Origin of the sequence: Novosphingobium album (ex Hu et al. 2023) (assembly GCF_022832385.1) — a bacterium.
Lineage (GTDB): Bacteria > Pseudomonadota > Alphaproteobacteria > Sphingomonadales > Sphingomonadaceae > Novosphingobium > Novosphingobium album.
Genome location: NZ_JALHLE010000019.1, coordinates 1 through 113209, shown reverse-complemented (window position 1 = coordinate 113209; position 113209 = coordinate 1). Strand labels below are relative to the sequence as shown.

Here is a 113209-nt window from a genome sequence, read left to right as displayed (position 1 = left end):
GTCCCGGCAGCAATCACCGCACTGAGCAATGACGACCTGATCCAGCGCGGCGTGCACACCGATTCCGATCTGCAGACGGTCGCGCCGGGCCTGACGATCCGCCAGACGCAGGGCAACAACTCGCTGACCTATTCGATCCGCGGGCAGACGGCGGATACTTTCTCCGGCTCGCCTTCGGCCGTGATCGCTTATCTCAACGAAGTGCCGCTGACGATCAATGGCGCGTCCTCGTTCTACGATCTGGAGAACGTGCAGGTCCTCAAGGGGCCGCAGGGCACGCTGTTCGGCCGCAATGCCACCGGCGGCGCGGTGCTCTACAACTCGGCCAAGCCGGTGAACGATCTCAAGGCCACGCTGCGCGGGCGTATCGGCAATTACGACATGCACGAAGTCGAAGGCATGGTGAACCTGCCGCTGATCGACGATACCTTGCTGATGCGCTTCGCGTTCGATACCGTGCGCAAGGACGGTTATATCCGCAACCTGCTCAACAACGAGCGGCTGGGGAACGTGAAGCGTGACAGCGGCCGCATGACGCTCACGATCAAGCCGGCCGATGGCATCACCAACACCACGATGGCGCAGTACACCAAGACCGGTGGGACCAATACAGGCGCGTCCTACACCTACAGCGTCTATGGCTGTGGAGACACGAACAATGGTTACGCGCTGACATGCGGTGCAGGCCTGCTGTTCGGACCGGGGCTGGATGCCGCATTCGGAGTCGATGGCCTCTGGGCATCCTATCTGGCCGCGCATCCCGATGCCTATGCCCCAGGGCTGATCGCCTATGTTGATGAGCAGCGCCGGATCGGACCCTACAAGACCCGGCATCCGGGTGGTGCCAGCCACCACGGCGAGGACTGGTTCGTGACCAATACCACCGAAATCGAACTCGGCGGCGGCGCCACGCTGCGCAACATCTTCGGCTATTCGAATTCCAAGACCCGTTCGGAACAGCCACAGCTCGGCGCGCCGTTCGTCACCATCCTTACCGCTAACGCCGCTGCGGACCAGTACGGCAACCAGCTCAAGGTCCGTTCTGTCTCCGAGGAAGCACAACTGCTTGGCGACACCATGGACGGGAAGCTGGAATACATCTTCGGCTACTACATGCAGCGCCAGCGCAGCGATACGCTCTGGCCCCAGACCTATTTCGACGTCTCGCCGGTGCTCGCGCCGAGCTATGTCACCAACAACTTCCGCATCCGGAACAAGACGGACGCGCTTTATGGCCAGTTGTCCTACGAGGTCATTCCCGATCTCAAGCTGACCGGTGGCCTGCGCTATACATGGGAGCGCGTCTCGATCGAGCAACTTCCGCAGGCGACTTACACCTTCGGCCTTCCGGGCCAGCACAAGACCTTCTCCGATCCATCTTGGGAAGTCGGGCTGGAATACAAGGTCACTCCGGAATGGTTCGCCTACCTGAAGACGCGCGGCAGTTTCCGTTCGGGCGGTTTCAACGGAGCGGCTCCGCCGGTTACCGCGACGGCAACTGGGGGCGGCAACCTGTTCGATTCAGAGCACACGCAGGACATCGAAGGCGGTGTGAAGTATTCGGGTGATCTGTTCGGCCGCCCCGCCAACTTTGCTTCTGCCGTGTTCGTGCAGTGGATTCAGGACGTGCAGCGCGTCGAGTTCCCTGATCCGGACGGTCCGGGCGGCCTTGCCTCGATCGCCGTGACGGCGAACGTGCCTTCGAGCCGCATCTGGGGTTTCGAGGCACAGGGCGCTGTGCGGCCGGCCGAGTGGCTCACGCTGGGTGGTTCGATGGCCTACACCAATGCCAAGTTCACCAACGGCAATATCGAGCTTTTCGGCAATCCCTATTCCTACGGGCCGGTGGGCGACACGCCCAAGTTCTCGGGCACGGCCTATGCCCAGATCTCGGTGCCGGTGGGCGAGAACATGGGCGATGTGTCGCTGCGCGGCGAGGTCTATGGCCAGAGCGCGCAGTACTTCTCGAATGCGGCCGCCTCGATCGCGCCGGGCACGCGCCTGCCGGGCTATGCGCTGGTCCATGCGCGTTTGGACTGGACAGACATCGCCGGTTCCAACTTCTCGGCGGCGCTGTTCGCCAAGAACCTGACCGACAAGGAATACTTCGTGGGTGGCATGACGCTGGCCGCGGCGCTCGGCCACAACGCTGCGGCCGTGGGTGAACCGCGCACCTACGGTCTGGAGCTGAGCTTCAAGTACTGAGGAAAGAGACGATTTCCCCGGCGATCGTGCCGGGGATCTCCAGAATGAGCATATGGCCCGCATTGGCATGATCGATGCGGGCCACGCTCTGTCCGGCGCCTTCGATCAGTTCGGCGATCAGCCGGAAATCGGGAAAATCCAAACTGCCGGTCAGTAGTAGCGTCGGCGCCGCAAGATCCGTCAGCCGGTCGACGTCGGGCAGTTCGCGTTGCTGGTCGTCCCTGATCCATTGCTGGCCGTGGAAGGCATCGATCGAAGCACGCAGGAGACCAGCCGCGCTGCTCTTGCGGGTCGGTTCGAAAAACGGGTGCTGCCACCACAGGTCGCGGGCCGCAGCCATATCGCCTGCACGGGCTGCGCGTCCCACCTGCTTCCACTGGCCGACCCATTCCTCCGACCATGACCAGCCGACCATGCCGGGGCTGACAAGCACCAGCCGGCGAACCCGATCCGGGTGATCGAGCGCGAAATTGAGCGCCATCGCGCCGCCCTGCGACATGCCGCAGAGGTCTACCCGTACGATGCCGAGACTGTCCAGAAGTGCCAGGAGGTCGTCGCTATGGGAAAACGGTACGTCCGGTGTCCCGGTGGAATCGCCGAAGCCGCGTTGATCGTAGGTGATGAGCGGCAGGTCCCCGGGAAGGGCGTCTATCAGCGGTTGCCAGTCGTGCCGCGAACCACCGAAACCATGCGCCAGCACCAGCGGTATGCCATTGCCTTCACGCCGTTCCCCGATGAGGGTGGCACTGTCGAGCTCGATACGAAAAGGGGCGGTCATGACCGCCCCTTGGTAGCGCTGCCCCGGCATGCTGCAAGGGTTGGCGTATCGTTTTGACAGAGGTCAGGCAGAGCCCATGTAGCGGCCGCCGTTCACGCTGATGGTCTGGCCTGTCATGTAGCCGCCTTCTTCCGAAGCGAGGAAGGCGGCTGCGGCTGCGATGTCCTCGCCGGTGCCGATACGGCCGACGGGCAGAGCCTTGCCATAGGCCTCTATCGCGCCCGGCTTCTGCATGATCTCGGCGGCGCGCAGCATCGGGGTGTCGATGGAGCCCGGCGGGATCATGTTCGCGGTGATGCCATGTTCGCCCAGCGCCATGGCCAGGCACTTGGTGAAGCCCAACATGCCACCCTTGGAACTCGTGTAGTGCGTCTGCAGGGCCGAGCCTGACTGGACCGAGGAGGACGTGATGTTGATGATCCGGCCCCACTTGGCCTCGATCATGTCGGGTACGCATTCCTGGGTGACGAAGAACGGCCCCATCAGGTTGACGCGCAGCACGCGCTCCAGCAGTTCCTCGGTGATTTCGAGGAACGGGGTGAACGGCGCGATTCCGGCGTTGTTGATGAGAATGGCGACTTTGCCGAGTTCGGCGCGGGTCCGGTCAGCGGCGGCCTTGATCATAGTTTTGTCGGAGCAGTCGGCTTCGATGGCGATCGCGGTGCCACCGGCATCGCGCACCATCTGAGCAGTTTCCTCTGCGCCCGCGCCATTGATATCCCAGATAGCAATCCTGGCGTCATCTTCAGCAAGGCGCAGGGCCATCGAGCGGCCCATGCCCGAGCCGGCGCCGGTGATAACCGCTACGCGGCCGTTGAGGGAACGTGTCATGTGGAAGCTCTCTCCCGAAGTGAATGCGTCAGATGCTGAACACCTGAGCAGTATCGCTCACCTCGAAGTCAAGCCGCCTTGGCGATGTTGCGCTGGCGATGGCTCACATGCGTTCGGCGAAGCCGCCGTAGCGGCCGCGGTGGAACAGCATTGGGTCGTCTTCGCGCACGGTTTCCATGCGCAGGACCTGACCGAGAACGAACCAGTGGTCGCCCGCTTCGGTCACCGAGTAGAGCTTGCATTCGATGCAGGCGATCGAGTTGCCGATGATCGGCAGGTTGTGGTCCGAGATCACATATTCGACGCCGACGAACTTCTGATCGCCCTTGGCCGAAACCGAACGGCACACGTCCTGCTGGTCGCTGCCCATCACGTTCACGCAGAAGTGCCCGGCCTTTTCGATCAGCGGCCAGGATGAGGAGGACTTGTCCGGAAAGAAGCCGACCAGCGGCGGATCGAGCGAGACCGAGGTGAAGGTGCCAACGACCATGCCAGCAGGCTTTTCCCCGTCGAGTGCGGTGATGACGCAAACGCCGGTAGGGTAGCTGCCCAGAACTTTGCGGAAGGCGGCCGGATCGATAGTGGCTTCACTCACGTGCAATAGTCTCCCCGACAGGTTTCGACTCGCGCGGCCTACGGGCGGCAAGTACCGGTTAAAGCAACTCATCGCGATTCGTAATGGTGAAATATACACCGCATATCCGAACGAGTGCGCCACCACGATATCGTTGCGGCTTCCTGCCGGTTTAGGGCGCCGGGAGCAAGAGGAGTCGTGAGGGCAGCACAACACAGGCCCGGTGAACCGGGCGTTTGCACCTCCACTTAATTGCAGGTGGAGGCAATTTAATCGCTCGCTTAAACGGCTTGCCATCGGGCGGCCAAAAGTGCAGGGGTCTGGGGTGTACGGTATCGTCCGGGGCACTGCTGCCGGCCGACTGGAATTCTGGAGAAACCGCGGCGACCCGCCATTCCGGGGCGCCGGAATGCCAAGGGAACATGGACATGGCCACCGCAGAACTCGTAGCAGAAACCCCCGTTGCGGCTGAAGTTGCCGAGCTCGTTGCCCGCTCGCGCGCCGCGCAGCAGCAGATCGAGAATGCAACACAGGAACAGGTTGATACCTGGATCAAGGGCATGGTCTATGCCGTCTGCAAGCCCGGCATGGACGAGGAAATCGCCCGTGAGACTGTCGAGGAAACCCAGCTCGGCAACTACGAGGGCAAGTTCAAGAAGATCTCGATCAAGACCCGCGCCACGCTGATGGACATCATCCATGACAAGTCGGTGGGCGTGATCGAGGAAGACCGTGCGCGCAACCTCGTGAAGATCGCCAAGCCGGTGGGTGTGATCGGTGCGCTCTCGCCCTCAACCAACCCCGAGGCGACCCCGGTCATCAAGGCGATCAGCGCCGTGAAGGGCCGCAACTCGATCATCATCTGCCCGCACCCGCGCGCCAAGTTCGTCAACGCCAAGATCTGCAACCTGATGCGAGAAGCGCTGGTGAAGATGGGCGCGCCTGCCGATCTCGTGATTCCGATCGAGCAGCCCTCGGTCGAGAAGACCAACGAAGTCATGAAGCAGTGCGACCGCATTCTCGCCACTGGCGGCACGCCGATGGTGAAAGCGGCTTATTCGTCGGGCACTCCGGCTCTCGGCGTGGGCGTGGGCAATGCGGTCATCACCGTCGATGATACCGCGGACCTCGACGACGCAGCTGCCAAGATCCTGCTGTCGAAGACGCTGGACTATGCTGCCTCGTGCTCGTCCGACAACGCCGTGATTCTGCTCGACGCGATCTATGACAAGATGCTGGGCAAGCTGCAGGAAAAGGGCGGCTTCATCATCACCGGTGAGGACAAGACCAAGCTGCAGAACGCGATCTGGGAAGATGGCGAGCACATCAACGCCAAGGTCGTTGCCCAGTCGCCGCAGTTCATCGCCGACTATGCCGGCTTTACGATCCCCGAAGGCACCAACTTCTTCATCGTTCCCGAAACCGGTCACGGCAAGGAGCACCCGTTCTCGGGCGAGAAGATGACCGTGACCATGGCGCTTTACCGCGCCAAGGATCTGGACGAGGCGATCGAGCTGACCAATGCGATCCAGGCCTACCAGGGCCAGGGCCACTCCTGCGGCATCTACTCGCAGTCCGACGAGAACATCATGAAGCTGGCCATGCACACCAAGACCAGCCGCGTGATGGTCAACCAGCCGCAGTCGGCCTCGAACTCGGGCAACCTGTGGAACGGCATGCGCCAGACCTTCTCGCTGGGTTGCGGTTCGTGGGGCGGCAACGCGACGAACAACAACGTCACCTGGCGCGACCTGATCAACGAGACCTGGGTCTCCAAGCCGCTGCCCGAACTCAAGGTCCTGCCTTCCGACGAGGACCTGTTCGGCAAGGACATCATCGAACTGGTCGGCTGATATCGGGCCGGTGCGATGAAAGGCTGTCAGCCTGTCACCCGGAACGGAGCGCCCATAGCCGCATTTGCGGCCTTGGGCGCGGCTGGCACGGTACTGGCAGGCTGCGTTGCCGGTAATGACGCTGCGTCGCTTCGTCCTTCGCAGAGATGCGATGCAGTGGCGGCGCAAAGGTTTATCGGTGCCATGGCCAGCACTGCGAGCGGCGTGGAGCTTATGCGGTTGACCGGAGCACGGTCGCTGCGCTGGGTTCCGCCGCGAACGATCGTGACGGCGGAATTCCGGCCCGGAAGGCTCACGGTCGACTACGACGACACAATGGCTATCACGCGTATCGCTTGCGGCTGAGCACAAGCCGGCGGAGCGGGCCGTCTGAAAACGGGGATGAAACGGGAATGACACAACAGTTCGGGCTTACCGACGATCAGATCGCGATCCAGGAGACCGCGCGCAAATTCACCGCAGACATGATCACGCCGTTCGCGGCCGAGTGGGACGAAAAGCACCACTATCCGGTCGATGTGTGGAAGGCCGCAGGCGAGCTGGGCTTCGGTGCGATCTATGTCTCCGAGGAGAATGGCGGGATCGGTCTTGGCCGTCTTGATGCCGCGCTGATCATGGAAGCCATGAGCTACGGCTGTCCTTCCACCAGCGCCTATATCTCGATCCACAACATGGTCGCCTGGATGATCGACACTTTCGCCGATCAGCAGCTGAAGGACCGCTATCTTCCCGATCTGGTGACGATGGAGAAGATCGGCTCCTATTGCCTGACCGAGCCCGGCTCGGGTTCGGACGCGGCAGCGCTCAAGACCAGCGCGAAGCTGGATGGCGATCACTACGTGCTGAACGGCACCAAGCAGTTCATCTCGGGCGGCGGCTACAACGATGTCTATGTCGTCATGGCGCGCACTGGCGAGCACAAGTCGCGCGGCGTTTCGGCTTTCGTGGTGGAGAAGGGCACGCTTGGCCTGTCGTTCGGTGCGCCCGAGAAGAAGCTGGGCTGGAACAGCTCGCCCACCGCGCAGGTGATTTTCGAGGATTGCCGGGTGCCGGTCGAAAACCGTATCGGTGCCGAAGGTGATGGCTTCAAGTTCGCCATGGCCGGCCTCGACGGCGGCCGCCTCAACATCGGCGCCTGCTCGCTGGGCGGCGCGCAGCGCTGCCTCGACGAGGCGATCCAGTATGTGAAGGATCGCAAGCAGTTCGACCAGCCGATCGCCGAGTTCCAGAACACCCAGTTTCGTCTCGCGGAGATGGCTGCCGAACTCGAGGCGGCGCGTGCGCTGCTCTACATCGCCGCGGACAAGGTCACCAGCAAGGCACCAGACAAGACTCGCTTTGCCGCCATGGCCAAGATGATGGCCAGCGACACCGGCTCATCGGTGGTCGACCGTGCGCTGCAGATGTTCGGCGGCTATGGTTACCTCAAGGACTATCCGATCGAGCGTTTCTGGCGCGATCTGCGCGTGCATCGTATCCTTGAGGGTACCAACGAGGTGATGCGCATGATCATTGGCAGGGACCTGCTCAAGTAATGACCGACGAACTGCTGATCCGGCGCGAGGGCGTCGCAGGCATCATCTCGCTGAACCGCCCGAAGGCAATCCATGCGCTGACGCTGGGCATGTGTCAGGGCATGACTGAAGTCCTCACCGAGTGGGCGGCCGATCCCGAAGTGAAGGTCGTTATCATCGACCATTCGGAGGGACGCGGTTTCTGCTCTGGCGGCGATATCAACCTGCTGCGCCAGTCCGCGCTGGAAGACGGCGGCGTCTCCGGCCGCAAGTTCTTCTATGACGAGTACCGGCTGAACAACCAGCTGTTCACCTATGAAAAGCCCGTGGTCGCCTTCATGGACGGCATCACCATGGGTGGCGGCGTCGGCATCTCGCAGCCGGCGAAATACCGTGTGGCGACCGAGCACACCCGCTTTGCCATGCCCGAAACCGGAATTGGCCTTTTCCCGGACGTGGGCGGCGGCTGGTTCCTTTCGCGCCTCGATGGCCGTGTGGGCCAGTTCCTGGCGCTTACCGGTGCGCGTCTGAAGGGCGAGGAATGCCTGTGGGCGGGCCTCGCCACGCATTACCTCCCGAGCGAGGCGCTAGGGGACGCCAAGAAGCGCATCGCCGCCGGGCATGAGATCGCGGGTGTTCTGACAGCTTTGGCGGCAACTCCGCCGGAGCCTGACATCGCCGAATACGCTGCGCAGATCCGCAAGCACTTTGCCTTCGACACACTGGAGGAAGTGCTGGCTTCGCTGGATGCCGATGACAGTGAATGGGCTGCCAAGGAACTGGCTTCGCTGAGCACCAAGAGCCCGCAGGCCTGCAAGGTTTCGCTGCGCCAGCTGGCCGAATCCATGAAGCTGGAAACTTTCGCCCAGAACATGGCGATGGAATACCGCATTGGCGGCCGCACCCTTGTCCTGCCCGACTTCGCCGAGGGCGTTCGGGCAGTGATCGTCGACAAGGACAACGCGCCGAAATGGAACCCCGCCACGCCCGAAGGCGTGACGGACGAGATGCTGGATGCGATTTTCGCGCCGCTCCCCGCTGAAGAGGAATGGAAGCCCCTATGAGCTACGAAACGATCCTGGTCGAACAGAAGGGGGGCGTCACCCTCATCACGCTCAACCGCCCCAAGGCGCTCAACGCCCTCAACTCGACGGTTCTGGCCGAGCTGAGTGACGCCTTTGCCAAGTTCGAAGCCGACAAGAGCCAGGGCTGCGCAGTCATCACCGGTTCGGGTGACAAGGCTTTTGCCGCCGGCGCCGACATCAAGGAAATGGTCGAGAAGTCGAGTGCCGAGTTCTTCTCCGAAGACTTCTTCTCCGGCTGGCAGGCCGATATCGTGCGCCGCACCCGCAAGCCCTGGATCGCAGCGGTCAACGGCTTCGCGCTGGGCGGTGGTTGCGAGCTGGCGATGATGTCGGATTTCATCATCGCGTCGGAAACCGCGCAGTTCGGCCAGCCTGAAATCAAGCTGGCAGTCGCACCGGGCATGGGCGGATCGCAGCGCCTGACCCGTGCGGTGGGTAAGGCCAAGGCGATGGACATGTGCCTCACTGGCCGAAACATGGGCGCCGAGGAAGCCGAGCGTTCGGGGCTGGTCAGCCGTGTCGTTCCGGCGGAGCAGTTGCTCGACGAGGCACTCAAGACAGCCGCCAAGATCGCCGCGATGCCGCCGCTCGCCACAATGATCAACAAGGAAATGGTCAATGTCGCGTTCGAAACGACTCTTGATCAGGGCCTGCTGGCCGAACGCCGCATGTTCCAGATTCTCACTTCGACCGAAGACAAGGTCGAGGGCATGACCGCCTTCGTCGAGAAGCGTCCGGGCGTCTGGAAAGGCAAGTAAGCGAATCTCTTGCGGCAGCTGGTCTTTTGGCGGGCTGCCGCAGCCTGCAAACCGGCCTAGACGGGCGCCGCGCACCCGAATGACCTCTGGGAGAATGACATGAAGACGATTGCGTTCATCGGCCTTGGCAACATGGGCGGCGGCATGGCCGCTAACCTCGTGACAGCCGGCTACAAGGTTCACGCTTTCGATCTGTCCGAGGATGCGCTGGCCAAGGCGAAGGAAAAGGGCTGCGAGCCGTTCTCGACCGTTTCCGAAGCTGTCGCTGAAGCGGATGCCGTTGTCACCATGCTGCCCAACGGCAAGATCGTGAAGTCGGTCTATACCGGCGAAGTGATCGGCAAGGCTCCCAAGGGTGCGCTGTTCCTCGATTGCTCGACCATCGACGTCGCCACTGCGCGCGAAGTGGCCGGGCTGGCCGAGGATGCGGGCTACACCATGGTCGATGCACCCGTCTCAGGCGGCATTGCGGCGGCCAGTGGCGGTTCGCTGACCTTCATGGTCGGCGGCACGTCGGAAGCTTTCGCCAAGGCGCAGGCCGTTCTGGAGCCGATGTCGAAGGCGGTAATCCACGCCGGGCAGATCGGCAGCGGGCAGGTTGCCAAGATGTGCAACAACATGCTGCTGGCGATCCACATGATCGGCACTTGCGAAGCGATGGCGCTGGCCAAGCGGGCGGGGCTTGCTCCGCAGAAATTCTACGAGATCAGCTCGAAGTCGACCGGCTACAACTGGTCGCTGAATGACTACACCCCGGTTCCCGGCGTCGGCGCGACCAGCCCGGCGGACTACGACTATCAGGGTGGCTTCGCTTCGGCGTTGATGCTCAAGGACCTGGGCCTTGCGATCGACGGTGCGCATGACGCCAATGCGACGGTCCCGCTCGGCGAGCACGCGCTGGAAATCTACAGGGCCTTCGTGGAAGCCGGCAATGGTGGCAAGGACTTCGGCGCGATCTTCACGACCCTTTGATTTTCTCCGCCTGTCGCCGCTCGATTTCGAAACGCGGCAGGCGCATGCCCTTTGTGCGGCTGGTCAGATGCCAGTCGCGACACAGTTCGCAGTGGTACGGGCGCAATGGGAAAGGGGCCTTTTCGGCCACCTCCAGCGCCGCATCTTCACTGGCGTAGCGGGCCTTGCGACGGCAGATGCCAGGCCGCGTACGCATGTCAGCCGAGCAGCTTCGCGCCCAGCAGCATGAGCATCTTCACGTCGATGGCATAACCTTCGGCGCGCCAGTCCGCCACCGCCTGCTCGATCTGCGCCAGCGGTACGCGGTGGACGACGATGTCCTCGCTATCGACGCCGCCGCCTTCGCCGACCTTCACCAGATCGTGTGCGCGGAACAAGGTGAAGCTTTCGCTGACCATGCCGGGCGATGAGAAGAACTCGCCGATCTTTTCCATGCGGCCTGCGTGATAGCCGGTTTCCTCTTCCAGTTCACGGGCTGCCGCAATGACAGGATCTTCACCGGCGACCTCTTCGTGGTCGCCAACGAGGCCTGCGGGCAGTTCCATGCAGCGCCGCCCCAGCGGCACGCGATACTGATCGACGAGAATTACGTGGTCCTCGGCATCGACGGCCAGAATTACCGCGGCGTGGATGCCGCGCGCGCGGCCGACGTATTCCCACTTGCCCCGCTTCTTGGCGGTGATGAAGCGGCCTTCCCACATGATCTCTTCGGGTTTGCCGGCATCGTAGTGGTCGGCCAGTTCGTCGCTCACGCTTGTCACACCTCGATCAGCCGGTCGGGAAGTTCATTCATATCGTCATCGGCGCGCGGGAAGTGAGGCGCGACAATCGCCCCGACCTTCTCGACGGCGGCGCACATGCCTTCCGCAATGCGGCCCTCGCGTACATGGGCGAGCATCGCGGCCATGGCATCGCCCCAGACTTGCGGATCGACCTTGGTGGCGATGGCTTCGTCGGCGACGATCTCGGCGCGGTGTTCGCGCATCGAGAGGTAGATCAGAACCCCGGTGCGCCCGGTGGTGCGCCGCTCGGCGCCGATGCGGAAGGCTCGGATGGCGCGGTCGTGCACGCGGGCGGTCTTCACCGGGGGAGGGACCAGCCAGAACTTGAGCGGCTGCCACAGCTGCAGCAGGAACACTGCGCCGAATTTGAGCGCTGCCACGGCGGCTGCCAGCGAGATGATCGCGCGCGGCGTCCATTCGTGGCCCCAGTCGGCCAGAACATGATCGTAAAGGCCCAGATAGAAGTCCGGCGCGATGACGAGCGCGCACAGGGCCAGGAGTGAAGCCGCTGCCGACCAGGCCAGTTGGATGTCGGTATAGCCGTCGGACCGGTCGGCAAGGATCGTCACGATCTCGCCTGCGCTCTGCAGCTCTGCCTGCGCGACAGCGGCGCTGATCTTCGCGTGATCGTGCGCCGAAAGGTATGTGGGGGAGGGCATTGTCGTCTCCTCTACCAGCTGCCGCTCGAGCCGCCGCCGCCGAAGCTGCCGCCGCCACCTGAGAACCCGCCTCCGCCGCCGAAGCCGCCGCCACCTCCCCAGCCGCCGCCACCGCCCCAGTGATCATCGTCATGGCCGCCCCAGCCACCGCCGGGAATCCAGATGAACCCGCCGCCGCTGCGCCGCCGCCGCCCACCGCTGCGCGCCTCGTTGATCATGGGCATGACCACGAAGAACAGGATGATGAGAATGAACACGACAGTGCCCAGCGAAACGCTGCCGCCGCTACTCTGGCGTTGCTGATCGGCCTGGGCGGCGATTTTCTGCGCTTCCTCGGGCGGCAGAGTGATCTGCTTGATGATGGCATCGGTGCCAGCCGCGATGCCGCCGGGGTAATCATCCTTCTTGAAATAGGGGATGATAACCTTGTTGATGATGAGAAAGGACATGCCGTCAGTCAGCACAGGCTCGAGGCCATAGCCGACCTCGATGCGCACCTTGCGCTCGTTGGGGGCGACGAGCAGCAGCACGCCGTTGTCCTTGCCCTTCTGGCCGATCCCCCATGCGCGGCCGAGCTGATAGCCGTAGTCCGAGATCTCGTAGCCCTGCAGGCTGGGGACGGTAACCACCACCATTTGCCGGGTGGACTGCTTTTCCAGCGCAGCCAGCTTTTGGGTGAGCTGCGCTTCTTCTGCATCGGGGATGATACCGGCCGCATCGACGACCTGTCCCGTCAGCTTGGGAAAGTCGGGCGCTGCCCATGCCGCCTGCGGTCCCGCAAGCAGGGCGCACAAGGCTAGCAGGAGCGACGCGAGCAGGGCCCGGAATTGCTTCACTGGCTTACATCTTCCCTTCGAGGCTCGGCGCCACTTCGGCGCCCGGCGTCACGGCCTTGTACGGCACCAGCGGATCGGCACCGCGCAGGCGTGCGCCGATCATGGTCGGGAAGGTGCGCACTTCGGTGTTATAGTCCTGCACCGAGGCGTTGTAGTCGCGGATGGAGATGCGGATGCGGTTTTCCTGACCCTCGAGCTGGCTCTGCAGCATCTGGTAGTTGGTGATGGACTTGAGGTCGGGATAGGCCTCGAAGCTCGCCATCAGGCGGCCGAGGCCCTGCGAGAGCTGGCCCTGCGCCGCGGCGAACTGTTCCATCTTCGCCGGGTCCTTGAGGTCGTCGCCGGTGATCTGGATCGAGGTGGCCTTGGCGCGCGCTTCCATCACGCCCGTGAGGATCGCCTTTTCCTGTTCGGCCGCACCCTTGGCGACGGCAGCTAGGTTGGGCACGAGGTTGGCGCGTTCCTGGAAGGCAGCCTCGACGTCGGCCCACTTGGCCTTTGCCGCTTCCTGCTTGGTCGGTACCGAGTTGAAACCGCAGGCGGCCAGGCTCATCGCGGCCATCGCTGCAAACGCATAACGGCCAAGGCGCGAGACAAGGTCGCGCGGCGTGTTCGAAGCTGACATGGTGTTTCCTACTCCTCACCGGCCGCGGGGGCGGCCTATCGAATGCCGAATGTAGCGGTGTATAGTGTCGGTTCAAGGACTTGCTCTGGTGCCGGGCCCTTGCAATGATCGACAGGCTGTCGCGAAACCGGTTGCAGGAGGGCTCGGATGCTCCAGGAATTCAAGAAATTCATCGCCAAGGGCAATGTCATGGATCTGGCCGTCGGCGTGATCATCGGCGCTGCTTTCGGGGCCATCGTCAAGTCGCTGACCGATGAAGTGATCATGCCGGTGGTCGGTGCGATCTTCGGCGGCGCGGATTTTTCGAACCACTTTGTCCTGCTCAGCACGCCCGACGGGTACACTGGCGCGCTCGACGATTATGCGGCGCTCAAGGAAGCGGGCGCGGCCATGGTCGGCTATGGCGCCTTCGTTACTGCCGTTATCAACTTCCTGATCCTGGCTTTCATCATCTTCCTGATGGTGCGCTATGTGAACAAGCTGATGGCGGCGGTCGAGAAAAAGGAAGAGGAGGCCGCACCGCCGCCCGCCGGTCCGAGCGAGATCGACCTGCTGATCGAAATCCGGGATGAGCTGAAGAAGCGCAGCTGAGGTCTGTTTGGAAATGCACGGATGCGCATTTCGCGGCACCGGCCCGCACCCCCACCCGGCCTCCCATCAAGTATACTTCCGTGGGAGGCCGGGTGGGGGTGCGGGCCGGTGCAGCATTCGATAATGTCGCGCTCACTTCACATTCACGTTCAATCGCCTATATGGGCTCCTGCCGGTTCGCCGGCTATGACGATAAATTGCAGCGTGCAATAGATGCAGCGGACCCGGGGGCGGTACCCGGCGGCTCCACCATCACCCTTCCTTCCGCAAGGCGGGAAACCCTGTTGTCGCAGGGGTGATGACGGGGCCGAACTAGGATCGACGTGTGTTGAAAAGCGGTGTTTTCGTTCGGGCTGAGTAACCCGTTAAAGGCTCAAAACTCACAAGTGCCAACGACAACGAAGCACTCGCTCTCGCCGCGTAATTCTAGGGGCTAACGCCCTGAAGTTACAAAGCTAAAGCGCGGTTGGACCCACCGGGCAACAGAAGCGGATTCCAGGGGCCCGGGGTGAGCCTGGCAACAGAATCACCCCACTTTTCCTGCTGATATCCGGGCTACGGCGGGCTGCGAATGGCAGCCTTCTGCGCTTCCGGTGCTCACGTACTGAAAGTACGCTGCGCGCCAGTTCTCGAAGTCCGCCATTCTTGCTGCGCCACAGCCCGGATATCAGCAGGAAAAGCTGTGACGGGGGGCCTTTTCAGGCGGCCTTTTTCTGTTCGGGTTCGGGCTCTGCCACAGCCAGTTGCGCCGCTTCGAAGCGGGCGGCCTTTTCAAACTTGATGCAATCGAGGATCTTGGCGCCTGCCATGAAAACCGAGCCGGTACAGGCGAGGAACAGGAGTTTGCCACCGAAGCCGGGGAAGCGGGTCAGGTAGACACTGCCGCGCTCGATGGCACCAAGGGCGAGGGCGTAGATGATCATGTACGCTTCCCAGTGCGTCTTGATAACGAACAGGCGACTGATTTTTCGAAGCATTCCCAACCTCTTGTCCTGCCTCCTGTGCAGCAACGTTCGTGCCAACCACAGGTTCCTGCCGAATCGGATGCTTAACGCGTGGCCGAGTGTAAGCGATGCCGACGCAGGGTGTAAGGCAGGCCTTCACACTGATCCCGAATGGGACACTGCTCTCCTGTTGCCTTTCGCGCGGCCATGCGCCATAGGGCTCCCATCCTTCCCCAGGGCAGTTTTGTATTCGTCATGTGCGTTGCACGTCAGAGACTTGGCGTGTGCGTTCGAAAAAGTGCGAGGAAAGATGACTGACAGGGTTGAACGTTCGGGTCTCCGGGTCGCCGCCGGGCTGGCGAAGTTCTTGGAGGAACAGGTTCTGGCGCCGATCGGCCAGGACGTGGATGCCTTCTGGAACGGGTTTGCCGCGCTGGTAGCCGACATGGCCCCGAAGAACCGCGCGCTGCTGGAAAAGCGCGACGATCTGCAGGCGAAGATCGATGCATGGCACCTTGAACGTGCAGGCAAGCCGATCGAGCAGGGCGAATATCAGGCGTTCCTGCGTGAGATTGGCTATCTCGTCCCCGAGCCGGGCGAATTCACCATCGCCACGAAGAACGTCGATCCCGAAATCGCGACGATGGCGGGGCCGCAGCTGGTCGTGCCGGTGCTCAACGCCCGTTTCCTGCTCAACGCGGCCAATGCGCGCTGGGGCAGCCTCTACGATGCCTATTACGGTACCGACGCGCTTGATGCTGCGCCCGCCACCGGCAAGGGCTACGATCCGGTGCGCGGCGCGGCGGTGATTGCTGAGGGGCGCAAGTTCCTCGATCAGGCGCTGCCGCTGGTCGCGGGCAGCTGGACCGATGTGGACAGCGCCGACGTCACGCTGGCCGATCCATCGCAGTACGTTGGCGCCACAGAAAAGGGCCGTATGTTCAAGTCGAACGGGCTCCACATCGAGGTCGTCATCGACCCGTCGAGCCAGGTCGGCAGCACCGACAAGGCGGGCATCTCCGATATCGTTCTCGAAGCCGCGATCACTACGATCTGCGACCTCGAGGATTCGATCGCGGCGGTCGATGCCGAGGACAAGATCCTTGCCTACGCGAACTGGCTGGGCGTCATCCGGGGCGATCTCGTCGAGACCTTCGAGAAGGGTGGGCAGACGATGACCCGCGCCTTGTCGGGTGACAGGGCGGTGATCCTTGAAAGCGGTGAGCAGGTCAGCCTGCCGGGCCGCAGCCTGCTGTTCGTGCGCAATGTCGGTCATCTGATGACCAACCCGGCGATTCTGCTGCCCGATGGCAGCGAGATCCCCGAAGGCATCATGGACGCGGTCATCACCAGCGCTATTTCGGCGCAGGACGTCAAGGGGCTCACCAAGTACGGCAACAGCCGTGAAGGCAGCATCTACATCGTCAAGCCGAAGATGCACGGGCCCGAGGAATGCGCCTTTACCAATGCCTTGTTCGACGCAGTTGAGGATCTGCTGCAACTTCCGCGCAACACGCTGAAGGTCGGCGTGATGGACGAGGAGCGCCGTACCTCGGCAAACCTCGCCGCCTGCATCGCCGCAGTGAAGGACCGCATCGTCTTCATCAACACCGGTTTCCTCGACCGTACCGGCGACGAAATCCACACCTCGATGAGGGCCGGGCCGATGATGCGCAAGGGCGACATCAAGGGCTCCACCTGGATCGCCGCTTACGAAAAGCGCAATGTCGCCATTGGCTTGCAGCACGGCCTCTCCGGCAAGGCGCAGATCGGCAAGGGAATGTGGGCAGCGCCCGACATGATGGCCGACATGATGGTCCAGAAGATCGGCCACCCGAAGACCGGCGCCAACACCGCATGGGTGCCTTCACCCACCGCCGCGACGCTGCACGCAACGCACTATCATCAGGTCGACGTGTTCGGCTTGCGCGATGCCATCGCGGCCGAGCCGGTGCCCGGTCTCGACCTGCTGCTCTCGGTGCCGCTGGCGCAGGGCGTCAACTGGTCCGAAGCTGAAGTGCGCGAGGAACTGGACAACAATGCGCAGGGCCTGCTCGGCTACGTCGTGCGCTGGATCGATCAGGGCGTCGGCTGCTCGAAGGTGCCTGACATCAACGATGTCGGCCTGATGGAAGACCGCGCGACGCTGCGTATTTCCAGCCAGCACATGGCGAACTGGCTGCTGCATGGCGTGTGCACCACCGAGCAGGTGCTGGATTCACTGCACCGCATGGCGGCCAAGGTTGATGCGCAGAACGCCAGCGATCCGCTCTACGAGCCGATGGCGGGCAACTGGGATACCAGCTATGCGTTCAAGGCAGCCTGCGATCTGGTGTTCAAGGGTGTTGAACAGCCCAGTGGCTATACCGAGCCGCTGCTTCACGCCTGGCGCCGGAAGAAGAAGGCCGCGCTCGTCGACGCCTGAACGTGTTAACGTGAACCTAACCATTACTCCCTAGGTTGCCACTCAATGGCAACCAGGGAGGATGTCTTCCGTGGTACAAGAAGAACGAAGACGGGAGCTGCGCACCAGTACGGTGCTCGAGGCGCGCCTGCGCTGGAGAGGTGCCGAGCAGGAGACTACCGTGCTCGACGTCAGTTCCTGCGGTATACAGGCTGCCATGCCCGAGCCACCCGCGCGGGGCACCGTTGTGGAACTGCTGGCTGGCTCCCATGCACTCGTTTGCCAGGTGCGTTGGCAGGTGGGCGACCGGTTCGGCGCATCCTTCAAGGAACCCATCAGTGTCAGTGCCTTGCTCGAGAGTCAGCAGGGCCCTGTCACGCTTTCCGAACTGGCTGCACCGCGCGGATTCCTCGCCGGGCTGACACGGCGCGCAACTGCCGCGGGCCGAGGGCTGCAACTCACGGCCTTTGCCATTGTCGCCGGAGCGACTGCGTGGACCATCTCGACTTATGCAAAGAACAGTCCCGCTCCGGTAGAAGCAGCACGGACCGCTATGGCCGGGTCAATATCCGTGCCACACTGACAAATTCCGCAACGGTCAGCGTTTCTGCGCGCCGCTGAGGGTCGATGCCAAGCCCTTCCAGCGCCTCGAGCGCGCCGGGCAGGCCTTTCAGGCTCTGGCGCAGCATCTTGCGGCGCTGTCCGAAGGCTGCTTCGGTCACACGCTCCAGAACGCGCATGGAGACGCCTTCGGGCGCCTGTCCGGGCTCGACATGGACGATGGCGGACATGACCTTGGGGGGCGGGGTGAAGGCGCTGCGATGGACTTTCATCGCCAGCCTTGCGGTCGAGCGCCACTGCGCCAGCACGGCCAGGCGGCCATAGGCAGATGTATTCGGCCCGGCGACGATGCGGCGCGCGACTTCCTCCTGGAACATCAGCGTGAGCGAGCGCCATTGCGGCGGCCAGTTCTCGCCGGAAAGCCAGCCGGTGAACAGCGCCGTGCCGACGTTGTAGGGCAGGTTCGCCACGATATGGTACGGCCCGTCGAACAAGGTCGCGGGCGCGATTTTCATCGCATCGCCTTCGATCACCTTGAGCTTGCCAGGAAACGCGGCTTCGACTTCGGCGAGGGCGGGCAGGCAGCGACGGTCCATTTCGATCGCTGTGACTTGTGCCCCGGCGCGCAACAGAGCACGGGTCAGGCCGCCGGGCCCGGGGCCGACTTCCAGAACCTGTTCACCTTCCAGCGACCCGGGAATGGCGGCGATGCGGTCGAGCAACTGCTCGTCGAACAGGAAGTTCTGGCCCAGCGCCTTGCTGGCTGAGAGGCCATGTTTCGCGATTACCTCGCGCAAGGGGGGGAGGAATGGGGTGGTGCTGGTCACCGGGTGTCCCTAGCCGCTGGTGGCGGGTTCGGAAAGACGGATCAGAGGCTGGTCGCGCGCCGCGCGGCGCATTCGCCGGCCATGCGGATCGCGGCGATCATGGCACCGGGGCTGGCCAGGCCCTTGCCAGCGATGCCGAAAGCCGTGCCATGGTCTGGCGAGGTACGAACGACGGGCAGACCCAGCGTTACGTTCACGCCCTGATCGAAATCGAGCGTCTTGATCGGGATCAGGGCCTGATCGTGGTACATGCACAGCGCCACGTCGAACTTCGCGCGCTCGTGTGCGGCGAACAGGGCATCGGCCGGGTGGGGGCCGGTGACGGCCAGTCCCTCGGCCTGCAGCGCGGCGATGGCGGGCGCGATGACCTCGATTTCCTCGCGGCCCATGCGCCCATCCTCACCCGCATGGGGATTGAGCCCGGTTATGGCGATGCGCGCGGCGGACAGGCCGAAATCGCGGGTCATGGCGCGCGCAACGATACGCGTTTTTCCCTCAATCAGGTCGCGCGTGAGAAGCGCGGGCACTGCCGCCAGCGCCTCATGGACGGTGAGCGGCACGGTGCGCAGCGAAGGGCCCGCAAGCATCATAACTGCGTCAGTGTGCGGCATGCCGCAGGCATCGGCGAGAAATTCGGTCTGACCGGGTTGGGTAAAGCCCACTTCGGCCAGCTTCGACTTGGCGATCGGACCGGTCACGACGCCACCGCTTTGCCCGCTGAGGGCGAGGTCGGTGGCAAGTGTCAGCGAATGCAGTGCGAGCGCGGCGCCTTCCCGCGTCGGCGCGCCAAACGCGGGGGGGCAGTCCGCTGCACCGAGAACCGGCAGTCCCAGCCCGAAGGCTTCGGCAGCGTCAGCGGGATCGCCGATTGTCACCACAGGCAGATCAACGCCACGCGTGGCCGCTGCAGCGCGCAGCAACCCGGCGCCGCCCACTACGAAGAACGGCGACAGCCCGCATTCCTCGCGCCGGGCCCATGCTTCTGCGATTAGTTCTGGAGCGACCCCGGCAGGATCGCCCAGCGATACGGCAAGCGGGGCCGCAACCGGCATGTCAGAGGCCCCGCCGGCGATCAGTCGTATTCGATGATCGCGTCACGCCGCAGGTCGCGCAGGTACATCTGCGCACGCTTGTTGATACGGTCATCCTCGAGCTGGGCCTGCAACTGTTCAAAGCTGGGGCCCTGGTCGGCCTGCTGCGGATCGTCGCGACCGCAGAGCATCAGGATACGCACGCCGTCTTCCACCGAGCCGAACGGAGGCATCGTCTCACCGGGAGAGAGCTGCAGCATGGCGTTCTGGATCGGGCCGGGCAGATCGCGGGCCTTGACCTGATCGTTTGCGACAACCTGGGCGCCGATACCGGCGGCAACATTGTCGACATCGCCGCAGCCCTTGGCTGCCTTGATGGCGTTGGCGAAGGCTTCTGCCTTCTGCCCGGCCTGCGCCTCCGTGGTGCCCTTGGCGAAGCTGATCGAGATCTGCTTGAGCGAGAGGATCGCATCGCGCGGATCGGTGGTGAGCACCTGACGCTTGTCGATCAGGTAGAGAATGTCGAAGCCGCCGGGCACTTCGATCGGGCCAACCAGCTGACCGGGCTGCATTTCGCGGGCGACTGTGGCAAGTTCTGCGGGCAGCTGGGCAAGCCGGATCCAGCCGAGATCGCCACCGACTGCAGCCGTCGAAGCCTGCGAATACTGGCGGGCATAGGCCACGAAGCTGCCGCCCTGCTGAAGCTGCTGCACGATTTGCGAAGCGTTTTCGTATACCTGCTGGCGCGCGTCGGGCGTGGCCGAGAGGTAGATTTCGCCAAGGCGGTACTCGTCGGTGCCCTTCGCGGCCTTGAGGCGCGCCAGCATCTCGTTCACTTCGTCGTCCGAGACGTTGATGAAGGGCGAGATGTTGCGCTGGAGCAGACGCTGCCACGACATTTCGCCGCGAATCTGGCGCTTCAGCGATTCCGGCGATGACCCGATGCGCTTGAGATAGGCATCCATCGCACTGGTGTTCTGGTTGAAGTTCTGCGCGGCGACACGGGCATAGGACTGATCGACCTCGGCCTGGGCGACTTCGATGTCGGAGGCCTTGGCTTCCTGGATCTGCAGGGTCTCGTCGATGAGGTTGCGCAGAACCTGCAGGCGCAGGCGCTTCATTTCCTCTTCGCTGATCTTGCCCTGATTGGCCGCGATGATCAGGGCAAGGCGCTGATCGACGTCGGTGCCGGTGATGACATCGCCGTTGACCACAGCCGTAGCGCGGCGGACGTTGGGATTGTCATTGCCGAAGATCTTGACGTTGTCGGGGATGACGATCTGTCCCTGCGCGGCGTTCTGGGCCATCGCACCCGGCGCAGCCAGTGATCCGGCGAGCGCGGCGAGGCTGCCGATGGTGATGAACGCGCGCTTGAAGGAGCTGCTGCGATTGACTGCTTGCACCGTGATCACAATCCCGTCTTCAACCGGCCCGGGCCGGACAATTCATGGCAGGTAACCTGTATTACAGTCCTGCCGTACCTTGATGCAGTTCCTGCCGCGATGCGGCTTAACCGAAAATGAGCACACCCGATAGCGGCTTTGGGTGGGCCTGCCAACGGGCGCAAAGCCATGGATATCCGTCAATCCACGGATCAACGGCCGGATTGGCCGCGACTCACCTCAAGCCGATGTTCTTGAGGCTGAAACGGATCTGGAACGAGTCGCCCTTCTTGGCGTCGCCTGTCGTTTCGTAGTCGCGCCGCCAGGTGAGAGCGATCTGCATGCAGTCGTCTTCATAGGAGGCGCCCACGCGCGTGCGCAGGGGCTGAAATCCGTTGGAACCGTAAGTCGGGTCTTCCTTCCGGTCGGTCAGGTTGACGACGGCGGAGCCAAACAGCGACCAGTACCGGGCAAAGGCGATACGCCCGGCAGCGCGCACTTCCTCGCGGTCCTGCAAGTCCTCGATGGTGTTGGAGATATCGCGGTTGAGCTTGGTGTAGCCAACTTCGAAGTATGTCCGGGTGTTGCCGATCACCGCATCGAATTCATTGCGGCGGATCGCCAGGCTGTCCTTGTCGATCCGGTAGCGGTGAATCACGTTGATGAAATCGCGGTAGCGCACTTCGGTGCGGCCGACGATATCCGACGTCTTGCCGGTCAGGCCCGTGCCGTCTGGCAGCAGTGTCGGCTTGTCGTTCAGGCGCACCGACTGGCCGATGGTGGCCATGATCCGCCAGCGCGGGGCCTCGAATTTCCAGTCGAAGCCATAGGTGAACCGCACGCCGTCCTCGAACCGGTCGTAGCCTGGAAAACGGTTGAGTGCGAAGAGGTTGCCGGTTTCCAGCTCGATTGCGCGCGAATCCTCGTTGGGTACCGCCAGGTTGCGGATCGAAGGGCTGGCGACAAGCTGGATGCGGGGGGTGAACACTTGCGTGCCGCCCAATGCCGCGCCGACCAGTGGCCATTTCACATCGACGGCTGCCAGCGCGATGGCACGGCTCTGCCAGCCGGGATCGCCTTGATAGATCACTGTGCTCGTCGCTGCATTTTCGTCGGAATGGTAGACGTCGCCGCGGGCAAGGCCGGTCAGAACGACTTCCTGGCCCATGCCGGTGATCCGCCGCAGTGTCCATTGCGCGCTGGCGAATGCGCGCTGGGTGTCCTGGCCGTCGGTGCGGGTGACGCCCAGTGTATTGAACTGCGTCTCGATCTTGCCGCCCAGCACCGGATCGTCGAAGCGGCGGCGGTAGTCCATCACCGGAAAAGCAACGGGGATCAGGCCCTGATCGCGGCTGGCCTGCAGGGTTTGTGTGGCATAGCCGGCAAAGGAGAAGTAGCTATCCTGATCGATCCGCTCGACATTGATCATCGAGCGCAGACGATCATCACGGCTGATGTCGTAGCGGCGCAGGAAGGTGCGGTCGGTCGCTCGCCGGATCGACGCAGTGACGCTCCAGTTTTCATCGAGCTGGAATTTGCCATTGGCGAACACGTAGCCGCGAAAGGCGCTGACGCCTTCATTCGTGGTGGTCGAACTGGAACCGAAGATCGGGATCTTGTTGCTGGCCGTGGCGTAGCCGGTGATCTGGTAAGCGCCCTTGCCGGTCAGTGCACGGTATTCGATCGAGCCCATGGGCGCCGCCTGGGTATAGGCGGCAAGGCTCGCAGTCAGATCGCGATTTTCGTCGATCTTCCAGTAGTATGATTCGCCGATCTGGAAGCCGTTGGACGGTGTCGACTGCAAGTCAGGAATCAGAAAGCCGGATACCGCGCGGCCGTCTGTGCTGACGGTCAGGCCGAGCAAGGGCACCTGCACGGTACCGAACAGTTCCAGCCGTGCGTTCTTGAACCGGATGCGGCGGCGTTCCTCGCTGTAGATCACGCTCTTGGCGATGACGCGCCAGGCGGGTGTCCTGGCGCAGCCTTCGTCGTCGACCACATCGCAGCCCGTGTAGGCGGCGTGGTTGAGGATGACGTCGCCGTTGGCGATGCGTTCGCCCTTGAGCGCGGCCAGCCTGCCGCCTTCGCGCATCACCAGCAGCATGTTTTCCATCATGCCGGTCCTGAGTTCGTCGGTCAGTTCGATGCGATCGGTGTAGAGCTGGTTGCCGTCTTGATCGAGAAGGCGGACATTCCCGCTGGCAACGATGACGCCGGTCTTGCGGTTCCAGGTGACGGTATCGGCCCGCACTGACTGTGCTTGTCGTTTCAACACGACATTGCCGCTGGCCGTAACCTCTTCGGCATTGTCGTCATAGTCGACCGTGTCGGCCGTGAAGGCGATGTGTTCGCCGGCTTCAGCCGCTGGGGACGCTTGTTCTGCGGCTGCAATGCCGTCAGCTTGCGGGAGGTCTTGTGCCCACCCGCTGGCAGGCGTGCAGACTGCCGCCATGCCAAGCGCGATGGAAGCGAGCGACGGGGCCAGCGAAAGGGCGCGCGGGTGGGCAGTCAGCGCTCGGGGAAGGATCTGCACGGCAGGGAGCATGGCTTGCCTATCGCACCGCCTGTGCCTAACTGCAATCCAGCGATGCGGTGAAGCGCACAAGTTGGGTGCTTCGCTGCGAAGATCCAGGAGATTCCATGCAGATCCAGTTCCTTGACGCGTCGGCTGCCAGTTCCGCACGTCTTGCCGCCCGACTTGTCAACAAGGATGCCGTGCCCGCCGATCTTGAGCCGGTGCTGGCCGAAGCCGCGAAGATGGCCCGTTTTTCGGGCAAGGCGGGGCAGCTGTTCGAAGGCTTTGTCGAGCGTGACGGCAAAGTCGTGCGCGTAGCGCTGGCCGGTGTCGGCGCGGCGGATGCCAAGGACCGGAAGGGCGCGATCGAAAAGGCCGGTGCCGCGATCGTTGCGAAGTACCTGACCTCGGGCGAATCCTCTCTGACGCTGGACCTGACCGGCGCGGGACTTTCGGCGGAGGAAGCGGGCAGTGCCCTGCTTGGCGCGGTGCTGCGGTCCTGGCGTCACGATGTCTATCGCACCAAGCTTGCCGACGACAAGAAGCCGACCCTTTCCGAAATCGGGCTGGCCGGCGCGCCGGAAGGCACTGAAGCGCTGTGGGAGGTGGAGCAGGCCGTCGCGGCCGGTGTGGCGTTCACCCGCGAACTCGTCACCGAGCCGGCGAACACGATCTACCCCGAGAGTTTCGTTGCGCGCTGCCAGGCGAAGATGGAAGGTACCGGCCTCAAGATCCGCGTCCTCGACGAAAAGGAAATGGCCGCACTCGGCATGGGCTCGCTGCTTGGCGTGGCGCAGGGCTCGGTGCGTCCGGCGCGGCTGCTGGTGATGGAATGGCTGGGCGGCGCTGAAGGTGACAAGCCCGTCGCCTTCGTAGGCAAGGGCGTGACCTTCGATACTGGCGGCATCAGCCTCAAACCCCCGGCGGGCATGGAAGACATGAAGTGGGACATGGGCGGCGCCGGTGCCGTGGCCGGAACCATGCTCGCGCTGGCGCTGCGCAAGGCGAAGGCCAACGTGATCGGCCTGTGCGGTCTTGTCGAGAATATGCCCGACGGTAATGCCCAGCGTCCCGGTGACGTTGTTACTTCGATGTCGGGCCAGACCATCGAAGTCATCAACACCGATGCGGAAGGCCGCCTGGTGCTGTGCGACGCGCTCACCTGGGTGCAGCGTGAGTACAACCCGGCGAAGATCGTCGATCTCGCGACGCTGACCGGCGCGATTATCGCCGCGCTTGCGCATGAATATGCCGGCCTGTTCTCGAACAACGACGACCTTGCCGCCGCGCTCAGCGCTGCGGGCGATGCTACCGGCGACCGCCTGTGGCGCTTCCCGATGGGCCCTGCCTACGACAAGCAGCTCGACAGCGCGATTGCCGACATGAAGAACGTCGGCAGCCGTTTCGGCGGTTCGATCACGGCGGCGCAGTTCCTCAAGCGCTTCATCGAGAACGACACGCCCTGGGCACACCTCGACATTGCCGGCACCGTCTGGGCCGACAAGCCGGGCGCAACGTGGGACAAGGGCGCGACCGGCTTCGGCGTGCGCCTGCTCGACCGCTTCGTGCGCGACACGGCCGAAGGCTGAGAACGGAAGCGGGGACGCGGCTGATGCGCGTGGACTTCTACCAGCTCAGCCGCGATCCCGCCGAGGCGGCGCTGCCGCTCATAGCGCGCAACGTGATGAAACTGGGCGAGCGCCTGCTTGTCGTATCCGCCGATCCGCAGCAGCGCCAGCGCATCTGTCAGGCACTGTGGTCGCTCGGCGAGGATACGTTCCTTGCCAACGGCATGGCGGGTGAGGGGCAGGAGGAGCTCCAGCCGATCCTGCTCTCCGAAACGCCGCAGCCGCTCAACGGTGCGAATTTTCTCGCCATTGCCGACGGCCAGTGGCGCGAGGGCGAGACGTCCTTTGCCCGTACCTTCTTCCTGTTTGATGACCGCACCGTGCAGCACGCGCGGGATACCTGGCGGATGCTGCGTGGTCGCGAAGGGGTTGAGCACTATTACTGGAAACAGGAAGGGGGCCGCTGGATTCAGGCGGGTTGAGGCCGCTTGCCGCGCGGCGCAATCCCGGCTAGGGGCGCGCGCGACAAGTAACAACACCTCCACTTCGCAAGGAATGAACCATGGCGGTCACCCGCACCTTCTCGATCATCAAGCCCGATGCCACGCGCCGCAACCTGACCGGTGGCGTCACCAGGATGCTGGAAGAAGCCGGCCTGCGCGTCGTCGCTTCCAAACGCATCCAGATGAGCAAGGAGCAGGCCGAGGGCTTCTACGCAGTCCACAAGGAACGCCCATTCTTCAACGATCTCGTCTCGTTCATGATCTCCGGCCCGGTCGTGGTGCAGGTGCTCGAGGGTGAAGATGCCGTGAAGCGCAACCGCGATGTCATGGGCGCCACCAACCCGGCAGACGCTGCCGAGGGCACGATCCGCAAGACCTATGCGGAATCGATCGAAGCCAACTCGGTTCACGGTTCGGATTCGGATGAAAATGCGGCAATCGAGATTGCCTATTTCTTCAAGCCGGAAGAAATCGTCGGCTGATCTGCGGTTAATTCTTGGTAAGAACGGTCAAGGCCGCCGATTTCGGCGGCCTTTTCCTTTGGTGCGACTCGTTAATTGATCTTACTAATCGGGGGTTGGAGATCGATTGTGCAAAGTCTTTGTGCGGTGTGCAGTCTTCGGTCTTGAAGGATCTGTCGTAGAGGGCTGCCGGGACATGATTAGCCGAACAATCCTTGTTGCTGTGTCGATTTCTTTCGTGGGTGCCATGCTGACGTCGCTGGTGGCTCATGCAGGCGATACCAGGCTCGCAGGCAGGATGAACGCGGTGGTTGCACTCGAGAGTCGTTGACTGGTGGCGCAACGGCGCCCGCGATATCGCCCAGGATGCGCGCAATTCCATTTGATGCACCCTGTCTCGTTGCGCTAGTCTTCCGGCAAAGAGGAGATCCGCAATGCAAGGCATGGGTGAGGAAGGGGAAGCTTGTCCCTTCGAATTCAATTTCGACGAAAAGACGTTCAAGATCGGTGATACCGTCAGCTTTCGCGTCAATGGAAGTCTGGAGGGGTTTCCCTTCGTCGGCACTCTGGTCGAAGTGCATGAGGATTTCGTGATGATCGCGGGAGATCCCAAGGAGCCGGAGAAGTACTATCGTGGCACGCGCGAAAGCCGACCGATGGTGGACTATTCGGAAATCTGACCAAGTCGCGGAGCCGTTGATCCAGCGCAACGCATAGGCCGTGCGCCGAGGCTAAATTAGGCGCATCTCATATGGGAGAAGCCAGAATGTCGCATAAGCCCCACGATCTTGCCGCCGAATTCCCCGATGATGTTGATCTGATGCACCGCCTCAAGATGACCAAGGGGCATTTCGCAGCCTTGGCTGACCGGTACGGCGAAGTGAATCACGCGATTACCCGGATTGAGGCTGAACTCGACGCCGCTTCGGATGAACGGGTCGAGGAACTGAAGAAGGAGCGGCTGTCGCTGCTCGACCGCATCGCCGAAGTTCTCCACGAGGCGCGACGCGCGCCAGCCTGATGCACCGTGGCTGATTTGCGTTCTGACGCTGGTCCGTCAGAACGCGTCGGCCGCATCCAGCAAGGTTGTGAGGCGCTTTGGTGCGATGGCGCGCCAGGAGCGCTCAAGCCATGCGCCGATCGCGTCCCAGTCGTTGCCGCCCAAATCCAGCCTGATACCGATCCAGCCGTCGCCGAAATAGGCGGGGCGGAAATAGGCCTGTTCATCCTGTTCGATCAGCATGGCCTGCTCGTCGGTGCCGCTGATCTTGACGAGCAGCGCGATGCGGCCATCGCCATGGTGGTCGGCAGTGAAATAGGCGAACTTCTTGCCCTTGATGACGCCGAAGCATGGCATTCCGTGACTCACGACCTCATCGGCTTCGGGCAGGGCCATGGCCCGGACGCGGACCTGCTCGGCGAGCCAATCCGGATCGCGGTCACGCGTCACCAGCCGGGCAAGGCAGCGCGAATAAAGCTGATGCTCCGCAATAAGCACACGCGCTGCAAGCGCTTCGGGCGTGTCTCCGGGCAGGATCGCCACCGGCGTCTGACCCAGGATCGGGCCGTCGTCGAGTTCGGGTGTGACCAGATGGACGGTCACGCCGCCATGGCTGTCACCCGCCTCGATGGCGCGTTCGTGGGTGTGAAGGCCTGTGTATTTCGGCAGCAGGGAAGGGTGGATGTTGACCATGCGGCCCTCCCACTTGCTCACGAATTCGGGGGTAAGGATACGCATGTAGCCTGCCAGCGCGACCCATTCCGCGCCAGACGCCCGGATCGCGGCGTCCATCGCCGCATCGTGTTCGGGGCGCTTCATGCCTCTGTGCGAAAGAGCGAAGACCGGCACGCCTTCCGCTTCGGCCAGCCGCAGGCCCTTGGCCTCGGGGTCATTGGCGGCGACGAGTACGATCTCGTAGGGACAGTCTTCCGCGCGGCTGGCATAGAGCAGTGCGGCCATGTTGGTGCCGCTGCCCGAAATCATTACCGCCACTTTTGCCCGCACTTGCGTCATGCTTGTCTTTCCGGTTCTTCGCGCCGCCTCAAGAAACAGCGCGGCGGGCGGCGCGTTCGGTGCAAATGATGCCCATCCGTCCGCCTGTACTCGCTTGCGATCATCCCCTATGCGTTCGGTTGCGCGCGAGCAACTGCGGGGTGAATTGCACGTGACGACAAACGCGCCTTTCAGGCCAAATCCTGATGATGTGGGGTACTTGCGCCGGATGGCGTGGACGGTGCTTGCCATTGGCGTGCTGCTGATCATCTGGCGCGCGGCGGACTTGCTGCTGCTGGCTTTCGGATCGGTTCTGGGGGCGGTTGCGTTTCGCAGTTCCGGGCGGATGCTGCAGAAATTTGGTGTCGCAAGCTGGAGGGCAGCGCTGCCTCTCGGGACGTTGCTGGTGCTCGCACTGTTCGGAGCCATCGGTTACCTGCTGACTGTGCAGTTTGGCAGCGAAATCGCAGGGATGCTCGGCAATCTGCCGGGCACGCTGTCGCAGGTCGAGGAGGGGCTTTCGACAACCCCGGTGGGCAAGGCGATCGTGCAGGCAGCGGAGGCCGCCGCGGGCGGGAGCACGATCGCAAACCGCCTGAGTGATCTGGCATCGGGCACCGGGCTATTCCTTGTCAACTTGCTGATCGTCCTGGTCGGCGCGCTGTTCATTGCCGGAAATCCGGGGCCGTACCGGCGAGCCGCTATCCTCCTGACGCCACCGCCAGCGCGGCCGACCATGGAGCGCGCGCTGGAAGCAATCTCGGCAGCGCTGCGTCTGTGGCTCAAGGCCAAGCTTGTCGCGATGATCGCCATGAGCGTGATCATCGGCGGATCGCTTTGGCTGGCAGGGCTGGAGTCCTGGGCGGCGCTGGGCCTTCTGGGCGGGCTGTCCGAATTCGTGCCCTATGTCGGCCCCGCCGTCGCGATGCTGCCGTCGATCGGTCTGGCGGCAGCGGCGGGCGGCGACGTGCTGTGGCGCACGGTTGCGGCTTATGTGGTGGTGCGCGTGATCGAGGGATGGATGCTGACCCCGGTCATCAACCGGCAGGTCGTCAACATTCCGCCAGCGTTGACACTGTTCACCATTCTGGGCGTGGGCGCAGTATTCGGTGTCTACGGCGTGTTCTTTGCCGGGGCACTGCTGGTCGTGGCCTTCGTCGGCGTGCGCGAGTTCTACTTGCGCGACACGCTGGGCGAAGACATCGACAGCATTCCCGGCAGGGACAGCCCCGAGGATTGACGCTCGATAGGGAGCCGGAGCCTCCTCAGCCGAGGTGGACGGCTTCCCAGGTCTCGCGGGCAGACCAGTCGTCGGCGCTGCCCTGCACGGTGCAGCCTTTGTCTCCCGGCTCGATCGCACCGATCACGAAGACCTCTTCGCCAACAGCTTCCAGATCAGCCTTGAGCGCGGCTGCGTCCTGCGGGTTGACGACAAGGACCATGCCGATGCCGCAATTGAACGTGCGTGCCATCTCGGCCGGTTCGATGTGGCCCTGCGCCTGCAGGAATGCCATCAGCCGTGGCTGCACCCATGCTCCGGCGTCGATACGCGCGTGCAGGCCTTGCGGCAGCACGCGGGGGACGTTCTCCAGCAGTCCGCCGCCGGTGATGTGGGCGAGGGCGTGGATGCGGCCCGAGCGGATGAACGGCAGCAGGCTCTTCACATAGATCCGGGTGGGGGCGATCAGCGCGTCGATCAGCAGCGTTTCCTGATCGAACAGGGCGGGGCGGTCGAGCTTCCAGCCCTTGTCCGCGGCAAGGCGGCGCACCAGCGAATAACCGTTCGAGTGCACGCCCGATGAGGCAAGGCCCAGCAGCACGTCCCCTGCCGAAACGCGATCCCCGGTGAGCTGCTCGCCGCGTTCGACGGCGCCGACACAGAAGCCCGCGAGGTCATAGTCGCCTGCGGCATACATGCCTGGCATTTCGGCCGTCTCGCCGCCGATGAGCGCGCAGCCCGCCATCTTGCAGCCTTCGGCGATTCCCGCGACGACACGCTCGGCGACGCCATTTTCCAGCTTGCCGGTCGCGAAGTAGTCGAGGAAGAACAGCGGCTCGGCGCCCTGCACGATCAGGTCGTTCACGCACATGGCGACAAGGTCGATGCCGATGTGATCGTGGCGGTCATGGTCGATGGCGAGCTTCACCTTGGTGCCAACGCCGTCGTTGGCGGCCACCAGCAACGGGTCCTTGTACCCGGCCGCGCGTGGATCGAAGAAGCCTCCGAATCCGCCCAGATCGGCATCGGCGCCCGGGCGCGCGGTGGATTTCGCGAGCGGGGCAATGGCCTTGACCAGCGCGTTTCCGGCGGCGATCGAGACGCCAGCCTGCTCGTAGGAGTAGCTCTTCGGGGAGTTATCGTCGGACATTCGCGCCGCCTAGCGCTTTACGTCTTGGATTTCCATCGCCGTTTGGGCAAAAGGCCCGCGGTTTCGACAATGGCGATCACGATCTCCCCCAAATTCCTGCGGCCGGCCCGCAACGGACTGGCAAACCGCACGGCAGCGATGCTTGCGGTTTCGGCTGCCGTGGCGGCTTTGGCCATCGGCGGCGCGCGACTCACCGCGCAGATCGAGGGGGATCGCGGCATCGCTCCTCTGGTCAATTCCGAAGATATCCAGGTCGACGGGATCAGTGTGGACGTGTCCGCGAAAACCGGCGCCGACGCACGGCTGGAGGGCTGGAAGCAGGCCGAGAAACTCGCCTGGAAGAAGCTGGGCGGGCCCGACATGCCGGTCGAATCGATCGACGCCATGGTTTCATCGGTGGTGATCGAGCACGAGCAGGTCGGCCCGCGCCGCTATATCGCAAAGCTCGGCGTGGTGTTCGACAAGACGAAGGCAGGACAGTACGTCGGCGGGCCAGGCTCGGGCGTTGCCCGCTCTGCGCCGATGCTGGTGATTCCCGTGCTCTATTCGGGCGGCGTGCGGCAGGTGTTCGAGGTACGCGGCCCCTGGCAGCGTGCCTGGGCCGAATTCCAGGCGGCCGCGAGTCCGGTGGACTATGTGCGCCCCACCGGTTCGGGCGGCGAATCGCTGGTCCTGACTGCGGGGCAGCCCGGACGCCGAAGCCGCCTGTGGTGGCGCACGCTACTGGGACAGTTCGACGCGGCCGATGTGGTCACGCCGGTTGCCCGGCTCGAACGGCAGTGGCCCGGCGGCCCGGTCAAGGGCACTTTCACTGCGCGCTATGGTCTCGACAACACTTTCCTCGGCAGCTTCACCATGACTGCGCAGAACGAGGAGGAGCTGCCGACCATGCTCGATCAGGCGGTGGAGCGGGTCGATGGCCTGTACCGCGACGCACTGGCGCAGGGCAAGCTCACGCCCGACCCGACGCTCAATATGGGCGGCGCCGCACTCGATCGCGCTTTCGAGCAGTTGCGCACCGCGCTGATGCCCAAGGATGACGAGGCGCCGATAGTGCCTCAGGCGGGGCCGGCAGTGCCCTCGGAGGATGTCCCCGGCGCGCCGGCCGAAACGGTTTCCGTCCAGTTCGCGACCCCGGACGCCGCCGCCGTCGATGGCGCGCTCGCAGCCGTGCGTGGTGTGCCGGGCGTGCAGGGCGCGGCGACCGTCAGTCTTGCGATCGGGGGAACCTCGGTCATGCGGGTCACTGTCTCGGGCGGGGCCGAGCGCCTTGCCGCCGCCTTGCGTTCGCAGGGCTGGAAAGTCTCGAGCGGTGGCGGTGCGCTGAAGATCAGCCGCTAGGGCCAGCATGAGACAGATTGCCCTCCCGCTGTCCACCGCGAGCGACAGCCCCCCGCGTATTGTCGTGGGCAATGCCAATGCCGGTGTTCTCGACGCGCTGATGGAGCCGGACAAGTGGCCCTTCCACACGGCGATCCTCACTGGCCCGCCGCGCTCGGGCAAGTCATTGCTGGCCCGCTGGTTCGCCGAATCCGGGCAGGGTGACGCGGTGGACAATGCCGAGACACTCGATGAGGACGAGCTGTTCCACCGCTGGAACCGGGCGCAGGAAAGCGGCCGTCCGCTGCTGATCGTGGCCAACCGTGCGCGCGGCACCGGGGAGGGCAGCTGGCAGGTGCGCCTGCCCGATCTCGCCTCGCGCCTCGGCGCTGCGCTCGACCTCGAAATCGGTGAGCCGGACGATGCAATGCTGATCGCGCTGATGGAACTCCATGCGGAAATGCGCGGGCTGGTTCTTGACCATTCTGCAACGCAATATCTTGTAGGACGGTGTGAGCGTAGCCATGTGGGCGTGGAGAAGCTGGTCGCCGCGATCGACCGGCTCAGTCTGGAGCGAAAGCAGGCGCCGACAATGGCGATCTGGCGTGACGCACTGATTGAGACTAAGGGCGGCGCGACGAAAGAGGATTGACGGCGGCAGGCGCAAAACTTGCATCGCGGCCGGATTGATGGGATTTACGCGTAATGCTGGGTAACCTGATCCGCTATCTGGACTCCGTGGTCGCACGCGATCCCGCGCCCCGTTCGCGCTGGGAGGTGCTGCTCTATCCGGGCGTCTGGGCGCTGTTCTGGCACAAGATCGCGCACCGCCTGTTCAATGCCCGCCTGTTCTTCCTGGCGCGCGCGGTGAACCACTTTTCGCGCTTCCTCACCGCAATCGACATCCATCCCGGCGCCACCATCGGCAAGAATTTCTTCATCGACCACGGCTTTACCGTGATCGGCGAAACTGCGCATATCGGCGACAATGTCACGATCTACCAGTGCGTCACGCTGGGCGGCTCCAACCCCACTAACGGCGTGGGCGGCAAGCGTCACCCGACACTGGAGGACAACGTGATCGTTGGCTCGGGCGCCCAGATCATCGGCCCTGTGACCATCGGCAGGCGCGCCCGTATCGGTGCCAGTGCAGTCGTGACGGAGAACGTGCCCGAAGGGGCGACGATGATCGGTGTCAAGGCGCGCTCGACTCTCGTCAAGGCCGAGACTTACGCCAAGGAATTCATGCCCTACGGCACGCCCTGCAAGGAGCCGTGCGAACCGGTGGGCAGCCAGCGGGTCGATGAACTCGAAGAGCAGGTTGCGGTCCTGCGCGAGCAGGTCGAAGCGCTGTTGGCAGAGCGCGAGGCGGCCAAGCCGAGCGAACCAGCCTGCAAGGGCGTATGATCTGAATGGCGGCAGGCCCCGCCGGTCCGGCGAACCCCGCTTCCGCAAGTATTGTCGCCTTTCCGGGCAGAACCCCGCTGCAGGTCGGGTTCGACCGGCTGGAACTCCAGCGTATACTAGATCTCTACGGCCGCATGGTCGCTGCCGGATTCTGGCGTGATTACGCAATGGATTTCGGCAAGGAGGCTGCCAACTTCAGCGCCTTCCGCCGCGCTGCCGAACGCCCGCAGGCCCGCATCGAAAAACGTCCGTCCCTGCGCGGCAAGCAGGGCATGTGGACGCTGTTCGGTGAGGCCGGCCAGGTTCTCAAGCGGGGGCATGAACTGGCGGGTGTGCTCAGTCCGCTGGAGCGCAAGCTGCTCAAGGTGGTGGACGGCTAATCGTCCGGCTCAGGCATTGATCGACACCCGGCTGCCCTCGCTGAGGCGGGTGGGGAGAAGAAACCTCAGCTTTCGGGAAGCGACTTGATCCGGAGAATGTCGGGGCGTCGCGTCTCTGTTCCGCAACGCCCCGGCAAGTCTGAATGGCCCGGTTTGCCGGTTGCCATTCCCGAATTGCTATTCGTGCGACCCGAATAGCCCGTGGCCTTGCGACTTGTGAGCAGAAGGCTGGCGATCCCTTTCAGTATTGGCGGGGATATGTTCCATGGCTAGTTCATAGGCAGCGTTCAGAATATGAAAAATTTAAGAATTGAGGTTCGATGTGTCCGTTTCGAGTGTTCCGAGACTCTCTGAACTCCTGCCGCCGGCTGAGTGGGCACTCGTGGAATCGCACGCCATTCGCCGCAAGTATCGCGACGGGGAAGTCATCCATGAGCGCGGCGACCGGGATCAGAGTATCGGCATTGTCATCGCCGGCCGGGTCAAGCTCATCAACCCGCGAAGCGATGGCCTGGAGGTGTTTTCCGGACTGATTCATACCGGTCAGAACTATGGCGACGCCGCGCTGCTGCATGGCGAGGTGCGGCAGCATCGCGCGGTGGCGATTGGCGAAACCGTCATCGGTCATCTGGAAAGTACGGCCTTCAATCGCTTGCTCGGCAATGCCGCCATTGCCCGTGCGTTTTACATTGTCGCGTCTTTCCGCCTGTCGGTGTCGCTGGCGCTGCTGGATGACATGCGAACCCTGTCGCCCGAAGTGCGGCTGGGCAGGCTGATCATGCGCATGCATCACGCCGCCGACGGCAGCGACCGGCTCGACTTCCTCCAGGAGGAGTTTGCCGGGATGCTCGGGATATCGACAGTAACGCTTGCCAAGGCCCTGCGGCAACTGACGGCGCACGGTTTCATCGCTACGGGCTACCGCCACATCCGGATCAGCGACCCCGTGAAACTTGCCGCGTGGGTTAGGGACCATGAAATGGCGTGAGTACCTAGGTTCGTCGGCAATAAACCGAGTCTAAGTCCTGAGGCGTCGAACTTGCCGCGCAGCCTCACCCTCGAGCGCGGCTCAGCATCGACAGCGCGTGGTGCGATTGCTCCATGCCGTTCTCGAACACATGGTCGCCCGTCCGCTCGCGGATTTCGGGCCACGCTGCGGCAAAGCCTTCCACGGTGCGCTCGTTTTCCGGCAGCAGCACGCCCTTGTTCATCGTGATAAAGGCGCTCTGGAACACACCGCCGCCCGCCGCGACGATCGCGTCGGTGGGGGCATCCTTTGAGACCAGGAACAGCGCGGCTGGTACCACGCCTTCGGGCTCGAACGCCTTGTAGGCCTCATCGGGGAAGATGTCGGCGGTCATGCGGGTGCCGGCGGTGGGGGCAATGCAGTTGACGCGGATGTCGTGTCTGGCGCCTTCCAGCCGCAGCGTGCGGGCGAGGCCAAGCACGCCTGCCTTGGCCGCGCCGTAGTTGGCCTGCCCGAAATTGCCGCCGAGGCCGGTTGATGAGGTCGTCATCAGCACACGGCCGTAATTCTGCGCGCGCATCGTTTCCCACACCGCCTTGGTGGCAAAGGCGCTGCCGAGCAGGTGGACGCGCAGGACCAATTCGAAATCGGCCGGGTCCATCTTGGCGAAGGTGCGGTCGCGCAGGATGCCCGCGTTGTTGATGAGCACATGGATGCCGCCCCAGGCCTCCACCGCGCGGGCGGCCATGGCTTCCATCTGCGCGAAGTCGGAGACGTCGCCGCCATCGGCCATCGCCTCGCCGCCTGCCGCGCGGATTTCCTCGACCACGGCCAGTGCCGCATCCGAATGGCCGGTGCCGTCGCGCGAGGCGCCGAGGTCGTTTACCACCACTTTCGCACCGCGCCGGGCCAGTTCCAGCGCATAGGCACGGCCAAGGCCATTGCCTGCTCCGGTGACGACTGCGACCTGACCGGCGAAGGAAATCGGCATGTATTGCTCCATTTCGGCCATCTGGCGGCCTGTTCAACAGCGGCGCCCATAGCATGACTTGCCCCGGGGCGCTGCAGGAGTCATAGGCGCTTCAAACGAATCTGCCCGCTCGCAAGCGAAAGGCCCTGCGATGAAAGTCCGCGTCCACGTCAGTCTGAAGCCCGGTGTTCTCGATCCGCAGGGCCGGGCGATCCACCATTCGCTCGAAGGTCTGGGCTTTTCCGGCGTCAACGACGTGCGCGCCGGCCGCCTGTTCGAGCTCGACGTGGCCGACAGCACCAGCGACGAAGCGCTCGACGACATGTGCCGCAAGCTGCTCGCCAACATGGTGATCGAGAACTACCGCATCGAGAAGGTGGCCGCCTGATGGCCTTCCGCTCCGCCGTCATCACCTTTCCCGGCTCCAACTGCGACCGCGACATGGCGGACGCGCTGGAGAAGGTTTCGGGAACCGCGCCTTACCGGGTGTGGCACGCCGATCATGACCTGCCCGAGGGGCTGGATTTCATCGCGCTTCCCGGCGGCTTTTCCTACGGCGATTATCTGCGCTGCGGCGCCATCGCCTCGCGCTCGCCGGTGATGCAGGCGGTGATCGCCGCCGCCGAAAAGGGCGTGCCGGTGCTGGGCGTGTGCAATGGCTTTCAGGTGCTGACCGAAAGCGGGCTGCTGCCCGGCGCGCTGCTGCGCAATTCGGTGATCCGCTTCGTCTGCCGCGACGTGACGCTCAAGGTGGAGAACGCCCAGTCGCTGTTCACCAGCGGCTACGAGGCGGGGCAGGAAATCTCGATCCCCGTTGCCCACCATGATGGCAACTACTACGCCGACGATGCCACGCTCGACCGCCTCGAGGGTGAGGGACGGGTGGCGTTCCGCTATGTCGGCGACGTCAACGGCTCGGCCCGGCAGATCGCGGGCGTGCTCAACGCGGCGGGCAACGTGCTCGGTATGATGCCGCACCCCGAACGCGCCATCGAGATCACTCACGGCGGCACTGACGGCCGCGAGCTGTTCGAAAGCGCAATCAAGGGGCTGGTCGGGGCCTGATCCGGATACACGCCGTTTTCGCACGGAGGCGTTGATGGCGTAAGGGTGTCAGGCCGCGCTGTGCTGTGAAAGATTGCGCGGGTTCCTGAACAGCGCTTCGGCGTCCTTCGCGGCCATCGGGCGGCCGAAGTAGTAGCCCTGGATCTTGCGGCAGCCGAGCTGGCGGATCAGTTCGACTTCCTCTTCGGTTTCGGCACCTTCGGCGGTGGTCGACATCTCGAGACTGTCGGCCATGGCGACCACGGCGCGGATGATCGCGATGCTTTCGATGTTGCCGGCCGCAGCCCCCTGCACGAACGAGCGGTCCACCTTGATGGTCGAGAACCGCAGTTTCCTGAGGTAGCCGAGCGAGGAATAGCCGGTACCGAAATCGTCGAGCGCTACGCCGCAGCCCAGTGCCATGACCTTCTCGAGCGCGGCGCGGGCCTGCGTGGCATCGCGCAGGAAGATGCTTTCGGTGACTTCGATTTCCAGCCGCCGGGCCGAAAGGCCGCTTTGCGAAAGTGCACCGACGACGCTGGCGGTGAAGTTCGGATCAAGCAATTGTTCGCCCGAGACGTTGGCGGCCACGCGGATATGATCGGGCCAGTTCATCGCCTCCAGGCAGGCCTGCTGCAGAACCCATTCGCCGATCGGCACGATCAGCCGGGTGTCTTCCGCCAGCGGAATGAACTTGGCGGGGCTGACCGGGCCGTGATCCTTGCTGTTCCAGCGCAGCAGGGCCTCGAAGCTGACCACGCCTTCGGTATGGGCATCCACGACCGGCTGATAGACCAGCTCAAACTCGTCCTTTTCCAATGCCTTGCGCAGCGAGAATTCCAGTTTGCGGCGTTCCTCGGCATGGGCGTGCAGCGTGGGTTCGTAGGTGTAGTGGGTGTTGCCGCCGCCGTCCTTCGCCCGGTAAAGCGCAAGATCCGCATTGCGCATCAGTGTCTCGACAGTGTCGCCGTCACGCAGGCCGATCGCCGAGCCGACCGACGCGCCGACATAGAGCGTGTGGTGATCGACGTCATAGGGCTGCGACAGACGCTGGATGACGTTTTGTGCCACCTCGTCGATGTGCCGGAGTTCGGATGCATCGCGGATGACAATGGCGAACTCGTCGCCGCCGAGGCGGCCGCACAGGTCGTTCTCGGTCATCAACTCCTTCAGGCGTTCGGATACGCGGGCCAGGAGCTGGTCGCCGACTATATGGCCCAGTGTGTCGTTGACGGCCTTGAAGCGGTCGAGATCGATCATCAGGAAGGCGCAGCGGGTGTTGCGCTTTTCGGCATTGTCGAGGGCTCCGGCAAGTGCCTCGGTCAGCATCGTGCGGTTGGGCAGGCCGGTGAGCGGATCGTAGCGGGCGAGCCAGGCGATCTTGTCGGAGTTCTCGCGTGCTTCGGTCACGTCGGAGCCAACACCGCGAAAGCCACTGAAGGTTCCACCCTCATCGAAGCGGGGGGTGCCGGAAAGCTCCCACCAGCGCGGCTGCCCGTTGATTATCACCCTTACCAGCAGGTTGGAGAAATTCTCGCGCCGCTTCAGGCGTTCGGCAAGATCGTGGAGGCTGGTCGGAAACTGTCCGGTTTCCCAGCCCGGTCCGGAAATGAGCTGCAGGAGTGGAAGGCCCTCCGCCTGGGCTGCGTCATTCCCCAGCGCATAGGCGAAGCGCGGCGATACCGAACGGACGCGGCGGGCCGTGTCGACCTGCCACAACCAGTCTGCGTCGCCTTCCTCGAATTCGCGAAGGAGCAGTGAAACGACTTCGTTCTTTTCGAGAAGCCCGGCTTCCGCGATCTGGGCGGCGATATACCGCCGCGCGCCTTCGATGGCGCCCGCGAAGATGATGCCGGTGAAAAAGATCGTGATGGCTGCCAGATCGTAGCTGCCGGTGAACAGGAAGTAAACAATCGCGGTGCCACCGACGATTGCGGAAAATATGATCGTTCCGATCGGCACGGCAGGCAGAAGGATCGCCGACGCCGTCATCAACATGGCAAGGACGGTCCAGATCTTCACTTGTATCTGCGAATCCGTCAGGAAGCCGAAACAGGCGAGCGGCACTGCCCAGGCGAGGCCGTTCACGGCCGAACTGATCATCTGCGCCCGGATTTCGCCGCGTGACATGCGCCGCCGGTCGGCGTCCGCCATCGAGCGTTCGATGCGAAAGCTGTACCACAAGGTTGCAGCTACGGTGGCGATCCAACCGAGGATGGCGCCCATGTGCACATGGTGCACCAACAGTGCTGCGGCCGCCAGGACGGCGGAACCCTGCGTCGCAATCCGCAGAAAGGCGGCGGATCCGAGGCTCGCATACTGCAACCCGCGCAAACGGGCCCAATCCCCGTTGACGGGATCGGTGAGGCCCAGCACCGCAAGTGCGGGAAGAGCCGTCGGGAGTGCGTTGCTATGGAGCGACTTGCTGTTCACACTGCTTGGCATACCGGATAAGGGTTATTACCCGGTAAAGCCGTAATCACGGCTAACCTTATTTTTGCAGACATGAGCAGAAGCGCATTGGCGTCTCTGGCGGGGGCTAGGGCGACGCCGCAACAGCCGGTACGCCGCTATTCGACGGTAACGCTCTTGGCCAGGTTGCGCGGCTGGTCGACATCGGTGCCTTTCACGCAGGCCACATGATAGGCGAGCAACTGCACCGGCACGGCATAGACGAGCGGGGCGATCAGCGGATGCACCTTGGGCATCTCGATGGTGGCGATGCAGCCTTCACCGGCCTCCGCAATGCCTTCGGCGTCCGAAATGAGGACTACCTTGCCGCCGCGCGCGCGCACTTCCTGCATGTTCGAGACGGTCTTTTCGAACAGCGGTCCGGACGGTGCGAGAACGATGACGGGTACCGCTTCGTCGATCAGTGCGATCGGGCCGTGCTTCATTTCGCCTGAAGCATAACCTTCTGCATGGATGTAGCTGATTTCCTTGAGCTTGAGTGCGCCTTCCAGCGCAAGCGGATAATCGAGGCCGCGGCCGAGATAGAGCACGTCGCGGGCCGGGGCGATCAGGTGCGCCATCGCGGCGATCTCTTCGTCGTGATCCAGTGCGGCATTGAGGCAGGCAGGTGTCTCTACAAGGTGACGGACGATCACGGTTTCCTCGTCGCGGTCCATGCGCCCGCGCTTTACCGCGAGGTGCGCGGCGAGTGCGGCAAGGACGGCGAGTTGGCAGGTGAAGGCCTTGGTTGACGCGACGCCGATCTCCGGCCCGGCATGGGTGGGCAGCAGCAGGTCGGCCTCGCGCGCCATGGTGCTGGTGGGCACGTTGACGACCACTGCGATGGTTTGCCCGGCGGCCTTGCAGTGGCGCAGGGCGGCAAGCGTATCCGCGGTCTCGCCCGATTGCGAGATGAACAGGGCCAGGCCACCCGGTTCGAGCACCGGATCGCGATAGCGGAACTCGGACGCCACATCGATGTCGACCGGCAGGCGCGCGAACTGTTCGATCCAGTATTTCGCAACCATGCCCGCGTAAAAGCTGGTCCCGCAGGCGACGATGGTAATGCGGTTGATCGCCGAAAGGTCGAAGTCGATCTGGGGCAGGGCCACCGACTGGTCGATCTGGCGCACATAGCTGCGCAGGGTCTGTGCCACCACGGTCGGCTGCTCGAAGATCTCCTTCTGCATGAAGTGGCGGTAGTTGCCTTTTTCGATGGCAACGGCCGATGCGCCGGACGTGACGATTTCACGCTCGACCGGGCGGTTGTCCACGTCGAAGATCTGCGCGCCGTCGCGGGTGATGACGACCCAGTCTCCCTCTTCCAGATAGCTGATCTTCTGGGTGAGCGGGGCGAGGGCGAGGGCATCGGACCCGAGATAGGTTTCGCCCTCGCCATAGCCGACCACCAGAGGAGAGCCGAGGCGCGCACCGATCAGCATGTCCGGGAAGCGCCGGAAGGCAACGGCAAGCGCAAAAGCGCCGCGAAGCTGTGGCAGCACCGTCCTCACGGCATCCTGCGGTGAATGCCCGGCTTCGACCTGTTCTGACACGAGATGCGCCACGACTTCGGTGTCGGTCTGGCTTTCGAACGTGCGGCCGCGCGCCTCGAGGCCTTCGCGCAAGGGCTTGAAGTTCTCGATGATGCCGTTGTGGACCAGCGCCAGCTCGGATGTTGCGTGCGGATGAGCATTGGCGGCTGTAGGTGCGCCGTGGGTGGCCCAGCGGGTGTGGGCGATGCCGGTGAGGCCCGGGGCCGGGTCCGTGACCAGTTCCCTGACCAGATTGAGGAGCTTGCCCTGCGCGCGGCGGCGGATCAGCTGGCCTTCGTGGACGGTGCAGACACCGGCGCTGTCATAACCCCGGTATTCCATGCGCCTGAGGCCGTCGACCAGCCGGTCTGCCACGTCTTCCTTGCCGACGATGCCGATGATTCCACACATTCGCTTCTCGATACCTTAGTTCGGGGATGGCAGATCCATGCTGCGTCCGGTTGCCTGTACCCTGATAGTGGTTGGCATTTGGTGTCGCGAGTGTGAATTTGCCTTAATGTACAGCCGCGTTGGCGACAGTGTCTCAGTCGCCGTCCAGCAGGTCGCCCAGACCACCCAGGATCGAGCCTTCTCCGCGGCGCTGTCCGCCGGGCAGGGCAGCCGAAAGCATACGGCCTGCGAGGCGCGAGAATGGCAGCGACTGGATCCAGACCTTGCCGGGACCGCGCAGGCGGGCGAAGAACACGCCTTCGCCGCCGAAGATCATGGACTTGACCGAACCGGCGCGGATCACGTCGAAATCGACACCTGAAGTGAAGGCCGCGATGCAGCCGGTGTCGATGTGCAGTTCCTCGCCCGCGCGCAGTTCACGCTCGATCACGGTGCCGCCCATCTGCACGAAGACCCAACCGTCGCCTTCCAGCTTCTGCATGATGAAGCCTTCGCCGCCGAACAGCCCGGTCATGATCTTCTGCTGGAAGTGGATGCCGATCGAGACACCGCGCGCGGCGCACAGGAAGGCATCCTTCTGGCAGATCAGCCGGCCGCCTACATCATCAAGCTTGATCGGCAGGATCGAGCCCGGAACCGGGGCGGCAAAGGCCACACGCGCCTTGCCCTGGCCATGATGGGTGAAGACCGTGGTGAACAGGCTCTCGCCGGTGACGAGACGCTTGCCCGCGCCCAGCAGCTTACCCATGAAGCCGCTGGCGTCATTGTTCGAGCCATCTCCGAATACCGTCGACATCGTGATGTCCGAATCCTTCCAGACCATCGCTCCGGCCTCCGCAACCGCGCTCTCGCCGGGATCGAGTTCGATTTCGATGAACTGGAGTTCCTGACCCTTGATCTCGAAATCGACGTCGTCGGCGATCGAGGAACTGCGGGTATGGCTCCAGGGGCTGGTCGGCATGGGATTCTCCGGATGTTGCGCGAAGGTGACGGATCTTGATCGATCCGCTATGTGACGATGTGATTTCCACGATGCGACTTGTCAAATTACGCCCGTCCGATATTTTAGGCGGTTCAACGAACACTGTCTGACGACCTAGGTCCACAACAGGACCCGGCACAGACCGGCGCAGCATCGGTGTTTTTGGGAAGAGGATATTTCACCGATGCTCAGTCGAGTTGTCTTCACAGGCGCAGTGGGTCTTTTGTTTGCAGGGGCTGCACATGCCGCTTCTGTCGGCGAGGTATCAGAATCGGCAGCGAAGCCGCAATCCATCGCACTGGCCATGGCTTTTGACCACAATGTGAAGCCGGAGGCGAAATTCGAAGCAAGCTTTGGTGCCGAGGTGGATCAGGCGTTTGATCTGATCCGAAATGGAAAGCAGGCGAAGGCGGTGGGCCTTTTCGACAAGGTGATTGCATCGGCAGACCAGTCGCTGGCGGGCGATTCCCGCACACGCGTATGTCGCTCGGATCGTACCGCGCGTTCAGCGGACCCGAGTCACGTCGTGCTTGTCGATGGTGCCCTGTGCGATGCCCATTTCGGCAAGGGGTACGCGCTGATCGATCTTGGACGTGGCGACCTTGCCGAAGGTGAATTGCGCATGGCGATGCAGATGGCTCCGGGCAATGCGCATTTCGCCAACGAATATGCCGAGCTCTTCAAGTCGCGGCGCGAATGGCAGCAGAGCTATGATGCTTTCGCTCACGCATGGGCCGTCGCGGACAAGGACAAGACCGGTCCCGATGCGGACCTTGCAGCGCGCGCCTTGCGCGGCATGGGCTACAACAAGATGCAGATGGGCGATCTGGACGAGGCCGCGCAGCTGTTCCGCCAGTCTCAGGACTATGAACCGGGCAGCGAAGCGGCGAAGATTGAACTGAGCAATATCGCACGCAAGCAGGCGATCGGTTCGTAATTCCCCTGAAAGGCCGGGCTTGAGACCTACTTCTTCAGTTCGGCCTTCTTCTTTTTCATCGCGTCGTGGAAGCGGTCGGCCCAGCCGGGCTTGACCAGCTGTTCGCCGCGGACGAGCCGAAGCTCGCCGGCGGCCACGTCGCGGGTGACGGCACTGCCGGCCGCGACGATCGCATCCGCGCCGATTTTCACGGGGGCGACGAGGGCGCTGTTGGAGCCGATGAAGGCCCGCTCGCCGATCACCGTCTTGTGCTTGAAGTAGCCGTCGTAATTACAGGTGATCGTGCCGGCACCGATGTTCGCATTTGAGCCGATTTCCGCATCGCCGAGGTAGGACAGGTGATTGGCCTTGGCGCCTTCACCCAGCACGGCATTCTTCATCTCCACGAAGTTGCCGATCTTCGAGCCTTGCTTGAGCACTGCGCCGGGGCGCAGGCGTGCATAGGGACCGATCGAGGTGCCGCATTCCAGCGTCGCGCCTTCGAGGTGCGAGAAGGCGTGGATCGTCACGTTGTCCGCCACGGTCACGCCGGGTGCGAAGACCACGTTGGGCTCGACAGTGACATCGCGGCCCAGCTGCGTGTCCCATGCGAAATACACGGTCTCTGGCGCGATAAGGGTGACGCCGTCGGCCATCGCCTGCACGCGGCGCTTGGCCTGCCAGCGTGCTTCCGCCGCCGCAAGTTCACCGCGGCTGTTGATGCCGCCCACTTCGTCGGCGTCGTCGGTGACGATGACGGCGCATGTGCGGCCTTCGAGCGTGGCGATGTTGACGATGTCGACGAGGTAATATTCTCCCGCCGCGTTGTCGCTGCCGACTTTGCCGAGCAGGTCGAACAGGTCCGCCGACTTCACCGCCATCAGGCCTGAGTTGCACAGGCGGCAGGCGCGCTGCTTTTCGTCGGCATCATTGTATTCGACCATCATCGCGATGCGGCCGTCATCGTGAGCGAGGACGCGGCCGTATTGCAGCGGGTCTTCCGGTTCGAAGCCAAGGACGACGACGGCAGGCGCATCGGGCGCATGAAGCCGCTCGATCATCGCGCGCATCGTTTCGGTGCGTACGAAAGGCACGTCCCCGTAGAGAATCAGCACGTCGCCTTCGAAACCCGAAAGCGCCTGCTCGGCCTGTTGCACGGCGTGCCCGGTGCCGAGCTGCGGTTCCTGCACGGCGATCGTTGCGCGTGCGCCCAGCGCCTTTTCCAGCTGCTCGCGGCCGTGTCCCGCAACGACGACCTGCCGCTCCGGCGCCAGTTCCTTTGCGCTGGCCAGGAGGTGTTCCAGCATAGGCCTTCCGGCAATCGGATGGAGCACCTTGTGCAGGTCGCTTTTCATGCGGGTGCCCTTGCCGGCGGCGAGGACGACGGTGGCGAGAGGGGTGCTGGCAGAAGTCATGGGGCCCATCTGCCAGCAAATTGTTGCGGTTTCCATATTAACTCTGCACTGGATCGCGCATGGCCAATTTTCCTTTCCAGATCGTCGGTTTTGACCTCGACGGAACTCTGCTCGATAGCCATGGCGACCTTGCCCATGCGGTGAACCATGCGCTCGCGCTGGAAGGCCGCGGGTCCATTCCCGCTGCCGAAGTGCGTGACCTGATCGGCGGCGGCGCGAAGAAGATGCTGGCAAAGGCGCTGGAGGTGACCGGCGGTGCCGTGCCGGACGCGCGGTTCGACGAACTGCACACGTCATTGCTCGCGTTCTACGAAGACAATATCGCTGTGGAGACCCGGCTGTTTCCCGGCGGGGAAGCAATGCTGGACGGACTGGCCTCGCGCGGCGTCAAGGTCGCGGTCGTGACCAACAAGCTGGAACGCTTCGCGGTGAAGATCTTCAACGAACTGGGCCTGACCGACCGGTTCGTCACCGTCATCGGCGGGGACACGCTGGGGCCGGGCAGGGCCAAGCCAAGGCCCGATCTGCTGCACCTGATGCTCGAACGCGCAGGCGAGGGGCGGGCCGCTTACGTGGGGGACACCACTTATGACACCGGCGCGGCGGCCGCTGCAGGGCTTCCCTGCGTGGCGGTCAGCTTCGGCTTCCACGATCTGCCGCCGGAGCAGCTCGGCGCCGCCGCGGTGATCGATCATTTCGACGAACTGATTCCGGCGCTGGAAACGCTCTGACCCTACCGCCCCGCCGATAACCGCCTCAGGCAAGCGCTGCCGCTTGCCTGAGGCGCGCCGCCGTGCAAGCCCTGTCGTCAACACGCGTTAGGGAGATGACATGATGCCGGGACCTGGAGCAAAACTGCGCGCACTGATCGAGAGCGGCGAGCACTTCGTGTGCGGCGACGTGTTCTCGGCCATCACCGGGCGCATTGTCGAGCATGTCGGCTTTCCCGCCGCCTATCTGGGCGGTCACGCCTGCTCCGCGTTCCACTACGCCGTGCCCGACAATGGCGTGTACAGCCAGGTCGAGCAGATCGAGCAGGCCGCGCGTATCGCCCACGTCATGTCGATCCCGCTGATCGCGGACGCCGACACACTGGGTGAAACCGTGGCGGACGCCTACCACTTCACGCGCCGCTACATTCAGCAGGGCATTGCCGGCTTCCATGTCGAGGACGAGCGTAATCCCAAGCATTCCAAGCACGTCAATGGCTTGTGGTCGATCGAGGACCAGCAGGCCCGTATCGACGCCGCCCGGCGCGCGCAGAAGGACAGCGGGCAGGATTTCGTCATCATCGCGCGCTGCGATGAACTCTACACCAGCGAGATGGGTGGTGGCGGCACCGGCAGCATGGACGAGGCGATCAAGCGTGGCCACGCCTATGTCGAGGCGGGCGCGGACGTTGTGTTCTATCCGCCGCGTCCGGACTGGGTGCCGGAACTGGTCAAGGCCTTCGGTTCGAAAATTCCCGTCGCGACGATGGGCTTCACCCTGCCCGGCACAGCCTTCAACATGGCGACCGGCGGCTGGGTGACGGCGGCGGCCAACCACCTCAAGCTCATGCGCGAACTGAAGGAAGAAGGACGGATGCTCTCGGGCAACTTCAACTTCCCCGAGAAGTACGAGCTGATCGACCACCCTCTCTATGATGGCCTGATCGAGGAATGGGCCGAGAAGACCGGCCGCCCGACGCGCCCCAACCACGCGCCCTGATCGCGCCTGTCATTTGACCGGAGGTGCAATCGGAAGGGCCTTTCGCCCTGGCCGGGTTGCACCGCAAAGGATCCGGTGATCCTTTTTCCCCGACGCCAAACGCCAACAAGGCGAAGGGGGAGAGGCAGTATGAAGATCGGCATTACCGGCAACTACGTCTAGTCGGGGCCACCGGTCACGGCAATGGCGCGGCATATCGAGGCGCTGGGTTTCGAGTCTATGTGGATGGGCGAGCACCCGGTCATACCGGTCGCGGCGGCCGATGCCGTGCGCTACGGCGTGCCGCTGCCGCCCAACTATCGCAACATGCCAGAACTGTTCGTGTCGCTGGCCGCCGCGGCGGCGGTGACGGAACACATCGGGCTGGGCAGCAACATCTGCATCGTCCCGCAGCGCGATCCGATCCACCTTGCCAAGCAGACGGCGACGCTCGATCGCATTTCGAACGGCAGGCTGATCTTCGGCTTCGGCACGGGCTGGATCGAGGAAGAGGCCGCCATCTTCGGCTATCCCTTCGACAAGCGGCTGGGCCGGACGCTCGATTTCATGCGCGCGCTCAAGGTGCTGTGGACCGAAGAGGAAGCCTGCTATTCCGGCGAGTACGTCTCGTTCCCGCCGCTCTACTGCAACCCCAAGCCGTTGCAGCGGCCGCATGTGCCGATCCTCGTGGGATCGGGCAACGACAAGAGCGACAACACGGCGATCCTGCGCCGGGTGGCGCGCATGGCGCAGGGGTGGCTGCCATCCTTCCTCAGCCCCGCGCAGATGACACAGCAACTGGCGATGCTGCGCGGCTTCTGCGAGGAGGAGGGGCGCGATTTCGCCGAACTCGACATCAGCCTGATCGTGCCCGCCATCAGCTTCGGGCTCGGGCCGCTGCCGCCCTAGGGCGCGGAGGCTTATGAGGACCTCAAACCCCGACTGCCCGGCGAACTGCTCGCCGAGTACGAAGCGGCGGGCGTCGGACGCATCCTGCTCGGCGTGCCCGATCTGGAGGACGAAGGTGCCTTTGCCATGCTAGAGGACATTGCCGGTGGGATTGGCCTGCTGGGCTAAGGCTGCAGTTCCTTCGGCATTTCCGGAACGGGCACAGCTTCGGGCAGGACCAGCACGGTCAGGCCTTTGTCCGGTACGAGGTAGCGCCGGGCCATCACTTCCACGTCAACCGGGGTGAGCGCCAGCAGCCGTTCCTGCGCCTTCTCGAAGCGGTCGATCTTATCCGGCTCGGTCTGCGCGCGAGCGGTCAGCGAGAGCCAGCCGTTGTTGCTCTTGAGCGCGTTTTGCAACGCCTCGAGCAGAGGCTGGCGGGCGCGGCGGAATATGTCGTCGCTGACGGGCTCGGTGTTCAGCCCGATCACGACCTTGCGGATCGCTTCGCGCGTGGCGGTCACTTCGGCGACATCGACCGATGCATTCACCGAGAACACGCCGTAGCCCTTCCAGTGCCGCGAAAGCGAACTGCTGGCGGATGGCGAGTAGGTCTTGCCCAGCGCCTCGCGCAGTTCGTCGGTCAGTTCGACGCGCATGATCCGCTCGAGCATTTCCAGCGTCAGCGTGGCCACCGGATCGCTGTCGTCACGGGTGGGCCACACGATCCGGATCAGCGCCTGATCGGCCGCGCCGGTATGACGGATCACGCGCGTGCTGCGGTCATCCGTGAAAGTGCGTGGTGGCTGATCGCCGTAGCTGCGGAACGCCGGTTCACGCGGGGGCAGGGCGCCCAGTGTTTTGGCTACGAGCGCAATCGCACGGTCCTCGTCGACATCGCCAACCACGCCGACTTCGATGGCACCGTGCGACAGGCGTCCGCCGATGTCCTCGCGCAGCTTGGCGAACGTGAGGTGGCGGTAGTCCTGCACCGGCTGCAGGCTGAAACGCGGATCGTTGTCGGAAATGATCTTGGCCAGATCGGCCTGCAGGGCTGAATCGGGTGTGGAGCGCAGCTGTGCGAAGTAGTTGTTCAGCGACTGGCGGTATTGCACCTCGCCTTCGGGCCTGTACCCGGGATCGGAGATCAGCGCGGTCATCAGGTCCAGTTGCAGTTCAAGATCGCCCGGTGTGGTCCGTGCGCCCGAATTGAACGTGGCCTCGCCGCGCGAAAGGTTCAGGGCGAGGGTGTGCCCGGCCAGGATCGAGTCGAGATCGTCGAGGCTGTGTTTCCCAAGACCGCCTTCGTCGAGATAGGAGGCCATTTCGCTGGCAAGCGGGTCGCCCTTGGTGTCGAGCATGTCGCCGCCGTCGACGGCGAGCGTGACGCTCACTTTTTCCTTCTCGATATCGGTGTGCTTGACGTTGAGCATCACGCCATTGGCGAAACGGACTTCGCGGATGCCCAGTTCGGCGTCGCGGGTGTCGCTCACGACCGCGCCGGGTGGTCCGAAATCGGTGTAGGCGAACCGGGATGTACTGCCAGTGGCTTCCTTGGCAGCCTTTTCGCGCATCGCCTTGCGCCAGGAGAGCCGCAATTCCTCATCGCCGCCTGTGGGCGGCGTACGGCCCTGAAAGCGGATCAGGGGCTTGCGGAGCGGCAAGGCTTCTTGTTTCATGGCAGCGAGTACCGCCTCGGGCGTTATCTGCGGCGCGAAACCTTCCAACCTCTGGAGCACGGATTCTGGCGTGGACGGCACCAGTTCGTCGTCCACCAGGGCCAGGGCCGACGCGGCCAGTGTCGCGTTGGAACGGGTCTGCGCCGAATTGGCGGAATCGGTGATCGAAGCGCGCAGTTCGGCTAACTGCTCGGTCACTTCGCCGGGCTGGAAACCATGGGCAAGCGCGCGCCTGTATTCGTGTGTAGCCGCCTCCAGCCCGGCCTTCCATTTGCCGTCGACGGTATCGACGATGAGCCGCGTCGAGCGGCCGGTTTCGAAGACATCGCCGGTGCCGAAACCGGCACCGCGGAACGGCGGTTGGGCGCTGCGGGCAAGGCGTTGCAGACGGCGGTTGACGATGGCGTAGCCGATCGATCGCAACAGGTTTTCCTGCCGCTGGGCCACCGAATCGGGTTCGTCGAGATAGCGGCCGTTGCGTTGCACTGTCACGCGCTCCGAAAGCGCCGGATCGATGTAGATTTCGGTGCGGTTCCGGTCCTTGTGGTCAACCGGTCCGGCATCGGGCTGCTCTTCCGCCGGTCCGGGGGCCCAGTCGTTGAAATGCCGCACGATATCCGCTTCGGCGGCATCCACGTCGATATCGCCGACGATCACAAGCGTGACATGGGCGGGCACGTATTCGCGCGCGTAGAATGCCCGCAGCGATGCACTTGTCGCGGCATTCAGAGTTTGCGCGGTGCCGATGGCGAAGCGGTGGCCATAACGGGCCTGCGGATAGAAGAATCGCGTCGAATCGACCGCATTGCGGAACGCCCAGGTGTTGCGGTCGCGCATTTCCGAAAGCACGACGCCGCGCTCACGCTCGACGGCCCCTTGCGAAATGGTGAGATTGCTCGCCGTTTCGCGCATCAGCATCAGCGCGGTGTCCAGCAGGGACGGGTCGTTGCGTGGCAGGTTCAGCTTGTAGAGCGTCTGGTCGAAACCGGTCGAGGCATTGGTGTCGGCGCCGAAAGCCAGGCCATTGCGTTCCAGCAGCTTCACCATTTCGCCTTCGGGTATGCGCTGCGAGCCGTTGAAGGCCATGTGCTCGATGAAGTGGGCATAGCCCTGTTCGCTGTCGCTTTCGTCGAGCGAGCCTGCGGCCACGTTCATCCGCACCACCACCGTGCCTTCAGGCGTGGCATTGTGGCGGATGATGTAGCGCATCCCGTTTTCGAGCTTGCCGAACCGGAAATCGGGATCGACGGGAATATCGCTCTTCTCGAAGGCCCAGCGGGGATCCTCAGGGTAGGGGATTTGCCTCGCGGTCAGCGGCGAGGGCGCCAGCACCACGAGGAGCGCAAACAGATAGCCTCTCATCGCCGCAGGAGTGCCCGAGCGGAGCGCACATAACAAGAGGCCGGATCGCGATTGCCTCGCGATCCGGCCTCTTGTTTATCGCTGGAAAGCCGTAAGCTTACTTGCCGCGCAGCTTGCGGTGCTTGGACAGGTCGAACACCTCGCTCGGGCCGTTGTCGTCCTGCAGCAGGCCGAGACGACGGGCGACTTCCTGATAGGCTTCTTCCTCGCCGCCCAGATCGCGGCGGAAGCGGTCCTTGTCGAGCTTTTCGCCGGTGTGCATGTCCCACAGGCGGCAGCCGTCGGGGCTGATCTCGTCGGCCAGGATCACGCGGCTGAAATCGCCGTCCCAGATACGGCCGAATTCCAGCTTGAAGTCGATCAGGCGGATGTTGATCGCCGCGAACATGCCGCACATGAAGTCGTTCACGCGGATCGCCATGTCGGCGATGTCCTGCATCTCGTCATGCCCGGCCCAGCCGAAGCAGCGGATGTGTTCCTCGGCGATCATCGGATCACCCAGGGCATCGTCCTTGTAGTAATATTCGATCAGCGTGTGCGGCAGCATCTCGCCTTCGGGGATGCCGAGACGCTTGGAGATCGAGCCGGCCGCCACGTTGCGCACCACCACCTCGATCGGGATGATTTCCACCTGGCGCACCAGCTGCTCGCGCATGTTGAGGCGGCGGATGAAGTGGTTGGGCACGCCGATGTGGTTGAGGCGCGTGAAGACGTACTCGCTGATGCGGTTGTTGATGACGCCCTTGCCCTGGATCGTGCCTTTCTTCTGCGCGTTGAACGCAGTGGCATCGTCCTTGAAGTACTGGATCAGCGTGCCGGGCTCCGGACCCTCGTAGAGAATCTTGGCCTTGCCTTCGTAAATCTGGCGGCGACGGGACATTGCTTTCGTCCTTCAAACGGCAAAAAGAGCAAACCCCGGCCCGTCGAGTCTCGGGCGACTGCACGGGCCGGGGCATTTCGGCGGCCATATAGTGCAAGCGGGGGCAAAAGCAAACTGCCCTCACTGCAGTTGGTGGATAGCAGCCTTTGCGGCACGATGCCTGCACAGAAGAGAGAAGGGGGCAGGATGGGCGAAGATGGCGCCAGTGAGGTGGAGTCGTGGATCGCACAGGTTGTGGGACAGCCGGTGGTTTCGGACTGGGTCACGGTCGATCAGGCGATGATAACCGGCTTTGCCGATGTGACGCGGGACTGGAATTTTCTCCATGTCGATGAAGACGCGGCGCAGTCCGCCGGGATGGACCGCACGATCGCCCATGGTTTCCTGACGTTGTCGCTGCTTTCGCCGATGCGCATGGATGCCGGGCTTGTGCCTTGTCCGGGGCTTAAGATGGCGATGAACTACGGGCTCGACGGCGTGCGGTTTCTGGCGCCGGTCTATGCGGGCGACCGGGTTCGCGGGCATTTTACCACGCGCGAGATTGTCGAGACGCAGCCGGGCCGTTATCGCGAGACAGTGCAGGCCAGTGTCGAGATCGAAGGACAGGACCGGCCTGCGCTCGTCGCCACCTGGCTGGCGTTGTACATGACCTGAAAGGCGCAGCCGACATGGCGGTAACTGTCAGACCCTTGACCGGAGATCAGATTCTTGCGGCGGTCGATGATCTCGCCGCACTGCGCATGACGGTCTTTGCCGAGTGGCCTTACCTCTACGACGGCGATCCGGCCTACGAAGCGCGTTACTTGCGCGAATTCGTCGCGGCACCTGACGGCATTCTGGTGGCCGCCTGCGACGGGGACAGGATCGTGGGGGCGGCCACGGCTTCGCCCATGCAGGCACAAAAGGCGGAATTCCGGGCACCGTTCGAGGCACGCGGGCTTGATGTCTCGCGCCTGTTCTACTTCGGCGAATCCGTGTTGCTGTCCGCGTATCGCGGGCAGGGGATCGGTAATGCCTTCTTCGATCACCGCGAGGCGCAGGCCCGCAAATGCGGCGCTGATGCCGCGACCTTCGCCGCGGTCATTCGTCAGGCGGAACATCCCGACCGGCCGGAAGGTTACGTTCCGCTGGACGGCTTCTGGCGCAAGCGCGGCTACGAGCCGGTCGCGGGCTTCGTCACCGAACTGGACTGGAAAGACCACCGGGACGCGAAGGAGACGCCCAAGCCGATGCAGTATTGGCTGCGTCTCCTCTAGCGGCTTGCCCGCCGGATTGCCTCAAGCAGGTGGCCTGTGGCTTCGTGCACTTGCCGCCATGTGGCCTCGAACCCTTCCGGGCCACCGAAATAGGGATCGGCGACATCCTGCCCTTTCATTCCGGGCACATGGTCCAGCAACAATGTCAGGCGCGCGCGCGAGGTTGCCGGAGCGGCCTGCCGGAGATCGGCGAGGTTCTGGTGATCCAGAGCAACGATCTGCTCAAAGCGCGTGAAGTCATCGCGGCAGACCTGCCGGGCGCGATAGGAGGAGATGTCGATCCCGTGACGCAAGGCCTCTGCGCGCGAACGCGGGTCGGGAGGATTCCCAATATGCCATGAGCCGGTACCGGCCGAATCCACCATCAGATCGAGCCCTGTCGCTTGCGCTTGATGGCGCAGCGCCGCTTCGGCAAGCGGAGAGCGGCAGATGTTGCCCAGGCAGACGAACAGGACTGAGGGACGGTGGGCATTCATGCCAGCTTTCCTAGCGACACCCGATCGTGCCGTCACCTGCTTGCGTATCATGGCCCCGCGGCACCGGGCGGGGCTGTTGCCTTTAGGGCTTGATTAACCGGTGGCGTGCGAAAATCAGGCAATATTGAAGTGCGCAGGCCAACGCGCCCGGCGGTTTGAGGCGTGCAATGTCCCAAGTCATTCTCGACCATTGGCAGGCGAGGTCATGGGGCAATTCGTTAAGGGGTTGGCGATATCCTCCGGCAAAATCGGCCGATATTCCATCGAGCTAGCGTGGTTTACCGATGCATAGAGTCAAAGCTCTCTTTAGGCGATTGGCCCGCGACGCCGCGGGTAACGTTCTGGCGCTTGCTGCCGTGGGCATGGTGGTCGCCGTCGGCGTTGTCGGTTCCGCAATCGACATGAGCCAGGCCTATCGTCTCGACAATCGGCTGCAGGCCGCCTGCGACGCGGCGGTTCTGGCGGGCAGGCGCGCGGTCACGGACATCGGTCCCAGCCCCAGCGGCTTCAACACACTGGCGCAGACGACAGCCAGCAACTACTTCCAGACCAATTTCGATGACACCACGGGTGTTGTTACAGGGACCACCTTCTCGGCGACGTCCGACGATCAGGGCATAACCGTCAATGGCGTGGCGAGCACGACCTATCTGACAGCCGTGATGCGCCTGTTCGGGTTCAAGACAATTCCGATCTCGGCTTCTTGCACGTCGTCCATGACCATGGGCAATGCCGACGTCGTCATGGTGCTCGACACCACCGGGTCGATGAGTTCGTCGCTTGGCAGCACCACGCGCATTCAGGCGCTGCGCGACGCGATGAACAATTTCTACACGACTGTCGCCAGTGCGACGCAGTCCACCAATGCGCGCGTGCGCTATGGTTTTGTGCCGTTCGCGACGACGGTCAATGTCGGAAAACTGATATATGCCGAGGATCCCGACTATCTTGTCGACAGTCATAAATACTGGTCGCGGGAATATACGGTCCTGACTGATCCAACGACAACCTATTCGTCGGTATATACCAGTGACTGGTCGCAATACTCCAGCACCAGTTACACCACGGAATCCGATTGTACGAATGCAGCGCCTGCCAACGACTCTGATTACTCCAACTATGGCAAGGGATCGACGTCAACGTCGACATCCGGGGGCGTTACGACGACGACCACGACGCAGCCGCAGAGAAAATATGCCTATCAGTGTGATTCCAAGACTGTGACCTCCGGCAGTTGGAAGAATCCGAAGACGACGACCGTCTGGTATATTTATCGCATGTACTATTCGCGTGACGCTTATACGACTTCATCGGCGAGCTATTCCTATCATCTGATCAATTACGCGACCGATGTCTACAAGACAGGAACATCGGTCAGTACGCCGACGGGAAGCGAGGGCGCATCTGTGTCTTCGACGTGGGATGGCTGCATCGAGGAACGCGGGACAGTGAACAGTTCCACGTTCAGTTATTCGTCGATCACGGGCATGTCTCCCTCGGCCGCGCATGACGTCGACATCGACAGTGCTCCTGACGTCGGTGACGACAACACCAAGTGGGTGCCGATGTGGCTGGATGTCACGTACCGTCAGAAGAGCAGCAATTCCGGCAGCAATTACACCTACTCGCCGAATACTCCGACGGCATACGGCGACCATCCATCGACCGACAATTGCTCCGCCGAGGCGCAGTTGCTAACCGAGATGGATGCCACCAGTTTCTCGGACTATGCCGACACGCTGACGCCGAAAGGCAATACCTATCTGGACGTTGGCATCATCTGGGGCGGCAGGCTGCTGTCGCCGAATGGCATCTTCGCCGACAACGTCAATGAAACGCCCTCGAACGGTGGCAAGGTATCCCAGCACCTCATCTTCATGACGGACGGCGACATGAACACCACCAGCACTACGCCGACGGCATGGGGGATGGAATACTGGGACCGTCGTGTCACGTCCGACGGTTCGAGCGACAACGACGCCCGTCACACACAGCGTTTTCGCGCGGTGTGCGATGCGATCAAGGCAAAGGGCATTCGTCTCTGGGTAATTGCCTTCACCGGTACCCTGAACAGCGACCTGACCTATTGCGCTTCCAGCAACAGTTCCTTCGTCGCGGCCGACGCGGATTCGCTCAATTCAGCATTTCAGTCGATCGCCACCAAGGTCAGTGAATTGCGGGTGACCCAATGATGGCTGCATGGTCCACCACTGCCCTCGGCCACAAGATGGCCGCTTTGCGCAAGGCTCGGGATGGTGCCGCCATCGTCGAATTCGCGCTTGCCGCGCCGGTCCTGATCATGCTGCTGATCGGCATATTCGATCTGGGCTACATGGTTTACGCGAAATCCATTCTGAACGGTGCCATACAGCACGCGGCGCGCAGCTCCTCGCTCGAGACTGCGGATACTTCTGCCGCCGACGCGTACATCTCTTCGGTGATGAAGGAAGTGCTTCCCGGTGCGCAGGTCACGATGACGCGCAAGAGCTACTACGACTTCACCGATATCGCGCGGCCGGAATCCTGGAATGACGCCAACAATAATGGGACGTGCGACAACGACGAAGCCTATACTGACGAGAACGGCAACGGCCAGTGGGATGCCGACGTTGCAAAATCGGGCAATGGCGGCGCGGACGATGTCGTCATCTACACCGTGACGGTGACTTACACGCCGCTGTTTCCCAATCCTTTCATCGAGGGAACCAGTGCCTCGCGCACGCTGTCGGCCTCGACGGTCAAGAAGAACCAGCCGTTCTCGTCACAGACTTCGTATGGTTCGTCCGCAGGGGTGTGCAGCTGATGCCCAGGTTGAAATCTCTTCTCCCGGACCTGGCGCGGGATACCGGGGGCGTATCGCTGGTCGAACTGTCACTGGTGCTGCCGATCCTGCTCTCGCTGGGGTTTTACGGGACCGAACTGGCATACATGACCATGGTGAACATGCAGGTCAGCCAGATCGCGGTTTCGGTTGCCGACAATGCATCGCGCCTTGGCCAGTCGGAAAACAGTTCGGTGACGCCGACGGTTACCGAGGCGCAGGTCGATTCGGTCATGGCAGGCGCGCTGGTCGAGGGTTCCTCGTTTGATTTCAGTTCGAACGGGCGCATCATCCTTTCCAGTCTGGAAAAGGATGCATCCAGCGGGGACCAGTATGTTCACTGGCAACGTTGCAGAGGCGATCTGGCAGCAGATTCCGCTTACGGTACGGCGGGTACGGTGGTTTCCGGCATGGGGCCCAGCGATCACCTGATTACCGCTAGCGACGGTTCGGCAGTCATGTTCGTTGAAGTCTACTATGATTACAAACCGCTGTTCGGAACGATGTTCATGGGAGACACGACGTTCCACCGCGAAGCGGCGTTCATTGTCAGGGACGACCGCAATCTGACCCCGGGTGTGACCGGTACGGGCGGACAATCCTCCTGCAGCTGATGCCATAGGGAAGGTCGCAGGAGCGATCAGTCGCGTCCGGTGTCCTGTCGGCCTTGCGCCGTGATGCAGCTTGCCCATTCTTCACGCCAAAGCAGCGGGAATGGGAGAGAAGCGGGCATGCTCGATGCGGATGCGATCATCATCGAGGCCGAGGCGCGGGCGGGGATCGCGGACGGCGATGCTGCTGTGCGCGGCAATCTGGTGCGGCTGGTGGCGCAACTGGCACGCGATTTCCCGATGTCGCCTGAGGGCGAGGCTTCGGTTCGGGACAGTCTGCTGCGCGACACCGTGAACCGGCTGGAAGGGCTGCGCTGGCTGCGCGACTATCCCGAAATCGCCAAGGAACCGATCGAGGCTCCGGTGTTCCTCATGGGCCTGCCGCGTTCCGGTACCACCTATTTCCAGTACCTGTTCGACCGCGATCCGCGTTTCCGGCTGATCCGCACGTGGGAATCGGTGATGCCTTCGCCACCGCCGGGGCATGATCCGCAATCCGTCGCGGAACGCCGCGCGGCGTTTGCCGAAATGCAGCGCCGACGCCCGCATTTCGAAGGCTTCGAGGCGTTGCACCTCTATGACGAGGACGGCTCGGACGAATGCCATGCGTTCCTGGAGCAGAGCTTCGGTGCGGCGGGGCTTAACAACCTCTACAGGGTGCCGGGCTACTTCGATTTCCTTCTCGACGAAGCCGATCTGGTCGAAGTCTATCGCATCCACAAGCGGCAGCTCCAGCTGCTCCAGTGGCGCTGCGAACGAAAGCCCTGGGCGCTCAAGTATCCCAACCACGTGATCGCGATGGACGCGATCCTGCAGGTCTATCCCGATGCGCGCATGGTGATGACCCATCGCGATCCGGTGCAGGCGCTGGCCTCGATCTGCAAGATGACGCTGAACCTTCGAGGGATGCGGGCGGCGGGGCCGGTCGATCCACACGAGGTCGGGCGGGACATGCTGCATTTCATTCAGCGTCACATCGACCGCATCATGGCCTTCGATGCCGGACCGGAAGGCAGGCGTGTGGTACACGTCGATTACTACGCGCTGGTGGCCGATCCTGTGACGGAAATGCGCGCCATCCATGCCGGGCTCGGCATCGACACGCCGGACGATGTCGCGCGTGCCGTGGGGGACTGGCTGGCCGCCAACCCGAAGAATGCCCGGGGACGCAACGAATATGCGCTGGAACAATACGGGCTGGACGACGCCGAGGTCGCCGCCCGTTTCGCCTCCTATATTAGCCGTTTCGCGATCCCGCGCGAACGCGAGGCGCTGGCGGCCTGAGCCGTTGAGGCACGGGCCTGCCGGGGAGGGCACGTTCGCCACGCGAAAAACTTTATGCCATGGCGCGACAAGTCGCAGGCGCACCGGCAGCGTAAGCTGCGTGCATAGAGTTTCAGCATAGAAGGATCAGTTCATGGCCATCACGCCCGGCGTATCGTTGGAAGCCGTTCCGCCCGTCACCACCGACGCGGCGTGGCGCGGGGACCAGCTCGAGAAGACCGGTGAGTGGGTCTACATGCTTTCCCCCGAGCAGATTTCCGAACTCGAAACCCTGGGCGCACGCTTCCTTGAGGATAACCCGGACCTGCGCACTGTTCAGGCGGAAGACTACCCGTTGGTCGCCTGCGCCGATGCCGTGAAGGAATGGGGCAGCGACGTGGACTATGGCCGGGGCTTCGTCCTCGTTCGCGGACTGCGCACGCATCTCTATTCGGACGCGCTGTCCTCGGCGATCTACTACATTCTCGGCCTGCACATGGGCGATCCGATCCGCCAGAACGAAATGGGCGACCTGATCGACCACGTCTACGCCACTTCGGACAAGACCATGGACGATCCCACCGCGCTGTCCGCCAAGGTGCGTGACAAGCTGGTCTATCATTCGGACAGTTCGGACGTCGTGGCGCTGATGTGCCTGCGTCCGTCCAAGGAGGGCGGGCTTTCCTGCCTCGTGTCCGGCGCGCAGATCTACAACGAGATCCTGGCGCGCCGCCCGGACCTGGCGCCGTTGCTGCTCGAGCCGTTCCATTGGGACTGGCGCCGGCAGGACCACAACGCACCTTCTGACACTTACACCTCGCCGATCGTCAGCCTCGTCGATGGCGTGTTCTCGATGTACGCGGGCTCGCTCTACATTCTCACCGCACAGGAATACGAGGGCGTGCCCAAGCTCAGCCCCGAGCAGATCGAGGTGCTCGAGCTCTTCGACCAGATCACCTACGAAGAGGGCATGGCCATCGCGATGGACTTCCGTCCGGGCGACATCCAGTGGCTGTCGAACTACGCGGCGCTTCATGCCCGCACCACGTTCTGGGACTGGCCCGAGCCGCAGCGTCGCCGCCACCTGCTGCGCCTGTGGCTGAGCCGCGATGCTGGCCGTCCGGTCGTGCCGGGCTTCGGCAAGAACGGCGTCGTGCAGGTCCGCTCGGCTCCGCGCGACGGCGCAGCGGAGCATCCGGACGCACACTTCGATATCTATTCCGTCTCGGTGCCGCGCCTCCTCTCCTGAGGTGGCGCAGGAACGCTAGACCAGTGTGAGAACTTCGTCCGCCGTCTTCACGTCGGCGAAGTTCAGCCGCAGGTTGAGCAGCGCGGCCAGGTGTTCCTCGTCGGTGACGGTCGCGCAGGCGTCCGACACGACGATTACCTTGTAGCCGCGCATGTTGCCTTCGCGGGCAGTGGATTCGACGCAGACGTTGGTCAGTGTTCCGGCCAGAACCAACGTATCGACCCCGCAAAGCTCCAGTACTTTTGCCAGCGCCCCGCCGGGACACGAAAAGGCGCCGTAGCGGTACTTGTCGAGCACGAAGTCGTCAGCCCCGACTGCCATTTCCGGAAACAGCTCGTGCGCCGGCGCATCCACCGCCATGGATTCGACCGCGCGCTGCACGACCGGGTCGGTCATGTCGTACTGCCATTCGGGCATCGCCAGATGCGGCGCTTTGCCTACGGTCTGGCGGGTCCAGATCACGTGCGTCCCGGCATCGCGCATGGAGCGTACCAGCCGGTTGACCTGCGGTACGATCGCGCGCGCATTGCAGTTGCCGAAAACTTCATCCTCGGCAACGAAGACAGACTGCATGTCGATCACCACGAGTGCAGTACGCGCGGGATCGATCGTGTCGAAACAGTTGTATCCCCGTCCGCGTGCGATGGCCCAATCGGGTATCTTGCAGGGATGCATCAGGCTTCCTCGAACGCGATCGAGAGCGAGAGTGCTTCCCACTGCTTGATCTGCCCGGCGACGAAGGCGTGCTGGTCTGTCGCGTAGTGCAGGGCATCTTCGCCGAGGAACAGGTTCAGCGGCGGTTCGGGCGCCTCGAGCGCGGTCAGGATGGCGGCCGCGGCGCGTTGCGGGTCGCCTTTTTCCTTGCCCGCATTTTCAGTGAGGCTGCGGCGCGCGAAATGAGCGACCTCGTCGTATTCGGCGATGTCCTTGTCGGCAATGCGCAGGCCAGCGGCAGCGAACTCGGTGCGCATTCCGCCCGGTGCGACGTTGGTGACGCGGATGTTCATCGGCGCCACTTCCTGCGCCAGAGTCTGGCCAAGGCATTCCAGTGCATACTTGCTCGCACCGTAGATCGCCGTGCCTGCCCAGGGTGCATGGCCGCTGACTGACGTCACGTTGACGATGTGGCCCGCGCGGCGTGCGCGCATCATGGGGAGCACGGCCTGCATCATCCGCATGGCGCCGAAGACGTTGATTTCGAACAGCGCCTTGGCTTCGTCTATCGAGACTTCCTCGATGGCACCGGCGATGCCGTAACCGGCATTGTTGACAAGGCGGTCGATTCCGCCGGTCAGCTCTTCGGCCCGGGCGACGGCCGCGCGCACGCTGGCATCGTCGGTAAGGTCCACGCTGAGCACGTGGGCACGGCCCGGAGCCAGGCTTGTGAAAGCCTCGTCGGCGGCCTGCCGCGTCGTGCCGACGACGGTGTCGCCGCGTGCCAGTGCTGCCTGCGCGAGTGCCCGGCCGAGACCCGCGCCGATTCCGGTGATGAGCCAATTCGTCATTTCGTGCGACCCTCGTCCTCTTTGATTGCGGTGGCAGCCTAGGGGCCAGCCGCACTTCCACTCTTGGCGCTGGTTGCCGCAATTGTTGCGTGGAGGCGCACGCGCGCCGCTCCCGCTTGACCCGGCGCGCCGGCTCGTGGTCCATCAAGGCCCAACAAGCAGAATGACGGGGCGCAGACTTGGCCGTTTACATTGCCGGTTCGATCAATCTCGATATCATTACCTCACTGGATCGCCTGCCGGTGCCGGGTGAAACCGTCCTCGCCCGCGCCACCGCGAAGCTGCCGGGCGGCAAGGGCGCCAATCAGGCTGTCGCCGCCGCGCGCATGGGTGCCGAGACGCGCATGATCGGCGCCGTGGGCGAGGGCGATGCCGGGCGCTGGATGTGCGAGCGGCTGGCGGCGGAAGGCATCGATGTATCAGGTGTATCCGTTCTGAGCGGACACGAAACCGGAACCGCCTACATCGCCGTCGACGCGCAGGGCGAAAACCAGATTATCGTCGTTTCCGGCGCCAATGCACAGCTTTCCGGCGTGGAGCCGGTATCCGGCGGTGTGCTGCTTTCGCAGCTTGAGGTTCCGGTGGCTGCTCTGCTGCCCGTATTCGCGCAGTCGAAGGCGATCCGCATCCTGAACACCGCGCCGGCCCTGGCCGAGGCGCGGTGCCTGTTCGAGCACGTCGATATCCTCGTGCTCAACCAGCATGAGCTGGCCGTCTATACGCAAGCATCCGACGGTGACGACATTCTGGCGCGTGCGCGCAGCCTGCTGACGCGTTCCGGGCAGGCGGTGGTCGTGACGCTGGGCGGCGACGGGGCCCTGGCCGTTCGCGGTGACTGGCATTTCCATGTGCCCGCGGTCCCGGTTGTTCCGGTTGACACGATCGGCGCGGGCGACTGTTTCTGCGGTTCGCTGGCGGCTTTGCTCGATGAGGGGTACTGTCTGGCAGAGGCCCTGCCGAAGGCGAGCGCTGCTGCCGCGCTGAGCACGCTGGGGCAGGGTGCTGCGCCCTCGATGCCTTCGCGCGCGGCAGTCGAGGACCTGCTTTCGGGCGCAGCAACAGAACATGCGCCGCCGGTCAAGAACCCGCGAGCCGCTGCCCTAAGCTGAGGCCAGGGTTGCAGGCCACAATATTTGGGGATCTGAAGATGAGTGAGTTCGAACCAACGCCATTTGGCATTCCGTCGGACGTGGGCGGCAAGGACCTTGGCATCTTCCTGCCGATCGCCAACGGCGGCTGGATCCTCTCGAAGAACAAGCCCGAACTGGACGGTTCCTATGCCTATAACCGCCAGTGCGCGGTGCTGGCCGAAGAGGCCGGGTTCGACTTCATCATGTCGATGTCGAAGTTCCGCGGCTACGGCGGCGAGACTCAGCACTGGAACAGCTCGCTCGATCCGGTCGTTCTCATGGCGGCGCTGGCCGAGGTTACCAAGAAGGTGAAGTGCTGGACCACGGTTCACACGATCCTGCAGAACCCGGCTGTCGTGGCCAAGATGCTGGCGACGCTGGATCAGGTCTCGAACGGGCGTGCGGGCCTCAATGTCGTGACCGGCTCCTACAAGGGCGAGTTCTCGCAGATGGGGGCCTGGCCCGAGGGTGTCGATCACGATGCCCGCTATGACCTCGCGCAGGAATGGATCACCGCGATCAAGCGCCTCTGGAAAGAGGATTCGGTCACGATGGACGGCAAGTATTTCCAGCTGGAAGACTGCGAATCCTGGCCCAAGCCCGAAAAGCGGCCGTTCCTCGTCTGCGCGGGCTCCTCGCAGCGCGGCATGCGCTTCACCTCCGAGGAAATGGACGCGATTTTCCTGAGCGGTGCCGAGCCCGAGGAACTGGCGAAAGCCAGTCATGATGCCAAGGCAGATGCCGCGAGCATCGGTCGCTACGTGCGTACCTACTCGATGATGACGATCGTTTTCGGCGATACCGACGAGGAAGCCGAAGCGACCGCCAGGTATTATGCCGAGGGCTTCGACGAAGGCGCGCTGCACGGCATGATGCGCGCCTATGGCTTCCTTGATGCCGAGATCGGCAAGGAGAACGCCTTCACCAAGAAGTCGCGCTCCAGCTTCATGTCGGCCTATGTCACCGGAACCACGCAGACGGTGATCGACAAGCTCACCGAACTGTTTTCGGTGGCCGAAACCGACGGGTTGATGCTGATCTTCCCTGACTACATGACAGGCATTCCCACGTTTGGCCGCGAAGTCCTGCCGGTGTTGCGTGAGCGTTTTCCCGGCAAAGTGAAAGTCGGCAACCATGGCTGAGGCGGCGGACCTGCCGCACGTTGCACCGGATGCGCTGGCGGCAATGCTGCCAGCGGAAACGACGGCGCTGGTGGTTGTGGACATCCAGAAGGATTTCGCCGCGCCTGACGGGCTTGTCGGCGGTTTCGGCCAGGACATGACCACTGTCGAGGCCGCGATCGATCGCATAGAGGAACTGATCGCGGCGGCGCGCAAGGCGGGCGTAACTCTTGCGTTCATGCGCGTGGTGACGCATCCCGATACAGACCCGGCCGTGCTCAAGACCCTCATGGTCCGCCGGGGGCAGGAAGGTGGCGAAGCGATCTGCCGGACGGACAATGGCGGCGCCGATTACTACCGTGTTAAGCCCGAGCCGGGCGACATCGAGATCGACAAGCTGATGTTCGACAGCTTCCATGGCACCGATTTTGACGAACAGCTGAAATGGCGCGGGATCGAGACGCTGGTGATGACCGGCATCACTACCGATTGCTGCGTCGATTCGACAGCGCGCACCGGCTTTCACAACGGGTACAACATCTTCCTCGTCTCGGATGCCTGCGCTGCCTACGAGCCGGACCTGCACACGGGCACACTCAACGTGCTCGAGAAGAACCTCGCGCTGTTGACCTCGACCGATGCCGTGCTGAAGGCGTGGGGATGACCAGTCGCGTCGCCCCGTCCCGGCGAGGCGGCCGGCCTTGAACGGCGAGGCTGAAGCTCCTTTGCAGGCCGATCTGCTCGTACGCCATGCCTGGATCGTCACGATGGACGACCAGCGGCGCATTTACCGCGACGGGGCTATCGCCATTTCCGGTGACCGGATCGTTGCGGTCGGACCGTCCGATGAAGTCGAGCGTGCCGTTCTCGCACGCGAGGTGATCGAGGGCGGGGACCGTTTCGTGGTCACGCCGGGCTTTGTGAACAGCCACGTCCACATCACCGGAGAGCCGATCACGCGCGGTGTCGTACCCGACAATACGGACTGGCAGACCAACGTCTTCGACTGGCTGATCCCCACCTACCTCGCCCAGACGCCGGAGGAAGAGGCGGTGTCCGCAACGCTCGCCGCGCTCGAGATGCTGCGGACAGGCACGACCTGCTTCGTCGAGGCGGGCACAATTCTCGATCTTGGCGCGGTGCATGATGCGCTTGCCGCAACCGGCATTCGTGGCCGCATTGGCCAGTGGGTGCAGGACCGGGCCTTTGCGCCCGATGACGATCAGGCGGCCTTGACTGCGGCAGCGATCGGCAAGCTCGAAAGCCAGCTTTCGCGTTATCCGGTGTCCGGCGACCCCCTGTTGGGCGCATGGGCCTGTCTGGTCGGACACAACACCGCGACCGATGCACTGTGGCTGGAGGCCACCGCACTGGCACGCGAGAGCGGCGCAGGTATTTCGGCGCACATGAGCGCGGACCCGGCGGACCCCGATTTCTATCTCGCCGATACCGGGCAGCGTCCACTGGTGCATCTCGCTGAAATTGGCGCTCTTGGTGCGCATCTTTCGCTGACGCACGGGATCTATCTCGACGAAGCCGAGGTGGATCTGCTGGCCGAAAGCGGAACCAGCGTCACTCATTGCCCGATGACCGCGATGAAGGGGGCTTACGGAGCGAGTTCGGCGGGCTTGTTTCCGCAGCTCGTGGCGCAGGGCGTGAACCTGCAGCTCGGTACCGACGGTAACAACAACGGCAACGCCGCCGACATGATGCGTGCGATGTTTGCCTGTGCCGGGCTGTTCAAGGACGCTCGCCGCGATGGTGACCTGTTTCCCGCTACGCAGGTGCTCGAAATGGCGACAGTGAACGGGGCGAAGAGCGCCGGTCTGTCGCATTGCATCGGCTCACTCGAACCCGGCAAGAAGGCGGACTTTGTCCTGCATGACCGCCACCGCCCTGAGTGGCAGCCTTTGTTCAACGTCGTGAACCAGCTTGTGTGGTCGGCGGACGGGCGCGGCGTGCACAGCGTCTGGGTGGATGGTCGCCGGGTGGTCGATACTTACCGCTCGACGCTGATCGACGAAGAGAAACTCTACGCCGAGGCGCAGGCAGCTGGCAGCGCTGTCCTCGCGCGGGCCAATATGGAGGTGCCCAGTCTATGGCCGGTCCTGTGATGACGGTGTCCAGCGGTTCGCGCGGCAAGGTTCTGCTGGCCTGCACGATGGGCAATTCGGTGAGTGTGACGCCTGCTGTCCATGCCGTGTTCGGCCTGTTTCTGGTGCCGCTGTCGGAGCAGTTCGGCTGGTCGAGAGCTTCCATTTCCGGGGTTCTCGGTGTGCTCGCGCTGGTCGGAGCGCTGAGCTATCCCATGATCGGCCGTCACGTCGACAGGCACGGCGCACGGCGCACTCTGCTGGCGGGTATCTTCGGCCTCGCCCTGTCCATTGGCGCGCTTTCGCTGACGAGCGGCAGCCTGATCCAGTTCTACGCCACGTACGCTGCGATCGCGGTGTTCGGAGCCATGGCGGGCACGCCGATCTTCCAGAAGGTGATTGCCGACTGGTTCGATCACAACCGCGGCACCGCGTTGGGGGTGAGCGCGGGCGGTGGCAATGGCCTCGGCTCGGTCGTGCTACCGGTTCTGGCCGCCGTGCTGGTGCAGACCTGGGGCTGGCGCACGGGCTATCTGGGCATCAGCGCCTTCATGCTGATCGTGGCACTGCCGGTGCTCTGGCTGCTGCTCCGCGACCGGAGCACGCATGAGCATGCGGATGCCATGGTTGAACGCGAGGGGATGACCTTGTCCGAAGCAGCCCATACGCCTGCATTCTGGCTGGTGCTCATCGCGCTCGCCGCCGGAGCAGGGGGCACGACGGCGGTATTCAGTCACGTCGTTCCGATCCTGAGCGACCGCGGGTTCTCGGTGGCGACGGGCACGGCAGTTGTCAGCGTCTTCGCGCTGGTGACCTCGGGCTGGCAGATCGCCACGGGACGGATCATGGACATGATCCAGACGCCGCGCGTGGCGGTGCCGATGTATCTCATGGCCGTCGTGGGGCTGGTGCTGCTCGAAACGGGGCAGGGGATGACCGTGCTGGTGATGGGCGGTGCGCTGCTGGGCATCGGTCTCGGAGGCCAGTTCGGCGCCTTGCCCTATTTTGTCGGGCGCTATTTCGGTGTCCGCCATTTCGGCTCGATCATTGGCGCGATGTATTCCGCCGTGATCGCGGCGCAGGGCACGACGCCGATCCTGCTCGACGCGATCTACGATGCGCAGCATACCTACCGTCCGGCGCTGGTTGGCGTGGGCGGAGCGCTGCTGGCCGGCGCGCTGCTGCTCATGCTGCTGCCGCGGTATAGCCGCGAGGCCGCGGCGGATGAGAGCCTGCTGGCGCCGAGCCACTGACACAAAGAATACGGGAGACTTGCGTGGCCGACTATTCGCAAACCGAACCGGGCGCGGCCTTCGCCGATCCTGCCAAGGCGCCCTATGCGGTCAGCGAGGAAGAGCGCGCGGCGATCGCGGCCGCCATCGATACCGATGAGCTTGTCGATCTGGCGCTGACGCTGGGCAACATCCCCAGCCGCTCGCGCGAGGAACTGGCGGCGGCCGAGTTCGTCCACGACTGGATGGCGCGCGAGGGGTTCCGTCCGCGCAAGGTCGGTGCCACGCCGGATCGGCCCAACGTGATCGGCGAATATGGCGGCACAGGGCGCGGGGCTAACCTGCTGTTCACCGCTCACCTCGATACCGAGAGCCCCTCGGGCATGATCGAGCACGACAAGTTCCGCTACCGCGAGAGCACGCTCGCCGATCCGGAATGGACCAGGTGCTGGCTCGACGAGGACGGCAGGATCCGCGGTTATCCTGTCACCAACGACCGCGGCCCGATGTCGTGCTTCCTGATCGCCGCCAAGGCGCTGCGCAGGGCAGGGATCGGCCTTTCCGGCAAGACCTGGCTGACCGCATGCCCCGGCGAGATCGGGCCGGAGCCGATCGAGGAATTCTCCGGCATCGGCTGGAACGGCAAGGACATCGGCGCACATTACCTCTTCCACCATGGCGGCGTCGCGCCGGACTACGCGATTGCCGCCGAGGGGACCGATTTCGGCCTCACCTGGCAGGGCTGCGGCTATGCCCTGTTCCGCATCCGCATCTTCGGGCAGGGCATGTTCTCGCCGATCCTCGATGCGCCTCAGGACCCGCAAAAGCATCCCAACCCGATCTATCGCCTCGGCCCGGTGATCGACGCACTCCACGCCTGGGGTCTCGGCTTCGAGCGCGACAGTGTGATGGAGACCGCCAGCGGCAGGATAATGCCCAAGGTCCAGATTGCCTCGGTCCGCGGAGGGATGCCGATCGACTTCGGCGCGGGCACCGAAGTCTGCGCGCTCTATCTCGAGGTTCTGCTCAATCCGCGGCAGAAGGCTGCTGACGCCATGCATGGAATTACCGAAACTATGCGCGGCGTGGATGTGGATGGATTCGATGTCGAGCCGGTCGTCGTGCGCCACGGTTTCGAGGCCCGGCCCGGCGAAGTCGCGCCGCTGGTGGGGGCAGTCGATGCCGCGACGCGGCTGGCGCGTGGGGCGCCGCTGGAACCGGCGCATCCCGTCTTTTCCAGCATGTGGCGCGACCATAACGTGTTCAACATGCACCGGATTCCGGCGGTAACCACCGGGATGCCGCGTTGGCGCCCAACGCCTGAAGACATGGCCTCCAGCGCGCTGGTCTACGCGCTGACGATGCTGGCTGTCTGCGGCCGGGGAGAGGCTCCTGCCGCCGCAAATGGCGCGACCAGCGTGTATGGGAACGAGACACCCTTCTGACCGGGACCGGACTGCCCCCTTGCCGATGGCGCGCGCGATGAATAGATCACGGGCCAAGTCGCCAAGTGAATAACAGTTCAGGTCCCGGGAAGGGTGCCCCCATTTGAGGGTGGTTCTCGATTGCGAATAACAACAAACGTCTACCCGAAGGAACAGCGCCGCGATGCGTGGCGCTTCGCGCTCAAGCGTCAGTCGATCACGCTCGACGAGGCGGATGAGGCGACGCTTTATGGTGAGCTGATTCAGTTCCGCTCCAGCACCAGCATCGACTTCATCCGCATCACCGGCACCCCGCAGTCCTGGTCGATCGATTTTCGCGAAAAGCCGCAGACCTACTGGCTGGCGATGATTCTCGATGGCGGTGCGGTGATGCGCGATGCCCAGCAGGAAATCCGCCTCGGTGATGGCGACATCATCTGCGGGAAGGGCGATTCTCCGGTGCATCTGACCTTCGCTGGAGACAACCGCAGCCTGATCGTGCAGGTCCCGCACAGCGAGCTATCGATGCGTCTCAAGACGCCGATCGGCGGCGCGCCGCGCAAGATAGCCACCGAAAGCGGCACGGCACGCGTCTTCGCGGGCATGCTGCGCTCGCTGGCGGACACGATCAACGACATCACGCCCGATCAGGCGCGCCCTGTCGAACTGGCCTTTCCCGAATTCCTCGTCACCAGCCTGCTCGACAATGCGCCGGCCAAGGCGATGGGCGGTGCCGCGGGCATGCGCGCCGCACTGCTGGAGCGGATATTCCAGACGATCGAGATCCGCCTCTCCGACCCCAACCTGAACTACCAGCAGGTGGCGGCGGAACACGGGATTTCGCCGCGCTACCTGCAAAAGCTGTTCGAATCGATCAACGACTCGTTCGGGCACTATGTGAAGGTGCGCCGCCTCGAGCGCTGCCGCCTCGACTTGCGCAGCCCGCTGCACGTGCAGAAGTCGATCTCGGACATCCTGTTCGAATGGGGCTTCAACGATTCCGCCTCGTTCAGCCGCGCCTTCCGTGAGCAGTACGGCATTTCGCCGCGCGAATACCGCAAGGCCCAGCCGCAGGAACAGGAAGCCGTCGAACTGCTCCGCCGCGGCCGCCCAACGCGCAGCGAGCGGGCCAACGCCAAGCTCGATGCCGAAGGCGAAGAGGAAAGCGCGGACGCAGGTGCAGACATACCGCTCCAACCCGAGTCGGATGGCGATGACGATGCAGTCATGGCTCTGCCGGTCATCCCCGTTGGTGCGGCCGACGGGCATCCGGTGCGGCACCACCACTTGCCGGTTTCGCCCGAGACCGTGCACTGGGGTTACCTCAGCAAGGACCTGAAGCCCGCGCTGCACGTGCGGTCGGGCGACTTCATCACGATCGAGACGCTCACGCACCACGCGAATGACGATCCCGAGCGCATGGTGCAGGGCGATGCCGGTGCGGAAAGCGTTTATCACTGGGATGAATGCGGCAAGGCTGTCGACCGGCGCGGTGCCGGGCCAATGGATGCCTCGGCGTTCGGACGCGGGCCGGGCGAGGGCTTCGGCGTGCACATCTGCACCGGCCCGATCGCGCTGGAAGGGGCGATGCCCGGCGACCTGATCGAAGTGCGCATCCTCGACCTCAAACCGCGCCCGAGCGGCAATTCGCGCTTTGCGGGCAAGTGCTTCGGATCAAACGCGGCGACGTTCTGGGGCTTTCATTATCAGGACCTGCTGACCGAGCCCAAGGGCCGCGAGGTCGTGACGATCTACGAGGTCGAGGCCTCCGGCGCGCGGCCGCCGATCGCGCACGCCGTCTATTCCTACCGCTGGACCGAGCAGACCGACCCCTCTGGCCGCAAGCACGCGCGCTATGACTATCCCGGTGTTCCGGTCGATCCGGAGACCATCGAGCGCAATTACGACGTGCTGCGCAACGTCGAAATCCCGATCCGGCCGCACTTCGGCGTGATCGCGGTGGCGCCGGCAGTGGACGGGCTGGTGGACTCGGTGCCGCCGGCCTCGTTCGGCGGTAATCTCGACAATTGGCGCACGGGTCCGGGCGCGCGGGTGTTCCTGCCGGTGCAGGTGGCGGGCGCGCTGCTTTCGCTGGGCGATCCCCATGCCTCGCAGGGCGACAGTGAACTGTGCGGTACCGCCATCGAATGCTCGATGACGGCCCTGATTCAGGTGATCCACCACCCCGCTTCGGGCGTGATGGACCAGCTCAAGGACGTCGATTATCCGTTGATAGAGACCGAGACCGAATGGGTAATCATGGGGTTCAGCCATCCCGACTACCTCAAGGAACTCGGCCCGGATGCGCAGAGCGAGGTCTACAAGCAAAGCTCGATCGATGCCGCCATGCGCGATGCGTTCCGCAAGGCGCGGCGCTTCCTGATGACGGCCAAGCAGCTGAGCGAGGACGAGGCGATCTCGCTGCTGTCGGTAGGCGTCGATTTCGGGGTGAGCCAGGTGGTGAACGGGAACTTCGGCGTCCATGCGGTGATCCGCAAGGCGCTGTTTACGAGCTGATCCGGAAAGAGGAGCCAGCAGATCAAAAACCGCTCACCCCGAGCTTGTCGAAGGGTGTTGATCTCAAGGCTGCGCGAGGTCCTTCGACGAGCTCAGGACGAGCGGGCCTTGTGCTGGTTTTCAGCGTTTCACCACTGCCAGCGCCGCACGGTCCAGCGCCGCGCGTAGTTTCCACGTTCGTGTCATGAACGGGCCGGGCGTCAGTTCGTTGGTCATGACGATCGCGACCACCTTGTGCACGGGATCGGCGAAGAAATAGGAGTTGGCCGAACCCGACCAGCTTCCCGCACCGACGGGCACGCCGCCGCGTGCCTCTGTCCCGGCATCGCCAATGCCGAGACCAAGGCCGAAGGGAATGTCGAGGTCCGGCCCGCCTCCGGTCCGCAACCGGGGCGAGAACATGGCATCGACACTGGCGGCGGACACCACGCGCCTGCCGTGCCATATGCCCCGGTTGGCGAGCATTTCGGCGAAGTGGCGGTAATCCTCCAGCGTTCCGGCGAGAGCGCCACCACCGTCGCGCAGGCGGGACGGATCGCGGTATTCGGAAGTTTCCGGCTGGTCGACCGCCTCGAGACCCTGCGCACTGGCGCTGTACTCCACGACGAGGCGTGCGGCCTGCGCATCGCTGACGACAAAGGTGGTGTCCTTCATCTCAAGCGGTGCGAAGATGTGTGTCTGGAAATAGGCGTCCAGTGTTTCGCCGCTGACTTTCTCGATCACCGCGCCGAGCACAGTCGTCGAGAAGCCGTAGCTGAACCGCTTACCCGGCTGGTGCAACAGGGGCGCCTTGCCAAGACGCGAGACCAGTTCGCCAAGTGATGCGGCAGGAGCTTCCTGCGGCTGTCCGCTGCTGGCCAGCGTCACGCGCCCTACGCCGTGCGCGCGGTAGTAGCGGTGGACCGGCGTGTCGCCCATGAACTCGTAGGTGATGCCAGAGGTATGGGTGAGCAGGTCTAGGATCGTCACGGGGCGGTCGGCAGGCACCGTGCGGACCGGCTCGTCCTGACTGTTATCCCAGACGCGCAGGCCGGCCAGTTCCGGCAGGTAGGTGCCGACCGGTGCGTCGAGCGAGAGCAGGCCGCGCTCCGCCAGTTGCAGGATGGCGACCGTCGTGATGGGCTTGGACATCGAATAGAGCCGGAAGATCGCATCGCGCGTGACCGGCGTGCGTTTCGCGATGTCACTGTATCCCGTCGAAACCTCGATCAGCGGCTTGCCGTCCTGCTCAATGAGCACGAGGGCATTGGGCAGTTCACCGGCTGCCACCATCGCGTCCAGTTCGGCCTTCAGCGTCTGGGCTGCATGTGTTGCGGCAGGTTCGGCTTGTGTCGCCGCTGGCACCGTGGCGGAAAGGAGCATTGCCGCCGCGGCAAGACGCAGTGCGGTTCTCACCCTCAGAACGGCTTGTCGCCTGCAATCGTCACGCGGTAGCCTGAGCGGGTCTCGGGGAAGTAGTCCCACACAGCGAAGTGCTGGGTGCAGCGGTTGTCCCAGAACGCCACTGAGTGCGGCTGCCAGCGGAAGCGCACCTGGAAGTTCGCATCCTTGATGTGTTCATAGAGGAAGGCCAGCACGGCAGCGCTTTCGTCCTTGGACAGCTCGGGGATGCGGGTGGTGTAGGAGGAGTTGACGAAGAGCAGCTTGCGGCCCGTTTCCGGATGCGTGCGCACGACCGGGTGGGTGTTGCACTCGTAGACCTTGTCCACGTCGGGGAAGATCGCCTTGTAGACCGGGTTCGCGTCGTGGATCGCGGTCAGCGGCTCGAGGAACGCCTTCATCGGCTCGGAAAGCGCATCGTAGGCCGCATACATGCTGGCGAACAGCGTATCGCCGCCCGCTTCGGGCATGGTGTGCATGTAGAGGATCGAGCCCATCGGCGGCTCGGGATCGCAAGACAGGTCCGAGTGCCACTTGTCGCCTGCAATGTACTTGCTCTGGGCGTCGGCGTGGATCTGCACCACCTCAGGATAGTCGTCGAGGCCCTTCACCGCCGAATGCATGTGCAGCTTGCCGAAGGCCCGGCCGAACGCAAGGTGCTCTTCGTGGTCGATCTTCTGATCGCGGAAGAACACGACCTGATGTTGCATCAGCGCTTCGCGGATTTCCGCATAGGTCTGATTGCCGAGCGGCCGGGTGAGGTCGACGCCGAAGATTTCGGCACCGATCCGCTTTGTCACCGGGCGCACATCGATCGTTTCGTAAGCCATCTGGTCTGTTCCTTGGCCGTGATGAAAGCGTGCCGGGCGGTTGGGTTGCGCCCGGCACGCAGCCGCTTATTCGGGGTCCTTGACGGTGCCCTTGTCGGGGAAGATGCGCCGCTCGATACGGCAGTGAATCCCCTGAGTGCCGTCAACCACCTGCGTCACGCCGAAGTCAGCAGCGACACTCATCAGCGAATAGCCGTCGTTGCGCGAAAGACCCTGATGCTCGGTGAGGAGATGCAGCATGTCGAGCGAGGCACTCTTCATCGCCTGATCGAGATCCTCGCCGAAGCCGTGGACGATCCAGCAGTCGGGCGTTTCCAGCAGCGGCGAGGGGAACGCGAAGTCCTTGCGCAGGATGATCTGGAACAGCACGTCGAGCGAGGATTCGATCGCGGTGCCGCTGATTTCGCCGTCGCCCTGGCTCACATGCGGATCGCCGATCGAGAACAGGCCGCCCTTGACCTGCACCGGATAATACATCGTCGCGCCCGCGCCGATGCGCCAGTTGTCGATGTTGCCGCCGTGGAGGCCCGGCGGGATCGTGCTGACCGGCTCGTTGACCGCAGGCGCCACGCCGGCGGTGCCGAGGTGCGGACGCGCGGGCAGGGTGATGCCGGGCAGGGCGGGCGAGCGGTCGCATTCCGGGCAATGGGTGATGCGACCGGGCACGACGTACTTTTCCTCGACGTCGTAGGCGTAGAGCGCGCTGGCGGTGTTGGCGTTGGGATCGATCTTGTAGATCGTGACGCGCTCGGTCTCGCCGAATTCCTCGTAGAGATGGCCCCAGTTGGCGGCGAGGTTCGAGCCGTAGTTGAAGCGCGGCTTCATCTGGAAATAGCGCACTTCCAGCATGTCGCCGGGCTCCGCGCCTTCCACGAAGATCGGGCCGGTCATGATGTGGCAGCCCGGCGCGCGGGTGGCCGGATCGATCTCGGTGAAGATGCGGCGGATGTCGTCGTCGAACATCAGCTCCGGATCGTCGCCCGCGTGGTGGGTTACGGCTTGCGCCATGATCAGGTCACCGCTCTTGACGGTGAGCGCCGGTTTGATTTCCGGCGAGAAATAGCCCCAGTGCACCGTTTCAGGCGTGGCCCTGAGATGATGCAGCGCGCTCGGCTGAACGGCTGCCTTGGCGGAATCGGGCTTTAGACTGACCAGTGCCATTTGAACTCCTGTGACGCAGGTTGAAGTGTGCGACCCGAGGTCATGCGGGGCCGATGAGGGCGCTCGTCATGCTGAGGGATTTGTGCTGGATGAAATGGGGATCGAACCGGGCCGTCTCGCCCTCGTGCCGGGCACCGAGGACATAGAGCAGCGGCAGGAAATGGTCGGCGCCGGGCACCGACAGGCGGGCGGCATCACCCAGCGCTTCGTAGTCGATCACGGTTTGCGGCGTGTCGGCGGCAATTGCCTCGCACATCACCGAATTGAACTGTTCGGCCCAGGGATAGGGGGCGGCGCTGGGGTTGCCCCAGTCCATCGCCGGCAGGTTGTGGACGATGTTGCCGGTGCCCATGATCAGCACGCCTTCATCGCGCAGGGGGCGCAGCAGGCGGCCCACTTCCCAGTGCTCGGCAGGCGTCTTGGCAATGTCCATGCCGAGCTGGACCACGGGAATGTCGGCTTCGGGATAGGCATGGACCAGCACTGACCATGTGCCGTGGTCCAGCCCCCAGTTTGCATCGAGCTTGACCGGCATCGGTGCGAGCAGTTCCTGCACGCGGGCGGCCAGTTCGGGGTCGCCGGGCGCAGGGTACTGCATGTCGAACAGCGCCTGCGGAAAGGCGCCGAAGTCGTGGATCGTGCGGGGCTGGGCCATCGCGGTCACCGCCGTGCCGCGTGTCTGCCAGTGGGCCGAGATGCACAGGATTGCCTTCGGCTTGCCGATGCGCTCGGCCATTTCGCGCCAGGTGCGCGTGACCGCGTTCTTTTCCAGCGCGATCATCGGGCTGCCATGTCCGAAAAAGACGATCGGGAGGCGGGGCATTGCTTGGTGCTCCATGTCATCCTTCAGTGTGCGACCGGAAGGACTCTGCTTTGTTTCTGCATCATCGACGCTAGGTCGGGAGGGCCTGCGGGTCTTGCGGGAAAGCGCACAAGAACTTGTCGCGCGCCCGCAGGCCCGCAGGGATCACTCGCGCGTGAAATCCTTGGGGATCTGCGGGTTTTCGCCGGCCTTGACCCAAAGCAGGATTTCGTTGCCCCAGGGGTCGGAGAAGCACCAGTTGTAGCCGTTGAACTCCTTCCAGTAGTGGTTGCGCCACAGCACGGTGGCGCCCAGTTTCTCGGCGGTATCGAGGATGCGCTCGGGCGTGTCGTCGTCGCTGACCAGCACCCAGATGCGCGCCTTGCGGCCATCGGTGGACAGAGTGCGTGGCTCGACGCCTTCGGGATTGGGATGGGGGCGTGCGTTCTTGGCGTCGAACACGCCGAAGTGCAGGTTGCCGATCTCGCTGTCGGAACCGTCCTTGTTCTGGAAGAAGCCGCCCGGAACCATGCGGTGGTAGAGGCCGCCCATGCGGGAATCATCTTCCCAGCCGAAGACTTCGCCGTAGAACTTGCCGGCCTTGTCCGGATCGTCGGTGGCAAAGTCGAAAAAGATCAGGCTGTTGGTCATCGAAGGGCTCCTTTTGGTCCTTTCTTTCTGCCTAGAGCGGCGGGAAATGTTTGCTCGGCATGCTGCGCACAAAACCTTGATCGCGGGCGCTGCTCATCCGCGCAGTGGTCAGCGCACAAAAAAGCGGCGCCCGATCGGAACCGGGCGCCGCAGTCGTCAGGAATAAATTGAAAGGCTGCGGGTCAGGAGGCCCCGCCGCTGCGAATGGCCTTCACCCGAGCGGAAGGGCCGCGGCGCCGGTTCCATTCGGCCCAGTAGCGTTCGACCAGCCACACGTTGAGCAGCCGCTGCGCGCCTTCCTGCCAGGAATAGCGGCCGCGCGGCGCAAACTTGGAGCGCAGGCCCTGCTGCACCAGCTCATCGACGTGGAAGTCCTGTGCGACGATGCGTTCCACCGCCTCGTCGGTCATCTTGACCTTCAGTTCGAACAGGGGATCGTCCATCGCCTCGGGGACCATCAGCGTGCCGATGGTGAGGGCGTGCGATTCCGCGGTGCGCGGGTCCATGATCAGGTAGAGCACGGTGTCGTTTAGCACCACCAGCGAGAGACTGGGCGGCAGGTTCACGAACAGCAGGCGGTTTTGTTCTTCTTCGGTGAGCTTGGGGAACACCGGGAAGACCGAACGCTGCGTGGCGTTGAACGCCGCGTTCTTGTGCAGCGTGCCGTTGAGCCGGTAGTACCCGGCCGAACCTTCCGGCATCTCGGGAAAGCTGGCGAGGCCGCTCGGGATGAAATCATGCAGCGGGCCGGCGTGGAGGCGGCTGGCGTGATAGCCGTCGTTGTTGTTCTCCAGCATGACCTTCCAGTTCCACGGGAACACCGTGGGTTCTTCGGGCCGGGGGCCGCGCAGCGAGGCGAAGTCATAGTTGGCGACCACCGCCTCCAGCCCGGCAAGGCGCGGCGCCAGCGCTTCGGCATCGGGATCGAGGTTGATGAAGATGAAGCCGTGCCAGATCTCGTGGCGGATTTCGGGCAAGGCTGCGGCCTTCTTGTCGAAGTTGCAGGTCTTGTTCATCGCCGGTGCGCCGACCAGCGTGCCGTCGAGGTCGTAAGTCCAGTGGTGGTAGGGGCACACGAAGGCGCGGGCATTGCCATGCCCTTCGGCGACGAGCATCGCGCGGTGCTGGCAGACCGAGGACAGTGCCTTGATCGTCCCGTCGCGCGTCTTGCAGATCACCATCGGCTCATCGGCGCGGGTGACGGTGAAGAAGTCGCCCGGGTTCTCCAGCCATTCCGCCCGGCCGACGCAGAGCCACTCGTGATGGAAGATCGCTTCCTTCTCGAAACGGTGGAATTCCTCGTCGACGTAGCATTCGGCCGGAAGCGTATCGGCTTCTTCGATGGCCTTGATCGAGCTGGCGAAGCTGTCGAAGAACTGGTCGGTAAGAAGGGTCATTTCTGACAGTTTCCCTTTTCGGCGAACCGTGTGAGCGCGAACCCGGACAGGCTTTGTGCCCGCCGATTATGGGTAAGAGGTTAGCCCCGGTGGTGCAGGCTGGCTTTGCGCAGGGCGCAGTGTTTTTTGGCAGGCGCGCTTATTCGGCGGGGGCGAGTTGCGCGGACAGTTCGGCTTCCTGTGCGGCGGCATCGTTGTTTGGCTCTGCTTCCGCTTCAACGCTGGCGGGCCCGGGCGCGCGCAGGAACATCACGGCAATGGCGGTAGCGCAGGCCAGCAGGATGGCGAAGACCAGCATGGCGGGCGCATAGCTGCCAGTGACATCGGCAATGCGGCCTGCGCCGACCGGGCCGAGGACGGCGAGGGTCGTGGCCGTGGTGGCCATGGCCACCATGTCACCTGCGATAGCGGCACCGAAATAGCGCAGGATCAGGACATGGGCCGAAAGCCATGCCATGCCCCAGCCGGTGCCGAACAGCACGGCGGCGGCGCAAGCAACGAGCACGAGCGGCGTCGACCAGAGCAGCAGCATCGCCGCAGCCTGCAACAACAGCCCCAGCACCAGGATGCGGCGGGGATCGATTCGTTCGCATACCGCGCCGGTCATTCCCTTTGCGCCGGTTCCGGCAAAGGCCAGCAGGCTCATCGCGATGGCGCCGGGTGCGGCACCCTCACCGAGATTGGCGATATGGGCGACGAGGATCGAGTGTGTGCTGGTGACGACCATCTGCACGACTGTCATGACAACGGCGAGCACCAGGAATGCCGGCGTGAAAAGGGCCTTCCGCACAGTCCATGCGCCGCCTTTGGCCGGGGTCTGTTCTCCCTGTCCTCCGGCTTCCTTCACCTGATCGACATTCTCCACTTTCACGGCATCGCGGATGCAGGCGAAGCAGATGAGGGCGAGGATCGCCGAACAGACCGCCATGACCATCCAGTGCAGGCGCCAGTCACCGGTGAGGCCGACGATGGTGCCGACGATCAGCGGTCCGGCAATGCCGCCCGAAGAGCCGATCATGAAGTAGAAGCCGATCATCCGCGCCGAAGTACGCGGGAACCAGGTCGCGAGCAGATAGACGGCGGGTGAGGGCGCGGCGAGCGTGAAGCCGATGCCCATCAGTGCAGTTGCAATGAAGAAGAAATTGAGATCGGTGATGACCGATGCCAGCAGGAATCCGGCAGCGAGGACAAGGCAACCTGCCGTCATCGTCCAGCGTGTGCCGATCGTCTTCATCAGCAAGGGCGGCAGCGGGCTGGCAAGGCCGCAGGCAAGGCCCAGCAGAGAGAAGCTGAGTCCGGCCGAAGCCTTGGACCAGCCCAGTTCCGCGACCATCGTGTAGAGGACATAGCCCAGCGAAGTGAAGGTCGTGGCCGTGACGAAAAAGAACGCAAGCGACGCGGCAAGCATGACCTGGGCATTGCGGGGCATGGATTCTCCTGCAGGCGTTGGGGGCGAACGGTGCGGGTTTCTACAGTGCACACGCTCGCATGGCCTGCGTGCATACTCTTGATGATGCACGCCTTAAGATTTGATCGCGGTGCGGGTTGTGCAAGTGAAAAGGGCGCGGCGACTTTCGTCACCGCGCCCACCTCCCTGTTGGCCGTAGAGGTCTGGCTGGGTCAGAACTTGTAGCCGAAGGAGACGATCACCTGCCGCGGCGGGATGTAGGTGTCCATCACCTGAGCCGAGCCGTAGGGATCGGAGAACCGCGAGTTCACGCCGTTCTTGTCGAACAGGTTGATCACACGCAGGGTGATGTCGGTATTGGTCCCTTCCGGCTCGTACTTCGCCATGAGGTTGACCTGCGTGTAGGACGGCGTGAGGTCGACCGCACCATCGTTGAAGAGGCGGTACTGGTACTTGCCGCGATAGATCATCTGGGCACGGGCGGTCAGCTCGCCCGGGCCGACCTTGCCCTTCCATGTCGCGGCGATATTACCCTGCCAGCGGGGCAGCTTGGGTACCCGGTTGCCCTTGATGTCGGCGCGGGCCGCATCGCGGGCCAGGGCGGCCGAGTAAAAGTTGAGCCAGAAGAGGTAGTCCGGATAGCCGGCAGCGACCTGCGCGGCCGATGCGGCAGCCGGGTCGAGCGCCTCGTAGTGCGAGGTGAATTCGCCTTCCAGCCAGGACAACGAAGTATCGAAGCGCAGGCCTTCGGTCGGTGCCCAGATTCCCTCGAGTTCAAGTCCGTAGACACGGGCTTTCGGGGCGTTGCTGATGCCTTCTCCGTACAGGATGGGATCTTCCTCGAGGAACTGCATGTTCTTGTAGTTGTAGAGGAAAGCGGAAGCGTTCAGCTGCAGCGTGTCGCCCATGAAGCGGTTCTTGGAGCCGATTTCAAAGGAATCGACCATTTCCTGTTTGTATGTGGGCAGGATCGAGAAACTGTTGCCCGCCGACGAGGCGCTGTTGATGCCGCCCGGCTTGAAGCCGCGGGTCCAGCTTGCGTAGAGCATGTTCTCAGGCGTGAGCTGGTAATCCAGCGCCACCTTCCCGGTCCAGGCGTGGGCGGAGCGGCTGCCGGTCGACGAAGGCTGCAGATAGGCGCCCGAAGTCTGGCTCGATGCACCGCCCGAGGCGCTGTCGAACATGCCCGATGCCTTGTCGTGGTTGTAGCGCGCACCGGCGGTCAGCTTGAGCTGGCTGGTCAGTTCATAGGTGCCCTGCGCATAGAAGGCATAGAGTTCACGCTTGATCGAGGACAGCTCCGCATACGTGATGATGCCGACTTCCGGATCGTCCCACGCGGTATCCAGCGGCAGCGGCGTGCGCAGGATGTTGTCGTCCGATCCGCGGTATTCGTTGATGTACTGGCTGTTCTTGGAGTGCAGGTAGACGCCGCCGGCAACCCAGCTGAACGGGCCGGTGGTGTTCGAAGTCAGGTTGATTTCCTGGCTCCAGCTCTTTGTGTCCGAGGCCCACAGCGGCACGTGGTCGTAGGTCGACCCGACGTAGCTGAGCGGGCTGTAGGTCTGCGCGAAGAACAGATCGGCGTCGAGGCCATCGGCGTCCCAGGCCTGTTCGGAGTGCAGCTTCTGGTAGCCCGTGATCGACTTGATCACGGCAAGCGGCGTTTCGTAGCGCATCGTGGCGGAATAGAACTCGGTCTTGACCACCGAACGACCGGGGTAGTCCTGCGTCAGCACGCGCGGATCGGTCTCCGGGTCGAGAATGTTCTTCTGCGCCGGGCCGTGGGTGTTGCTATCGTACTGGATCGTGTTCAGCGTGATCGAGAAGTCCGATGTCGGCGACCACTTGGCGCCGAGGCGCCAGCCGGTGTTGTCCTCGTCGTCGAGATCGTACTTGGCAACACCCGGAACCTCGGTGGCATAGGCATAGCCGTCATGCTTCGTGAACTGGAAGGCGCCGCGCACGGCCAGAGTATCGCTCAGCGGCACGTTGAGCGCGGCGCTGCCTTCCTTGTAGTTGTAGTTGCCGATGCCGGCGCTGACATTGCCGCTGACCACATCGGTCGACGGATCGTTGGTGACGACGTTGATCGTGCCGCCGGTCGAGCCCTGGCCGAACAGCGTGCCCTGCGGGCCGCGCAGCACTTCCACCTGCTTCACGTCGATAAACGCCGCGCTCGCGGCGATCGAGTTGAAGATGTAGACGCCGTCGATGTGATAGGAGACGCCCGGCTGGGTGTTGGTGTTCTCGGGCGTTTCCGAACCGATGCCGCGGATCGTGATGATGCGCTCGCCGCCGCCGCTGCGGGCCACCACGAGGCCGGGAACCGAGCCGTTGAGACCGGTGATGTCGTTGATGTTGGCCGACTTCAGCATTTCCGACGTCACGGCGCTGACCGAAAGCGGTGCATCCTGCAGGCTCACTTCGCGGCGTTCGGCGGTGACGACGATGTCGTAGATGCCGGTGCCGGAATCGCTCGCGGCGGCAGCATCGGCTGCCGTTTCGGCATCGGCAGCACGGGCGGTTCCCGATGTGAAGGCGAGCAGCGAGGCGCTGCAGGCCAGGGCTTGGACGAAGTGAGTCTTGCTGATCATGTTAGCTCCCCGAGTCTTGACATCAGAACCATTCCCGGTGCGCGGCTCATCGTTGTGAGATCTGGCCGCTTGCCGGAAAATCTGGCGCGTGTGGGCAGCGCGGTCTTGTGCAAGTGCGAATAAGTACTTGACTGGAGACCCTGTCGGCGGAGGTATTCAGCGCGAAAATGCGGGGGGACGGGTGTTCTGCCCTGCAAAAAAAGGCGGCGGGCAGATTGCTGCAGCTGCGCCGGTCTGGGCCGTGGCGTCCGGGATGGCGCCCAGCATCAAGGAATACGCACATTCCATGACAAGAGCTGTGAGGTCAGTGCATAGCGCGTTGCGCTGGCGGTGCTTGCAGGCAAAGAGCCCGGCGCCGAATTTCTTCGAGCCGGGCTCAAGCTGATGGGTTCAGGCGCTGTGCGCTATTTCAGCATGACGCCGCGCAGCTTCGCTAAGTCGGCATCGCTCATGCCGAGCGCCTGCTTCAGGTAGCCTTCCGAACCGCCGTACGTCTGGTCGAGGTAGGTGAAGAACTGCGCGAGGAAAGACGCGCCGCTCGGGGAGTAGAGCGGTTCGGCCTTCATCGGTTTGTCCTTGTTCGCCATGTACATCTGCACCAGCGGGTTGTTCGGATAGTCCTTGGGATCGACCTGCGGCATTTCCCATTGCGGGCGGCGCAGTTCGGTGGACAGGTGATAGTCCTTGAGGATCGTCTCGCGGTCCACGCCGAGCACGTCGTAGAGTAGGCCGGTGGCTATGCCGGTGCGGTCCTGGCCCGCCGAGCAATGATAGATCACCGCGCCCTCGTCCGCGAGCAGGCGCCGGAACAGTGAGCGGAACTGCGGCACCAGCATCTTTTCCATGCCGGAGTACATGTTCTCGCCGTTGCCCTTGCCGAAGCGGGCCATCAGTGGCTTCAGCGAGTAGTCGTTGGCGATGAACATCGCGCCGGTGTGGTCATCGACCAGATCGGGCGCGACCTCGCGCTCCTCGATAGAGCGCAGGTCCACCACGCTGTCGATGTGCAGCTGGCCGATCAGCGCATAGTCGGCATCGGTCAGCAGCGGCATCGCGCCCGAGCGGAAGGCCTTGTCCCAGCGCACGGTCTTGCCGTCCCTGGTGACGTAGCCGCCCACGTCGCGGAAGTTGCTGCCCTGCTGGAGCGGCAGCACGCGCTCGGCCACGACGGTCGTATGGCCGTTCTCGCCCAGCAGGATGACATAGCGGCGCTCGTCCGCGGGGATGTCCAGCTTCAGCTTGCGGTCCTTCGCCGTGGCGGCAACGCGCTGGTCTCCTTCGTCGATCTGCGTATCGGCGCTGATCCAGACTGAGACCGGCGCGGTATCACCCCGATCCAGTTCGACGGTCCTGCTGTCCAGCCGCGTGACGGCGGCCATCTCCCGCGCGAACGCGGGAGGCGACACCAGAACGGCCAGCGTGACGAGAGCGGTGGTGGTCTTGAAAAGGTGCATGGGTCCGTTCCTTTCCATCAGTAGCTGAAACGCACGCCGAACAGGTAGCGCGAACCGATTCGTTCGACTTCGGTCGGATGGGCCAGCGTGTCGGCGTAAGCCACGTAGGTCTCGTTGGTGAGGTTCGCGAGGTCGGCATATAGCGTGAAGTTGTCGGTCACGGCATAGCGCAGCGTCACGTCGAGGTTGTCGTAGGCTGCGCGGTATTCCCCGCTGCCCAGACCGCCCAGCGTGTCGAGCCAGTGACTGCGCCACTGGTAGCTGACGCGCGCCGAAAGGCCGTACTTCTCGTAGAACAGCGAAGCATTGGCGATCGTGCGCGACATGCCCTGGAAGTCGTAGGTCTGTACCACGCCATCCTTGTCGGGCGCCTTGAAGTCGCCGTCGAGCAGGGTCAGGTTGCCCTGAACGCCGAAGCCCGAAAGCGCGCCCGGCAGGAAGTCGAACTGCTTCTGGACGTTGAATTCGACGCCGTAGAGCTTGCCGCTCTGGCCGTTGTACTGGCCGGAGAAGAGGTAGTTCGAGCGGTCGAAGCCCGGGGTGTCGTAGAAGTCGGAATTCACGCGCTCCTGCGCGCTGTAGAGCACGTTGTCGACCCAGCGGTAGAACGCACCGACCGAGATCATGCCGTTGCCCGACAGATACCATTCGAAGCTGCTGTCCACGCCCCAGGTGTATTCGGGCTTGAGCAGCGGGTTGCCGCCCGAAATGGTGCCCGGCACGGACGTGTCGCTGATCGAAGCGCCGACACGCGTGGCGCCATAGGCCGGGCGGGACACACCGCGCTGGCCGGCGAGACGCAGGACGATGTCGTTCGAAGCCTCATACCGGATATTCAGGCTCGGGAAGAGGTCGGTCTTGTCGCTCGAATAGGTCCTGGGCGTATAGGCGCCGTTGATCCTGAGCGAGCCGGAATTGTCCATGCTGTACTTTTCCACGCGCAGGCCGCCGGCAACGGTCAGCGGCCCCTTGACGAGCGTGCCCATGAAATAGCCGGCCAGCGTCCTTTCCTGCTGATAGTAGCGGGTGGAGTCTTCAATGACGTTGTCCGGGGTGAACAGGCCCGCTGCCGCCATCGCGGCGAGGGTGGCTTCCGCGCCCTTGCGCATGGCCTTGTTGTCGACGTAGTTGAGCGACAGGCCGAGCGGGTAGTCCGTGTCCCAGGCGTCGTTCGTGACATAGTCGTTGATATTGAACGGCTGGCCGATCAGTGAGCCGACATAGCCGATAGCCGCGTAGGTGCTGGTCGAGATGACGTTGCCCGCGATGTCGCGGTCGGCATAGAGCAGTCCGGCCGACAGCGTGAGATCGCCCAGTTCCTTGGCCATGTCGAATTTGACGGTGTAGCTGTCGGATTCGGTGCGCTGCTGCAGTGGCAGCAGGATTGTGCCCGCTTGTGACATGGTCTGGCTGAATGAACCATCGTTGTCCGAGAAGACCGGGAAGCGCGGATCGCTGAGGGTGTAGGTGATGTCCCCGAGACCGGAGATGCTCGACCGGACCAGCGGCAGATCGGTCGTGTTGACGGTCTTGGCGTAGTTGGCCTTGAACGAGGCGGTGAAGCCGTTGAAGTCGTCGTAGTCGCCGCCGATCAGGGCGATCGTGTTGCGGTTGCGGTACTTGCCGTCGTTGAACATGGCGGCGACGCCGGTGACAGTATCGCCGGTGACGGCAAAGTCATACTGGTTGCGCTCCTCGTTGTCGGCGAATTCCGACCAGATCACCTTGGCATAGAGCTTCTGGCCCGCTTTCGGGCTCCATTCGACGCCGCCGAACAGGCCATTGTTGTAGCGCTCCAGCTTGTAGCTGCGCACCGAGAAGGCCGTCGGCTCGCCTGTTTCGTCGTTATAGCCCGGCTCGCGGTTGTCGGTGATCTGGTCGCGCAGGTAGTGCGAGCCGCCCAGCACGAAGCCGACATTGTCGTTCGACCAGGACAGGCGCAGCGATCCCTGACGCTGCTGGCCGCCGCCGTGGCCCATCATGCCGTAGCCGAGATCGCCGTCGACGTGGAAACCCTTGCGATCAAGGGGAGAGTAAGTCTTGAGGTCGATCGTGGCGACGATCGCGTCGGCCTGCAGGTTCGAGGTCAGCGACTTGTTGATCACCATTTCCGACAGCATCACCGAAGGAATTGCGTCGAAGCGGAAGGCGCGGGTGTCGCCGCCTTCATCGACGCCGACCATCGGCACGCCGTCGATCGAGACGGAAGTCCAGCGGTTCGGCGCGCCGCGTACCTGGATGTAGCGCTCCTGGCCCTGGTCGCGCTGCACGGCGACGCCGGGCAGGCGGGCGAGAGCGCCCGCGGCGGTCTGGTCGGGGAAGCGGGCGGCGGAGTCGGCCGAAGCGACGTCGGTCATGTTGACGGCCACGCGCTTGGCTTCGACCGAGGCCTGCTGCGACGCGAGGATCGTGCCGGTGACGATAATAGCGTCGCCGGACATGTCCGCGTCGGCCGCCTCGTCGGCGAGCGCGATGGATGAGTGCGTGAGCGCGGCTGCCGCGACGCCGGCGAGGGCAGTCGTGCGCAGCAGAATCGAAGATTTCAGTTTCATGGAAAGGTTCCCCGTGGTTGCCGGGGTCCGCTAGAACGAGTGTATGTAAGGCGGGTGACAGTTTTTTGGCGAAGTATGACAAGCGCAGGGTGGGTTGGGTGTCTCGCTTGTTTGTTGTGAAGCTGTTATTGCGTCACCAGGAGAAGGGTGGAATTCAGGCGCCTTATGTTGTCAGGAATTGTCGAAAAACCGTCATCTGATCGCTTGGTCGATACGGTGTTGGATTTGTGGGAGTCGGTCGGATCTGCCGGAATGTCGGTGCGGCGGATCAGCGATGTGTCTGGAATCCCAGTCTCGTCGATCTACCATCACTTTGGATCTCTGGAACAATTGTTTGTGGTGGCTCAGGAGTTTGCCCAGACCGAAGCGCAGGGCTGGTGCGATGCGCAGTTGCGGCAAATCTCGGATTTTCCCGGTCAGCGTTCCGCGTTTGCGGGGTTCTTTTCCGAACTCGTGGATGGATGGTCCTGCGGGCAAAGGCGTCTCGCCTTCAGCTGGCGCGAGGCGCAGGTTCTGGCCACGACGGGAGACATGCTCACCGACGTGGCCGGCGGATGGGAGGGCCTCTGGTCTGGCTTCTGGCAGGAAGCGGGCCGGGCGTTTTCTCTGGGCTGCGAGAGCATCGTGGCCGCGCGCGTGTTCGAGAACGAAAGTCTGTTGCACATGCTCCACTGGCGGCGGATCGTGGATCGCGCCGGGCTTGCCGAATTCGGGCAGGGGCTTGGCGCCTGGCTGACCGGGACGCCGATGCCCGCCGCCCCATGGCGCGAATTCGCGCGCGAGCAGGCGATGCGCTCTGTTCCGGCACTGCCCGCGCGCGACGCCGTCGCGATGGCTATCGTAGCCGCGGCAGGCGAACTCATCGGCAGGGGCGGTGTGGCGCACCTGACGCACCGGGCGGTTGCGCAGCGCGCGGGCGTGACGCTGGGTGTCGTTCTCCACCGGTTCAGGACCAAGGCGCAACTTGTCGAGGCTGCATTCGAGGCCATCTACCTGTCGCTGGTCAGCGGGGGGGAGATCCGTCCCACAGGGGCAGACGCGCCCTTGCCGGTGGCGGATATGGACGAGATGGCAGGCCTCATCATCCGAACTCCCGCCGAACGGGGGCTTCAGGAGCTCTTTCTTGCGGCTGCGCGCGACCCGTCGCTCATCCAGTTTGGTGCGCAATTCCGCTATACGCGGGGGCGCAAGTCCTGGGGAACGGTTCAGGCGATCGCGGGTAGCGGCCGTGAGGTGGGCAACCTGGAGGCAGCCTTGTTCTCAAGCTTCGCCTCGTCGCTGGCCAGGGCCTGTGGCACGACGGAAGGTGAAGCAGCGCGCCGGGAGATACAGCGCGAATTGCAGGTGGTCGCCGATCTCATCGCAAACGGTGATTCCGGCACATGCCGGGTTTCGTAATGGCGGCCCGTCGACCGGCTCCTTCGCGGTCCCTGACGGCTTTACGACGAAGCGCCCAGAGGCGGGTGGGGCTGGCGCCAGCGCAGCCGGGCCCGCAGGGCCAGTGCCGGCTTCTCCACTATCGTCCAGGACATCCAGGCAATCGCGATCACAATCGGCACCGATATGCCCAGCATCGTCTGTGCGCTCAGCGGGGCGCCTGCGCAGGCCCTGATCGCCTGCTGTACGGGCCAGTGATAGAGGTAGAGACCATAGGAAATATCGCCGAAACGGCTGAGCGAGGGGAGTTGCAGGCCTGGTGCCGTGGCCAGCGCCAGCGTCATGACCGGCACCAGGACATAATAGTTCAATGCGCCGTATGGGCTCCAGTAAAGGAAATAGCCCAATGGCAGGCACAGTGCGGCAGCCCACAGGGGGACCGGGCCGATCCGTTTTGAGGCAAAATAGATCACCGCGCCGCCGAAGAAGATCGGTACGACCAGGAAGAAGTCGGCCAGGCGGCCGTCATGGATTCGCAGCGTACCGGCGAGCACCAGCGCGGCGAAGATGGCCGTGATCACCTCGCCGCGCAACGCGCGCGCGATCAGAAGCACTCCGATCATGACATAGCAGATCAGTTCGTAGCGCAGCGTCCACATCACGCCGTTCATCAACCATCCGCGCCCGCCGGCGGGATCGTCATAGAGATGCACGGTAGGGAGTGTTGTGGCGTGTGCCGGGTCGAGCAGCCCGAGCACGGCATAGCGCAGCGGGTAGAGGTGTTGGACAAAGGCATGAACCCCGAGAAGCGACAGCGGCGCGCCGATCAGCAAGGCGGTGGTGACCAGGCAGACGAACAGCCCCGGATAGATGCGCAGGATGCGCTTGATCGCGAAATGCAAGGGCGCGCGTGCCGTATCTGCGCTTCGTGCGACCAGATAGCCGCTGATCGCAAAGAACATCATCACGCCCAGTACGCCCAGCGTGACGCCCGGCGCATAGACACGAGCCAGCGGATCGAGGGATTCATCCCCATGTGCCAGCAACAGGCCATGAGTGAAAATCACCATGCCCGCTGCAATCAGGCGCAAATAGTCGAAATTGGTGATGCGCCGTGCTTCATCCATAAGGTCGTTCGCCGTTCGCACCCGATGGGACGTTACTGTCCGTGATTTCCGCCAGTGCCAGTTGTTCGAAGAAAACAAACCCGTTTCGTTGGGGTGAATCTTGCGATGATGTTCTCTGGCGTCGCGACTTTACATGGATTCTCAGGTTCTGGGCACAGCGAATTCGGAAGGGGCGTGTCCCGTATTGTGACATGCGGTAGGGTCGGCCGATGCTTCTTGCGCACGGATCCCGCAATGCTGCCTTCAGTGGATGGCACTGCGCCTGCCACTTTGCACCACCGGCCAACAGGTGGTTTGTAAAGTCGGAAGGGCATGGCGCCTGATTATCAGAAGTTGGTCGGGGAGACAGGATTCGAACCTGCGACATCCTGCTCCCAAAGCAGGCGCGCTACCGGACTGCGCCACTCCCCGACCCTTCGGGCGTGCAGGTCCACGGTGGTGGGCCCGGCAGGATTCGAACCCGCGACCTAGCCGTTATGAGCGGCCAGCTCTAACCGCTGAGCTACAGGCCCCAACCGCCGTGCGCCCGGCGGTACACGAGCCGTCCGGGCCGGTGCGCGTTAGCTTGGCTTTCGCGATCAGGCAAGCGTCACGGACGACATGATGTCTGCAACACCCACAGGTTTCACGCCGCGCCGGTCAAGATGGCCGAAAAGCGTGCGCCACCAGTCATAAAGCGAGTCGAGATCCTCGTCGGTCCGGATGTAGGGCGTGTGGCCCGGTGCCAGCGACGGGCTGTGGAACGAGAACATCAGCACCGGCAGGCCTTCGTCGATGGCGATGTCGACGCCGCGCAGGGCCTCTTCGGCGCTGATTCCCTCGGGCGTGAGCGGGATGCGCTCCAGCAGGCCGGCGCGCGCCAGCACGCCGCGCATGGACGGGGCGCGCCACATATGCGGATAGATCACGCTGCCCAGTTGCCGCAGCGGTCCCCAGAAGACCGTGGTCAGTGGCAGTTCGAGCAGGCTGCGTTCCTGATCGACCCAGTAGGGATAGAGCGGATGGTCACGGTAGTTCGGACCGCCGGTGCCGCTGTAGTCGAAGAGTGCGCGCACCGACGTGTCTATGGCAATGCCGCATTCGCGCAGGATCTCGCCCGTGCGCGGGCCAAGGCCATAGCGGCCGGCGCGGTAGATTCGGGGGGACACGCCGAATGCCTGCTCGATCCGGTCGCGCAAGGCATGGAACTTGGCGCGCTCCAGCTCGAAGGGCAGATTTCCGGCATAACTGTTGAACTCGGTAACCTCTTCCTGAAACGGCGGGCTGACCCAGGGATGGAGTTGCACGCCGACGTCGGCTCGCCCTTGGGATACGGCCTCGCCGATCGCTTCGGCTGTGGTGGGAGAGCACGCGACGGGATAGTCGATGAGGTAGGTCGGGACGACGCCAAAGCCTTCGCAGAACTGCTGGAACTTGCGCAGGGCAGGCACCGTAACGACGCTGTGTTTATGCCGGTCGAGCGGCGCGTCCCAGTCGAACTCCTCTTCAGTGTCGACCGTGACCATGAACCGCTGCCCGAAATCCTCATGGAAAACAGCCCTGGCGCCCGCGTCGGGCACGTTCAGAAGATTGGGCCCTGATGGTGTCGGCAAACTGACTCTCCGGTGCGCGTTGCGCTGCAACTACCCCGCTTCCTTTGAGAAATCGTCACCAGGCAAAAGCGGCGAGGGTCTGAATTACTGCGAGTAACTCTCAACATTGCTATGGTCTGCATTTGCAGCGGTCAAGCCGGGCAGGCGCAGGCAGAGGGCATCGCCATCGCGTTGCAGGCTGCCTCCGGCTGCGGCGGCTTCTGCCGCTGCGAGGCGCAAGGTGAAGCCGGCGCCGAACATGCCTGCCATCAGCGAATGTCCGCGCTCTCCGTTCTGCGCGCCGAACAGGTCTCCATCCTCGCACGTGGCGAGCGCAGCGGGCAACGCGATGCGCACGGTGACATCCTGACCGGTGGCCGACCATGTGAGCGCCAGCGGTTCGTCCGGGGCAGTGGCGCCCGCCAGGACCGCAAGCAGGCGCCAGATCATGCGGCTTGCCTCGGCGTCGTCCAGCGGGACCAGGAGCGTGGCCGGAGCGGCATGGGCATCGACGATGAAGCCGCTGCGGCGGGGATCGGTCCAGGAGCGCAGGCTCATGACCGTTTTGGCCAGCGCCTGTGCGAGATCGCATTCGCCGGCTTCAAGCTGCTGCGCGCCGGTTTCCAGCTTCACCAGCCGGTCGAGCTCTTCGAACCCGGCTAGAATGTGCGCGCAGTCGCTGGCGATGGCTGCGGCCAGCGCGCGGTATTCGTGCGGGGCGGGGCCGTAGAGCTGCTGCTGGATGATTTCGGCGGCGACCTGAATAGCATTCGCTGGCGTGCGCAGTTCGTGCAGGATCTCGCGCATGCGGCCGGCCTCGCGGCGCGCCACGGCTGCCGCATCGTCCGTTATACGCGGGCGGGGGCGGCGCAAGCGGCCGCAATAGCCGGTGAAGTGGCCCGCGACAGGATCGAACCGCGGCACTGCATCGACCTGCCATTCGCCGCTGACCGCGGGGGCTCCGTTGACGGACAGGCGCGCGGCGCGCAGCGGCTGGCGTCTGCGCATGGCTGCGCCGGGATTCGGCGAGGCACTGGTGTCGTCGTCGTTCGCGGCGAGGTTGAGGCCGAAGACGGCGGGCGCGAAAGGTCCGTCCGCCCAGTTGATACGGCCTTCCGCATCGGTGGCGAAATCGATGACTTTCGCGAGCCTTTCGGAGGCCGGAACGGTGTCGCCCAGCGGCAGGCGGGGGGCATCGGTGCCCGCGTCGGCATGACTCAGCGATTCGCGTGCCTTGCGGAATTCCTCGATGCGCCGGACGATGGCGCCGATGCCGGCCTCGGCGGTCGCTGATGACGCGGGCGAGGCAGCCGTTGTCTTTGCCCGGGCCGCGCGGGCCTGTGCCCAGTCGTGGAGCGAGGTGGGAGCCGGGGGATCCTCGATCATGTCGAGCAGTTCCAGCACGTCCCCGGAATTGTAATCGTCTGCTGCGGCAGGCATCGTGGCGGGCGGCAGTCCCCGGTCATGAACGCCCAGCTGTTCCAGCAGCGCCTCGACGGTCGCCGACAGGTCACGGCGGTGGCGCAGGATGCCGCGCGCCCGCACCGGCAATTCGGGGATCAGTGCGAGCCATTCCGAATCGCGGAGCCGCGCGGCGCCGATCGCAGCGCTGGCGACCCCCGGTTCGGCCTGCGCCAGAATGGCGATCAGGCGTGGATTGGTGATCGGCTGGAGCGGCTGACGCAGCAGCCGGGCCTGGTCCGCTGCCGGGATGCGCAGGGAGAGGGCGGCCAGCCGCGCGAATCCCGCCTCGAGCGCTTCGGATTCGGCATCGGCCGGCAGGCGCCCGAGTATGTCGATGAGCTGACGGTACTGAATACGCGCAAGGCCATCCCCGGAATCGGGGAGGCGCAGGACCGTATCCAGGCGATCGTCGAAATGCATCCGAACTCCAGCGCGGTCCCGTCCGGCCATGGCAAATGCCGGAACGGGCACACAAACTTTGCATTCTACCCAGGCTGCCGGGCCGGGGAAGTCTCTCTAGTAGCAAAGCCGTGGATGATCGGAAGCGTTCGCTTTGTGGCGTTGCAAAGCGGGACGATTACGTTAAGGAACAATAATATTACAGTGCGCTGGCGTTTTCGATGTGGATATTGCATTGAAAGAGCGATCAGCGGCACCCGCCAGGGAATTTATATGATCAATCTCGATGAAATCGATCGCCGGCTCCTCGCCGAGCTGCAGGCGGAAGGGCGCATTACCAACGTGGAACTCGCCCAGCGCGTGGGGCTCACTGCGCCGCCGTGCCTGCGCCGTGTGCGCAGTCTGGAGGAAGCGGGCATCATCCAGGGCTATCACGCCGATCTCGATGCCTCGAAGCTGGGATTCACGATCACCGTCTTCGCGCTCGTCAGCCTGAAGAGCCAGGCCGAGGAATCGCTGCGCGCCTTCGAAGACCACATGAAGACGCTCCCCGAAGTGCGGGAGTGCCACATGCTCAATGGCGAGATCGACTTTATCCTCAAGATCGTCAGCCGCGATCTGCAGAGCTTCCAGGAATTCCTGACCAGCAAGCTGACGCCCGCGCCCAACGTGGACAGCGTGAAGACCTCGCTGACGATCCGCACCTCGAAGAACGTGCCGGGCGTACCGCTGGGTTGAACGGCGGTTCGCAGGGCGGGGTAGTTCAAAGCTCCGCCGCGGCCTCCAGCGCCAGCAGATAGCTTTGCGCGCCAAAACCGGCGATCGTGCCTTTCGCGGCCTGTCCGACCCATGACGTGTGGCGGAACGCCTCGCGCGTGTGCGGGTTCGATAGGTGGACCTCGATCACCGGCACCGAAACCGACCGGATCGCATCGAGCAGTGCGACCGAGGTGTGGGTATAGGCGCCGGCATTGAGCAACACCGCATGCGCGCCTTCGTCCTGCGCCTCGTGCAGCCAGTCGACGAGGTGGCCTTCATGGTTGGACTGGCGCATCTCGATCTCGCAGCCCAGCGCCTCGCCGCGTTCCACCAGCATGGCGCCGATGTCGTCCAGCGTCTGCGAGCCGTAGATTTCGGGCTCGCGCTTGCCCAGCCGGTTGAGGTTGGGGCCGTTGAGGACATAGACCAGCTTGCTTGCCATGATGCGCGAAATCCCGAGGATGCGTTTGAACCAAGGCCAAGACCTTTAGCGGCCGTGCGGGGCGGTGCAAGCACGGCTGCTGCAGGCATCAGCGGTCCGAGCCCTTGACCTTGCCCCACTGGCGCATCGCCGAATAGCCGAGATAGCCAGTGCCGAAGAGCGCGTAGAGCGGTTCGGGAATGCCGGAAAGGTAAGCCGTGATGCCGCTGGTGATGGCGCTGGCGGTGCCGGGATTGACCGCGCTGATCAGGCCCATGGGCAGCGCCCACAGGATCATCGCGTACATGACATAGAGAAAGCTCGGCCGCGCACGGCTTGTCCAGGGATCGGTCGATCCGGCTTCGGCGATGATCGCCGAAAGACTGGCGCGCAGCATTTCCAGTTCCTGCGAGTTGTCGAGCCTGAGCAGTTCCAGCTTGGCCCGGTCGCGCGCTTCGGGATCGGGGATGACCTTGTCGATGATGCGGGTGACGGGGCCGAGGATCGAATCGAGCAGGGGCATGGGCGAGTCTCCCGTTTCCGGTTGGTGACTCGCAAGCAGATAACCATAACGGTTCGTGTAGGAAAACGGTTTTCCGAATGCGACTGCGTGCCGCGCAAAATCAGGGCTTTCGGAAAATTGGTCGGGACGAGAGGATTCGAACCTCCGACCCCCACACCCCCAGTGTGATGCGCTACCAGGCTGCGCTACGTCCCGACCGGAGCGCGGCCTATAGGCAGGTCGTGCGGGTTGCGCAAGCGGCGTGATAAAGAGTCTTCAACGACGCTTGATTGCACCGGCCACCGGCCTATCTGTCGCACCGGCGGGAGGCGGACTGCAAAATGGCCACGCGTTGCCAGTGCGGCGCTTTATTGCTAACCGCCCGCATCCGGAAAAAGCCGGTTATGGAATTCCGGGTGAGCCGTGCGGCGTATGCGATGCCGTGAAGTTGCACCCTGATCCGTTGACCGGTCGATTACGAGAAGGCCTTTCAGTTCAATGCAGACCTCGATTCTCAACCAGCTCGCCGCCGCCGCTCCCACTGGGACGCCGCCGGCCTGGATCCAGTACCTGCCGTTCGTCGCCATGGCGCTGATCTTCTGGTTCCTCATCCTGCGTCCGCAGATGAAGCAGCAGAAGGAACACAAGGCCAAGCTCGGCGGGCTCAAGAAGGGCGACGAGGTGCTGACGGGTGGCGGTTTCGTCGGCAAGGTGCTCAAGGTTGACGACAACTATGCCGAAGTCGAGCTGGCACAGGGCGTGAAGGTCAAGGCGCTCAAGTCGACGATCGTCGACGTGATCCCGCCGGCCGGCTCCAAGCCCGCGAACGACTGAGCTCTCGCAGCGCAGAATAATCCAGGGCTCTCCGGCGCGGGGGCCCGATTGGAGAGAAGCCACAGGCAATGCTCGAATTTCCTACCTGGAAGAAGCTCTGGTACTGGGGGCTGACGCTCGTCGTCGCCGCCGCCGCGCTGCCTTCCCTGTTCTCCGTGTTGGGGCTCCCGTGGCCCTCGGCGCTTCCCAATCCGCAGGTCAGCCTCGGGCTCGACCTTGCCGGCGGCAGCCATATCCTGCTTGAAGCCAATGAAAAGCAGGTCGCGCAGCAGCGCCTCGAGAACATGGAAGAATCGGTTCGGGCCCGCCTCAAGCTTGCTGAACCGCGCATCCGCATCGGCGATATCTCCAGCGCCGGCGGCCGCCTGAGCTTCATGCTCAAGGATTCGGCGCAGGTCGATGCTGCGCGCGAACAGATCCTGCCGCTGACCACCGGCGCAGGGCTCACCGGCCAGCGCGACTGGGATATCGCGGTCGAGGACGGCAGCCGTTTCATCCTGACGCCGACTCGCGAAGGCCTGCAGCAGGCTGTCTCCAACGCCATGGATTCGGCCATCGAAGTCGTGCGTAAACGTATCGACGCGCTGGGCACCCGTGAGCCGACCATCATCCGTCAGGGTGAGAACCGCATCGTGGTGCAGGTTCCCGGCCTCGATGATCCGACGGCGCTCAAGAACCTGCTCGGCCAGACCGCCAAGCTCGAATTCAAGCTTGTCGACGAGACCGCTGCGCCCACCGACATTACGCAGGGCATCGCCCCTCCGGGTGACGAGATCGTGCCCTGGTCCGACCCCAACGCCCCCGGCTCGGGCGGCGTGCCGGTGCTGGCGGTCAAGCGCCTCGGCGGCATCAAGGGTGACCAGCTTACCGACGCCAAGCAGTCTTTCGAGCAGCGCAATAATTCGCCAGTCGTGTCGATCACGTTCGACCAGCAGGGCGGCGCCAAGTTCGCCAAGCTGACCAGCGAGAACGTCAACAAGCGCTTTGCCATCATCCTCGACGGCAAGGTGCTCTCGGCGCCTTCGATCAACGAACCGATCATGGGCGGCAGCGCCCAGATCTCGGGCAGCTTCACCGTGCAGTCGGCCACGCAGCTTGCCATCGCGCTGCGCTCCGGCGCGCTGCCGGTCGATCTGACGGTGGTCGAGGAACGCACCGTCGGGCCTGACCTCGGCGCCGACTCGATCAAGAAGGGCCTGATCGCCATGGGCGTCGGCTCGGGGCTGGTCGTGCTCCTGATGATCGCCGTCTATGGCCGCTTCGGCATCTATGCGACGATCGCGCTCATCTTCAACCTGATGATGATCCTGGGCGTCATGGCAGTGATGGGCACGACCCTCACGCTGCCGGGCCTCGCCGGTTTCGTGCTCACCATTGGTGCCGCCGTGGACGCCAACGTGCTGATCTACGAACGCATGCGCGAGGAGCGCAAGAAGGGGCGGCGCGTGGTTGCGGCAGTGGAAAACGGCTACAAGGAAGCGAGCCGCGCGATCTATGACGCGAACATCACCAACTTCATCGCGGGTGTACTGCTGTTCGCCTTCGGCTCCGGCCCGGTGCGCGGTTTCGCGGTCGTTCTCATCATCGGCCTGTTTACCTCGGTCTTCACCGGTGTGACGCTGACCCGCATGTGGGTCGCCGACTGGCTGCGCAAGGCGCGGCCGACCGAACTGAACGTGTAAGGGACCGCTGCCATGCCTCTTCTCAAGCTTGTCCCCGACAACACCAACATCAAGTTCCTGCGCTGGCGGGTGCCCTTCTACATTGTCAGCATGATCCTGATCGCCGCCAGCTGGGGGCTGATCCTGACCAAGGGGCTGAACTACGGCGTGGATTTCGCCGGTGGTCAGGAAATCGAGGCCACTTTCACCAAACAGGCCGAAGCGCCGGTCGCTGCGCTGCGTGAGCAGGTCGGCAAGCTGGGCTACGGCGATCCGGTGATCCAGCGCTTCGGTGCGCCCAATGAAGTGTCGATCCGCACCAAGCTGCCGGAAAGCGCCGAGGGCAACCCCGGTGCAGCCGAGGCGATCTCCAAGAAGATCATCGCCACGATCCGCGCCAGCAACCCGGATGTGCGCATCGAGAGCGTCAGCACCGTTTCGGGCAAGGTTTCCGGCGAGTTCCGCCAGACCGCGATCTATGCGCTGGGCCTGGCGATGCTGGCGATCTCGATTTACATCTGGATCCGGTTCGAATGGCAGTTCGGCGTGGGCGCACTCTTCGCGTTGTTCCACGACGTGTCGCTCACACTGGGCATGTTCGCGCTGTTGCAGATGGAATTCAGCCTGCAGATCATCGCCGCGATCCTGGCCATCATTGGCTACTCGCTGAACGATACGATCGTCGTTTACGACCGTATCCGCGAGGACCTGAAGAAGTTCCGCAAGATGCCGCTGCCCGAGCTGCTCGACATGTCGGTGAACGAGACGCTGGCACGCACCGTCATGACGTCTGCCACGCTGCTGGTGGCGCTCATTCCGCTGCTGTTCTTCGGGCCGGAAAGCCTGTTCGGTCTCACCGCGGCGATCGTTCTGGGCATCTTCGTGGGTACCTACAGCTCAATCTACATGGCGGCCCCGATCCTGATCTGGCTGGGCGTGAGCGGAGACAGCTTCGTGCCCACCGAATCGGCGGTCGAACGGCAGGAACGCCTGGCGCGGGAACGCAGCGCAAAGCCCTGAGCCCGGCGTATGGTCTCGGCACGGGGACATGCGCTGGCGGATGACAAGGGTATCCGGCCTTCCATGCGGGCAGGATGGGCCTTCGGGCTTGCCCTAGGAGGCCTCCTGCTCCTCGCCCTTACGGTGCGCATGGCCCTGGCGGGTTATTCGTTGTGGTTTGACGACTACGCTTCGCTGATCTTTGCCGACCAGCCGCAGTCGCGCCTCTGGAGCCTGTGGATGGCGCGGGAATCCAATCCGCCGCTGTTCTATTCGGTGCTGCATATCTGGCGCGGCCTGGGGGCGGACAGTGTCGTGACCTTGCGGCTGCTGCCAATCATTGCCGGGATCGCCCATGTAGCGGTGGTTGCAGGGATCTGCGGGCGTTGGCACAGCCGGAGGGCAGCGGTGATCGTGACGCTGCTGCTGGCGCTGTCGATGCAGCACCTTCTCGTGACCCACATGGTGCGCGGTTACGCATTCGCGATGCTTGGCGCCTCCATCTCGTTTGCGGGACTGCTCTCGTGGTGGGATGGCGGCCGCGGACGGCTGCCCGGCATGGGCCTGTTCGTGCTGGGGGCGTTGCTGGCGTTTTACACACACACCACCTTGTTCCTCTGGCTGGGAATCGGCCCGGCCGCGCTCGTGCTCTGTCACTGGGGTGCGTTCTTCCACGACGGATTGCGGAAGGGGAGAGAGGCGCGAACGCGCTGGGTACTCTGGCGCGACCTCCTCACCATGGTTGCCCTATCGTGCCTGGGCACATCCTGGTGGATCTGGGTCCTGCTGCATCGCCCGGCGGAGGCGGCGCTGAACACGGCCTGGATCGTCGACTACAATCTGCCCCAGATCGTTTTCAAGTTCATGCAGGACGGCCAGCTTCTGGCCTTCGTGAGCGCAACCGAGGTGCCGCTGCTGGTGGCCGGGGCGGCCATGATCGCCTGTATGGCCTGGCTGGGCAGGCATCTGGCGCTGGTGCGGCTGTGCTGTATCATCGTCGCGCTATGCCCGCTGGTCTGGTGGGGCTGTTCGTTTTTCCAGCCCATCGTGACGCAACGGACAGTGCAGTGGCCGATGACCATGCTGGCCGTCATTCTCGCTTGCGGTATGGCCGAACTGCGTCCCGTGCCGGTGCGGCTGGCGGTGGTGGCGGTGGCCGCTGCGGTGCTTGCCCTGAATCTGGCCTCGCATCGCCGGGAACTGGTGATCGAGGACTGGGACGCGGCAATGACGCGCGCTGCTGCGCGGCCCTCGAGCGCGCTGCTGGTGCAGCATCAAGCCATGTCGCTGGTCGCTGCGGAAGCGTGTGCATTGCGCTTCAAGGGGCCGTGTCCTTTCACGATTGTTGCGCTCCGGTCGGGCTTGCCTTCGGACTACTGGACGCGCGGCCTGCCCGGCGCACCGCTGCTCGATGATGCGCAGGCGCGCCGCAAGCTTGGCGGCTTTGCTCACGTGTATGCCGTGCGGCATGGCGACTACGATCCGCTGCTCGCTCTCGACTATGCAGGCCGTTCGCCGCGCATCGCCTGGAACAAGCCGTTTGTGGAAGGTCCGTTTCCCGGTGCATCGTTTGTGACGGCACCGGAACCAAACGCGCGATAGGGCGGGCAAGGTTCAGCCTGCGCCGGTACCTTTAATTGCAGAGACCCGTCATGCCCGCGATGACTTTCGCGTGGGCCCGGTAGATTGACCGCGGAGATCATGCCGCGCATCTTTCCGGGAAACTACAGCTCGATTCACATGGTGGTCCCGATCCGGATCTGGCCGTACGTTCGCAGAAGCCGCTTCGTGGCTGCGGAATGGCCCTCTGGTGCGGGAGCGGCGTACACCCTCCCAAAGGTTGCCGTTTTCCGGCCAGCCCAGGTGAGCTCGGGAGAGGAGAGGCGTGATGACGAAAGTTCTCGTGGTGGAGCCGCACAAGGATCGCGAAGCCCGTATGCCCGATGGCCTGCGCGGGCAGGGCAAGGTGCTCGCGGCGGTTACGGCCGATCGCTTTCCGCTGGAACTGCATCGGATCGAGCTGGCGGCAGGCGAGCGGTTCGAGATCGGCCCGCGGGGCGTTGATACCGTTGTCTATGTCCTGACCGGGGCAATTGGCTGCGGTGGCTGCTCGCTCCCCGCCGGGTCCAGCCTGATCGCCGAGCGCGGTGCCAGTGCGATGATCCACGCCGGCTTCGGGGGGGCAGAGGTTCTGGTCTTTGCGGGAACCCGCGCCGGGCGCGGCGAAGGCGGGCATGTTCATCTGCTGCCCAGAGACCGCGTCCCCGCCTGCGCGCGCATGAGCGAGCAGAGCGATACCGGTGGTGCCATCCATGCCGATTCGGATTGCCCGAGCTGCGAAGTCTGGCTTCACGAGAACCACTTCAGCGGCGCCGAGGCACCGGGGCCCGAGGAGGCCGCGCGCGGTGCCCATTCGCACAGCGAGGACGAGATCATCGTCGTGCTGGACGGCTCAATGCGGTTGGGGAGCAAGCTGGTGGGGCCGGGCACCGCGCTCGCGATCGCGGCCGATACGCTCTACAGCTTCACGCCGGGGCCCGATGGTCTCTCGTTCGTCAATTTTCGCGCGCACCGGCCGGGCGACATCCACTTCGCCCATGGCCCGCCGATGAGCGAAACCGGCATCTGGCGTGCCATCCTGCCGCAGCCCGACTATCTGGAGCCGCTGGCCTAAGGGTTCCATCCGCGATGTGCGTTGCCCCGATGCACGCAGCGGCAGGCCGGAGCGACGAACGTCAGGCTCCGGCCGCGGCGCTCTAGTCCTGCTCGATGATCACGTGCGGTCTGGGAGTTGTGGCATTGGCCAGTGCGATGGCGCGTCCCTTGTCCGCCGAATTGCGCGCTTCGTTCATGCAGCGATGCCATTCGTGGAATTCCTGGATGCCAAGCTGGCTGGTCTTGCCGCAGACTTGCGAGACGGCATCTTGCAGGCGGGCATCCAGTATCGCGCGTTGCTCGGCTTTCTGCAAATCAAGGTCGTTGTACTGGATGAGGGCTGTGCGTTGTGACTGCGCCGCCGCCTGGGCCGGAGCAAGTCCGGTGCAGGCCGCAATTGCCGCGAGCATGACTACTGCAGGCTTGATCATGGTAGGCTCTCCCAATGGTTCGCGCTCGGGCGGTACCCGGGAGACCGTTGGAAATGGCCTGTCGATCGACTTCAGTGCCATTGCGCCGGGATCCTGAATCCACCCAATACGCTGTCGGCGTCGTATGGTGCGCCGTAACAAGCAACGCGCAAGGGGCAGACAAGTTCCCGAACCCGGCAGTCTGGCCGAAAAATATGTTTGCCCGGACGGTTACCAGGCGCCGGCGATATGATCGTCAGCACCGATGGGCTTGCCTTCCAGAACGTCGGTCCAGAAGTGCACGATGTTGCGCGCGTTCACGCCCCAGCTGAAGCGGCTGACATTCTCGGCGACGTCAGCCTGGCTGGGTGGATCAGAGAGGATATCGGCAACGGCTTCGGCAATGCTTTCCGGCGTGCGGGATACGAGGCGTCCGGCGCTCCTGTCCTTCACGATCTCGCGGGCGCCGCCGATGTCGGGGATCACGATCGGGGTGCCGCAGGCCAGTCCCTCCACCCAGACGTTGGCCAGGCCTTCGCTGGCAGATGGCAGCACCAGTACATCGGCCGCACTCAGCACATGCGGCAGCACGTCGTGATTGACGAGGCCGAGGAAGTGGACCCGGTCGGCCACGCCCAGCCGCCTTGCCAGCGCCTTGAGATTGGCCTCGTCCTCGCCCGCGCCGGCCAGGGCCAGACGGGCATCGGGGAGCCTTGCCAGCGCCTCGATCACCATGCCCTGGCCCTTGCGCGGGATCAACGCACCCGGTGTCACCAGCAGCGGGCCTTTGGACCAGATGCCAAGGTCGGGCATGGCTGAGACTAGCGCGCGCGCGGCGCCGCGTTCGATGGTGTGGAACTTGTCGCGATCGAGCCCGGTGTAGTGCACGCCGATGCGGTCTGCGGGCATGCCCAGCGCGATCATGTCGTCACGCAAGGCCTGACTGACGGCAAGCAGGCCTGCGGCCTGTCCGGCGGCGGCCAGCATCTGGGAAAGCGCGCGCGGGCGCTGGCCCCAGAAGTGAATGTCTGCTCCGCGCGACTTGATCGTCAGCGGCAGCCCCAGATCGCGCGCGACGATCGCCGCCGCCGGGCCATCCGGGAAGAAGAACTGGGCATCGACCAGATCGAACGGCTTGTCCGCGTGCAGCTTGCGCACCAGCGGCAGCACGGCGGAGGCAATGCGTCCCGGATTGGTGTCGCCGCCGATCCTGGGCAGCAAGGTAAAGCGAGGGTAGTGGACCTTGAGGCCGACCGCGTCGGTCACTTCTGGAATATCGCGCAGCCGGGCATAGGGCGGGCGCGTCGAGAGTGGCCAGGGCGGCATCCCGATGGGGCTTACCATCGTCAGGTCGACATCGCCGCGTGACTTCACGGCGCGCATCTGGTTGCCGACAAAAACGCCGAACGAGGGCTTTACCGGATTCGGGAAAAGCGTGGAGATCGAGAGGATCCGCATGGGTGCTGCCGTTCGTAGAGCCTCAGAGCTTTCTGACAAGCATTTCGGCGACGGCCAGCCATGCGGGATGTTCCACCACGACCTGCCTCTGCCCGCTGGCCGGAGGCAGTAGTGCGGCGCGATCTTGGTCGCCGTCGATAAGGCGCCCGAAGGCGAAGCGGCCGCCGGGGCGGGGCGCGAGCACGTCGCGGTTCATCAGCCGTGCGGCATCTTCGGGAGGATGCTGGCGAAGCCAGACCTGATCCCCCGCCCGGTACTCGCCCGAGGACGCCTCGACGACCAGCACCAGCCATGGGGCGCCGCTGTCGAGCGCATGGGGCAACACGGGCTCGATCGCACTGCGCGCGGCCTCGGCCCCATGATCGCCCAGCACCGCGACGATGCGCGGCGGTTCGCTGGCTTCGCTGCGCAGGAGCAGTTCGGGTGCGACGTTCAGCGCGGCGGCAATGCGGTTCATCCAGACCAATGAGAGATTGCGCATGCCGGTTTCGAGACGGCCGATGGTTTGCGCCGTCGTCGGCGGGTCGCAGGTGGCGGCGACGTCAGCCAGCGTCAGGCCCTTCTGCAGGCGGATGTCGCGGATGCGGTTGATCATGGCGGAACCCGGTTGATAACCTATTTGGTTTTTCACTTTCCTACAGATAGGCGGGTTTGGCAAGTTCTCCGCTTCTTGCAGGGAGACAGCCATGAAGCAGCATCTCGTCGAACGCGAACTGACCAGCGAAGGCGCCCGCCGCAGCGGGGCGCGGCGGGGCAGGCGCAGCGCCACGGTCAATCTGGCCGAATCCCCGCTGACCTGGCTCCACGCGCGCGGGCACCTGAGCGACCGGCAACTGGCCGCTGGCGAGCAGTTGCGCGCCGATTGGGAACGCGCGCAATTGGCTCCGCGTATGACCATGCGCTGGGACCCGGTGCGGGTGACGGGCGGACCAGATGCCGGTCTGACACCGGGCGAGCGCCAGCTTGCCGCCAAGGGGCGTTTCGACGGCGCGATTGCTGCGGCCGGGCCAGGGCTTTTGGATATCCTCTGGCGGGTTGTCTGTGCCGGAGAGGCGTTGCTCTCGGCGGAAAAGGCACTGGGCTGGCCGGTGCGCAGCGGCAAGCTGGTGCTGGGACTGGCGCTGGACCGGGTGGCCGATTTCTACCGGATAAGGTGACAGATCTTGGCGCAAGGTGACACCGGAAGGGCGCAAAGTGACACTTCAGGCCCACAAGGTGACACTTTCAGCGGCAAGGTGACACGTTTCCCTCTGGACCGTGTCATCCGTGTCAACCGGGTGTCACCTTGTGCCGGGTTCTATCATCCTTCGACAAGCTCAGGATGAGCGGCGAGGGGGAGGGCTTTGCCACTCAACCCGCTCGTGCTGAGTTTGTCGAAGCACGTTGGTACGCCCTCAACCCTCGACCTGTTCCGCCAGTTCCAGCCAGCGTTCCTCGGCCGCTTCCTTGTCGGCACGCGCCTTCTCGATGGCCGAGGTCAGCGCTGCGAACTTCCTTGGGTCGCGGGTGTAGAGATCGGGATCGGCCAGCGCGGCCTCATCGCGGGCGATCGCCTCTTCGAGTTCCTCGATCCGGCCGGGCAGCAAATCGTAGTCGCGCTGGTCCTTGTAGGAGAGCTTGCCTTTTTTTGGCGGCGGGGGAGGGGGAGGCGCCGTCCCCTCGGCCTTTGCTTTCGCCTTGGCAGGGGCCGTGCGTTCCTTGCGCTTGGCTTCCCAGTCGGCATAGCCGCCTGCGATCATGTCGACCGTGCCCGATCCGTCGAGGCCCAGCGTCAGGTTCACCGTGCGGTCGAGGAAGTCGCGGTCGTGGCTGACGATCAGCACGGTTCCGTCGTAATCCGAGATCACTTCCTGCAGCAGATCGAGCGTTTCGAGGTCGAGGTCATTGGTAGGCTCGTCGAGCACCAGCAGGTTCGAGGGCCGGGCAAATTCGCGTGCCAGCAGCAGACGCGAGCGCTCGCCGCCCGACAGCGTGCCGACTTTGGCGTCGATCAGGCCGGGATCGAACAGGAAGTCCTTGAGGTAGCCCTGCACATGCTTGCGCACCCCGCGCACGTCGAGCCAGTCGCTGCCATCGGCGATCACGTCGCGCAGCTTCATCTCGGGCTTCAGCAGGCTGCGCTGCTGGTCGATGATGATGGTGGTCAGCGTGTTGGCGAGCGTGACAGTGCCTTCGTCGGGCGCCAGTTCGCCGGTCAGGATCTTGAGCAGGGTGGACTTGCCTGCCCCGTTGGCGCCGACGATGCCGATCCGGTCGCCTCGCTGGATGCGCAAGTTGAAGTCCTTGAGGACCGTTCGGTCTCCGAAGCGCTTGGTGACGTGCTCGGCAACGATCACCGACTTGGTCTTGCTGCCGTCTCCCGTGACGCCGAGCTTGGCGGTGCCGGTGGGGGACATCATCGCCGCGCGCTCGGCGCGCATCTCCCACAGCTTGGCGAGGCGGCCCTGATTGCGCTTGCGCCGGGCGGTGACGCCGCGCTCCAGCCAGTGGGCCTCGATCTTGAGCTTGGCGTCGAGCTTTTCGGCGGCGCGCGTTTCCTCCTTCTGAACTTCCTCTTCCCAGGCCTCGAAGCCGCCGAAGCCCACTTCCTTGCGGCGCAACGAGCCCCGGTCGAGCCAGAGCGTCGCATTGGTCAGGCGGGTGAGGAAGGTGCGGTCGTGGCTGATGACCACGAAGGCGCCGTTGTAGCGCTGCAGCCAGCTTTCCAGCCATTCGATCGCGGCAAGGTCGAGGTGGTTGGTCGGCTCGTCGAGCAGCAGCAGATCGGGCTCGGAGGCGAGGGCGCGGCACAGCGCCGCGCGGCGCCGCTCGCCGCCCGAAGCGCTGGCGGCCTCACGCGAGAGGTCGATACCGAGCTGGTCGGCGATGGCCTCCACCTCGTGGCGTTGCGGCGCACCGGGGCCATGGAGCGTGAAGTCCAGCAGAGTATCGTGGCCCTTGAAGAAGGGGTCCTGTTCCAGCGTGACCACGCGCGTGCCGGGCTGGATCGAGCGCTTGCCTTCGTCCGCATCGACCAGTCCGGCGATCAGCTTGAGCAGGGTGGTCTTGCCCGCGCCGTTGCGCCCGATCAGCGCCAGCCGGTCGCGCGGGGCGATATTGATGTCGAGGCCCCGGAAGAGCCATCCGGAGCCCTGGATCAGGCCGAGGCCTTCCCAGCTGAGGATCGGTGCGATTGCCATGCGCGGCGCCCTACAGGCGAGGGGCATGGCCTGCAAGCGGGGCGCTGGACATGGGCAGGCGTGGGAAATCGGCAACAGGCAAACCTGTCTGCCACCTTCCCGCCACATTCAGGACTTGTTCAACGCCAGAAGCTTAGGCACCCAGACTGTGATGAAAAAGCTTCTTGCTCCCTTGTTCGCGCTTTCGGTGCTTGCGCTAGGCGCGGCTTCGCTTCCCGTTCACGTCTATGCAGACAACGGAGGCGAGCAGGACCAGGCCCGCAAGGAACGCAAGGCCGGCAATATCCTTTCGATCCGGCAGATCGAGCAGATCGTGTTGCCGCGCATGTCCGGAAAGCAGTACCTGGGACCGGATTATGATTCCGCGGCGATGGCTTACCGGCTCAAGTTCATTCAGGACGGCAAGGTCTATTTCGTCGATGTCGATGCCCGCACCGGGCGCATCATCGGCCAGTCCCGTTAAGCTGCCTTGCTTGACGCTCACCGGGTTTCGGCCCATTTCAGCCGGGTTCTTTAAGGGAGACCTGAATTGCGCATCCTGATCGTCGAGGATGAACCCACACTGGGCAACCAGCTCAAGACCACGCTGGAGCAGACCGGCTACGCCGTGGATCTCTCCACCGATGGCGAGGACGGGCACTTTCTGGGCTCGACCGAAGAATACGACGCGGTGGTGCTCGACCTCGGCCTGCCCGAGATCGATGGCCTGACCGTGCTCGGCATGTGGCGCAAGGAAGGGCGCAATTTCCCGGTTCTGGTGCTGACCGCGCGCGACAGCTGGTCAGACAAGGTGGCGGGGCTGGACGCAGGGGCCGACGATTATCTGGCGAAGCCGTTCCAGACCGAAGAACTGATCGCCCGCCTACGCGCACTGATCCGCCGTGCCTCGGGCAATACCTCCAGCGAACTGACCGCGGGCGACGTGCGTCTCGATACCCGTTCGGGCCGCGTGACGCTGGCGGGCGAGCCGGTGAAGCTCACTGCGCAGGAATACAAGCTGCTGTCCTACCTGATGCACCACAAGGGCAAGGTGGTCAGCCGCACCGAACTGATCGAGCATATCTACGATCAGGATTTCGACCGCGATTCGAACACGATCGAGGTCTTCGTCACGCGCATCCGCAAGAAGCTGGGTGCCGATGTCATCACGACGATCCGTGGCCTTGGCTACAGCCTCGACGATCCCGCCGACGCCCCGCGCGGCTGATCCGGCGCCGGCGCCGGATGCCGAGTCGGTAGCGGCACCGGTCCTGGCTGCAGGTCGACCGGTGCCCAGCCACACCGGGTCGCTGGCCCGGCGCATGATGCTGATCGCGGCGGGCTGGATTTCGGTCCTGCTGCTGGTCGGCGGGCTGGCGCTCGACCACACACTGACCGGCCTTGTTACCCGCAATTTCGACGAGCAGCTCGGCTACATGCTGACCGGCATGATCGGTTCGGCCGAGATCGGAATTGACGGCGATGTACTGTTCATCCGTCCCTTGGGTGACCAGCGTTTCATGGAACCCAACTCGGGCCTTTACTGGCAGATCCGGGGCGAGGGACATGAAGACTATCCTTCGCGATCGCTGTGGGACCGCAGCCTCGACGTGCCCGAAGATCATTTCGACGCACAGCCCCACGTCTACGACAGCGATCAGTTTGCGGGCGAGCCGCTGCGCGTGATGGAGCGCTCGATCATCCTGCCGGGCAGCAATACCAAGTGGATGTTTACGGTCGCGGCGAGCCGCAAGGATCTGAACCAGCAGATCAAGACGATCCGCTCGATCCTGGTCTACAGCTTCGTCGCACTGGGCTTTGGCCTCCTGCTGATGGCGGGGATGCAGACATGGTACGGCCTGTTCCCGCTGCGCCACGTGCGTCGGGCGATCCAGAAACTGCGCACCACCGGCGCCGCCCGCGTGACAGAACCGTTGCCGCAGGAAGTCGAGCCGCTGGTGGAGGAACTCAATGCACTTCTGGCGCATACCGAACGTCAGGCCGAGGAAGCACGTACCCATGCAGGCAATCTTGCCCATGCACTCAAGACGCCGCTGACGGTGCTGATGAACGCAGCTACGGCCAGGGCGCCGAACCTTTCCGATACCGTCATTCGCGAAGCAGCGGTGATGCGCCGTCAGGTCGACCATCATCTGGCACGTGCCCGGGCAGTCGGGCGGCGTGCGGCGGGCATGTCGCGCGCGGATGTCTGGCCGAGTCTGGAGGCCGTGCTGCGCGCGGTCGAGCGGCTCTACGAAGACACCCGCTTCGACCTGGATGGCAATCACGCGGCGGTCGTGGCCCTGGAAAAGCAGGATCTCGAGGAACTGCTCGGCAATCTGATCGAAAACGCCGCGAAGTATGGTGGTGGCAGCGTCTTCGTTACCGTGGATGCGGGCGACAAGGCCGGCCGGTGCTGCGAGATCTGGATCGAGGACGACGGCATGGGCATTCCCGAGGCCGAGCGCGTGCGCATCTTCGATCGCGGTGCCCGGCTTGACACCGGAAAGCCCGGTACCGGCCTGGGGCTGGCCATCGTGCGTGATGTCGTTGAAATCTACGGCGGCACTGTCGAACTTGCCGAGAGCGAGGACCTTGGTGGCCTGCTCGTCAAGTTGTGCCTGCCGCGCGCTGTTGCCTGAGCAGGCGGGGACAAGCGGCACGAAACGGGTTGCGGAACGGTCCTGGTATCCTCATGGGACCCCAAAGACTTCCAAGGAGTACCCATGACCGACACCATCTCCCTTTCCTTGACCTCCGACGAGATCGAAATGCTGGTCGATGCGCTCGAGGTCGACATGGAAGGCTATGTCGAAGCCGCCAAGGAAGCGCGCGGCAACAACAACCGCGAGGACGTGAAGACCTTCACCGAGGCCGCCACGCGCATCCAGACACTGTTGAGCAAGTTGCAGGATCTCGTTGAGGAATAAGGAGCGGCCGCGGGCTGGCCGCCCCTTAGCCGGTGCCGTCAGCCCGCCTTTGCCCGCTCGTGATGGCGGATCACTTCGTCGATCACGAAGCGGATGAACTTCTCGCCGAAGTCTGGATCGAGATGCGCATCTTCCGCCAGCTTGCGCAGGCGGGCGATCTGCCGCTCTTCACGAGACGGATCTGAAGCGGGGAGATTGTGCTCCGCCTTGTAGGCACCCACAGCCTGGGTGATGCGGAAACGCTCGGCCAGCATATGGATCAACGCGGCGTCGATATTGTCGATGCTCGAGCGGAAGCCGGCGAGAGCGGGATCGGTGGCGGGAGTGTCCTGGGTCATCGTGTGGCTCCGCTAGCACGGCTTCCTGCTGTCTGCCAGCCGCACTGTTTGTCCCACTCGTGGCGTTTGCACTTGCGTTGCAGGCGATCAGCGCGCAATGCGCGGGGCGATGAGTGCAGACGTTATTACCCTGCGTTCCCGCAGGCCGCAGCCTTCCCTCGCTCCCATGCTGGCACTCACCGCTGCCGGCATGAACAGCGTCAATTCCGTCATCCTCGATAGGATGCAGAGCGAGATTCCGCTGATCCCGGCGCTCGCGGGGCACCTGATCTCGGGCGGTGGCAAGCGCATGCGTCCGATGCTGACGGTCGCCGGGGCAGAACTGTGCGGCTATCAGGGCACGCGCCACCACAAGCTGGCCGCCGCCGTGGAGTTCATCCATACGGCAACGCTGCTGCATGACGATGTCGTCGACGGCTCGGATTTGCGGCGCGGCAAGGCGGCTGCGAATATCGTTTTCGGCAATCCCGCGACGGTGTTGGTCGGCGATTTCCTCTTTACCCGCTCGTTCGAGCTCATGGTTGAAGACGGCAGCCTCAAGGTTCTGAAAATCCTGTCGAATGCAGCCAGCATCATAGCGGAGGGTGAGGTCGACCAGCTCACTGCCCAGCGCAAGATCGAGACCAGCGAGGAACACTACCTCCAGATCATCGGTTCGAAGACGGCGGCCTTGTTCGCGGCTGCAACCCGCATTGCGGCAGTGGTGGCCGAAAAGAGCGAAGCGGAGGAAATGGCGCTCGATGCGTTCGGCCGCAATCTGGGTATCGCGTTCCAGCTGGTGGATGACGCCATCGACTACGATTCGGAAGCTTCTGAATCCGGCAAGGACAAGGGCGATGACTTCCGCGAGGGCAAGATGACCCTGCCGGTCATCCTCGCTTATGCGCGCGGCAGCGCCGAGGAACGCAAGTTTTGGGAAGAAGCCATCGCCGGCTTCCGCACTGAAGACGAGGACCTTGCCCATGCGGTGGAACTGATCAATCGCCACGGATGCGTGGAGGCGACCCGAGAGCGCGCGCGCCTTTATGCGCAGCGAGCGATCGATGCCATTGCCGGATTTCCGGCTGGCGAAGCGCGTGCCGCCATGGCGGAGGCGGTCGAATTCGTGGTCGCGCGCCGCTACTGAGTGCCGGTGTGACGGCCTCGTCTTTGCTTCTGCAATAAGGCCGAAATTGTAGTGAAACGCGGTCTCTCTTATTCAGCGATGCAATGCGCTCAGACTCCGATCGAGTGACAGTGGGTTATCAACCCGGGTCGCCCCGTCAACGCCTGGTTTCCACGCTGCTCTCGGCGGCTATCATTGTGCTCGCGCTGCTGGTGGCTATCTACCAGACGCAGGTTGCGCCCCGACTGGAAAAGCAGAAGAACCCGGTGACGTTCGACGTCTCGGGGAACAATGAAGACGCAGGCAGCAAGGCCAGGGACAAAAAACGGCAGGAAAAGAAGCGAGAGCCGCGTGAAGCCGTTCAGGAGGCGGTGCAGGTCAAAACGCCGGTACCACCCGTTGAGCAGCCCGCCCCTGCGCAAAAGCCGGCTTTCACTTTCCTGAAGCTGTCCAGCGCCGACATGGCCGCGGCGGACATCGGCGGCATGCGCAGTTCGGGCGACAGTGCGCCTTCGGGTGGCGGTGCAGTTTATGGTCCGGGTGAAGGGCCCGGCGGTGCGATACTTTACAACGCCGACTGGTATCGCAAACCGACCGATGCCCAACTTGGCGGTTATCTCCCGGCGACTGCGCCGCGCGAGGGCTGGGGCATGATCGCGTGCCAGACGCTGGAGCATTACAAGGTCGATAATTGCCAGATCCTCGGCGAATCTCCGCGTGGTTCCGGATTCGGGCGGGCCGTACTCAATGCGGCATGGCAGTTTCAGGTGGTTCCGCCCCGGATAAACGGCAAGCCGCAGCTCGGGACCTGGGTTCGGATTCGGATCGACTATGGAGTCAAGGGATCGGCGGCCGGTTGATCCTGGGCGGTGCTGTCAGGCTGCGCTCCAGCGGGCGGTCGAACGGTCCTCGATGTGCTCGAGAAGGCACGACAGACTCATGGGGCGTGAGATGAAATAGCCCTGTGCCAGCGTGAAGCCGGCCAGACGGGCACTGATGAGCTGATCTTCGGTTTCGATCCCTTCGATGACGCAATCCAATGACAGCGAACGGACAAGGTTACGGATCGCAGTGATGAGACGGCGCCCGGACGCATCGCCAAGGCGAGCCGCGAAACTGCGGTCGATCTTCACGATGTCGAGAGGCAGCTTGTGGAGCGAGGACAAGCTCGAATACCCGGTTCCAAAATCGTCCAGCGCGATGCGTGTACCAGTCTCGCGCAGGCGCTGGAGCGCCACTTCCGCCGTGTCGATGTCGGTGATGAGCGAAGTCTCGGTTATTTCGAAAAGCAGGCGGCCGGTATCACAGTCCGATGCCGCAAGGCGGTCGAGCAGAGCCGTGATAGTGTCGGGATCGCACAAGTTGTGGCCCGACAGGTTGAACGACATGCGCAACGACGCGGGCAACTGCTGCAGGGCGCTAAGCGCAGTGTCGAACAGGGCGAGCGTGATTTCGCGGGCGCGCCCGGCACGTTCGGCTGATGCGATAAGCAGTTCTGGCGAAATGTCGCCCAGAGTGGGGGAGCTCCACCGGGCCAGACATTCCACGCCCAGCGGCTTGAGGGTTTCTGTTTCGACGATCGGCTGATAGACCAGCGAGAGTTCCTGCGTCAGATCGGCACTGTGCAAAGCCGCATCAATGGCCTGTTCCGACCGGATCAGGTGCTCCAGCTTTTCGGAGAAACGCACGCATTGGCCACGCTTCTGCTTCTTGGCGTGATAGAGGGCGAAGTCGGTCCGGTCGAACAAGAGGTCAGCGCTGGTCGCGGTTTCGGGATAGACGGCAAGTCCGGCCGAACAGCCGACCGACACCAGAACATCGCCGATCCGCACGGGCTCTTGAATGGCCCGGCACATTTGCTGGGCAACGCGTTCAGCACCTTCCGGACCATCCATGACGATCAGCCCGAATTCATCGCCACCCAGGCGTGCCACAATGGCATTGTCGGGACACAGATGCACCATGCGCTGACCGATGACCTGCAGCAGGCGGTCGCCATGGGCGTGGCCGTGTGTGTCGTTCACCGGCTTGAAACGATCAAGGTCGATCAAGCCAATGGTAAATGTTTCATCCGGCCGGGCGCGTTCGAGAAGGCTTTCCAGGGTCCGGAAGAAATAGCGCCGGTTGGGTATGCCGGTCAGCGAATCCGTCTGTGCCAGGCGTGCGTTTTCCTCGCTCAGCGTGTGTGCCTGCCGGCGTTCGCCCTGCAGTTCGCGCTGTGACTTTTCGAGGCTGACGAAAGAATTGTAGTAGTCACGAAGGATCTTGAGGACGACGGCGGTCACAAGCGAGATGTTGAGCGCGATCGCCAGCATTACTTCTGCCTTCTGCACGAAGCAGTAGACGACAAAGGTGCCAAGGACGCTCACCGCCACAAGGAAGGCTGCAACAGGCAGGAACGTCAGGCAGAAAATGCATCCGAGGACTGTCACGGCGACGAATATCGCGACATGGCCGTGTTCGTAAGGTCCGCCGTACTGATCGAGCATCATGGCCCAGCAGACGTAGGCAACGGACAGGACTGTGCCCAGAAAGACCGTTCGCTTGAGGCGGTTCTCTACCTGCGTGACGTCCAGGTCCCTCGCAGAAACCGGCCGCATCCATATCAGCATTCGGATCATGCAGACGGTGATCATGATGGCCGGGACAGTGAGGACAAGCGGTCCGGGCGCCAGATTGCGGTGCGTGTAGGCCAAAATGGCAGCGTTTACAGACAACAGGCCGTAAAGCGCAGGAATTTGATCCCGCAACCTTAGGTATTGCGCCACTGGAAGAGGGTGTTGACCGGCCCGGTTCATCGTCAGGGTATTTATGCTTTCTTGGCGGACATCAATAAACTTCCGAATTCGTGGTAAGCGGCAAGTGTTGAGGAAACGTGGACGAAGGATTCGGTGGGAACTCAAATCCCTATGGACCGCGTAGAAGTTCCCGTTGCTACGGCAGGTCCTTTCTTTCGGGTGCGCCGCTTCCACTGCGGCGTACGAGGTTCTAAGGGGCATGCGTGAGCGCGCTTCCCATACATGCTGTCCTTGCCGACCTGCTGCAGTCCCTTCGCAAGCGCACGGGTGCGGTCCTGATTGCACCGCCGGGTGCGGGCAAGACGACGGCGGTCGGGCCCGCACTGCTGGCAGAACCGTGGTGTGACGGTACGGTGATCCTTCTGTCGCCGCGCCGTGTCGCGGCGAGGGCTGCGGCAGAGCGGATGGCGGAGCAACTGGGAGAAAAAGCCGGCGAGACGATCGGCTATGTAACCCGTCTCGATACGCGCCGCTCGGCGCGCACGCGCGTTGTGGTGATGACCGAGGCGATCTTCGTTTCGACGATCCTCGCCGATCCTGAACTGACCGGTGTTTCCGCGGTGCTCTTCGATGAAGCCCATGAGCGCCATCTCGACAGCGACCTTGGACTTGCTCTGGCCATCGAGTGCCGTGAGGTTCTGCGCGAGGACCTGCAGCTGGTGGTGATGTCCGCCACGATCGACGGTTCGCGCTTCGCCCGGCTGTTGGGGGAGGGCACGCCCGTCATCGAAAGCGCGGGCAAGGCCTGGCCGCTCGACATCCGCTGGCTGGGCGGCGCGCCGGACCAGCGGATCGAGGATGCCATGACTTCGGCCATCCTGACGGGCTGGCGCGAACAGGAGGGCGATGTGCTGGCGTTCCTTCCCGGTGTCCGCGAAATCGAGCGGGTGGCGGAGCGTCTCGCGGAAAAGTTGCCGCAAGCACTTGTACTGCCGCTGCATGGCCAGTGCGAACCGGCTGCCCAACGCGCCGCAATTCGGCGCAATCCGGAAGGTCGGCGGCGCGTGGTGCTGGCGACCGCGATCGCCGAAACATCGCTGACGCTGGATGGGGTTTCGGTGGTCGTGGACAGCGGCCTGTCGCGCCGGGCCGAATACGACAAGGCCGCCGGTGTGACCCGGCTGGTGACGCATCGATCCAGTCAGGCCTCGGCCGGACAGCGGGCGGGCCGCGCGGCGCGGCAAGGGCCGGGAACGGCCTACCGGCTTTGGGAAGCGGCTGCCCATGCCGGGCGTCCCGCGTTCGATCCGCCTGAGATCACGACCAGCGATCTGGCACCGTTGACGCTCTCGCTGGCGCAATGGGGGAATACCGATCCCGTGGCGATGGCATGGCTTGATCCGCCGCCCGCACCCGCACTCGACGCTGCTCGAAAGGCGCTGGAGGCGCTGGACGCGCTCGACGATGCGGGCCGGATCACCGAATTCGGGCGCAAGGTCGCCAGTCTGCCGATGGACCCGGCGCAGGCGGCGATGATCCTTCACGCTGCCCGCTTCGGTGCGGAAGGCAAGGCTGCCAAGCTGGCGCTGCTGCAGCAGGAGCGTGGTCTCGGGGGACGCAGCGACGATCTGGCACAGCGCCTGTCACGCTGGTCTGGCGAGCGCTCGGCGCGGGCCGAGGCGTCGCGGAAGCTGGCGGCAGGCTGGGCGAAGCGTGCGCGTGCGCTGGTGCCGGACAAAGGTTCAGGTGAGGACGTTCCCGCAGGCGTGTTGCTGGCGATGGGCAGGCCGGACATGGTCGCGCGGCGCCGGGACCCGTCGGGTGAGGCATGGTTGTCGGCCGGGGGCAGGGGCTATGTGCTCGATCCGGCATCACCGCTTGCTGCGCGCGAGTGGATGGTGGTCGGCGATGCGCAGGGGCAGGCGAAAGGCGCACGCATTCTGTCCGGCGCATCGCTCGAAGCGGCCGAAGTCGAGCAGTGGCTCGGCGAGAGGATCGCGCGGCGTTCGGTTCTACGCTGGAACGAGGAAGAGGCGCGCGTCGAGGCGCGGTTGGAACGGCGGCTGGGGGCGATCACGCTGGCAAGCGGCCCCGATCCCTCGCCCGATCCGGACGCGATCCGCGACTTTCTGCTGGACCGGGTGCGTGACAAGGGGCTGGCGCTGGTGCCATTCGGCAAGTCCAGCATCTCGCTGTTGCGCCGTGGCCGTTATGCCGGGATCGAGGCGCTCTCGGACGAGGCGCTGCTGTCCGATCGAGGCGACTGGCTCGGTCCTCTGCTGGGCCGCCGCCTCGATGCGATCGACAAGCGTGCGCTGCATGAGGCCTTGCGCGGACGCCTGACCTGGGACGATCAGCAGGTCCTGGAGAAACTCGCACCCGCCGAATTCCGCAGTCCGGCCAGGACCAGCCACGCCATCGATTACGAGGACGAAGGCGGCCCCAGTGTCGAAGTGCGCGTGCAGGCGCTGTTCGGGCTGGACCGGCATCCTACGTTCGGGCAGCCGCCGCAGCCGCTCCTGCTCAAGCTGACATCGCCTGCCGGGCGGCCGATCCAGACCACCCGCGATCTGCCCGGTTTCTGGCGCGGATCGTGGCGCGATGTGCAGCGAGAGATGAAAGGGCGCTATCCCAGGCACCGCTGGCCGGACGAGCCGTGGGCCGAGGATCCCAGCCTCAAGACCCGCAATGCCTTCGAAGCGTCAAAGGGGAAGTGATTCCAGCTTGATTTCCAGCCTGATTCGGGGGCAAAGCGCTCATCCATGAGTGCACGCATCTATCAGCGCCCGAAAAACGCCATGCAGTCCGGCAAGGCACTGCTGGACCAGTGGATCCTCGAATTCGCGCCCGCCGAAGCCAAGAAGGCCGATCCTCTTATGGGGTGGGCCGGTTCGGGTGACACCCAGCAGCAGGTCGTGCTGAAGTTCCCGACGGTTGACGAGGCCAAGGCCTATGCCGCGCGCTACGGCATTGAAGCCGAAGTACACGCCACGCCGCCGCGCCGCCTGAAGATCCAGGCCTACGCCGACAATTTCCGCTGAGCGCGTTGGTCCGGCTTAAGGGCTGGACAAACGGCAATGCGCTCGCCATATGGCCGCCTGGGAGTCGGTCGGACGCTTGCGTCCGCCAACCTGGTCAGGTCCGGAAGGAAGCAGCCACAACGGGTTGCGGCGGGTCGGCCGGCTCCTTTACCTACATCGCCGCGCATAACCTCTATCCCGGGCGTGACCTGATCGTGTTTGGGCCCTAGTTTGCGAAACGATGGACGATTCACGCGACAGTTTCGGCGATTCCCCTCCCTGGGAGAACGGGGACAAGGAAGAGGCCGCGCCCAGCGCCGCCGAGCTTGAGGCGGCCGGGCAATCGTCGATGTTCGGCGATCCGGCGCCCGCATCGCCGGATCCTGCGTCGACGTCTGCGGCACCCGCGCCGCAGCCTGCGCCACCGCCTGCCGTGGCT

General features: G+C 63.8%; 103 protein-coding genes, 3 tRNA genes, 2 other RNA genes and 2 pseudogenes (1 of these 110 cut by a window edge). 61 read left to right on the top strand and 49 right to left on the bottom strand.

All coding sequences use genetic code 11. The features are described 5' to 3' along the window. Positions 1–2205 carry the 3' portion of a TonB-dependent receptor gene (locus MTR64_RS13105; RefSeq protein ID WP_243994529.1) on the top strand. It extends 147 nt beyond the left edge of the window, so the window shows 2205 of its 2352 coding nt (coding positions 148–2352); its start codon lies off the left edge, out of view; its stop codon occupies positions 2203–2205. On the opposite strand, the gene MTR64_RS13100 is transcribed toward MTR64_RS13105, so the two are convergent. From MTR64_RS13100 to MTR64_RS13090, 3 genes are all read right to left on the bottom strand, one after another. Next, positions 2195–2983, bottom strand: a complete 789-nt coding sequence (locus MTR64_RS13100) for an alpha/beta fold hydrolase (RefSeq protein WP_243994528.1) — start codon at positions 2981–2983, stop codon at positions 2195–2197. The genes MTR64_RS13105 and MTR64_RS13100 overlap by 11 nt on opposite strands. 63 nt (positions 2984–3046) lie before the next feature. Further along, positions 3047–3814, bottom strand: coding sequence for an SDR family NAD(P)-dependent oxidoreductase (locus MTR64_RS13095; RefSeq protein ID WP_243994527.1), 768 nt, complete (start codon positions 3812–3814; stop codon positions 3047–3049). Between the two features lie 103 nt (positions 3815–3917). Then, positions 3918–4409, bottom strand: a complete 492-nt coding sequence (locus tag MTR64_RS13090) for a flavin reductase family protein (RefSeq protein WP_243994526.1) — start codon at positions 4407–4409, stop codon at positions 3918–3920. Positions 4410–4816: 407 nt separating this feature from the next. Here MTR64_RS13090 and MTR64_RS13085 point away from each other — a divergent pair, with 407 nt between their 5' ends. The 6 genes from MTR64_RS13085 (at position 4817) to mmsB (ending at position 10570) form a co-directional block, all read left to right on the top strand. Then, complete coding sequence (locus tag MTR64_RS13085) at positions 4817–6241, top strand: aldehyde dehydrogenase family protein (RefSeq protein ID WP_243994525.1); 1425 nt, start codon at positions 4817–4819, stop codon at positions 6239–6241. A 15-nt stretch (positions 6242–6256) separates the two neighbouring features. After that, positions 6257–6586 (top strand): I78 family peptidase inhibitor, encoded by a 330-nt coding sequence (locus tag MTR64_RS21370; RefSeq protein ID WP_268740896.1) that lies wholly within the window; start codon positions 6257–6259, stop codon positions 6584–6586. Positions 6587–6633: 47 nt separating this feature from the next. Continuing rightward, positions 6634–7776: an acyl-CoA dehydrogenase family protein gene (locus MTR64_RS13075; protein WP_243994523.1), complete on the top strand. Its 1143-nt coding sequence runs from the start codon at positions 6634–6636 to the stop codon at positions 7774–7776. Next, entirely contained in the window at positions 7776–8819 is a 1044-nt protein-coding gene (locus MTR64_RS13070; RefSeq protein WP_243994522.1) for an enoyl-CoA hydratase/isomerase family protein, read from the top strand. Before MTR64_RS13075 ends, MTR64_RS13070 begins: the two co-directional genes overlap by 1 nt. Then, the gene (locus MTR64_RS13065; RefSeq protein WP_243994521.1) at positions 8816–9598 is read left to right on the top strand and encodes an enoyl-CoA hydratase-related protein; all 783 of its coding nucleotides are present in this window, start codon (positions 8816–8818) and stop codon (positions 9596–9598) included. The genes MTR64_RS13070 and MTR64_RS13065 overlap by 4 nt, the downstream gene beginning before the upstream one ends. A gap of 99 nt (positions 9599–9697) precedes the next feature. Next, positions 9698–10570, top strand: coding sequence for a 3-hydroxyisobutyrate dehydrogenase (gene mmsB / locus MTR64_RS13060; protein ID WP_243994520.1), 873 nt, complete (start codon positions 9698–9700; stop codon positions 10568–10570). Here mmsB and MTR64_RS13055 read toward each other — a convergent pair. From MTR64_RS13055 to MTR64_RS13035, 5 genes are read right to left on the bottom strand one after another with little or no spacing between them, the layout of a single operon-like run. Beyond that, a complete protein-coding gene (locus tag MTR64_RS13055) occupies positions 10557–10766 on the bottom strand; it encodes a hypothetical protein (protein ID WP_243994519.1) in 210 nt (69 codons plus the stop codon). The genes mmsB and MTR64_RS13055 overlap by 14 nt on opposite strands. A gap of 1 nt (position 10767) precedes the next feature. Continuing rightward, positions 10768–11271 carry an NUDIX hydrolase gene (locus tag MTR64_RS13050; protein WP_419144946.1) on the bottom strand — a complete coding sequence of 168 codons (504 nt, stop codon included), beginning with the start codon at positions 11269–11271 and terminating at the stop codon, positions 10768–10770. A 56-nt stretch (positions 11272–11327) separates the two neighbouring features. Continuing rightward, complete coding sequence (locus MTR64_RS13045) at positions 11328–12011, bottom strand: TPM domain-containing protein (RefSeq protein ID WP_243994518.1); 684 nt, start codon at positions 12009–12011, stop codon at positions 11328–11330. A gap of 11 nt (positions 12012–12022) precedes the next feature. Then, positions 12023–12847 carry a TPM domain-containing protein gene (locus tag MTR64_RS13040; protein WP_243994517.1) on the bottom strand — a complete coding sequence of 275 codons (825 nt, stop codon included), beginning with the start codon at positions 12845–12847 and terminating at the stop codon, positions 12023–12025. Between the two features lie 4 nt (positions 12848–12851). Next, complete coding sequence (locus tag MTR64_RS13035; protein WP_419144945.1) at positions 12852–13472, bottom strand: LemA family protein; 621 nt, start codon at positions 13470–13472, stop codon at positions 12852–12854. A 147-nt stretch (positions 13473–13619) separates the two neighbouring features. Here MTR64_RS13035 and mscL point away from each other — a divergent pair, with 147 nt between their 5' ends. Beyond that, entirely contained in the window at positions 13620–14063 is a 444-nt protein-coding gene (gene mscL, locus MTR64_RS13030) for a large conductance mechanosensitive channel protein MscL (protein WP_243994516.1), read from the top strand. Between the two features lie 132 nt (positions 14064–14195). Further along, positions 14196–14599, top strand: a transfer-messenger RNA (tmRNA) gene (ssrA, locus tag MTR64_RS13025). Between the two features lie 162 nt (positions 14600–14761). On the opposite strand, the gene MTR64_RS13020 is transcribed toward ssrA, so the two are convergent. Then, a complete protein-coding gene (locus tag MTR64_RS13020) occupies positions 14762–15040 on the bottom strand; it encodes a hypothetical protein (protein ID WP_243994515.1) in 279 nt (92 codons plus the stop codon). Positions 15041–15317: 277 nt separating this feature from the next. Between MTR64_RS13020 and MTR64_RS13015 the strand changes: the two genes are divergently transcribed. Both MTR64_RS13015 and MTR64_RS13010 read left to right on the top strand, forming a co-directional pair. Then, positions 15318–17432: a malate synthase G gene (locus tag MTR64_RS13015; RefSeq protein WP_243994514.1), complete on the top strand. Its 2115-nt coding sequence runs from the start codon at positions 15318–15320 to the stop codon at positions 17430–17432. 70 nt (positions 17433–17502) lie between these two features. Then, a complete protein-coding gene (locus MTR64_RS13010; protein ID WP_243994513.1) occupies positions 17503–17994 on the top strand; it encodes a PilZ domain-containing protein in 492 nt (163 codons plus the stop codon). Here MTR64_RS13010 and rsmA read toward each other — a convergent pair. The 4 genes from rsmA to MTR64_RS12990 all read right to left on the bottom strand — a co-directional run bounded on the left by rsmA (position 17963) and on the right by MTR64_RS12990 (position 23757). After that, positions 17963–18799, bottom strand: a complete 837-nt coding sequence (rsmA, locus tag MTR64_RS13005) for a 16S rRNA (adenine(1518)-N(6)/adenine(1519)-N(6))-dimethyltransferase RsmA (RefSeq protein WP_243994512.1) — start codon at positions 18797–18799, stop codon at positions 17963–17965. The genes MTR64_RS13010 and rsmA overlap by 32 nt on opposite strands. 41 nt (positions 18800–18840) lie before the next feature. Next, positions 18841–19851, bottom strand: a complete 1011-nt coding sequence (gene pdxA / locus MTR64_RS13000) for a 4-hydroxythreonine-4-phosphate dehydrogenase PdxA (RefSeq protein WP_243994511.1) — start codon at positions 19849–19851, stop codon at positions 18841–18843. Positions 19852–19871: 20 nt separating this feature from the next. After that, positions 19872–21233 carry a peptidylprolyl isomerase gene (locus MTR64_RS12995; protein WP_243994510.1) on the bottom strand — a complete coding sequence of 454 codons (1362 nt, stop codon included), beginning with the start codon at positions 21231–21233 and terminating at the stop codon, positions 19872–19874. Positions 21234–21447: 214 nt separating this feature from the next. Further along, entirely contained in the window at positions 21448–23757 is a 2310-nt protein-coding gene (locus tag MTR64_RS12990; protein ID WP_243994509.1) for an LPS-assembly protein LptD, read from the bottom strand. A gap of 95 nt (positions 23758–23852) precedes the next feature. On the opposite strand from MTR64_RS12990, the gene MTR64_RS12985 reads away from it, so the two are divergent. The 5 genes from MTR64_RS12985 (at position 23853) to MTR64_RS12965 (ending at position 27280) form a co-directional block, all read left to right on the top strand. Further along, positions 23853–25316, top strand: a complete 1464-nt coding sequence (locus MTR64_RS12985; RefSeq protein WP_243994508.1) for a leucyl aminopeptidase — start codon at positions 23853–23855, stop codon at positions 25314–25316. 23 nt (positions 25317–25339) lie between these two features. Continuing rightward, a complete protein-coding gene (locus MTR64_RS12980) occupies positions 25340–25777 on the top strand; it encodes a DNA polymerase III subunit chi (protein WP_243994506.1) in 438 nt (145 codons plus the stop codon). An 80-nt stretch (positions 25778–25857) separates the two neighbouring features. After that, positions 25858–26280, top strand: coding sequence for a nucleoside-diphosphate kinase (gene ndk, locus MTR64_RS12975; RefSeq protein WP_243994504.1), 423 nt, complete (start codon positions 25858–25860; stop codon positions 26278–26280). Between the two features lie 413 nt (positions 26281–26693). Then, positions 26694–26939 (top strand): hypothetical protein, encoded by a 246-nt coding sequence (locus MTR64_RS12970; protein WP_243994503.1) that lies wholly within the window; start codon positions 26694–26696, stop codon positions 26937–26939. An 86-nt stretch (positions 26940–27025) separates the two neighbouring features. Further along, positions 27026–27280 carry a YdcH family protein gene (locus tag MTR64_RS12965; protein WP_243994501.1) on the top strand — a complete coding sequence of 85 codons (255 nt, stop codon included), beginning with the start codon at positions 27026–27028 and terminating at the stop codon, positions 27278–27280. A 36-nt stretch (positions 27281–27316) separates the two neighbouring features. On the opposite strand, the gene purN is transcribed toward MTR64_RS12965, so the two are convergent. Next, entirely contained in the window at positions 27317–28273 is a 957-nt protein-coding gene (purN, locus tag MTR64_RS12960) for a phosphoribosylglycinamide formyltransferase (RefSeq protein ID WP_243994498.1), read from the bottom strand. A 208-nt stretch (positions 28274–28481) separates the two neighbouring features. On the opposite strand from purN, the gene MTR64_RS12955 reads away from it, so the two are divergent. Beyond that, positions 28482–29492, top strand: a complete 1011-nt coding sequence (locus MTR64_RS12955; RefSeq protein ID WP_243994497.1) for an AI-2E family transporter — start codon at positions 28482–28484, stop codon at positions 29490–29492. Positions 29493–29517: 25 nt separating this feature from the next. Here the strand turns inward: MTR64_RS12955 and purM are convergent, their stop codons facing one another. Continuing rightward, a complete protein-coding gene (gene purM, locus MTR64_RS12950) occupies positions 29518–30621 on the bottom strand; it encodes a phosphoribosylformylglycinamidine cyclo-ligase (protein ID WP_243994494.1) in 1104 nt (367 codons plus the stop codon). 69 nt (positions 30622–30690) lie between these two features. Between purM and MTR64_RS12945 the strand changes: the two genes are divergently transcribed. From MTR64_RS12945 to MTR64_RS12925, 5 genes are all read left to right on the top strand, one after another. Further along, complete coding sequence (locus tag MTR64_RS12945; RefSeq protein WP_243994492.1) at positions 30691–31962, top strand: heavy-metal-associated domain-containing protein; 1272 nt, start codon at positions 30691–30693, stop codon at positions 31960–31962. A 7-nt stretch (positions 31963–31969) separates the two neighbouring features. Then, positions 31970–32593 carry an HdaA/DnaA family protein gene (locus MTR64_RS12940; RefSeq protein WP_243994490.1) on the top strand — a complete coding sequence of 208 codons (624 nt, stop codon included), beginning with the start codon at positions 31970–31972 and terminating at the stop codon, positions 32591–32593. A gap of 53 nt (positions 32594–32646) precedes the next feature. Further along, positions 32647–33348 carry a serine O-acetyltransferase EpsC gene (gene epsC / locus MTR64_RS12935; protein ID WP_243994488.1) on the top strand — a complete coding sequence of 234 codons (702 nt, stop codon included), beginning with the start codon at positions 32647–32649 and terminating at the stop codon, positions 33346–33348. Positions 33349–33353: 5 nt separating this feature from the next. Further along, entirely contained in the window at positions 33354–33728 is a 375-nt protein-coding gene (locus MTR64_RS12930; protein WP_243994486.1) for a DUF2794 domain-containing protein, read from the top strand. A gap of 382 nt (positions 33729–34110) precedes the next feature. After that, the gene (locus MTR64_RS12925; RefSeq protein ID WP_243994484.1) at positions 34111–34716 is read left to right on the top strand and encodes a Crp/Fnr family transcriptional regulator; all 606 of its coding nucleotides are present in this window, start codon (positions 34111–34113) and stop codon (positions 34714–34716) included. 64 nt (positions 34717–34780) lie between these two features. On the opposite strand, the gene MTR64_RS12920 is transcribed toward MTR64_RS12925, so the two are convergent. Further along, positions 34781–35686, bottom strand: a complete 906-nt coding sequence (locus tag MTR64_RS12920; RefSeq protein WP_243994483.1) for an SDR family NAD(P)-dependent oxidoreductase — start codon at positions 35684–35686, stop codon at positions 34781–34783. Positions 35687–35816: 130 nt separating this feature from the next. Between MTR64_RS12920 and purS the strand changes: the two genes are divergently transcribed. Further along, positions 35817–36053 (top strand): phosphoribosylformylglycinamidine synthase subunit PurS, encoded by a 237-nt coding sequence (gene purS / locus MTR64_RS12915; RefSeq protein ID WP_067736312.1) that lies wholly within the window; start codon positions 35817–35819, stop codon positions 36051–36053. Further along, positions 36053–36730 (top strand): phosphoribosylformylglycinamidine synthase subunit PurQ, encoded by a 678-nt coding sequence (purQ, locus tag MTR64_RS12910; protein WP_243994481.1) that lies wholly within the window; start codon positions 36053–36055, stop codon positions 36728–36730. The genes purS and purQ overlap by 1 nt, the downstream gene beginning before the upstream one ends. A gap of 48 nt (positions 36731–36778) precedes the next feature. Here the strand turns inward: purQ and MTR64_RS12905 are convergent, their stop codons facing one another. From MTR64_RS12905 to MTR64_RS12895, 3 genes are all read right to left on the bottom strand, one after another. Continuing rightward, the gene (locus MTR64_RS12905) at positions 36779–39142 is read right to left on the bottom strand and encodes a putative bifunctional diguanylate cyclase/phosphodiesterase (protein WP_419144944.1); all 2364 of its coding nucleotides are present in this window, start codon (positions 39140–39142) and stop codon (positions 36779–36781) included. A gap of 137 nt (positions 39143–39279) precedes the next feature. After that, positions 39280–41103, bottom strand: coding sequence for a glutamine--fructose-6-phosphate transaminase (isomerizing) (gene glmS, locus MTR64_RS12900; RefSeq protein ID WP_243994477.1), 1824 nt, complete (start codon positions 41101–41103; stop codon positions 39280–39282). A gap of 133 nt (positions 41104–41236) precedes the next feature. Next, positions 41237–42064: a TIGR00266 family protein gene (locus MTR64_RS12895; protein ID WP_243994475.1), complete on the bottom strand. Its 828-nt coding sequence runs from the start codon at positions 42062–42064 to the stop codon at positions 41237–41239. Positions 42065–42389: 325 nt separating this feature from the next. Here MTR64_RS12895 and MTR64_RS12890 point away from each other — a divergent pair, with 325 nt between their 5' ends. Beyond that, entirely contained in the window at positions 42390–43022 is a 633-nt protein-coding gene (locus tag MTR64_RS12890) for a diguanylate cyclase (protein ID WP_243994473.1), read from the top strand. 26 nt (positions 43023–43048) lie between these two features. Here MTR64_RS12890 and glmU read toward each other — a convergent pair whose 3' ends face one another. Further along, on the bottom strand, positions 43049–44416 hold the full coding sequence (gene glmU, locus MTR64_RS12885; RefSeq protein ID WP_243994470.1) for a bifunctional UDP-N-acetylglucosamine diphosphorylase/glucosamine-1-phosphate N-acetyltransferase GlmU: 1368 nt from the start codon (positions 44414–44416) through the stop codon (positions 43049–43051). Between the two features lie 59 nt (positions 44417–44475). On the opposite strand from glmU, the gene MTR64_RS12880 reads away from it, so the two are divergent. The 3 genes from MTR64_RS12880 (at position 44476) to MTR64_RS12870 (ending at position 47014) form a co-directional block, all read left to right on the top strand. Further along, positions 44476–45147 (top strand): HAD-IA family hydrolase, encoded by a 672-nt coding sequence (locus tag MTR64_RS12880; RefSeq protein ID WP_243994468.1) that lies wholly within the window; start codon positions 44476–44478, stop codon positions 45145–45147. A gap of 100 nt (positions 45148–45247) precedes the next feature. Next, positions 45248–46126 (top strand): isocitrate lyase/PEP mutase family protein, encoded by an 879-nt coding sequence (locus MTR64_RS12875; protein WP_243994466.1) that lies wholly within the window; start codon positions 45248–45250, stop codon positions 46124–46126. A 183-nt stretch (positions 46127–46309) separates the two neighbouring features. After that, complete coding sequence (locus tag MTR64_RS12870) at positions 46310–47014, top strand: TIGR03619 family F420-dependent LLM class oxidoreductase (protein WP_243994464.1); 705 nt, start codon at positions 46310–46312, stop codon at positions 47012–47014. Positions 47015–47178: 164 nt separating this feature from the next. Here MTR64_RS12870 and MTR64_RS12865 read toward each other — a convergent pair whose 3' ends face one another. Beyond that, positions 47179–50034, bottom strand: a complete 2856-nt coding sequence (locus tag MTR64_RS12865; RefSeq protein WP_243994461.1) for a M16 family metallopeptidase — start codon at positions 50032–50034, stop codon at positions 47179–47181. Positions 50035–50131: 97 nt separating this feature from the next. Further along, positions 50132–50914 carry a phosphoribosylaminoimidazolesuccinocarboxamide synthase gene (purC, locus tag MTR64_RS12860; protein WP_243994459.1) on the bottom strand — a complete coding sequence of 261 codons (783 nt, stop codon included), beginning with the start codon at positions 50912–50914 and terminating at the stop codon, positions 50132–50134. A gap of 186 nt (positions 50915–51100) precedes the next feature. Here purC and MTR64_RS12855 point away from each other — a divergent pair, with 186 nt between their 5' ends. After that, a complete protein-coding gene (locus tag MTR64_RS12855) occupies positions 51101–51568 on the top strand; it encodes a MaoC family dehydratase (protein ID WP_243994458.1) in 468 nt (155 codons plus the stop codon). A 14-nt stretch (positions 51569–51582) separates the two neighbouring features. Then, a complete protein-coding gene (locus MTR64_RS12850) occupies positions 51583–52170 on the top strand; it encodes a GNAT family N-acetyltransferase (RefSeq protein WP_243994456.1) in 588 nt (195 codons plus the stop codon). Here the strand turns inward: MTR64_RS12850 and MTR64_RS12845 are convergent. Then, positions 52167–52646, bottom strand: a complete 480-nt coding sequence (locus tag MTR64_RS12845; protein WP_243994454.1) for a low molecular weight protein-tyrosine-phosphatase — start codon at positions 52644–52646, stop codon at positions 52167–52169. The two genes, MTR64_RS12850 and MTR64_RS12845, sit on opposite strands and share 4 nt — an antisense overlap. Before the next feature lie 314 nt (positions 52647–52960). Here MTR64_RS12845 and MTR64_RS12840 point away from each other — a divergent pair, with 314 nt between their 5' ends. The 5 genes from MTR64_RS12840 to MTR64_RS12820 all read left to right on the top strand — a co-directional run bounded on the left by MTR64_RS12840 (position 52961) and on the right by MTR64_RS12820 (position 58590). Further along, a complete protein-coding gene (locus tag MTR64_RS12840) occupies positions 52961–54838 on the top strand; it encodes a pilus assembly protein TadG-related protein (protein WP_243994452.1) in 1878 nt (625 codons plus the stop codon). Further along, positions 54838–55449, top strand: a complete 612-nt coding sequence (locus MTR64_RS12835) for a TadE/TadG family type IV pilus assembly protein (protein WP_243994449.1) — start codon at positions 54838–54840, stop codon at positions 55447–55449. The genes MTR64_RS12840 and MTR64_RS12835 overlap by 1 nt, the downstream gene beginning before the upstream one ends. Further along, complete coding sequence (locus MTR64_RS12830; RefSeq protein ID WP_243994447.1) at positions 55449–56081, top strand: TadE/TadG family type IV pilus assembly protein; 633 nt, start codon at positions 55449–55451, stop codon at positions 56079–56081. Before MTR64_RS12835 ends, MTR64_RS12830 begins: the two co-directional genes overlap by 1 nt. Positions 56082–56198: 117 nt before the next feature. Continuing rightward, positions 56199–57362 carry a sulfotransferase family protein gene (locus MTR64_RS12825; RefSeq protein WP_243994445.1) on the top strand — a complete coding sequence of 388 codons (1164 nt, stop codon included), beginning with the start codon at positions 56199–56201 and terminating at the stop codon, positions 57360–57362. A 133-nt stretch (positions 57363–57495) separates the two neighbouring features. Beyond that, a complete protein-coding gene (locus MTR64_RS12820) occupies positions 57496–58590 on the top strand; it encodes a TauD/TfdA family dioxygenase (protein WP_243994443.1) in 1095 nt (364 codons plus the stop codon). 15 nt (positions 58591–58605) lie between these two features. Here the strand turns inward: MTR64_RS12820 and MTR64_RS12815 are convergent, their stop codons facing one another. Continuing rightward, positions 58606–59265: a cysteine hydrolase gene (locus MTR64_RS12815; RefSeq protein ID WP_243994440.1), complete on the bottom strand. Its 660-nt coding sequence runs from the start codon at positions 59263–59265 to the stop codon at positions 58606–58608. Continuing rightward, positions 59265–60095, bottom strand: coding sequence for an oxidoreductase (locus MTR64_RS12810; protein ID WP_243994438.1), 831 nt, complete (start codon positions 60093–60095; stop codon positions 59265–59267). Before MTR64_RS12810 ends, MTR64_RS12815 begins: the two co-directional genes overlap by 1 nt. Before the next feature lie 179 nt (positions 60096–60274). Between MTR64_RS12810 and MTR64_RS12805 the strand changes: the two genes are divergently transcribed. The 7 genes from MTR64_RS12805 (at position 60275) to MTR64_RS12775 (ending at position 69612) form a co-directional block, all read left to right on the top strand. Beyond that, positions 60275–61204, top strand: a complete 930-nt coding sequence (locus MTR64_RS12805; RefSeq protein WP_243994436.1) for a ribokinase — start codon at positions 60275–60277, stop codon at positions 61202–61204. Between the two features lie 38 nt (positions 61205–61242). Beyond that, positions 61243–62367, top strand: a complete 1125-nt coding sequence (locus MTR64_RS12800; protein WP_243994434.1) for an LLM class flavin-dependent oxidoreductase — start codon at positions 61243–61245, stop codon at positions 62365–62367. Further along, entirely contained in the window at positions 62360–63010 is a 651-nt protein-coding gene (locus tag MTR64_RS12795; protein WP_243994431.1) for a cysteine hydrolase family protein, read from the top strand. Before MTR64_RS12800 ends, MTR64_RS12795 begins: the two co-directional genes overlap by 8 nt. A 37-nt stretch (positions 63011–63047) precedes the next feature. Further along, on the top strand, positions 63048–64460 hold the full coding sequence (locus MTR64_RS12790) for an amidohydrolase family protein (protein ID WP_243994429.1): 1413 nt from the start codon (positions 63048–63050) through the stop codon (positions 64458–64460). Beyond that, positions 64445–65692 carry an MFS transporter gene (locus MTR64_RS12785; protein WP_243994426.1) on the top strand — a complete coding sequence of 416 codons (1248 nt, stop codon included), beginning with the start codon at positions 64445–64447 and terminating at the stop codon, positions 65690–65692. Before MTR64_RS12790 ends, MTR64_RS12785 begins: the two co-directional genes overlap by 16 nt. A 23-nt stretch (positions 65693–65715) precedes the next feature. Beyond that, positions 65716–67116, top strand: coding sequence for a peptidase M20 (locus tag MTR64_RS12780; RefSeq protein WP_243994424.1), 1401 nt, complete (start codon positions 65716–65718; stop codon positions 67114–67116). A gap of 120 nt (positions 67117–67236) precedes the next feature. After that, positions 67237–69612: an acetamidase/formamidase family protein gene (locus MTR64_RS12775; RefSeq protein ID WP_243994421.1), complete on the top strand. Its 2376-nt coding sequence runs from the start codon at positions 67237–67239 to the stop codon at positions 69610–69612. A gap of 120 nt (positions 69613–69732) precedes the next feature. Here the strand turns inward: MTR64_RS12775 and MTR64_RS12770 are convergent, their stop codons facing one another. From MTR64_RS12770 to MTR64_RS12725, 10 genes are all read right to left on the bottom strand, one after another. Further along, positions 69733–70974, bottom strand: coding sequence for a serine hydrolase domain-containing protein (locus MTR64_RS12770; protein WP_243994419.1), 1242 nt, complete (start codon positions 70972–70974; stop codon positions 69733–69735). A 35-nt stretch (positions 70975–71009) separates the two neighbouring features. Beyond that, entirely contained in the window at positions 71010–71822 is an 813-nt protein-coding gene (locus MTR64_RS12765) for a TauD/TfdA dioxygenase family protein (protein WP_243994416.1), read from the bottom strand. 66 nt (positions 71823–71888) lie between these two features. Continuing rightward, positions 71889–72983 (bottom strand): acetamidase/formamidase family protein, encoded by a 1095-nt coding sequence (locus MTR64_RS12760; RefSeq protein WP_243994414.1) that lies wholly within the window; start codon positions 72981–72983, stop codon positions 71889–71891. 40 nt (positions 72984–73023) lie between these two features. Continuing rightward, positions 73024–73806, bottom strand: a complete 783-nt coding sequence (gene ygiD, locus MTR64_RS12755; RefSeq protein WP_243994413.1) for a 4,5-DOPA dioxygenase extradiol — start codon at positions 73804–73806, stop codon at positions 73024–73026. Positions 73807–73950: 144 nt separating this feature from the next. Beyond that, positions 73951–74436 carry a VOC family protein gene (locus tag MTR64_RS12750; RefSeq protein WP_243994411.1) on the bottom strand — a complete coding sequence of 162 codons (486 nt, stop codon included), beginning with the start codon at positions 74434–74436 and terminating at the stop codon, positions 73951–73953. A gap of 182 nt (positions 74437–74618) precedes the next feature. After that, positions 74619–75833 (bottom strand): aromatic ring-hydroxylating oxygenase subunit alpha, encoded by a 1215-nt coding sequence (locus tag MTR64_RS12745; RefSeq protein ID WP_243994409.1) that lies wholly within the window; start codon positions 75831–75833, stop codon positions 74619–74621. A gap of 139 nt (positions 75834–75972) precedes the next feature. Further along, the gene (locus tag MTR64_RS12740; protein ID WP_243994405.1) at positions 75973–77262 is read right to left on the bottom strand and encodes a CynX/NimT family MFS transporter; all 1290 of its coding nucleotides are present in this window, start codon (positions 77260–77262) and stop codon (positions 75973–75975) included. 191 nt (positions 77263–77453) lie between these two features. After that, positions 77454–79838, bottom strand: a complete 2385-nt coding sequence (locus tag MTR64_RS12735; protein ID WP_243994403.1) for a TonB-dependent receptor — start codon at positions 79836–79838, stop codon at positions 77454–77456. A 404-nt stretch (positions 79839–80242) separates the two neighbouring features. Continuing rightward, positions 80243–81292 (bottom strand): tyrosine-protein phosphatase, encoded by a 1050-nt coding sequence (locus tag MTR64_RS12730; RefSeq protein WP_243994401.1) that lies wholly within the window; start codon positions 81290–81292, stop codon positions 80243–80245. Positions 81293–81309: 17 nt separating this feature from the next. Further along, positions 81310–83844 carry a TonB-dependent receptor gene (locus MTR64_RS12725; RefSeq protein ID WP_243994399.1) on the bottom strand — a complete coding sequence of 845 codons (2535 nt, stop codon included), beginning with the start codon at positions 83842–83844 and terminating at the stop codon, positions 81310–81312. A 165-nt stretch (positions 83845–84009) separates the two neighbouring features. Here MTR64_RS12725 and MTR64_RS21565 point away from each other — a divergent pair. Then, positions 84010–84168 (top strand): annotated as a pseudogene (locus tag MTR64_RS21565) (TetR/AcrR family transcriptional regulator); the annotation flags it as partial. 15 nt (positions 84169–84183) lie between these two features. Then, the gene (locus MTR64_RS21485; RefSeq protein WP_243994397.1) at positions 84184–85242 is read left to right on the top strand and encodes a TetR/AcrR family transcriptional regulator; all 1059 of its coding nucleotides are present in this window, start codon (positions 84184–84186) and stop codon (positions 85240–85242) included. A 41-nt stretch (positions 85243–85283) separates the two neighbouring features. Here MTR64_RS21485 and MTR64_RS12715 read toward each other — a convergent pair whose 3' ends face one another. From MTR64_RS12715 to MTR64_RS12695, 5 genes are all read right to left on the bottom strand, one after another. Further along, positions 85284–86348, bottom strand: a complete 1065-nt coding sequence (locus MTR64_RS12715; protein ID WP_243994394.1) for an acyltransferase family protein — start codon at positions 86346–86348, stop codon at positions 85284–85286. Between the two features lie 334 nt (positions 86349–86682). Next, a tRNA-Pro gene (locus MTR64_RS12710) sits at positions 86683–86759 on the bottom strand. Between the two features lie 25 nt (positions 86760–86784). Continuing rightward, positions 86785–86860 (bottom strand) — tRNA-Ile (locus MTR64_RS12705). Positions 86861–86926: 66 nt separating this feature from the next. After that, positions 86927–87907 (bottom strand): polysaccharide deacetylase family protein, encoded by a 981-nt coding sequence (locus tag MTR64_RS12700; RefSeq protein WP_419144943.1) that lies wholly within the window; start codon positions 87905–87907, stop codon positions 86927–86929. A gap of 117 nt (positions 87908–88024) precedes the next feature. After that, on the bottom strand, positions 88025–89803 hold the full coding sequence (locus tag MTR64_RS12695) for a sensor histidine kinase (RefSeq protein ID WP_243994392.1): 1779 nt from the start codon (positions 89801–89803) through the stop codon (positions 88025–88027). Positions 89804–90055: 252 nt separating this feature from the next. Here MTR64_RS12695 and MTR64_RS12690 point away from each other — a divergent pair, with 252 nt between their 5' ends. Then, positions 90056–90520 carry an Lrp/AsnC family transcriptional regulator gene (locus tag MTR64_RS12690; protein WP_067734863.1) on the top strand — a complete coding sequence of 155 codons (465 nt, stop codon included), beginning with the start codon at positions 90056–90058 and terminating at the stop codon, positions 90518–90520. 25 nt (positions 90521–90545) lie between these two features. Here the strand turns inward: MTR64_RS12690 and aroQ are convergent, their stop codons facing one another. The 3 genes from aroQ to MTR64_RS12675 form a co-directional block, all read right to left on the bottom strand. Beyond that, the gene (aroQ, locus tag MTR64_RS12685; RefSeq protein ID WP_243994390.1) at positions 90546–90983 is read right to left on the bottom strand and encodes a type II 3-dehydroquinate dehydratase; all 438 of its coding nucleotides are present in this window, start codon (positions 90981–90983) and stop codon (positions 90546–90548) included. An 88-nt stretch (positions 90984–91071) separates the two neighbouring features. Beyond that, entirely contained in the window at positions 91072–91485 is a 414-nt protein-coding gene (locus MTR64_RS12680; RefSeq protein WP_243994388.1) for a holin family protein, read from the bottom strand. A gap of 118 nt (positions 91486–91603) precedes the next feature. Continuing rightward, a tRNA-Pro gene (locus tag MTR64_RS12675) sits at positions 91604–91680 on the bottom strand. Positions 91681–91962: 282 nt separating this feature from the next. Between MTR64_RS12675 and yajC the strand changes: the two genes are divergently transcribed. The 5 genes from yajC to MTR64_RS12650 all read left to right on the top strand — a co-directional run bounded on the left by yajC (position 91963) and on the right by MTR64_RS12650 (position 97632). Then, entirely contained in the window at positions 91963–92298 is a 336-nt protein-coding gene (yajC, locus tag MTR64_RS12670) for a preprotein translocase subunit YajC (protein ID WP_243994386.1), read from the top strand. 68 nt (positions 92299–92366) lie between these two features. Next, a complete protein-coding gene (gene secD / locus MTR64_RS12665; protein WP_243994384.1) occupies positions 92367–93980 on the top strand; it encodes a protein translocase subunit SecD in 1614 nt (537 codons plus the stop codon). A 12-nt stretch (positions 93981–93992) separates the two neighbouring features. Beyond that, complete coding sequence (gene secF, locus MTR64_RS12660) at positions 93993–94979, top strand: protein translocase subunit SecF (protein WP_243994382.1); 987 nt, start codon at positions 93993–93995, stop codon at positions 94977–94979. A gap of 123 nt (positions 94980–95102) precedes the next feature. Then, positions 95103–96560 (top strand): hypothetical protein, encoded by a 1458-nt coding sequence (locus MTR64_RS12655; RefSeq protein ID WP_243994380.1) that lies wholly within the window; start codon positions 95103–95105, stop codon positions 96558–96560. Between the two features lie 286 nt (positions 96561–96846). Then, positions 96847–97632 (top strand): hypothetical protein, encoded by a 786-nt coding sequence (locus tag MTR64_RS12650; protein WP_243994378.1) that lies wholly within the window; start codon positions 96847–96849, stop codon positions 97630–97632. Between the two features lie 82 nt (positions 97633–97714). Here the strand turns inward: MTR64_RS12650 and MTR64_RS12645 are convergent, their stop codons facing one another. From MTR64_RS12645 to MTR64_RS12635, 3 genes are all read right to left on the bottom strand, one after another. Next, complete coding sequence (locus MTR64_RS12645) at positions 97715–98044, bottom strand: UrcA family protein (RefSeq protein WP_243994375.1); 330 nt, start codon at positions 98042–98044, stop codon at positions 97715–97717. 210 nt (positions 98045–98254) lie between these two features. Further along, complete coding sequence (locus MTR64_RS12640; RefSeq protein WP_243994373.1) at positions 98255–99481, bottom strand: glycosyltransferase; 1227 nt, start codon at positions 99479–99481, stop codon at positions 98255–98257. Between the two features lie 22 nt (positions 99482–99503). Beyond that, entirely contained in the window at positions 99504–100076 is a 573-nt protein-coding gene (locus MTR64_RS12635; RefSeq protein WP_243994371.1) for a helix-turn-helix domain-containing protein, read from the bottom strand. 91 nt (positions 100077–100167) lie between these two features. Between MTR64_RS12635 and MTR64_RS12630 the strand changes: the two genes are divergently transcribed. Next, positions 100168–100638 (top strand): DUF6456 domain-containing protein, encoded by a 471-nt coding sequence (locus MTR64_RS12630; protein ID WP_243994369.1) that lies wholly within the window; start codon positions 100168–100170, stop codon positions 100636–100638. A gap of 237 nt (positions 100639–100875) precedes the next feature. Here MTR64_RS12630 and MTR64_RS12625 read toward each other — a convergent pair whose 3' ends face one another. Then, positions 100876–102660 (bottom strand): ABC-F family ATP-binding cassette domain-containing protein, encoded by a 1785-nt coding sequence (locus MTR64_RS12625; protein WP_243994367.1) that lies wholly within the window; start codon positions 102658–102660, stop codon positions 100876–100878. 151 nt (positions 102661–102811) lie between these two features. Between MTR64_RS12625 and MTR64_RS12620 the strand changes: the two genes are divergently transcribed. From MTR64_RS12620 to MTR64_RS12605, 4 genes are all read left to right on the top strand, one after another. Then, positions 102812–103123, top strand: coding sequence for a PepSY domain-containing protein (locus tag MTR64_RS12620; RefSeq protein ID WP_243994365.1), 312 nt, complete (start codon positions 102812–102814; stop codon positions 103121–103123). Between the two features lie 66 nt (positions 103124–103189). Continuing rightward, entirely contained in the window at positions 103190–103867 is a 678-nt protein-coding gene (locus MTR64_RS12615) for a response regulator transcription factor (protein ID WP_067734727.1), read from the top strand. Between the two features lie 94 nt (positions 103868–103961). Beyond that, on the top strand, positions 103962–105281 hold the full coding sequence (locus MTR64_RS12610) for a sensor histidine kinase (RefSeq protein ID WP_243994579.1): 1320 nt from the start codon (positions 103962–103964) through the stop codon (positions 105279–105281). A gap of 84 nt (positions 105282–105365) precedes the next feature. Continuing rightward, positions 105366–105569 (top strand): hypothetical protein, encoded by a 204-nt coding sequence (locus MTR64_RS12605; RefSeq protein WP_243994363.1) that lies wholly within the window; start codon positions 105366–105368, stop codon positions 105567–105569. A 38-nt stretch (positions 105570–105607) separates the two neighbouring features. Here MTR64_RS12605 and MTR64_RS12600 read toward each other — a convergent pair whose 3' ends face one another. Continuing rightward, a complete protein-coding gene (locus MTR64_RS12600) occupies positions 105608–105907 on the bottom strand; it encodes a chorismate mutase (protein WP_243994361.1) in 300 nt (99 codons plus the stop codon). A gap of 109 nt (positions 105908–106016) precedes the next feature. Between MTR64_RS12600 and MTR64_RS12595 the strand changes: the two genes are divergently transcribed. Together MTR64_RS12595 and MTR64_RS12590 are read left to right on the top strand one after the other, a co-directional pair. Beyond that, entirely contained in the window at positions 106017–107033 is a 1017-nt protein-coding gene (locus MTR64_RS12595) for a polyprenyl synthetase family protein (RefSeq protein ID WP_243994359.1), read from the top strand. A gap of 83 nt (positions 107034–107116) precedes the next feature. After that, positions 107117–107872 (top strand): hypothetical protein, encoded by a 756-nt coding sequence (locus MTR64_RS12590; protein WP_243994357.1) that lies wholly within the window; start codon positions 107117–107119, stop codon positions 107870–107872. A 15-nt stretch (positions 107873–107887) separates the two neighbouring features. On the opposite strand, the gene MTR64_RS12585 is transcribed toward MTR64_RS12590, so the two are convergent. Then, positions 107888–109729, bottom strand: a complete 1842-nt coding sequence (locus MTR64_RS12585; RefSeq protein ID WP_243994356.1) for a putative bifunctional diguanylate cyclase/phosphodiesterase — start codon at positions 109727–109729, stop codon at positions 107888–107890. Between the two features lie 284 nt (positions 109730–110013). Between MTR64_RS12585 and hrpB the strand changes: the two genes are divergently transcribed. From hrpB to MTR64_RS12565, 4 genes and pseudogenes are all read left to right on the top strand, one after another. Next, the gene (gene hrpB / locus MTR64_RS12580) at positions 110014–112467 is read left to right on the top strand and encodes an ATP-dependent helicase HrpB (protein WP_243994355.1); all 2454 of its coding nucleotides are present in this window, start codon (positions 110014–110016) and stop codon (positions 112465–112467) included. 45 nt (positions 112468–112512) lie between these two features. Beyond that, positions 112513–112791, top strand: a complete 279-nt coding sequence (locus MTR64_RS12575) for an ETC complex I subunit (protein ID WP_243994354.1) — start codon at positions 112513–112515, stop codon at positions 112789–112791. A 57-nt stretch (positions 112792–112848) separates the two neighbouring features. Beyond that, an RNA gene (ffs, locus tag MTR64_RS12570) (signal recognition particle sRNA small type) lies at positions 112849–112943 on the top strand. A 68-nt stretch (positions 112944–113011) separates the two neighbouring features. Then, positions 113012–113209: pseudogene (locus MTR64_RS12565) on the top strand (DNA polymerase III subunit gamma/tau); the annotation flags it as partial.

Coding starts and splice junctions, on each gene's coding strand:
- MTR64_RS12945 (WP_243994492.1), top strand. CDS start 30,691: ATGGCGATCACGATCTCCCCCAAATTCCTGCGGCCGGCCCGCAACGGA.
- MTR64_RS12980 (WP_243994506.1), top strand. CDS start 25,340: ATGCGCGTGGACTTCTACCAGCTCAGCCGCGATCCCGCCGAGGCGGCG.
- MTR64_RS12820 (WP_243994443.1), top strand. CDS start 57,496: ATGGCCATCACGCCCGGCGTATCGTTGGAAGCCGTTCCGCCCGTCACC.
- MTR64_RS12940 (WP_243994490.1), top strand. CDS start 31,970: ATGAGACAGATTGCCCTCCCGCTGTCCACCGCGAGCGACAGCCCCCCG.
- secF (WP_243994382.1), top strand. CDS start 93,993: ATGCCTCTTCTCAAGCTTGTCCCCGACAACACCAACATCAAGTTCCTG.
- MTR64_RS12740 (WP_243994405.1), bottom strand. CDS start 77,262: ATGCCCCGCAATGCCCAGGTCATGCTTGCCGCGTCGCTTGCGTTCTTT.
- MTR64_RS12715 (WP_243994394.1), bottom strand. CDS start 86,348: ATGGATGAAGCACGGCGCATCACCAATTTCGACTATTTGCGCCTGATT.
- purC (WP_243994459.1), bottom strand. CDS start 50,914: ATGTCCCGTCGCCGCCAGATTTACGAAGGCAAGGCCAAGATTCTCTAC.
- MTR64_RS12770 (WP_243994419.1), bottom strand. CDS start 70,974: ATGCTCCTTTCCGCCACGGTGCCAGCGGCGACACAAGCCGAACCTGCC.
- MTR64_RS13015 (WP_243994514.1), top strand. CDS start 15,318: ATGACTGACAGGGTTGAACGTTCGGGTCTCCGGGTCGCCGCCGGGCTG.
- MTR64_RS12965 (WP_243994501.1), top strand. CDS start 27,026: ATGTCGCATAAGCCCCACGATCTTGCCGCCGAATTCCCCGATGATGTT.
- MTR64_RS13065 (WP_243994521.1), top strand. CDS start 8,816: ATGAGCTACGAAACGATCCTGGTCGAACAGAAGGGGGGCGTCACCCTC.
- MTR64_RS12800 (WP_243994434.1), top strand. CDS start 61,243: ATGAGTGAGTTCGAACCAACGCCATTTGGCATTCCGTCGGACGTGGGC.
- MTR64_RS12970 (WP_243994503.1), top strand. CDS start 26,694: ATGCAAGGCATGGGTGAGGAAGGGGAAGCTTGTCCCTTCGAATTCAAT.
- MTR64_RS13070 (WP_243994522.1), top strand. CDS start 7,776: ATGACCGACGAACTGCTGATCCGGCGCGAGGGCGTCGCAGGCATCATC.
- MTR64_RS12895 (WP_243994475.1), bottom strand. CDS start 42,064: ATGCCGACCAGCCCCTGGAGCCATACCCGCAGTTCCTCGATCGCCGAC.
- MTR64_RS12635 (WP_243994371.1), bottom strand. CDS start 100,076: ATGATCAACCGCATCCGCGACATCCGCCTGCAGAAGGGCCTGACGCTG.
- MTR64_RS13100 (WP_243994528.1), bottom strand. CDS start 2,983: ATGACCGCCCCTTTTCGTATCGAGCTCGACAGTGCCACCCTCATCGGG.
- MTR64_RS12650 (WP_243994378.1), top strand. CDS start 96,847: ATGACGAAAGTTCTCGTGGTGGAGCCGCACAAGGATCGCGAAGCCCGT.
- MTR64_RS13075 (WP_243994523.1), top strand. CDS start 6,634: ATGACACAACAGTTCGGGCTTACCGACGATCAGATCGCGATCCAGGAG.
- MTR64_RS12830 (WP_243994447.1), top strand. CDS start 55,449: ATGCCCAGGTTGAAATCTCTTCTCCCGGACCTGGCGCGGGATACCGGG.
- MTR64_RS12835 (WP_243994449.1), top strand. CDS start 54,838: ATGGCTGCATGGTCCACCACTGCCCTCGGCCACAAGATGGCCGCTTTG.
- MTR64_RS12695 (WP_243994392.1), bottom strand. CDS start 89,803: ATGCATTTCGACGATCGCCTGGATACGGTCCTGCGCCTCCCCGATTCC.
- MTR64_RS12890 (WP_243994473.1), top strand. CDS start 42,390: ATGGCTTTTGACCACAATGTGAAGCCGGAGGCGAAATTCGAAGCAAGC.
- MTR64_RS12870 (WP_243994464.1), top strand. CDS start 46,310: ATGGCGCGGCATATCGAGGCGCTGGGTTTCGAGTCTATGTGGATGGGC.
- pdxA (WP_243994511.1), bottom strand. CDS start 19,851: ATGCCGGTTGCGGCCCCGCTTGCCGTATCGCTGGGCGATCCTGCCGGG.
- MTR64_RS12680 (WP_243994388.1), bottom strand. CDS start 91,485: ATGCCCCTGCTCGATTCGATCCTCGGCCCCGTCACCCGCATCATCGAC.
- MTR64_RS12590 (WP_243994357.1), top strand. CDS start 107,117: ATGCGCTCAGACTCCGATCGAGTGACAGTGGGTTATCAACCCGGGTCG.
- MTR64_RS12955 (WP_243994497.1), top strand. CDS start 28,482: ATGGCGTGGACGGTGCTTGCCATTGGCGTGCTGCTGATCATCTGGCGC.
- purN (WP_243994498.1), bottom strand. CDS start 28,273: ATGACGCAAGTGCGGGCAAAAGTGGCGGTAATGATTTCGGGCAGCGGC.
- epsC (WP_243994488.1), top strand. CDS start 32,647: ATGCTGGGTAACCTGATCCGCTATCTGGACTCCGTGGTCGCACGCGAT.
- mmsB (WP_243994520.1), top strand. CDS start 9,698: ATGAAGACGATTGCGTTCATCGGCCTTGGCAACATGGGCGGCGGCATG.
- MTR64_RS12865 (WP_243994461.1), bottom strand. CDS start 50,034: ATGAGAGGCTATCTGTTTGCGCTCCTCGTGGTGCTGGCGCCCTCGCCG.
- MTR64_RS12825 (WP_243994445.1), top strand. CDS start 56,199: ATGCTCGATGCGGATGCGATCATCATCGAGGCCGAGGCGCGGGCGGGG.
- MTR64_RS12875 (WP_243994466.1), top strand. CDS start 45,248: ATGATGCCGGGACCTGGAGCAAAACTGCGCGCACTGATCGAGAGCGGC.
- MTR64_RS12625 (WP_243994367.1), bottom strand. CDS start 102,660: ATGGCAATCGCACCGATCCTCAGCTGGGAAGGCCTCGGCCTGATCCAG.
- MTR64_RS12810 (WP_243994438.1), bottom strand. CDS start 60,095: ATGACGAATTGGCTCATCACCGGAATCGGCGCGGGTCTCGGCCGGGCA.
- MTR64_RS12575 (WP_243994354.1), top strand. CDS start 112,513: ATGAGTGCACGCATCTATCAGCGCCCGAAAAACGCCATGCAGTCCGGC.
- MTR64_RS12920 (WP_243994483.1), bottom strand. CDS start 35,686: ATGCCGATTTCCTTCGCCGGTCAGGTCGCAGTCGTCACCGGAGCAGGC.
- purM (WP_243994494.1), bottom strand. CDS start 30,621: ATGTCCGACGATAACTCCCCGAAGAGCTACTCCTACGAGCAGGCTGGC.
- glmS (WP_243994477.1), bottom strand. CDS start 41,103: ATGTGTGGAATCATCGGCATCGTCGGCAAGGAAGACGTGGCAGACCGG.
- MTR64_RS12605 (WP_243994363.1), top strand. CDS start 105,366: ATGACCGACACCATCTCCCTTTCCTTGACCTCCGACGAGATCGAAATG.
- MTR64_RS13020 (WP_243994515.1), bottom strand. CDS start 15,040: ATGCTTCGAAAAATCAGTCGCCTGTTCGTTATCAAGACGCACTGGGAA.
- MTR64_RS12640 (WP_243994373.1), bottom strand. CDS start 99,481: ATGCGGATCCTCTCGATCTCCACGCTTTTCCCGAATCCGGTAAAGCCC.
- MTR64_RS12600 (WP_243994361.1), bottom strand. CDS start 105,907: ATGACCCAGGACACTCCCGCCACCGATCCCGCTCTCGCCGGCTTCCGC.
- MTR64_RS12785 (WP_243994426.1), top strand. CDS start 64,445: ATGGCCGGTCCTGTGATGACGGTGTCCAGCGGTTCGCGCGGCAAGGTT.
- MTR64_RS12730 (WP_243994401.1), bottom strand. CDS start 81,292: ATGCACCTTTTCAAGACCACCACCGCTCTCGTCACGCTGGCCGTTCTG.
- ndk (WP_243994504.1), top strand. CDS start 25,858: ATGGCGGTCACCCGCACCTTCTCGATCATCAAGCCCGATGCCACGCGC.
- MTR64_RS12610 (WP_243994579.1), top strand. CDS start 103,962: ATGATGCTGATCGCGGCGGGCTGGATTTCGGTCCTGCTGCTGGTCGGC.
- MTR64_RS12765 (WP_243994416.1), bottom strand. CDS start 71,822: ATGGCTTACGAAACGATCGATGTGCGCCCGGTGACAAAGCGGATCGGT.
- MTR64_RS12855 (WP_243994458.1), top strand. CDS start 51,101: ATGGGCGAAGATGGCGCCAGTGAGGTGGAGTCGTGGATCGCACAGGTT.
- MTR64_RS12595 (WP_243994359.1), top strand. CDS start 106,017: ATGAGTGCAGACGTTATTACCCTGCGTTCCCGCAGGCCGCAGCCTTCC.
- MTR64_RS12850 (WP_243994456.1), top strand. CDS start 51,583: ATGGCGGTAACTGTCAGACCCTTGACCGGAGATCAGATTCTTGCGGCG.
- purQ (WP_243994481.1), top strand. CDS start 36,053: ATGGCCTTCCGCTCCGCCGTCATCACCTTTCCCGGCTCCAACTGCGAC.
- MTR64_RS21370 (WP_268740896.1), top strand. CDS start 6,257: ATGAAAGGCTGTCAGCCTGTCACCCGGAACGGAGCGCCCATAGCCGCA.
- MTR64_RS12760 (WP_243994414.1), bottom strand. CDS start 72,983: ATGGCACTGGTCAGTCTAAAGCCCGATTCCGCCAAGGCAGCCGTTCAG.
- purS (WP_067736312.1), top strand. CDS start 35,817: ATGAAAGTCCGCGTCCACGTCAGTCTGAAGCCCGGTGTTCTCGATCCG.
- glmU (WP_243994470.1), bottom strand. CDS start 44,416: ATGACTTCTGCCAGCACCCCTCTCGCCACCGTCGTCCTCGCCGCCGGC.
- MTR64_RS12815 (WP_243994440.1), bottom strand. CDS start 59,265: ATGCATCCCTGCAAGATACCCGATTGGGCCATCGCACGCGGACGGGGA.
- MTR64_RS13050 (WP_419144946.1), bottom strand. CDS start 11,271: ATGTGGGAAGGCCGCTTCATCACCGCCAAGAAGCGGGGCAAGTGGGAA.
- secD (WP_243994384.1), top strand. CDS start 92,367: ATGCTCGAATTTCCTACCTGGAAGAAGCTCTGGTACTGGGGGCTGACG.
- MTR64_RS12795 (WP_243994431.1), top strand. CDS start 62,360: ATGGCTGAGGCGGCGGACCTGCCGCACGTTGCACCGGATGCGCTGGCG.
- MTR64_RS12845 (WP_243994454.1), bottom strand. CDS start 52,646: ATGAATGCCCACCGTCCCTCAGTCCTGTTCGTCTGCCTGGGCAACATC.
- MTR64_RS13055 (WP_243994519.1), bottom strand. CDS start 10,766: ATGCGTACGCGGCCTGGCATCTGCCGTCGCAAGGCCCGCTACGCCAGT.
- MTR64_RS12990 (WP_243994509.1), bottom strand. CDS start 23,757: ATGCTCCCTGCCGTGCAGATCCTTCCCCGAGCGCTGACTGCCCACCCG.
- MTR64_RS12645 (WP_243994375.1), bottom strand. CDS start 98,044: ATGATCAAGCCTGCAGTAGTCATGCTCGCGGCAATTGCGGCCTGCACC.
- MTR64_RS12985 (WP_243994508.1), top strand. CDS start 23,853: ATGCAGATCCAGTTCCTTGACGCGTCGGCTGCCAGTTCCGCACGTCTT.
- MTR64_RS12930 (WP_243994486.1), top strand. CDS start 33,354: ATGGCGGCAGGCCCCGCCGGTCCGGCGAACCCCGCTTCCGCAAGTATT.
- MTR64_RS13045 (WP_243994518.1), bottom strand. CDS start 12,011: ATGCCCTCCCCCACATACCTTTCGGCGCACGATCACGCGAAGATCAGC.
- ygiD (WP_243994413.1), bottom strand. CDS start 73,806: ATGCCCCGCCTCCCGATCGTCTTTTTCGGACATGGCAGCCCGATGATC.
- mscL (WP_243994516.1), top strand. CDS start 13,620: ATGCTCCAGGAATTCAAGAAATTCATCGCCAAGGGCAATGTCATGGAT.
- MTR64_RS12735 (WP_243994403.1), bottom strand. CDS start 79,838: ATGATCAGCAAGACTCACTTCGTCCAAGCCCTGGCCTGCAGCGCCTCG.
- MTR64_RS12745 (WP_243994409.1), bottom strand. CDS start 75,833: ATGACCCTTCTTACCGACCAGTTCTTCGACAGCTTCGCCAGCTCGATC.
- MTR64_RS12630 (WP_243994369.1), top strand. CDS start 100,168: ATGAAGCAGCATCTCGTCGAACGCGAACTGACCAGCGAAGGCGCCCGC.
- MTR64_RS12880 (WP_243994468.1), top strand. CDS start 44,476: ATGGCCAATTTTCCTTTCCAGATCGTCGGTTTTGACCTCGACGGAACT.
- yajC (WP_243994386.1), top strand. CDS start 91,963: ATGCAGACCTCGATTCTCAACCAGCTCGCCGCCGCCGCTCCCACTGGG.
- MTR64_RS12620 (WP_243994365.1), top strand. CDS start 102,812: ATGAAAAAGCTTCTTGCTCCCTTGTTCGCGCTTTCGGTGCTTGCGCTA.
- MTR64_RS12725 (WP_243994399.1), bottom strand. CDS start 83,844: ATGAAACTGAAATCTTCGATTCTGCTGCGCACGACTGCCCTCGCCGGC.
- MTR64_RS13095 (WP_243994527.1), bottom strand. CDS start 3,814: ATGACACGTTCCCTCAACGGCCGCGTAGCGGTTATCACCGGCGCCGGC.
- MTR64_RS13035 (WP_419144945.1), bottom strand. CDS start 13,472: ATGTCAGCTTCGAACACGCCGCGCGACCTTGTCTCGCGCCTTGGCCGT.
- MTR64_RS12690 (WP_067734863.1), top strand. CDS start 90,056: ATGATCAATCTCGATGAAATCGATCGCCGGCTCCTCGCCGAGCTGCAG.
- MTR64_RS13085 (WP_243994525.1), top strand. CDS start 4,817: ATGGCCACCGCAGAACTCGTAGCAGAAACCCCCGTTGCGGCTGAAGTT.
- MTR64_RS12750 (WP_243994411.1), bottom strand. CDS start 74,436: ATGACCAACAGCCTGATCTTTTTCGACTTTGCCACCGACGATCCGGAC.
- aroQ (WP_243994390.1), bottom strand. CDS start 90,983: ATGGCAAGCAAGCTGGTCTATGTCCTCAACGGCCCCAACCTCAACCGG.